Origin of the sequence: Pseudomonas sp. NPDC096925 (genome assembly GCF_044762545.1) — a bacterium.
Taxonomy (GTDB): Bacteria; Pseudomonadota; Gammaproteobacteria; order Pseudomonadales; family Pseudomonadaceae; genus Aquipseudomonas.
Genome location: NZ_JBIWEM010000001.1, coordinates 26227 through 137454 on the forward strand (window position 1 = coordinate 26227; position 111228 = coordinate 137454).

Here is a 111228-nt window from a genome sequence, read left to right on the forward strand (position 1 = left end):
GCAGGCGCCGTGGAAGGAGGATGAGCGGTGATTTTGTGGCGGCTGTACTGGCCCTTTCGCGGGTAAACCCGCTCCCACAGGTGCTGCACCAGCCTTGGAAGCCGTGAGGTCTCTGTGGGAGCGGGTTCACCCGCGAAAGGGCCCTGAAGGGCACCTTGTTATCGGCTCAATGCCGCGGCTCCAGGTCCCCCGAATACAGTTCATCCTCGGAATCTTCCGCCCCCGGAATCTTGTGCTCCTCCGCCGCCCAGGCCCCCAGGTCGATCAGCTTGCAACGGTCCGAACAGAACGGCCGGAACGGGCTTTTCTCGTGCCATTCCACAGGTGCGCCACAGGTCGGGCAATCGACGGTCAATGGCTGGCTCATGGCTGGCCTCCTCGTAAAGTCAGGTAAAAGTGGTGCAGGCGGTCAATCTGCTCATGCAGCGCGGCCAGGTCGCCGTCATTGACCACCACATCATCGGCATGGCGCAGGCGCTCCTCACGGGCCAGCTGGGCCTTGAGAATGGCCTGCACCTGCTCGGCGCTGGTGTTGTCACGCGCCAGGGTACGCGCCACCTGCAGCTCCTGCGGCGCATCGATCACCAGCACCCGCTGGGTTTTCTGGTGCTGCCCCGACTCAATCAGCAGCGGCGACACATACACCGCATAGGGCGACTGCGCCTTGGCCAGGTAGCTGAAAATTTCCTGCCCGATCAGCGGGTGCAGCAATTGCTCCAGCCATTTGCGCTGCGCCGGGTCGGCAAAGATCAGCTGGCGCAGGGCGGCACGATCGAGTTGGCCGTCCGCCTGCAGCACGCCGGCACCGAAGCGCTCGACGATGCTGGCCAGGGCCGGGCGGCCAGGCTCGACCACCCAGCGCGCCGCCTGGTCGGCATCGACCAGGTGCACGCCAAGCTCGACGAAACGCTCGGCAGCGGCGCTCTTGCCGCTACCAATGCCGCCGGTAAGGCCGAGAATCCAGGGGGTAAAGGCCGCAGTGGTCATCAGAATCCAAGCAGTTGTGTGTATGAAGCGTATATTTCATCACCCCAGAGCACGGCAATCCACCCCGCAATCGCCAGATAAGGGCCGAACGGGATCGCCGTGCCCATGGCATGCCGGCGCAGACGCAGCAGGCACAGCCCCGCCAGTGCCCCCACCACCGACGACAGCAGCAGGGTCACCGGCAACACCTGCCAGCCACCCCAGGCCCCGATCAGCGCCATCAGCTTGAAGTCGCCATAGCCCATGCCCTCCTTGCCGGTGACCAGCTTGAACAGCCAGTACACCGTCCACAGGCTGAGGTAGCCGGCCACCGCGCCCCACAGCGCACTGGTCAGCGGGACGTAGAGGCCGAAGGCGTTGACGATCAGCCCCAGCCACAGCATTGGCAGCACCAGCACATCCGGCAGCAACTGGTGCTCGGCATCGATCAGGCTCAGGGCCAGCAGGCACCAGGTCAGCGGCAGTGCCAGCAAGGCCTCGGGCGAAGCCCCAAAGCGCCAGGCCACCACCAGCGACAGCAGCGCGCTGGCCACCTCCACCAACGGGTAGCGCGGACTGATGCGGGTTTTGCAGGCTGAGCAACGCCCGCGCAAGGCCAGGTAGCTGATGACCGGAATGTTCTCCCACGCGCGAATCCGATGCGCGCAATGCGGGCAGCGCGAGGCGGGTAGCCACAGGTCGAAACGCTCGTGTGGCGTGGTCGGCAACCCCAATACCTCTTGAGCCTCACGTTGCCATTGCCGCTCCAGCATGATCGGCAGGCGGTACACCAGCACATTGAGAAAGCTGCCCACCAGCAGGCCGAGCACGCCGGCCAGGGTGAGGAAGTACGCCGGCTGCTCAGCCAGTAAAGTCCAAAGAGTCATGTTCAGATCAAGCTACCCAGCTGGAAGATCGGCAGGTACATCGCCACCACCAGGCCGCCCACCAGCAGGCCCAGGACCAGCACGATGGCCGGCTCCAGCAGGCTGGTCAACTGGTCCAGCGCCTGGCTGACCTGTTCCTCGTAATGGCTGGCGGCTTTTTCCAGCATCTGGTCCAGCGTGCCACTGGATTCCCCGATGGCCGTCAGTTGCACCAACAGCGGTGGAAACAGCGGCTCAGCGGCCATCGCCTGGTGCAGCCCCTGCCCATTGGCCATGCCCTGGCGCAGCCGCAACACCGCCTGCTCATGCAGGTCGCCGCCACTGACCCTGGCCACCGTGCCCAGCGCATCCAGCAACGGCACCCCGGCGGCGTAGGACGTTGCCAGGCTACGCGCAAACCGCGCCAGCGCCGCCTGCCCCAGCAGCGTGCCGAACACCGGCAAGCCCAGCACCCGGCGAGATATCCACAGGCGCGCTGGCGCGTGCTGCCGGTAGAGCTGGCGCATGGCAAAACCCAGTGCCACGCCCATCACCAGCAACAGCGGCGCAAACCGGCTCAGCCCTGTGGACAAGTCGATCACCCATTGGGTGAAAGCCGGCAACGCCGCGCCCATGCCAGCGAACATACTCTCGAATTTCGGAATCACCTCCAGCAACAAAATCGCCGACACCCCTAGCCCCGTCAGCAACAGCAGCAGCGGGTAGATCATCGCCTTGCGCACCTTCTTGTGCAGCACCCGACGCTGCTCCAGCATGCCCGCCAGCTGTTCCAGCTGCCGGTCGAGCGTGCCGGACTGCTCACCCACCCGCACCAGGTTGCAGTACAACGCATCGAACCAACCCGGATGGCGCTGCAACGCATCCGCCAGCCCCAGGCCCGCGGCCACATCCTGTTTCAGTCTCTCCAGCAACACCACCTGCGCCGCATCGCAGCCACTGCGCCCCATCACCTCGAACGCCTGCAGCAGCGGCACCCCGGCCTTGAGCAAGGTCGCCAGCTGCCGGCTGAACCCCGCCGGGTCGGCCTTCTCCCGCCGTTTCGGCAAACTGCACGTCAGCCCGCCGGCAGGCCGCAAGCCGGCTACCCTGATGCCCTGGCGGATCAGCCCGGCGCGCACATAGGCCGGGCTGCGCCCGGTCGTTTGGCCGCTGACCGGCGTGCCGTTGGCGTCGGTGCCGTGCCAGGTGTAGAGGCGTGAGGATGGGGTCATGCATAGGTCCTTTTCCGGCCCGTGCGACAAGCCTGGAAACAGCTTGCCGCGTCCATGCAAGGGCGCGCGTCCGTGATGCTCACTAGAGTAGTTCAGCGAAGACGACGCCCAAGCGGGCAGGGGTGACAAAAGGTGTCTGTTCAGGCCTACTGCGCCGCTGCCAGCCGGGGTCGAGCCTGACCTCAACGAGTACGCGTATCAAAAAGGAAAACGTTCATGAAAGGGCAACGCGGTATCACCCTGATCGAACTGATGATCGTCGTCGCGATCATCGGCATTCTGGCGACCATCGCCTTACCGATGTACACCAACCACCAGTCACGCTCCAAGGCCGCAGCCGGGTTGCTGGAGATCAGCGCGCTGAAGACGGCGATGGACCTGCGGTTGAATGACGGCAAGGACGTGGCGGATGTGGCCGCGCTGGGTGGCCAGCCGGCGACGGCACACTGTGCGATCACGGCTAGCGGCAAGGCGGCGGATGGCAGCGGGAGCATCGTTTGCACGCTGGTGGATGCGCCGGCCACTGTGCTGGGCAAGGCACTGACCCTGACGCGTTCGGCTAGCGGGTGGGCGTGCACGACCGACATTGAAGAAGACCTGGCGCCGAACGGGTGCAAGGCGCCTTGAGGGTAGGGTAATAAGTCAGGGGAAACAGGGGTTTGCGTAACGGGTGCGAGCAGTGGTACGTTGCGCTACACGCCGGTGTAGCTCAGTCGGTAGAGCAGCGCACTCGTAACGCGAAGGTCGCAGGTTCGATTCCTGTCTCCGGCACCATTTAACTGTTCCGATAAGTCTCTTCTTGTACACGGAACCCCCTGGAAAGCCCGCCAAGTGCGGGCTTTCTTGTCTCTGGCTGTCTCATTCTGTCTCTAGGCATATACCGATTTTAGGTATACGTTAGGGTATACGCAGGTTCGACGAGAAAACGTATACCTATGGCACGCACCGTTACGCCCCTCTCAGACCCCAAATGCGAGGCCGCCAAGCCGCGGGACAAGGACTACACCCTGTTCGACGGTCAGGGCCTGTTCCTGCTGGTCAAGAAGAACGGCAGCAAGATCTGGCGCATGAAGTTCAAGCGGCCGGATGGCAGAGAGGGGCTGGCCACCTTCGGTAACTACCCAGCGCTGACACTCAAAGCCGCCCGCGTGCGCCGAGCCGAAGCGCTGGAGTTGTTGGCGCATGGTAAAGACCCGATTGAGAGCGCCAGGCAGGGGAGGGTCGAAGCGGCGAACGCGAGGGCCAATACCTTCGGCGTGGTGGCCAAGGACTGGCACGACGCCTGCTCTAAGAAGTGGTCCCCAGGTCATGCCGCGACGGTGTGGCGGCGGATCGAAACTTACCTGCTCCCGGCCCTGGGCCAGCGCCCGGTGGCTGCCCTCAAGACCCGCGACCTGCTGGCGCCGCTCAAGGCTGTGGAGAAGCGCGAAGTTCTGGACACTGCCGGCCGGCTACGGCAGTACATGACTGGGATCATGCGCATGGCTGTCCAGCACGGGCACATCGACACGAACCCTGCGGTCGACCTTCAGGGCGCAACTGCGACACGCAAGACCGTCCACCGGCCTGCGCTGGGGCTGGATCGGCTGCCTGAGCTGCTGCAACGAATCGATAGCGACACTGGTCGGCCGCTGACACGATTGGCCACCCAGCTCACCCTGCTGGTATTTATTCGATCCAGTGAGTTGCGGTTTGCGCGCTGGCCAGAGATCGACGCCGATCGCTCCATGTGGGAGATACCCGGGGAGCGCCAGCAGATTGAGGGTGTGAAGAACTCACATCGCGGCTCAAAAATGAGCACGCCCCACCTGGTGCCTCTGAGTCGCCAGGCACTGGCCACGCTCGAGCAGGTGCGCCAGCTCACCGGGCGCTTCGACCTGGTGTTCGCGGGTGATAGCAACCACTGGAAGCCCATGAGTGAGAACACGGTAAACAAGGCGCTTCGACGCATGGGCTACGACACCAAGACCGAGGTGTGTGGGCATGGTTTCAGAGCCATGGCCTGTTCCGCGCTCGTCGAGTCGGGACTGTGGAGCAAGGACGCGGTAGAGCGTCAGATGAGCCACCAAGAGCGCAACAGCGTGAGGGCGGCATACATCCACAAAGCTGAGTACATTGAAGAACGCCGGCTCATGGTTCAGTGGTGGGCCGACTATCTGGATGCCAATCGAGAGAAGCACATCACGCCTTATGACTTTGCTCGCGTGGGGGAGGGAGCAAGCAATGTGGTGCGTGGAACGTTTGGCATGATTGGACAGCGATGAAAAGTAACACTCGATTGAAAACCGGTGTTCTTGGTGTTCTTGGTGTTCCAAAAACGCTGAAAGCCAAAAAACACGCGGTCTGTAGCCAAGGAACACCTTTGCACAAAAGGCGGAACACGAACACGCCGGAACACCAGCGGTGTTCCATGATCAAGGCGGCTTGCTCCGTGCTCCCGTCTACGCCAACGCAAGCCTCCTCCCCCTCCTGCTGGCCGCTCTTCCGATGCGCTCACGCAGTCAATCACGGCCCGGCGCGGCTTTGTCTGCGCCAATTGGGGCGTGGGGATCGTCAAATAGCTAACGGCGTATTGCTATGACTCTTGGCAAATTAATGAGTCCTCTGAACCTCGACCTCGACGAGCTTGAGTTGGAGTTGGAGTGGTTGCCGCTTTATGGCGAATTCGCCAAGCGCTTCAATGAAGCGCTTGATCTAGTGGCGACTGGTGTCGAAATGTGGCGCCCTCATGAGCGCGAGGAGTGGGCAATTGAGGCGGCAGCAGAGATAAGCCGAAGCCTCTATACCATTGAGCAGCGGACGGAGTGGGGGTTTGTTGCATCGCTATCGCTAGACGTACCTTCGACTGCGCGCCTTGTCGCTTCATCCGATAGCCGCATAACTGACTCCCAACTTGCGGCAGCCCTCGCTATGGCTTACGGCTGTCGGGCGATAAATGTTCTTCGCGAATGGCAAGCGCAATTGGCTGACGATATGTTCGAAGCGAGTGGGCGTGCACTTATTGAGGATACAAGAATTAATTACCCTGAGGCCTACGCCACCATTGTTAATGATTACCGCATTAAAGACTCGATCGCCGAGATTGAGGCACGGGAATCGGCTGCCGATCTGCTGGGACGCGCACGCAATTCGATTGTCATCGCTGAGCTTTATCGGGATTCAAGTATCCCACCTGCTGCACTGAAACGGATTAGCGAGCGAGCTTTAAAGACTTCACGCGCAGCGGTTGGCAGAAAAGCCGGAGAACGAAGCGGGGCAGCCAGGCAGGAGAGGAATGCCGAGCGCGACAGGGCCATTTGTGATGCAGGCCGGAAGCTACTCGCGTCTGGTAGGGCACCCAGTGAAATCTCAGGGATCATTTCACGAATGGAAGTTTCGGGAAGCCTTGGGTCCAAGGGCGTACGGGACGTGCTACGCAAAGGACTTGTTCTGGATCCCGCATAAATTACGGGGAGGTGAACCATGTTCACCTCCCACCTGCCTCTTATCTTCCCCCCCGTTGGTTTCATCAAATCCGGGGCATCACATGCAACTCATCCGATCTGTAACAACTGTTTCGCCCACTGACCTCCTCACGCCTGAGCAGGCAGCCAAGTTCTTGGGCCTATCGGTCAAGACCTTGGCCACCTGGCGCAGCACTGGTCGGCACGCTCTTCCTTTCATCCGCTGTGGCGCGCGCATCCGCTATCAGCGGGCCGAGCTGAACGCCTGGCTAGCCAAGCGGCACCGCACCTCTACTGCGCCTCGGGGGAAAGTCTAATGTCCTCGCATCAATCCACACGCACCCCTTCCCGATCGATCACCGCCCACGCATTTGGCGGCGGCGGTTCGGTGCGCAATCTGCGCCAGGATATTGGTCAAGCTCCAGGATTTGATCCTGCTGCCACGCTGATTCGCTTCCCCGATGTGATTGCTATGACCGGTCTAGCTCGCGCAACTATCTACAAGCGCCTCAAGGACGATCCGACCTTTCCCCGCCCCGTGCCGTTGAGCAACAGCACGTCACGGGGAGCGCCAGTGGGCTTTGTTCTCGCAGAAGTGCAGCGCTGGGCGCGTGAACGTATTGAAGCTCGGGGGATCACTGCATGAGACTCGCTCGCATGCCGTTTACTGGCCCCTTCTTCGATACATACGGAATTGGCTTTGCCCTGTACCAGCCGGGCCGCAACAACTGGAAGCAACGTACTGTGGCAGGTGTAAGTTGGAACGGCCTGGAGGGAAAAGCGCACTTTTTCAACCCTGATGGCCTGGTGCTTCCGCTGGTTCCTTCTCCTTGGGAACTACCTGCAGTGTTACGCCAGCAGAGAATGCGAATGGAGCCAGCACAGGTGATGGGGGCAGGCGTATTTGCTATGACCCATCCCGCTGGAGAAGCGGTGCCATCCGACGAATCAAACAAGTGGGTCACTTACTGGCTCGTAGGAAGTGATGCGGTCTACGCAAATTGCCCGGAGGTATGGGGGGCCTATGTGGAATCTCAGGTAGCGGCTGAGCGCAGAGCGGCCGAACACAACTACGTTGATGCCCGCCGTATCAGCCAACGCGTAGAGCATGAGCCGAATTGTGATGGTCTGTCCGAATGGGTCCGCGTAAACACTGCGGATTGTCGCCGCATTCTGCGTGCTGAGTATGAGCGCGAATGTGCAGAGGATCAGCGAGTCGCGGACTGGTTGCGAGGGTGCGCCGCGTGAAACCTATTTTCCTGCCCGCCGCTGCCCTTGATGCCATAGACGAACTGGGCCCAAAGGCACCTTCGCCTGGGCGACTGGAGCGATTGCAAATACTCCGCGATGAAGCACTGGCCAAAGGAGCTCACGTTCTGCTGCTGATTTGGCCGACCCTCGATTGGGTGCTGCTCGCTGTCGAGGCCCCTGGGGACGTAGTGATTCGGGATGCAGCGCAGTTGGTGCCCAACGTGCTGGCCAATCCCGATGCGCTAGGACAGATGTATGAGAAGGCCAGGCAAGGCCGCAATCTCACTTGGCTCAAGCTTGAGCGTCGCCCGGCCATTACCCACTAACGAAAACGCCCCCGGCTGCAACCGAGGGCGTCTGAGGATCTTCATTGTGCCCGCTCACTCTATGCCATGGCCAGGAGCCATGCAACCTGCCCGCACCACTCAGCTTGCGCTTCGTCGGGTCACACGTTACTCTGCGCCTGTCGCTGCAAATTCAGCGACCGGGTTTGGCGACCCGATCAACATAAGGCGCACAGGCGCCCCCATCACGATTGCAGGCGCTTTTTTTGTGCCCGTACGTCCGTGTTATGGCGGCTGTGCGTGGGAGACCTTCGGGTCTGCCGGTTTCCTTATGTACCGGTTCGCCAACCTGCGCACAGCTGCCACCCTAATTCGTTTGGCGACGGACCGTGGCAGCTCCACACATAAGGAGCGTCACCCCATGCACACCCTCAATCCGTCTGCTCTCCAGAGCCACATTGCCGCCCTGAAGGCCCGTGCTATTGCGGCACTTCACGCCAATTCATCCCTTTCCGTCCGCTTGGCGCGTTACAACGCGGCGATGACCCGTGCCCGCGCCCTGGAAGCAAACGGGGGTGCCCAATGACTATTCAACTACAGCACTGCTCTCAACCTGAAGACCTGCTTTGCATTACCACACAGGCCCCCGCTGGCGTCCCCATTGATGCGATTACCTGCGCTGTTGAGCGAGCTCAGGCAGTGTTGTCCTTGCTGGAGGATCAGTTCGAGGCGGAACAGGGGCAGCGCCTGACTAACCGCGTGATTCTCGGTGCCCTGTGGGACGTACGTGGAACGCTGGAGCAGATTCGCACCCTGGTCGTGCATGCCGACGACTCGACCCGCCATGTCGCGGAAAGGGGGCGGAAATGAGCGGGCGCATTCAGGTTAATACAGCGGGCGGTGCCACCTTCTCTAAGCACAACTCGTCGAATCTACCATTTTTCCGGGTATGCCCCGATATCTCCGGTGAAGAAGCATTGGAGCAGGCGTCGGTACTCATGAGCTGTGTGAACAAATTGACGCAGCTAGCAGGCGTGAGCGACGACAACAATGCGCTTGTGTGGGCTGCGCACTATTTGGGTGAGCAAGCTAAGGCTCTTGTCGATGATGTGACCACTGGGATTCAGATTGCCGAGAGTTGCCAGGCATGAGCAGGAAGATGCCCAACTCCAGGCATCCGACCTTTGCGCAGGTCAAGGCCGCTTCCTGCGCGGCGATTGACCGCGTGTTGGCCCATTGGCTTCCGGGTGGCAAGCGCGTAGACGGTGGCAAGGAATACACCGCCCCCAACCCAACAAGAGCAGACAAGCATTCAGGCTCGCTCAAGGTGAACTTGGCCAAAGCCACCTGGTGCGACTTCGCCACCGGTGACAAAGGCGGGGATTTGATTGACCTGGTGCGCTACCTTGATCGCGGCACCGATGTGGAGGCGTGCAACATACTGGCAGCCTTTCTCGGTGTCGAGGCAACGAGCAGCTTCAATGTCACGCCTTCCACCAGCCCGGCTAAGAAACCAGAGTGGGTTCCCGTGCTGCCCATTCCTGAGCAGGCAATGCAGAAGGTGCTGCAAGCGCACCGGCAGCACGGTAGACCTTCTAAGGTTTGGATTTACCGTGACGCCAACGGTCAGCCGCTTATGGTGCTGTACCGCTTCGACCTCGGGCCGGATGAGAGCGGCACGCCGCGCAAAGTGTTCGCGCCCCTCACCTGGTGCAAACACTCCGCAAATGACTCGTTGGCCTGGCGCTGGCAGGGCTTATCGGAGCCTCGCCCGCTGCTGCGTCTTGATGATCTGGCTAAACGCCCCTCGGTACCAGTAGTGCTGTGCGAGGGCGAGAAGGCCGCCGATGCCGCTGCCGAGCTGTTGCCCGGGCATGTTGCCACCTGCTGGCCCAACGGGACGAACTCTTGGCAGAAGGCTGATTTCGCGGCGCTAGTTGGGCGCGACGTGTTGCTGTGGCCTGACAACGATGCTCCAGGCATGAAGTGCATGGATGCTTTGGCCGATCACCTGCGGAAGCTTGGAGCTGCCTCAGTGCAGACGGTAGCCTTGACGGTGTTTGGGCAGCTCCCCGGTATGGACGGCGAGCACCCCACTTTCGCCCCAGGCGGTGAGTGGCGCGAAGGTGACGATGCGGCGGATGCCCAATCCAAAGGCTGGACTGCTCGACACTTGGCAGAGCTGCAGCGCACCGGGGAGCTGTTCGCCCTCGCACCTGCCGCCACACCCACCCCCACCAAGCAGAGCACAATCACTGGCCAGGCCAAGCCGCAACCTGAGAAGAAAACCGCCCCTGCCCCGAGCGGCTTCCGTGTCACCAAGGATGGGGTGTTCTATGCCGGTGAGGATGGCGAAGCACGCCCGGTTTGTTCACGGCTAGAGATATTGGCCCGCACCCGTGACGAAAAGGGCCACGGCTGGGGTTTGCTGGTGGAGTTCGATGACCCGGATGGGGCCAACAAGCGCCTCAACATTCAGGCCAGGGCAATGGCGGGCGACTTTGGCAAGGAAGTGCTCGCGCCACTGGTTGATATGGGGCTGCGCCTGGCGCCCGTGCGCACTGCTCGCAATTCGCGCAACGATCTACAGAGCTACTTGCAGGGCTATGACAGTGCTGAGCGTGCTCGCCTGGTCACTCGTCTGGGCTGGCATGGGGATGCCTACTTGCTGCCAGATCGGCAGATAGGTGCCAGCGCCGAGTATCTGCACTTCTACGAAGCCGGTGCTCAGCTTCCGCCGATCACTCAGGCGGGGACACTGGAACAATGGCAGCAGCAAATCGGTGCGCTTTGCGTGGGCAATAACCGCCTGGCGTTCGTCGTATGCGTGGCTTTCGCTGGCGCGGTTTTGCATCTACTCGGGCACGAGTCGGGCGGTTTCCACCTGTACGGCGATAGCTCGGGCGGGAAGACCACCCACCTGCAGGTGGCTGCCTCGGTTTGGGGTGGGCCACGTCTGGTGCGTTCCTGGCGTTCTACAGACAACGCCCTGGAAAGTATCGCGGCGGCGCACTCGGACGGGTTGCTGGTGCTCGATGAGATCGGGATGTGCGACCCACGGATCATTGGGGAAACGGTCTACATGCTGGGTAACGGCACCGGTAAGGCGCGGGCCAATGATCGTGGCATGAGTGGTCGCCAAGTTCAGGAGTGGCGCTTGCTGTTTCTCTCCACCGGGGAAAAGACCTTGGCGCAACACATGGCAGAGGCAAACAAGGAATTGAAAGCCGGTATGGAGGTGCGCCTGCTTGCTGTACCGGCTGACGCGAGCAAAGGGCTAGGGTTGTTCGAAGAGCTGCATAGCTTCGAGGATGCCGCCGCGCTGTCGGATGCGCTAAAGGCCCGAGTTAGCCGATGCTATGGCACGCCTGCCCTGGCTTTCCTGTCGGCCCTATGTGAGCCCGCCAGGTTGCGAGCATATGCGGCCATGGTGCGCAGCACTCTAGAGCGGTTTACCACTGAAGCACTGCCTGCCAGCGCTAGCGGCCAGGCACAGCGTGCCGCAACTCGCTTCGGACTGGCAGCGGCGGCGGGCGAGTTGGCCACAGCCTTGGGCGTTACAGGATGGCCAGACGGTCTAGCCCTGCAATCTGCCCGTGTGTGCTTGGATGCTTGGTTGGCTGAACGTGGCGGTGCTGGAAACCTGGAGGGTGACGCCATTGTGGCCAGACTGCGCGGCATGGTAGAGCGCTATGGAGAAAGTCGCTTCACGCGATGGGATGCGATTGCCGCGAAGACCGATGACCATGCGCCACGTACAGCAGACCGCCTTGGCTTTCGCAGGACTATGGATCATGGCATTGGTGACTCTCTATATACGTCGGTGACCTATTACTTCCTCGGCACAACTTGGCGTGATGAGGTTTTTAAAGGGATGAACTTGCGAAATGTAAATAGAGAGCTAGTCGCGCGCGGAATACTTGAGCCGAGCGGAGACGGAAAAGCCGCCCAATCCGTAACACTACCCGGAATGCCGAAAGGGCGTGTTTATGTTGTGAATTCAAACGTATTGCTTAGCGACTAACTATTATCATTTAACTAGCCGGGAGATTAAAGGCCACTTATAGGCTCGGCCTGCCTACGCCTGCGCTTTCCTAAATTTAATTATTGGAGTCCAAAATGAGCACAAATTCGTCCATGTTAGAACAATGCCAGACAGAACTAGCGAGCTTGAAAAAAGATCTTCCTCGGCTAAAAGCCGTCGCTGACGAGGCAGAGAAAACATTCGCTAATAGCCGTCAGGGAAGACCTGTCTATCCTCGGGATCAGATTGCGCCTTACTCCAATGCTAAGGCTAAAATTGATGAGCTATCTCGAGAGATTCCACGACTTCAGGGCTTGGTTAGCTGGGAGGAGGGTGTAAAGTACGCCTCTGAAAACGTGCGGCAGGCAAGAAAAGATATAGCCAAGATTCAGAGCGAAATTAAAAGCCTGCGCGAAAAGCGCCAGATGCTGGAGTCCAAAAGGGCAGATCTTGTTGCGAAGCACGAGCGCGAATTTGAAGCTGCAGAACGTGATGAACATCAAGCCGCCCAAGCTTACGCCCAGGCGATGGGAGAGAACGATAGCGGGGTTGAGCGCAAGGCAGAGGGATTGTTGCAGAAAGCGTCCCAGGCGCTGGCGATAATAAAACAGACTCTTCAAGGTGCTAACACAGTCTCATCTACTCTTAGTTCTCAGATCTCGGAGCTTGATGATGTCATTCAGCAGAAGCAATCCGAACTTGAAAATTTGAACTCAAAAATCCTTCAGGCTGCTCGATTCTATTGGGCTGACCGATTTGAGAAGGCTGCACAGGAACTGGCGTTTCTAGCAGCGCACGTTTCAGCATCAGAAAAATTGCTTGGATATAGTGATAGCTTGACTGACTTCTATATTCCAACTATGTCTCCGGAGAAAACCCATTTCATTTCTCATCGTAGGATTCTGGATCAACGCAGCAATGTAAAGTTTGAGCAGCTGACAGACATCTAACCCTAGGCCTTTCGGAAGCAATATTAACTGCCAGATCAAAACACCATCCTCGGATATTGGGCGATGGTGTTTGGGTTTATATGTACTTAGGCAAGTTATCGTCTGTTTGCAAATGAAAGTCGAGCCGTTTTTTGGATGAGGGCTTTGCCCTTGAAAATGGGCTTGGTGGAGCGATTGTTTAAATCCAATGAATTACATCTCAAAGCCGCTTTTTTGTAAGTAATTTATTAGTTCTGAAATGCGAATAAATGTATTTTTGCCATTGGGATTACCTTCTGCACCTTTAGCAGCTATACCGACAGCGTGATAACTCGAGTTGATAACGGGCCCTCCGCTATTTCCGGCGTACAAGGTTTTGTCAACCTCGCTGTGCTTAACTTCGTGCAATGGGTATTTGTTAGTAATTCGGCATTTTAGAATGCCAACGTGACTGCCGATCTTATGATTGGGGAATCCAAGGACCGCGACGCGTTCTCCAATATTTGGCTCTCGCGTTACCTCAAGTGTAAAGTGTTCGAGTCCGACAGGAGCATCATTAATCCGAAGCACAGCGAGATCAAGATCTTTATTTCGGATTATGACTTTGGCTTCATATATACCTTCGCCTTCGCCAACTCGATAAACGCAGCATTCGGAGAATTCATGTCTTCTCCTTTCACTGCGATGAGCGAGATTATGCTCGCAGGTGATTAGCAGGCCGCCTTGAATCATGAAAGCTGTGCCCTGGTTTTGCACCAGTTCGCCATCCACTGTTTCTGATACCTCAGTCACCCAGCATTTGCTTTTGATGAACTCGCCGACCTTGAAGTTATCTGAGTCTTCAGGGGTGGAGATCGGAGTATTGGGCACCTTGCTCTTAATAGGCAGCATATTATAGCGTTGCGCAAGCCGTCGATAGACTTCTGACTCTTCGCCAACAACTTGTTTTATGAACAGCAAGCGACCTTGGAGGTGTGACTCAAGAATTCCGGAGCTATTTGGGTTTTTCTTTTTGTAAATAACATTAGCCGCTTCTTCCCCATGCTTTTCAAGGGAATGTATCAATGCTGCAGTTTTCCTAACATAGGTGCGAGGAACATTTGGTTTTTGATTGGTAACCAGCCCCGTGACTAGACGCCTCTCTCCCGGTCCTTGTAATCTCACCTTGTCAAGATTAATTGCGAATCCGTGCTGATGCACTATCGCCTCAAGCTCTTGGCCTACTTTGCTAAAGTAGTGATTCGGTTTGCCATTTGAGATGCTGTATTCAACTACATTCTTCGGTAGGAATTCTGCAGGGCTGTAGAATGAAAATGTTATGTCGTCGGCATAACGAGTATAGACAGCCCTGTTTCGCTTAGCTAAAGAATATAGTTCGCGGTCTAGACTTGCACATAGCATGTTTGAAAGAATTGGAGAGCTAGGCGCCCCCTGAGGGAGGATACCGTTAACCGTTGCAAGGTGGGCAATAACAGACGCCGTCTCGGCTGATAGCGAGTAGGGTTTGGCAATTAGCATTCCGCGAATTCGCCGGAAAGTAATAGTGCCGAAGAAGTTCTCTAAATCAATGTTGAATACATACTTCTTTCGGCAGTGGGGATGTGCGTTTGCAACAATGGAGCTACCTTGGCGAAACGCCTTTACAGGCTCGCGTGGCGTGTAAATTTTTTCAAGCAAAGAGGCAAGCCTACCCTGAAGCGTTTTAAGCTTTTCGGACGGAGCCAGAATCCTACGCTTGCCCCTACTTTTTTTGGGTATGTCGAAGGCCAAATAATGTCGGTGCATGTCGCCGGTGTAGTACAGGCGCTTGATCTTGCCGTAATCCGTGCCAAGCAGCTCCGCAAGTTCTCCAGGAGTGGTCGACGAGGTTAGCGGGATAAAGCTCAAAAAAAAGCCTCCATTCATATTTCACCGTATTCCTTTGAGCGTAACGTCTCAGAGTCGCTGAGTGCCGTTGCTTGTGGCTTTTTTGAATCGGGTCGCATTTGAACAACCCTATTTAATACCTGAATGGAGGCAAAGCGAAAGTACGTCAAAAAACTACCAACTGCAAGCCCTACGCGATGACCCTGGTGGCTATCCAAGAGGAGGCCGCAAGCGATGAGACCAATCGACGCATGGAATGCTCGCTATGGATTGTTTACAGCGTTTAAGGTTTTGCCATCCTTTCGAGTGATGCCGGATAACTACATGAATTCAAATGAGTGGTTCATGCTGCAATGGATGGTCACGCGAAAAGCGCACCTGATCCTACTGATCAAGCGAACCTGGGCTGAATGACTAATCACCGCATGCCCAGCGGCAGTTTTCCCTTATACCTGCGGCTAAGCTCATCTGTCCTAGGCCAATACTCGTAAGCGTTCTTGGCCTGGCTTGACCGGTCTGGTGTCTTCTAGACGGCAGAGCGCATTACGCGTAAAAAGCATCAAAAAGCCACTACAGGAAACGTGTATGAACTCGTATCAAGCGATTGTGGAGTGGGCGGCAAACGACCTGCCAGAATGGGAGGCAGACCTTGTCCGTCGCCTTTTACAAGACCCAGCGTTAGGGCCAGAGCAGCTTAAGCAAGTAGCGAAAAACGCGCTTTGCGCTTTCGGGCTTAATGAGGAGAACGAATATAAGGAGTGTTCGCCTCCAGTTTATGAGTTAGACGGGTCTCTTGCTGAAACCTCCGCAGAACCAATAAAGCTTTGCAGTATTGATATGGTGGAAAATATCAATGCCATTCATTCAGAAGCTAAGCTACCTTTCGGGCACTCAGGGATTACACTGATATATGGAGAAAATGGCTCAGGGAAATCCGGATACAGTCGTATATTGAAGAGCGCCTGTTTTGCTAAGCATGTCGAGCCTACTCTTCTTGGTAATATCTATAAGCCCAAAACACTCAGGCAGTCCGCTCGCATAAGTTATTTAAAAAGTGGTAATCGAGAAGAGTGGACGTGGGCGCCGGGGAAAAAACATGCTGAATTAGCTTCGATTAATGTCTTTGACACCGACTGCGGAAAAACCTTACTTGATAGCAATAATCGCGTGACTTACAAGCCTCGAGGCGCGAATATTTTCGATCACGTATCCCAAGCAATAGAAAGCGTCAAAGATACGATGCAATTAAAAATGCGGGGCGCGAACAGGCCAACTATTAGCGGCTTAGAGGATAATGCAGAAGTTCAAGCTTGGTTGAATCGATTGTCGGAAAAAACTAACAGTGCCGAGCTGAAAAATAGTCTAACTTGGAGTGATCAGGACGTCACCGAACTAACGCTTTTGACAAGCGCTATTGCGAACTACGAAAACGGCACCACGGTAAAAACTATTGCGAAGCTAACAAAAATCTCAGCGGAGCGACTTCCTCGAGCGATCCAAAAACTCGCCTCTGCCGTAAAAGTATTAACCGAAACAAAGCCTGAGGAAGTCACGAAGTTACAAATTGCTGAAGTTGCCGCAAAAAAGGCCTACGACCTATCCTTAACTAGCTTTGACAAAAAAGATCCGTTAGAAGGAGTTCACTCCGACCCTTGGAAAATTCTTTTCACGGCCGCCCGAGACTACTCCACTTCTCATGCCTACACCGAAATTGGGTTTCCTAACACTAGTGCTGACGCCTTGTGTGTCCTTTGTATGCAACCACTGGACGACGATGCAAAATCGCGTCTGGAACGTTTCTGGCAATTTATGCAAGACAAAAGTAAATTGACTTATGACGAAGCTTGTGCAAGTTTAAAAAGTACAAGAGATGAAATTTTTGGTTTGGTTCTACCCGAGCCGGAAGCATACGAACCTCTTTGTAATGAGTTGGTGGAGACCCTAGGCTCAGACTGTGGGCTTGCTGAAGCTTTTCGTATCTTAAAGACTAGGCAAGACTTTTTTACCTCAGATCAACCTCATGACATGTTGTATGACAAAAGCATTATTTCTGCTGAAAATATAAAGAACAGAATTTCTGAAAATATTCAGAATAAGCTGAATGAGCTTCAACAGAGCATTTCCCCTGAGAAGTACGAGTTAGATAAGTTAAGCTTAAAAAAGAAGACCAATAAGAAGCTGCTTTCAGATGCTTCTGAAAGAATCATCAGCTACATCGATAATCTTAAGCACAACAAAAAAGTCGAAAGTGGCATAAACTCACTCAGGCAGACTAAAACGCGCTTTTCTGGCAAGGCAAAATCAATTATCGCTCAACTGGTTACACCTGATTTCATCGATAACTTCAAAGCAGAGCTAGATGCTTTTGGTATCAGGCTGGAGGTTGATATAGCCCCGATCGTGAGAGATAGCGATACTTCTCATAGTTTCTCAATAGGCGCGCAAAAGCCAGGGAGAGTTCTGAGTGAGGGCGAGCAAAAAGTTGTTTCGTTGGCTGCGTATCTCGCAGAAATAAAAACGTTTTCAAACTCGTCCCCCATCGTTTTTGATGATCCGGTTAGCTCTCTTGATCATGTATATCGTGAGAAAATTGCCTCCCGCCTATGCTCGGAAGCCTTGTTTAGACAAATAATAGTTTTTACACATGATCTCGCTCTTATCATGGAGATTGATGGCAAATGCACTGAAATGGCTTTGAGTCAGAATGTACGCCCTGCCGTTTCGACATTCACAGTCAGAAGGAATGGTAGGGATTCAGGCTTTTGCCATTTAGACGCGCCTTGGCGTGGGATGAGCACAAGTAGCAGAGCGCACCATCTGGAACAAGAATTACAGTCATTCAAAGATCTTTATGATACGGACATTTCAACTTATAACGAGAAATCTGCGATGCTGTATTGCCTGCTGAGGGAGGCTTGGGAGTCGTCGATTGAGCAAGATCTTTTCTTTGATATAGTTAGTCGCGGAAGGAATAGCGTACAAACTACGAGGCTAGGACAAATAACAGTCGAGCCTTTAGATGCTGCTCGAGTAACTACTAATATGTCGCTTGCGAGCACTTGGATGTATGGGCATGATAAATCTCGGGCTCTCTCAGAAAATAGGCCGGAGCCAGCAGAGATAAAAAATCATATTAACGAACTTAGAGCGTTTGCAAGCGACATTGCTACCCGTAGAAAGGCTGCTGACAAAGCATTCAAGGCTCAGACACAACCTCCTATTAGCACCTTTGGATAGGTTCAGGAGACGGAAAACAAAGGGTGGATGTATTTTTATGAGATGGTTCCACCCAATTTGTTATGGGATGAATTCATTAGGTAGTTGGATATATGCTAATTAGGCAGTTTCGGCTCCACATCACCCAATGGAGGATGCGAGTGTTACTGGTCAGATTCTCTACAAACGCGTGATTATGTCACATGTAAAAGGCGGCGCTCCCTACGATAGTGATTCCAAGCCACTGCGGACCAGCAAGTTTAGGCCGAACTCGGCTGGAGGGTACAGCGCCGCCGTTGTCCTGTTGGCCAGCGTTCGCACCTGAGTGATGCACCAGTCTAATCTGAGCTATGGCCACCATTGGGCCACGTTGCTTTCGCAGTCACGGAACACCTTTTGTGTTCCTGGGCCTTCGTGTTCCACACGTTGCTCAATCGTGTTCCTCGGCTACAGGCCCGGTGGTATGTGGCCTTCAGCGGTTTCGGAACACCAAGAACACCGAGAACACCGGTTTTTAGCGATTACCCTCCCCACGCCCCGAAACGGCTAAGGCCCACAGCGCTGTAAGCCCCTGGACTGCCCGAACTGGCTGGGGACTCTGGCCGCTTGGCGGAGGTTTGGACGGGGAAGCCCGCAGCTCTTTGTTGGCGCCAGTTCACTGGCTTTGGGTGCTCGGAATAGGCGACTACATTTGCAGTTTTTTGGGTCCTCCCCACCCCCCCCTCCCTACACGGGTACGGGGACTCGCGGTTTCCCTGCAGCTGAGATTTTCCTTGGGATGTCCGTCTTCTGTTTCATTCGGCTGAGGCCGCAACGATCCCGAAAGTTTGACTTGACGCTTGTTGCCAGGGCGCGGCTGCATCTCAGCCGTCAGCCGTCAGCCGTCAGCCGTCAGCCGGTCGGCCAGCTAAGCGGTCAGAAGACAGGCAGGCAGAGTTGCTGCTCGGCGGGTTGTGTCTTGCGATGCCGCCAAGGCAGGGGAGGGTGAATTGGGTTTTAGGTATATGGTTAGGTATACGGTTTGGGAATATAGAGGCTAGATGTCAATAAATGCGGGTCTATGGGTGCCTGATTCGACTCCTGTCTCCGCACCAGAGTTTGATGGTTTGTTTGATGCAGGTTTTCTTGCGGTTGGCCCCTCCAAGAATGCCTGCCTTGTGCGGGCATTTTTGTTTCTTCCGTTTTCTGCTTTTGGCCGATCAGGCCACCTTCAGCCCAGCTTCTCGGCCGAGTGAACAGTCAGCGGTTTTTCACTTCCGGTTGTACGGGTTTCAAGATAATGGGTGACCGACATTTAGCTTTCGCCTCGTGTTTTCGGGGTGTTTGGCGAGATTTTTTAAGATAGTGCTTTAATCGGTTATAGATATTTTCAGATGGCCGAGCTTTCCATCAGTACCTCCAGCGGCTGATCCCGCCCGCTCATCACACAACCCGCAGACCTACTGCTTTGTCTCCTCTGACACGACAAGAGAAACGCTATGACTGATGAAAAACACGATGATCGCCCTGTTTACCAGGCAGCCTGCCATTGTGGAACGGTGCGTTTTTCACTTCGCATGACCGATGGTGTGCGTACAGCGCGCCGGTGCAACTGCTCGCTCTGCCGTATGCGGGGTGCAGTGGCGGTATCAGCCAACCTGGGCGACATCACTGTCACCCAAGGGCATGAGGCGCTCACCCTTTATCAGTTCAACACACATGTTGCAAAGCACTACTTCTGCTCGAAATGCGGCATCTACACCTTCCACCAGCGCCGTTCCTCACCGGATCAATACGGGGTCAACGTTGCCTGTATCGAAGGCATGAGCCCATTTGACTTCCCGGAAGTCCCTGTCAGTGAAGGGCGGATTCATCCAAAGGACCGCGTAGCTGGAGGCTCAGTGACTGCTGGATGGCTGCGATATGAAAGCAACCATGATTGATTCCGATTCTACGTGGACATCGCGCCGAGAGCTGGGTGGATACCCTACATCCCAAGCCCTGTTTCCAGTGTCGCCGTTGGCCATGGAATCAACGCTAACTTAACTCGCAAATGCATGAACGGCGGGCCAGACATCATCATTGCGGCTGGCCCCCTGCTAAAGGCCCCTGATGGCCATCTTCCTACGAAACGCATAGCCCTTTCCTACTCTTGGAAACTTGCGAAAACAGCCTCTCGGGAATAAAGTCCTCTCGTCGCCGAAGCATCGGCGATGCGACCTTGGCCGGTCGGAATCGAAAGGCGCATCAGCGCCCAGTCTTCATCGCAGGCGCTTTTTTGTGCCCGCGATGTCGCGTCATGGCGGTGGTGCGCGGGACACCTTCGGGTGTGCCGGGCTCCTTTCGTCCCGGTCGGCCAACCCGCGTACTGCTGCCACCTTAACTTGCTTGGCCGCGAGCGGTGGCAGTTCCATCACGAAAGGAACTCATGCATGACCACCGTAAATCCGCTAAAGATCCTCGTATCCGTTCTCCACCGTCGTACCTCGGCGGCCTTCAACAATCTCACCTCCAGTCAATCTCGCTTTGTCTCTGCAACAAGGGAGGCACGTCATGACTGACCAAGAACGCCTATCCACCATCCAAAGCTACGCCTGGACCCTCGAACTGTTAGGCGAAGCCCTGGTCCAGCACGACGAAATGCTGGAGTGCGAACACAACCCACACCTGAGTTTTCGCAACACTGCCGGTATCCATCAGGCGATCCGGATCATCAGCCGTTTGGCCAGTGAGCAGTGTGGGAAGGTGATGGAGCGAAACGGCCAGGACCCTGTTAGTTAGGCAGGATCATTGATGAGCGGCGGGCCGGATATCACCCTTGCGGCTGGCCCTCTGCTGAAGGCCTCCTGGTGGTGTATTCCTGTTGGGTAGGCTTATGGGGCTGCTGCGCAGCCCATCGCAGGCAAGCCAGCTCCCACAGGGACCGCGCCAGTCCCTCGAGCACGACGAAATGCTGGAATGCGAACACAACCCGCGCCTGAGCTTTCGCAACACTGCCGGTATCCATCAGGCGATCCGGATCATCAGCCGTCTGGCCAGTGAGCAGTGTGGGAAGGTCATGGAGCGAAACGGCCAGGCCCCTGAGCGTTAGGCGAGATCATCGATGAATGGCGGACGAGACATCACCCTTCGGCTGGTTCAGTTACACCACTTCCTGGACACGATCGGCAGCTGTCGTCCGCCCGCATAGCCAATGAGGGCAGCGGCCAGCGCGACCATCGGGAACGCTACGATGAGCGCGAAGCTGGCGTCGAGCAGGCCACTTAAGCGTTGGCGTCCCATGGGCAGGGACGCCAAGGCTCAGAGCTGCGGACCGCATCAATGGCAGTGATGGTCACCGGTCTTGTGATTGGTGTGGCAGCCCCGGGCGTCAGTACCGCCACTGTGCGCAAAAGCGACTACCGATGAGAACGAAAGGACTGCAGCGATCAACAGCGAAACGATTTTCATCAGGCTACTCCTTGCTTGGCCAGGTGGTGGCTTATTGCCATTTCCAGCGTATGGCAAAATGCTCCCGGTTAACAACCAGAGCAACGCTGGCACAGCGTATAACTGTCAAAACTGAGCGATATCCTTTTGGCCCGGTTAGGTGTTTTACTTAGTGCTTTAGATTGAGAAGGATCTGATCTAGATGGTGTCGAAGGACAGCTTGAGCGGTTTGATCGCGTTTGTACGTGCGGCTGAGTCGCAGAGCTTCACCTTGGCGGGGCGTGGTTTGGGTATTTCCTCCTCTGCCGTGGGCAAGAGCGTTAGCCGCCTGGAGGAGCGCCTTGGCGTGCGTTTGTTCCATCGCAGCACCCGACAGATCAGCCTGACCAGCGAGGGGCTGGACTTCTTCGCCCGTTGCCGCACCCTGCTGCAGCAATTGCAGGACGCCGAGGCGGCCTTGGCCAACTCCAAGCAAAGGCCCAAGGGCGTGCTACGGGTTAGCCTGCCGGCAGTAGGCTACCGTCTGATTTCCGGAAGCATGCGCGAATTCTACCGGCGCTATCCCGAAATAGAACTGGACCTGGACTTCAGCGACCGGATGGTCGATGTGGTGGAAGAAGGTTTTGACGCGGTAATCCGTAGCGGTGCGCTGCCGGACTCGAGCCTGGCCGCCCGCAAGATCTGCACCTTCCGCTTCGTGCTATGCGCGGCACCCGAATACCTGCAGCGCTATGGCGTCGCCCGCACCCTTCAGGACCTGAGCAGCTATCGGGGTATCGGCTACAAGCTGCCGTCGAGCGGCAAGCTGCAGCCATGGACGTTGCAGGCGCAGGGCGAGCGGGTTCAAGTGCAGGTAGAAACGGCGATGGTCATGAACAGTGTCGAGGCGGTGCTGGCGGCCTGCCGAAATGCCATGGGCGTGGCCTACCTTCCCGACTTTGTGATCCAGGAGTACATCGCCAGTAACGAGTTGACTCTGGTCATGCGTGAACTGAGTCTGCCGGGTGACTTCTGGATCGTCTGGTCGCCGACCAGGCTGCTGTCACCCAAAACACGCGCCTTCATCGACTTCTTGGGCGAGACTGACCTGATGACCAACGCCAGCTGAGCAAACCAGCTGGCGTTGCATCACGCAGGTCAGGCAATCAACAGCTTCTTGAAGCGCGCCGAGTAACGGATAGCCTCGACCACCTTGAGCCGGACCGGCACTTTGTAGCTGTCCATGCGTTCGCGGCTGTACTGGCGTATAGCCCGCAGGACCTCGGCGGTAGCATCGCCATAGTCGCCATCGAGTACCACCTCGGCTGCGACGAACTGCCCGGTCAGGCCGTTGCGCTCGCCATAGGCTTTGCAGTCCTTGATGCGCGGGTGCTGCATCAGCACCGATTCGACCTCGGCGGGGTACACCTTCTCGCCACCGACATTGATGATCTCCTTGCTGCGGCCAAGGATCTTCAGGTAGCCATCAGCATTGACTTCGACCAGGTCGCCGGTCTTGAACCAGCCGTCATCGGTGAAGCTGTCCATGCTGTGGTTGAGGTAGCCCATCACCTGGGTAGCGCTGCGCAGCCACAGTTCGCCGTCGACCACACGGTACTCGGTATCGCCTTCCTGGAAGCGCATGAACAGGCTGTCGGAGGACTGCGAGCTGGTGTTCATGATACCGGTTTCGCTGGTGCCGAAGGTTTGCAGGAATTTCACCTTGGGCAGTTTCTCGCGCAAGGCCCCCAGCAGGCTTTCGGGCATCGGCTCGGTGCCGTAGGTAATCATGCGCAGGGCCCCCAGGTCGTAGCGCCCGAAGACATTGTTGATGAGCATCAGATTGAGGAAGGTCGGCGAGGTCGGCAGCACCGTGATCCGGTGATCGGCGATCAACCGGGCGACGATGTCCGGGCTCTTGGTGGCGGCAATGGTTGCCGTGCCGCCGATGGTCAGGATGTTGAGCAAGGTGTTGATGCCGCCAATATGGTCGAACAGCAGGAACAGGAAAATGCTCAGGCGCCGAGAGCGCTTGTTCTGGTAGCTGGCCACCAGCCGATCGAGGTCGTGCAACATGGCCTTGGGCTGCCCTGTAGTACCGCTGCTGAACAGGATCAGGCCCGCATGCCCGAGCCCCTTGAGCTTGGCCACCAGAGCATTGTCCTCGCCCTGCGGAGTGTGCCGGGTGACCTCGCCGCTGTCGGCATCGATCTGGTACTCGGCTTGAGCGGCGGCAAGCTTGTTCTGCACTTCCTGCTCGTTGCTGGCGGTGTTCAGCGCGATTACGTTGCCGTTCTGGTACAGCGCCAGGAACAGCGCGATGCCACGGAACGAGAAATCGCCCTGGACGAATACCGTGGTCTGCGCCGCGACACCTTGGGCCCGCAGGTGTTCGAGCTGGCGCAGTACCTCGGCCTTGAGTTCAGCATAGCTATGGCTTTGCTGCTCGGTGTTGAGAAATGGTGTATCGGCAAAGCCGTCGAGCTGGTCGATCAGAGGCTTGAGAGTCATCAGAAATTCCCTTTTGTAAGGCTTCGCTCAGAAACGCACCGGAAGTTCGTTGGGACGGCGCAGCACGGTGCCGTTGATCCAGGCCAGCGATTGCGGCGCGCGATCCAGCTGCATGTCGGGCAACTGTTCGATCAGCGTCTCGAGTACGATGCCGATTTCCAGCCGGGCCAGGGCCGGGCCCATGCAACTGTGGATGCCATGGCCGAACTGGATGTGTGCGGCCTTGTCCTCACGCAGTGGGTTGATCCGCAGCGGCTCGCTGAACACGGCCGGGTCGCGGTTGGCCAGGAACACATTGGCATACACGCAGGTGCCTGCCGGAATCTCACCACGGCTGGTACTCACTGCCTGAGTGGTGATGCGCGGGAAAGCCGACAGCTTGCCGATCGGGATAACCCGGATCAGCTCCTCGATCAGTGCCGGCAACTGCTCCCGGTTACGCTGGGCGTGCGTCCACAGCGCGGGGGCGCACAGAAGCGTGTAGACCGATTTGGTCATCACGCTCAGGGCGTTGTGATCGCCACCTAGCAGAATGCCCAGCAGCACGCCGACGAATTCCTCGTCGGTGAGTGGGTCGTCCATGCTCGCACGCTGGTCGACGTACTGCCGGATGAACCCGTCCGGTTCGGCGTGGCGGGTGCCACGCACGAAGTCCATCAGGTAATCGAAGCTAGCCTTGACCGCTACTTCGATACCCGGGATATCGTCCGGCGGCGCCGACTGGATGATCTGGCTCCAGGGGCGGAACAGTTCGCGGTCCTGCAGCGGGATCCCGAGGATGTGGCACACGGTGGAGGAAGTCAGGTCCTGTAACACCGAGGCGAACAAGTCCGGTGCCAGCTCGCCGTCACGCATGCGCTGGACGTTGCGCCGGGTGGTGGTTCGTACATGCTCGCGCAGGCTTTCCACCCCGCGCTTGCTGAAGGCTCGGGCCACAGTGGCACGCGAGCGCATGTGTGCCGGGTTGTCGAGGTTCAGCAGCAGCTCCGGCTGGGTCGGGCCTGGAAGGAAGGTCGGGCCACCTTCGACGTTGCACAGGGTGCGGCTGATACTCGGGTCGGCCAGGAAGCTACGGCAATCGTCGTAGCGGGTCAGGTGTGTGGCGACGTGGCCGCTTGGCAAACGGATCTGCTGCAGTGGCTGGTCGCTGTCGAGCACGTGGTAATAAGGCGCGGCATCCAGGTTGGGGATGTCCATCACAAAGGGGAAGCTGTGGGTCGTCATGTCGGGCCTGCCACGTGTCAACGGGATGGATAAAGCAGCGCGCGCACGGCGTCGCGCACTTCGAGGCTGTCCTGGAAGTGAATCGCCTGCCAGCCGGCGGCGCGGGCCGCCTCACAGTTCTCCTCGACGTCGTCGATCAGTACACAGCCGTGGTCGTCTACACCCAGCTCGCGGGCAGCCAGCGCGAAGATGCGTGGGTCGGGCTTGCGCAGGCCGACCTTGCACGAATCGATGATGCCGTCCGTGACGTCGTCCAGGCCGACCATGCGCCGCCACGACGTTTCCCACTCAACGGTATTGTTGGTGAGGATGGCCGCCTTTACCCCGGCCGCCTTGACCTCGTGGAACAGTTCGAACATGTGCGGGTTGACCTCATGGTCGGCAAACCACTGCTCGCCGTGGTTGTCGAAATCGCAGCGGCTGAGGTCGATGCCGGGATACAACTTGCGCAGCGCGGCGCTCATTGCCTGCCCCCATTCCACCTGGGTCATCAGGGCAAGCTCAATGGGGGCCTGGAACTGCACGCCCAGTGGACGTGCGACTTCGTGCATGGCCGCTTCCATCTGCTGGCGGTTGATGCCGGTCTTGCCTTCATAGACTCGGTACAACTCAGCGATAGAGGGGGAGAGTACGCCGCCGAAGTCGAACCAGATTGCCTGAGTAGTCATGGGTGTTGTCCTTGTCAGAGTGAAGTCGTCAGGGTGACGGGGGGAATCAGCAGGGTGTCGCGCAGCGACAAATGCGCCAGGCCAACCGAAAGGCCGACGCCAAAGCCACAAGCCACCAGGTTGTCCTGGCGCAGGCGTTCGGCATCCGGGCTGGCCGACAGTAGTACAGGGATCGATGACGGCCCGGTGTTGCCGATACCGTCCACATGCACCGGGATGCGAGCCGCGTCGATGCCAAGCTTTCGGCCGAGGTAATGCAGCATGAAGGCGTTGGCTTGGTGCAGCAGGAAGTACGGGATGCTGTCAGCCGGTAGCTGCAGCTCATGCAAGAAGGCATGCAGTGCGGCCGGAACCTGCTCCAAGGCGAAGTTCATCACCTGCGCACCGTCCATGAACAGGCTGCCAATTGCTGCGCTGGTGGTGCCTGGCTCGCGCTCTGCGGCCTGATACCGTAACGGTGTCCCCAGATGCCTGGCGCCGTTGCCGTCGGTGGAAAAAGCGAACGAGAAACTGTGTGGGCCAGCCTCTACCAGGGTGGCGCTGGCACCGTCGCCGAACACCATGCGCACATGATGGTCCTGTGGTTGTAACAGCTTGCTGATGACGTCGCTGGTGCACAGCAACACGCGTCGGCAGCTACCGCTGGCAACCAGCAGCGAGGCCTGGAACAGGCCATACACGTAGCCAGAGCAACCGAAATTGAGGTCGAACGCCGGGATGTCCCGGCGCAGGCCGAGTCGGGCTGCGAGTATTGCGCTGCTCGCCGGCATCAGTGCATCAGGTGTCTGGGTCACCAGCACGAGCGCATCGATGCTGTACGGGTCGACATCGGCGGTGTCAAACAGGCTGCGAGCCGCACCACAGGCGAGATCGGTAGTGGACAGCTCACCGGCGATTCGCACACTGCCGATGCCGGTGCTTTTGGCAATCCGCGCGGCTTCGCGCTCACCGAACAGCGCGGCGAAGTCATCGAGGGTGAGTTGACGATCCGGCAGCGCCGATGAAACCGCGCGGATCGAAAGGCCATGAAGGGTGCTGTTCATCGGAGTACCTCAGGCAGGTTCTGCGAGGCTGCTGGCGACCGCTTCGAACAGTTCACCGAGGGTGTTCAGTTCGTCCAGGATCTCCGGGTGCAGGGCAAGGCCGAACTGGTCATTGAGCACGCCAAGCAAGGTCACCTTGGTCAGCGAGTCCCAAGTGGCCAAAGGCTCAAGCAGGAGGTCATCGGCAAGTTTCGATTCGGGCAGTTCCAGAAGCCCGGCCAGCTCTTTTTTCAGGGCGAGTATGTCCATGCTGTATGTCTCCAGTTGGGTAAAGCCGATAGGGTGGGGGGCAGATGCGGTCAGAGCCCGCCGAGGTAGATCACCTGGCCGGTGATGAAGTCGCTCTGCGCCGACAGGAAAAAGTCGGTGACATGGCTGACGTCATCGAAGCTGCCCAAGCGCTTGATCGCCTGTTGCTGTAGCAATGCGTTCATCTTCGACGCAGGAATGGCGCGGGTCAGGTCGGTGTCGATCGGTGTCGGCCCAAGGGCATTGACCGTGATCCCGTAGCTGGCCAGCTCCTTGGCCATCACTGCGGTGAGGGTTTCAACAGCGGCTTTGGAGGCCGCGTACAGCGCTTCACCCTCGAGCTTGAGTGGCCTGGCCACCGTGGAGAAGTTGATGATGCGCCCGGCACCCTCACGCTTCATCAGCTTTGCCGCCTCGCGGCTAAGTAGAAAGGTACCGAGCAGGTTGGTGCGCACGATCTGTTCAGCGGTACTGTAGGGGGTGAGCAGCGAGTGGTTCATACTGGCGATGCCGGCGTTGTTGATCAGGTGATCCAGGCGTTGGTGCCGGCGGCGGATCTCGCTGACCATGGCTAGCACAGCGGCCTCGTCGGCCACGTCCAGGGCGAAGTGTTCGTACCCGGGATGGTCAAGATCGCTAGCCTGGCGGCTGCAACCAATGACCCGATGACCACGCGTCAGGTAGTGCTCGGCCAAGTGCCGACCGATACCTTTACGGGTGCCGGTGATGAGCGTGATCGGCTCAGCCATGTTCCACCTCGGCGCAACGCTTGCTGATGTAGTTGGCGAACGAACCGACGGTGGCGAACGGGCTGCGTACCGCCGACATGGCGCTGTCGTTGACCAGGGTCAGGCGCACATCAAGTTGCTGTTCGAGCAGTGCCTCGACTTCGACAACGATGGACACCAGGCTCATTGAGTCCAGCGCACCGCCATGCCCGTACAGCGCGGTTTTTTCGCCGGCGGCCAGGTCGATGGGGTGAGCCAGGCTCTGGTTTTCCAGACGGATGGCGGTGTAGAAAATTTCCAGGATACGGGACTTCATGGGACGCTCCTTGTGTCAGTCCATCATCGTGATGTAACGGTGCAGCAGCTGGTTTTCCTTCAGGTAGAAGTAGCGCGAGTCGATCACCGAGGTATCGAACTCGACCGTCGCGAGGGCCCGTCCTTGCTGGCGGAACTGCATGGCGACGGTGAAGCGGAAGTTGATCGGCCCGCTGCGCTTGAGGGTGACCGGAATGCACAGGATTTCTGTCGGTACCGGCAACAGGAAGTCGTTGTAATCGACCCGAATGCTGTTGGTGATGAAGTTGGCTTTGCCCCGGGCCGCGGGTGCGATGTAGAACTGTTCGGCGGTGGCGATCGACAGCTGTCGGGCGGCTTCCACGATCATCATTCCGGAGATGTGCTGGCCGGTGAGATGATCGCTGAGCTCGGCGTTGGCTTCATCGATCATCAGCGCCGCGCTGAAGGTGCCATTGCCGTTATCGACCACTTTCGAGATGGCAATATTGTGCCGTTCATGTTTATGCGTTGTGCTTCTGCAGGCACGAACGCTCAGCTGTTCCGGTACCAGGCTGACTTGCGGTTTATTTAGTGCGTACAAGTTTGAAAGTTGATCATCGCTGACGCCCTGGCCAATATGCAATGTCAGTGCGGCCTGTCCGGAACTTGCAAGGGCGTGGGCGGCATCTGCGGAAATGAACAGGTCATTGTTGCAGTGATTTTTTATACGGTTGCCAACCACGATGTAATGTTTGTTGTTGGCGGTTTTGTTATCGGTCTCAACAGCGCCTGCGGCAAACGGGCACAGTGAGGCGGGCAAAGCCTGAGCGAGCGCTTCCATGTTTTACCTCTGCAGTTAGTTAAATGATGATGGCGGTGTTTCAGGCAGCAAGTGCGTCCAGCAATATCTCTGACAATCGGTCTGTTTGGGTTTGGTAGAAGAAGTGACGGCCAGGCAGGCAATGTTCGGAAAAACGCCCGCTGCTATATTGGCGCCACGCCCGGACCTCTGCGAATGGAGCGAAACTGTCCTGGGCACCGGCTATGGCTGTCAGCGGTGTATTCAACTGCGGGCGAGGCCGATGGCAGTAGGTGCTCGCTGCACGGAAGTCGTTCCTGAGGTTGGGCAGCAGGTATTTACGTGCGGCCGGGTTGCTATACAAGTAGGGGGGAACGGTGCCGAACGTGGCAATAGAGTCGAGAAAATCGTCATCTTCATCGTGTACCCTGACGCCATGGCAGCTGAACAGATGCGGCGGGCGACAGGCCGCTACCACCAGTTCGGTGATGGCCCACGGCATGGCCGCTTGGCGCTGTGCGACTTCATATGCCACCAATGCGCCAAGGCTGTAGCCAAACAGCACGACCTGGGCTGGGCGTGACTTGTGAAGGTGCTCGATCACCTCATTGGCCATGTGTCCTACAGTAGTGGGTGACGGTGCGAGTGCGCCTTGATAACGGCCTGAATAATGAATGTCGATACAGTTGACGCCCGGCGAAAGAGTGCTTTGAAGCGCTTTGAATGCACGGCTGCTACCCCCGGCAAAGGGAATGAAGACAATACTTTTTTGAGTGTTGCATGCACGCATGTTCAAACCCGTCGATAATCATTCTATGGGCGGTATGCCAAGCAAGGCGGTGGCTGCCCTGATGGGCCTTTAATGTGCGAAATTATATTTCAGGATATTTCGTGGTATTTGAGCATTTTAGGCTGAAGACTCCGGACTATAAGTTGAATATGCCGGCGCGGCAGTACCCATTGGAGAACAGTGGATTGTGGTTTATTAGGGGGCAGTGCTGGCTGGGCAAAAAAAAACGCCACCGGGCAGGTGGCGTTTTTTTTGAAATCACTGGCTGGGTAACGTGCCGGTGTGTGGCCGTAACATCGTAAACAATGTAGCGCCGGCCCCGAGGGAGCAGGCCAGGCCGAATAGTAGCGGGCCTTTCCAGTGCCAGTGCTGCCAGAGCCAGCCGCCCATGGCGCTGCCCAGGGCGCCGCCACAGAAGTTGCACACCATGTACACAGTGTTCAGGCGACTGCGGTACTCCGCACTGAGGCTGAAGATCCTGCTCTGGTTGCACACTTGCCCCAGCTGCAGCGCGAAGCACAGCAAGTTGGCGCCGAGTAGCAGCACGCCCAGTTGCGGCCAGCTGATCAGCAGCGTGAAGGCGAGGCACGCCAGCACAATCGACAGGATGCTCATGGCTACCGTGCCGTAGCGGTCACACAGCTTGCCCGCCATGGGCGTGAGCAGGCCAGCCAGCGCGCCCCAGAAGCTGAAGATGCCAATGTCAGCGTTGCTCAGGCCCAGAGGCGATGCCTGCAATTTGAAGGCGATCACCGACCAGAATGCACTGAACGCAGCGAACAGGCTGGCGCCCAGCACGCACGACAAACGCAACAGGGGCTCGACGCGCAGCAGGCCGGCCATTGAGTACATGAGTTGCGCATAGCCGGGTGCACCGGTAGTGCGCGGGCGGGCGTCGATCAACCCGGGCAGGGCTAGCGCGCAAGCCAGCATACCGAGGGCGGCGCAGCGGTACACCGCCTGCCACCCGGCAAGCTCGCTAAGCAGCCCGGCCAACGAGCGCGACAGCAGGATCCCGGCCACCAGGCCGGTCTGCAGCAGGGCAAGGTTGCGGCTACGATGCTGGGCGCAGGACAGCCCAGCGACATAGGGCAACATCACCTGTGGAATGCAGGTGCCCATGCACACTAGCGCACTCAGCGTCGCCAGGCCTGCCAGGCTACTGGTAATGCTGGCCAGACCGAGCATCACTGCGGTCCAGACCAGCAGGGCTTGGCACAGTCGACGTGGATCGAGGCGATCACCCAAGGGCACAATCAACAGCATTCCTAGCGCATAACCAAGCTGTGAAGCTGTGGCTATCCAGCTGACTTCACCCGTGCCCACTTGCAACGCTGTGGCGAGTAACGGCAGAAGGGCCTGATTGAAGTACACGTTTGCCACCGACAGGCCACAGACCACCGCCAGGCCGACGAGGGCGAGCACAGGGATCCCGTTGTTGCGTGTAATCGCCATGCCGTCGTCAGCCCCGCACCGAATCGGAGGCTGGCCGGCTGCTGTGAGGCGCTTTGGCATGCCTTGCCTGCTCGTCGTGCCCAAGCAAGAAGAACGCCGCACCAGCCGACAACACGGTGAACCCGATCAGCACCAGCACCAAGGTGCCGAAGCCGTCCAGATACGCGGCCTGCAGCAGCATGGGGTCAACGCCCTGAACCTGGCCCAGGTCGCCCATCACCAGGCGCTGCGCCAGTTCGCTGTAATCGCCGGCAGGCAGTACGCGCCCGAGACTGTTCCCTACCAACGCGGTGAGCAGGGCGATGGTGATCGCCAGGGCGACACCTTCGCCCGCTACCCGGGTGGTGTTGAAGATGCCGGCGGCCATGCCTGCTTGCTCTTTGGGAATCACGCTAACCGCCAGCCCGTCCATCAGGCCCCAAGGGAAACCGGTGCCGATACCAATCACCAGCATTGCCAGCACCAGTTGCTGGTAATCGCCAATAGCGGCATGGGCCAACAGGTACAACCCCGCGGCCGCCACCAGGAAGCCTGCAGCCGACAGCACGCCAGCACTTACCCAGCGGGTCAACCAGGCGGCCAGCAGCGGGACCACCAGCATCGGCGCCGACAGTGCCAGCATGATCAGGCCGCTGTGCATCGGGGCGATGCCTTCTACGCCGATCAAGCGAAACGGAAGCAGTACGATCAGCACGATGTAGCAATAACAGGTGCCGATCGGCAGAATCTGCACCCCGACAAAGCGCGGGTATTTCAGCAGGCTCAGCTCAAGCATCGGCTGCCTGGCACGCAGCTCGATGGTCACGAACGCCAGCAGGCTCAGTGCCGCGCCGCCGAACAGGCCCAGGATCAGCGGGGAGCGCCAGCCGGCCTGCGGCCCCAGGATGATCGCAGTGGTAAACAGTGCGAGCATGCTCGAGAAGGCAAGCACACCGGGCAGGTCCAGCTTGGGCGCTTCGGGGTTGAAACTTTCGCGCATCCGTGACAACGCCGCCAGCAGCGAGATCGCAGCAAGGACCGCGGTGCTGACGAAGATCGAGCGCCAGCCGAACTGTTCGATCAGCAGGCCGCTGACCATCGGCCCGAACGCCAGGCCCAGCCCGAACGTGGTGCCAAGCAGGCTGAACGCGCGCGTGCGGGCCTGGTCCTCGAACTCTTGGGCCAAGGCGGCGGAACCGCTGGCCAGGGCAGCGGCGGCGGCAACGCCTTGCACCGCCCGCAAGGCATCAAGCCAGACGATGCTGTAGACGCTCGCCAGCAGGATGCTGACGATGACGAACAGGGCCAGGCCCAGCGTGAACAGGCGCTTTCGCCCGTAAATGTCCGACAGGGTTCCGGCTGCCATCAGCAGGCTGCCGAAACTGAGCATGAAGGCGTTGGTGATCCAGGTAAGCGAGGACGGCTCGGCATCGAAGGCCTTGCCGATGGCCGGCGTGGCCACGGCGCCACCGGTGAAACTCAGCGGCAGCACCAGGGCGGCCAGGCAGATGGCTGCCAGAACATAGTAACGGCCCGCGTGCGGGGTGTGATCAGTAGCCTGATCCATTGCGCTATCCCTCCTGTTGTAGCACCGTGTGCGTTAAATCTATAGTGGCCGCAATGCTGGATAAACAGGCTGGAACTCCACTCATAATGGACAAAAGGGAAGTAATGCCATGGAAAGCCTGAACGGCATCCTCGCCTTCGTGAAAACCGCCGAGTCGTTGAGCTTCGTCAGCGCGGCGCGGGCGATGGGTATTTCCGCATCGGCGGTCGGCAAGAACGTTGCCCGCCTGGAGAGTTCGTTGAAGGTGCGGCTGTTCCAGCGCAGTACGCGCAAGGTCAGCCTGACGGCGGAAGGCCAGCTGTTCTATGAGCGCTGCCGGCGCATCCTCGACGACCTGCAGGATGCGGAGGCCATGCTGTCCCATGCGATACAGGCCCCGCGTGGTCGCTTGCGGGTCAGCCTCCCGACCATCGGCTACCGTTTTCTGCTGCCGTTGATGCCGGCTTTTCGCAAGGCATACCCTGAAATCGAACTGGAAATGGACTTCAACGACCACCTGGTCGACCTGATCGACGATGGCTTCGATGTGGTGATCCGCAGTGGTGGGCTAGCCGATTCAAAATTGATGTCGCGCAAGCTCGGGCCGTTCCGCTTTGTCCTGTGCGCAGCGCCTACCTACCTGGCACGCAAGGGGCGGCCCCAGACGCTAGCCGACCTGGAGCGACACGACTGCCTGCGCTATCGCTTCGTCACGACCGGCAAGATCATGGACTGGAGCCTCGGCGCCGATCCCGAGATTACCCAGTTGCGCTTACCCACGGTGCTGACGCTGAACAACATGGAGGCAATGCTGATGGCTGCGGTGGACGGCCATGGCATCGCCTACATGCCGGACTTTCTGGTACGTGAATCGGTCAGGACTGGCGCACTGGAAAGCCTGCTTGATGCGCATACCTCCGACCAGGGCCAGTTCTGGGCGCTGTGGCAATCGAGCCGCCACCTGTCGCCGAAGATCCGTGTGTTCGTCGACTTCATCGCCGAGCGTTTGTTCAAGGCGTAAATTGCCCGGCGCCTCCAACGATCTTCACAACACATAACTCATTGAGTTGGCAGTGACCTAGTGGGAGCGGGCGTGTCGAGGCGTCGAACCGCCGCGAACACCGGCGCAGCCGGTGCCAGGCACCGCGTTGGATTCTTCGCGGGCACGCCCGCTCCCACACGGTACGCGGACCGCTTGCGAGCGCTTCACAAATGAAGCAACCCCAACGCCCCGATCAAGGCAGGCGGCATTACCAGCGCCCCCAGGCGCAGGAAGTCCAAGGCACCGACGTGTTCGCCTTCACGGCGAACGGCAACCAGCCAGAGCAATGTGGCCAGGGAGCCGGTAATCGACAGGTTCGGCCCGAGGTCGACGCCAATCAGCAGCGCCGCAGTGGTTCTCGCGGGTAAATCGACAATATGGCCAACGGAGCCTGCGATCAGGCCGGTCGGCAGGTTGTTCATCAGGTTACCGGCGATAGCCGCGACCACGCCGGCGCCCCAGCTCGCCTGGTGCTCGGAGCTGCGTGCCAGCGCGGCCAAGCCATGGGCCAGGTGCTCGATCACACCCGTCTGTGCCACCGCTTCCACCAGCACGAACAGGCCCGCCACCAACGGCAGTACGCCCCATGCCACGCCTTTGAGCACCGGCATCGGGTTGCGCCGTTGGCGCAGGTGGATCAGCCCGGCCGTAGCGATGCCGGCGCAGAAGGTGGGTAAGCCGAGCTGCCGGTCCAGGGCGGAGGTCAGCAGCAACAGTACACCTGTCAGCACGATACCCAGCGCGCACAAACGTGCACCGCTGGACAGCGGTTGCACGTCGATGGCCGTCGCCAGGGGCTGGCGTATCTGCTTGCGCTGGGCCAGCCGCAGCACCAGGTAGGTCAGGCCGATGGCGGCCAGCGATGGCAAGGTGAATTGCCGCAGCCACTCCAGCAACGGCGGCATCTGGCTGCCGAACACTACCAGGTTGGCCGGGTTGGAAATGGGCAGCACAAAACTGGCGGCATTGGCGATGAAGGCACAGATGAACAGATAGGGCAGCGGCTCGGCCTTGGCCGCCCTGCAGGCGGCGTACACCGCTGGGGTCAGCACCACAGCCGTGGCATCGTTGGAGAGGAACACCGTTACCAGTACCCCCACCAGGAATACCAGGTCGAACAGGCGCTGGCCGGAGCCCCGGGCATGCTGCACCGCGTACATGGCCAGCCAGTCGAACAGCCCTTCCTGGCGTGCCAGTTCGGCCAGCACCATCATACCGATCAGAAACAAGTACACATCGCCACCCTCGGCGACAGCGGCGAGGGCTGTGTGCAGTGGCACCAGGCCAAACACGGTCAGCAACAAAGCGGCGCCAACCGCCCAGATATACTCCGGCACCCGCCAGGGGCGCAGGATTACCCCGCCGGTCGCCACGGCGGCGACGGTCCAGATGAGCGAGGATGGATCAAATACGGGCATGCAGTTTACTCAGGTGAATGAATGACTTGGCGCGGCATGGCCGTGCCGGCCTTTGGGGGGGGGCGTGCAGCACGCTAGATCTTGTCAAAGTGATTGGGCTGAGCTGACTGTTGCCGACTTGGATGTCCCTTGCGAAGGCCTGTCTGATAGGTGAGTAGTCCGAGTGCAGCCACGATACCCAGAACGACGAAGGCTGCGCCATAGCCGAAATGTTGCGCGATCCAACCGGCGAGTGCGTGGCTCATGGCCGCGCCTATCCCCTGGAGCGTCATCACTGCACCAAGCCCTGCATTGACGTGCCCGGTGCCGCGCAGGATGCAAGCGACAAGCCCAGGCAAGGCGACCCCCAGTAGACCCGCCCCGATGCCGTCAAGGGCCTGTACCGGAATCAGTGCCCACGGCGACTCCCAGAAACCGGCGATCAGCCCTCGCAAGGGCAAGGCCAACAGGGCGGTAATGATCAGTGCCCGATAGCCGTGCCGAGAGGCATACCTCCCGGCCCAAAGTGCCACAGGAATCATCACCAGCTGCGCCACGATGACGGTCGATGCCGTGAAGGCGCTGGGGTCGGCCAGCCCACGCGTGACGACCGACTGCGCCAGCAAGGGCAGCATCGCGGCATTGCCCAGGTGGAACAGCAGCATGGTGACCGCGAGCAGGCACAGCTCGCGCGAGTCCGTCAAAACCCGCACCAGGGAAGGCGAGGGACTGCTGCCTTGCGCAGGCTGGTTGCCGGTGAGGTCACTACCGCGGGCCCGCTCATGGTTGATGTCCCGTGGGTTGATCCTGCGCAAGCATGCAAGGGCTGCGCATGCCATCAGGGCCATCAGCACGAAGACGGCTGACAGCCCCCAGCGGTAGCCTGCCAGCCCGGCCAATGCAGCCGCGACCACGTTGCCGGCATGGTTCCAGGCCTCGTTGATGCCGAGCTGCCGAGACAAGTCTCGCTGATCAACGATGCCCAAGGTGATGCCCATGATGCCGGCACCCATCAACGCGCCCACAGCACCCGTCACCACCTGGGAGGCGACGACGACGCCGAACGATGGCGCCGTCCATAGCGCTGCCGTGGCGAGCATGAGTGCAAGGGTGCCGCTTGCCAGAACAAGTCGCTTGTGGCGCGAAGCGTCGATCCAGGCGCCCATCGGCGTGGTCGCCAGCATGCCTGCGATGCCGCCGGCGGCCATCACGTAGCCGATGTCATCGGCGCGCCAGCCCTGGCTGGCCAGAAACACGCCGAGGAAGGGGCCCAGGCCATCACGGACGTCGGCCAGGAAGAAGTTGAGGCCGGACAGCCAGCGTCGTGAGCTGGCATGCGCCGGGGGTATGGAAGGTGTTGCCGGGTGCATAGCGGCATTCCCTTATGGCGCGCGGTCGTAGAGCGGCTGCAGGGTGGATAACGTGGTGCCCATGCTGACCGCTTCCAAAGCGGTGCCAAACGCATTGCGCGTGCCCAGCCCGGAGGCCGCGAACGGTGCCCCCGTCTGCACGGAAAGACGCAGGCTCTCTGGCGGGAAACGAACGATGCTGCCATCGCTCAGGATGACGCCGTTGGCCTCGCCCCGTGGGCCAGTGAGCACGGTGTCCACATGGCCTTCCACCTGCTGGGGCTGCAGACGCTGGGCGCGCAGGTGTGGCGGCAGCACTCGGCCTTGGCCAACCGGCGGCGGTTGGTCGTACACGGTGCGCCCGCTGTCGGCGTGGATGATGGCGTCGGCCTTGACCGTGCCTCGTGTCTCCGCCCGCCCGATGATGCGAACGGCGTCCCCCACCTTGACCGTGGCCGTGAGCGCATCGGCCATGTGCGGTGGAAACCTGGCAATGGTTCCGTCGCTCAGGCGCAGGCCGTCGACCTCACCGTAGGGATTGATGAGCATGCGCTGAACCTGGCCTTCCACCGGGTACTGGCCCGTCAGGCCGGGTGCGTCGGCCCCTTGATGTGGTATTGCAGGCAGAGAGGAGGGCGGATCGGCGGGCGCGGCCTGTGCGCTGAGGCTACACAGGCCGAATGCCAACGCAACAGACGTGGCGATGAAATACCTGGACATTGGAGAAGCTCCTTGGGTCGGGAAAGCACCCAACCTGCAGGGCAAGCGCCATGCCAAATAATATTTCCAATAAAATCAAATAGTTATGAAATTTACAGGCGATGTGCCGTCCGATCTCGTGACGCCAGGGTGTCACGAGATCGGACACTGGTTTGCGTGCGAAGGGGTTAGTCCAGATTGAACTCGGCCAGCTTGCGGTAGAGCTGCTGGCGAGACAGGCCGAGGCGCCGCGCCGCCTCTGCGCGGTTGCCTGCCGTCGCAGCCAGGGCGCGCACGATCATTTCGCGCTCCAGGCGGGCAACGGCCTGTGCCATGGGGCCTTCCCAGTCGATGTCCAGGCCCGGGGTGAGCGCAGCCGCAGGCTGTAACCCGATGTGTTCGACATCGATGACCGGGCCGTGGCTGAGGATGGCCGCGCGCTCCATGGCGTTACGCAGTTCGCGCACGTTGCCAGGCCAGGGATGGGCCAGCAGTAAGCGGGCTGCCGCCGCGCTCAAGCGCTTGGGCGAGTCGCCGCCCAGCAGGCGTAGAAAGTGTTCGGCCAGCAGCAGCACGTCGCCCAGGCGCTCACGCAGCGGCGGCAGCCACAGGGGCACTACCTGCAGGCGGTACCACAGGTCTTCGCGGAAGCGCCCCTCTTTGACCGCGCTGGGCAGGTCCCGGTGGGTGGCCACGATGATGCGCACGTTCACCGGCTGGACGCGGTTGGCGCCCACGGGGGTGATCTCGCGTTCCTGCAGCACCCGCAGGATCTTCGCCTGCGTGGCCAGCGGCATATCGCCTATTTCGTCGAGGAACAGGGTGCCGCCATCGGCCTCACGAAAGCGCCCGATACGGTCGTTGACGGCACCGGTGAACGCACCTTTGACATGCCCGAACAGCTCGCTTTCCATCAGGTCGGCCGGGATCGCGGCGCAGTTCACTGCAACGAAGGGGCCGCTGGCTCTGCCGCTGTTGCGATGCAGGGCCCGCGCCACCAGTTCCTTGCCGGTGCCCGTCTCGCCGAGGATCAAGGCGGTGGCATCGGAGTTCGCGGCCAGCCCGATGCGCTTGAAGACCTGGCGCATGGCCTCGCTGCTGCTGACCAGTTCGGTGCCATCCACGGGCTCTCTTGTGGCAGGTGATGCCCCGGCCGCCTGGGGCCTGTCCGGGGTGTGGGCTGCTCGCCGCAGGGCCCGTTCGAGCGTTTCGAGCAGGGCGGCCCTGGTCACGGGCTTGGTCAGATGGTCGAACGCGCCCAGGCTCATCGCCTCGATGGTGTTGCCGCCGCTCGCATAGGCGGTGAGCATGATGCAGGGCACCTGCGAGATGCGCGCCGCGCGGCGCAGGAACACCAGGCCATCCTCGCCCGGCAGGCGCAGATCGACGATGGCCACATCCACGTCCTCGGTGCGCAGTCGGTGCAGGCCTGCATCGGTGGTTTCAGCCTGCAGCACCGCATGCCCCAGGTCTTGCAGCATTTCTGCAAGGCTGTCGCGGAACGCGGCGTCATCGTCGACGATCAGGATTCGGGCCACGGTAGCTCCATTTCTATACGCGTTCCCTTGGTCGACTTGGCGAGACCGACCCGCCCGCCGTGCCCCTGCACGATCTCGCGCACCAGCGCCAGTCCCAGGCCGGTACCTCCAGCGCGGTTGGTGGCGAACGGTTCGAACAGTGTATCGCGCAAGTCGGCCGGAATGCCGCAGCCATCGTCCGCCACCCACAACAGCAATGCGCCACGGCGCGTGCGATGCGCACCAAGTTCGATTTCACCGCGTTCTTCCGTGTGCGCCAGCGCATTGAGCAACAGGTTGTCAAAGACCCGCGCCATTTGTGCTGGGTCGAACAGCGCAACCTCCTTCGCGCTGGCGGTCAGCCCCGGTTCAACTGCCAGTGTGATTCGTACCCCTTTATTTTGCGCCGCTTCGGCGTGGGCATTGCGCCGCTCCTCCAGCCATGCCTGCAGGTCAACCGCCTGGCGCTCGGCGTGGAACGGTTGGGTCAACGCCAACAGGCTCGACACCAGCGTCTCCAGGCGTGCCGTTTGCGACAGTACCGCCTCCAGGGCGCCAGCCACACGTGCTTCGCGCCGGTCGGCCGGGGCAGCCATCGCGTTTTCCACCTTCATGCGCATCGTGCCCAAAGGGTTGCGGATTTCGTGCGCGAGCCCGGCGGAAACACGCCCCAACGTGGCCAGGCGTTCGGACTGGGCCAGTTGCTTGCGCAGATGGGCGGACTGGCGCTGCCAACGCGAAATCATCCAACCCAGCCATGCGCCGGAGACCACGACCAGCGCCAGCAGCAGGCTCACCGCGAGGATCAAGGTGTTGACTGTTTCTGTGGCCAAAAGCGGCACGCGCATCAGGGTCCAGGCGATCAGCTGCCGGTCAGCGGTTTCCACAGGGCATGCGGCGAAAGCCACGGCTTCGCGTAAACCCGGTCGCACGTCTGCCACGAGGCTTGCGGAATCCTGCGCGCGTTGGGCCGTGGAGGCAATGCGCTCCAACTCGGCACTCGGCGGATCGCGCTTGATTCCCGTGCCGTCGTAGGTTGGGAACGCGTAGGCCACCACGCCCGCATCCGCTCGCCAGAAGCCGCCCTCCATGCCCGGCTGATCGCGCAGTGCCAAATCAAGCACCGCCTGCGCTGCAGCTGGGGTCATGAGATAGGGTTGATCTTGCGCAGACGGAAGTTGCTGGCGAACGCGTGCTGCACCTGCCTGCAGCGCCTGGCAACTGGTCGAGGTAAGTTGGCGCGCCTGCGCAATCTGCGGGCCGGCGCCTTGGCGGCTGATGACCAGCAGCAGCCATCCCAGCACCAGCGCAACGGCGGCAATGGAAAGCCACAGAATCAGCAGATCACGTCGAACGGAGGGTTGCAGCGACAGGTCAGGTTTCCTTTGATGTGGCGCACCGCTGGTCAATCGGGGGGCGTTCTGATGGCAACCTTGCCAGATGGGAAATCGCCGTGCAAGGACACGGTCAGTTGAATTAGCGGGGACTCTGTGGGAGCGGCTTTAGCCGCGAACACCGGCGCAGCCGGTGCCAGGCAACGCGTTGGATTCTTCGCGGCTAAAGCCGCTCCCACAGGGTACGCGTACCGCTTCCATTTGCCTTTGTGTGGTCTTTTCGCCTCAGCAGGCGATACTTCTGTGTATTGCAGGCGTGTTCCTGGTGGCGCGCGCCGCTGGGAGGTGTCACGTGAACAAACTGACAATCGTGGGTGCCGGCATGGTCGGCGAGGCGGCGGCGCAGATCATTGCTCGGGAAGAGTTGTGCCGAGAGCTGGTGTTGATGGATGTGCAGGGCGAGATGGCGCAAGGCAAGGCGCTGGACGTGTGGCAGGCGGCAGTCGAGTCGGGGTCCGATACCCGGGTTTACGGCGGGGCCAAGGCTGAAATGCTGCAGGGCTCCGAGCTGGTGGTCATCACCGCAGGGGTGCCGCGCAAGCCTGGGCAGTCGCGGCAGGATGTACTCAGTACCAACCTGCCCATCCTCGACGGCATCATGGCCGACATCAAACACCATGCGCCAACCGCGACGGTGCTGGTGGTGTCCAACCCGGTCGATGTGCTCACCTATCGCGCCTGGAGCCTGAGCGGGCAGGGGCGCAACAAGGTGTTCGGCCAGGCGGGTGTGCTGGATACCGCACGCATGAAGTGCTTCATCGCCGAGCAGACCGGGTTTTCCGCCCGGGATATCACGGCGCTGGTACTGGGCGGGCATGGCGACAGCATGGTGCCGCTGATGCGCTACTGCCAGATCGGTTCGGTGCCGCTGTCACACTTCCTGTCCAGTGAACAGATCGAGCAGATCGTGGAGCGCACGCGCAAGGGCGGTGGCGAGATTCTGGGGTTGAAGAAGCTGGGCAGCGCCTGCGATGCGCCGGGCGTGGCGATTGCGCAGATGGTCGATGCGATCGCCAACGGGCGAAACCGCATCTTGCCGGCGGTGGCGATTCTGCAGGGCGAGTACGGGCGCACGGATATCGCCATGGGGGTGCCCTGCGTACTGGCAGAAGAGGGGCTGGCGCGGGTAATCGAGTTGCCGCTGGATGCGCAGGAGCAGGCGATGTTCGATCAATCGGCTGATCAGGTGGCGCGGGATATTGCTGAAATGAAGGCGCTGTAACGCTGAGGGAGCGGCTTTAGCCGCGAAGAATCCAGCGCGGTGCCTGGCACCGGCTGCGCCGGTGTTCGCGGCTAACGCCGCTCCCACAGTGTCCCTGCCAACCCAGCGTGGCCCCTAGCGCTGATAAGCCTTGCCAAAATGCCGCTCCAGCCGCGCCTGCACCAGCTCCAGCAAGATCGACAGCACCCAGTAGATCACTGCCGCCGTGGTCAGCATCTCCAGGTACCGATAGCTCGACCGCCCGTACGACTGCGCCAGGAACATCACCTCCCACACCCCCATCACCGATATCAGCGATGAGTCCTTCAGCATCGAGATGAACTGGTTGGCGGTAGGCGGAATGATCACCCGCATGGCCTGGGGCAGGACGATATGCCAGAAAATCTGCGGCGTGCGCATGCCCAGCGCCAGCGCTGCTTCACGTTGCCCGCGCGCGACGCCAAGAATGCCGGCCCGGAAGATTTCGCTCAGGTAGGCCCCGTAGTTCAGCGACAGGGCAATGATGCCGGCGCTGATGGCGCCCGGTACCAGGCCCAGCTGCGGTAGCCCCAGGTAGATCAGCAGAATCTGGATCAGCAGCGGCGTGCCACGGAAGAACGAGGTGTAGAAGCTGGCGACACCCACCAGCACTGCGCTGTTCGACAACCGCGCCAGCGCGGCGGCAAAGCCGAACAGCACCGATACCACCATCGAGCACAGGCACAGGAACAGGGTCAGCGCTGCGCCTTGCAGAAAGCCGTTGGGCCCCAGCTTGAAACCGGCGAGGTTGGGAAACTTCTCCAGGATGATCGAAAACTTCAGGTCGAAGCTGAGGAAAAACGCGACGAACAGGCCGAACAGCGCCAGCCAGGTCAGCAGCAGCCGGGTGCGAAAGCCGAACAGGCCGGCGCCCGTGGGCTTGACCACGGGCTTGGGGGATGGGGGAAAGGTGCTCATTTGCTGATATCGGCGCCAATCCATTTCTGCGACAGCTTGGCCAGGGTGCCATCGGCCTTCAACTCGGCAAACACCTGGCGCACCTTGGCATCCCACTCAGGGTCGCCTTTCTCGATGGCCACCGAGTTCGGCTCTTCATACAGCGGGGCGCCGGCCAGCTTGAAGCGTTTGTCCTGGTCCAGGCGCGGCTGTGCGGTCACCAGGTTGGTAAGGATGGCATCCAGGCGTACGCCGGCGCCCAGGCCCAGGTCCTGGAAGGCAACGTTGTCGGTGTCGTAAGGCGCGATCTGCACGAACTCGAAGGGGTATTCGAGCTTCTTGTCTTCGTTGCCTTCGATCACCAGGTTCTTGTTCAGGTAGCTCTCGTAGCTCGATGCACTGGTCAAACCCACCTTGCGGCCTTCCAGGTCCTTGGCCCCATGGATGCGCTCATCCTTGGCGTTGACCACGATCACCGCAGGCGATGCGTAGTACTCCACCGGGAAGTCGAACACTTCGGCGCGGGCCTTGCTCGGGGTCATCGAGCAGATGCAGATGTCGTAGCGACCGCTCCAGCGGCCAGCGGCGATCACGTCCCACGAAGGGGTTTCCAGGCGCAGCTTGACGCCCAGCTTGTCCGCCACGGCCTTGGCCACATCCACGTCGAAACCGTCCAGCTGGTTCTGGTCATTGAGGAAGGAAAACGGCGGGTAGCTTTCCATCAGGACGTTGACCAGTTCCTTGCGCGATTCAACCCGCTCCAGCGTGGCACCGGCAAAGGCCTGGGAAGCAGTTGCGAGCAGCACAAGGCCCGCACCGAGCACAGTAGAAAATCGCATGGACATACCTGAAATGTTGGCCAATTATAGGAGGCTGTATTTAATAGTTATAAGTGTCACCCACATAGTGAATTTTATTCATAAGCACCTTTAGAGTAGTTATATGAAACAGCGAGCAATGGTAATTCTCGACGGTGGCATGGGCCGTGAACTGCAGCGCAGCGGGGCGCCGTTCCGTCAGCCCGAGTGGTCGGCGTTGGCGCTGAGCGAGGCGCCGGAAGCGGTGGTTGGCGTGCACGCAGCGTTCATCGCTGCCGGTGCCCAGGTCATTACCAGCAACAGCTATGCGGTGGTGCCGTTTCACATCGGCGAAGAGCGTTTTGCCAAGGAAGGGCGACAACTGGCCAATATCGCCGGCCAGCTGGCGCGGCATGCCGCCGATGCCGGTGCGCACCCGGTCAGGGTGGCAGGCTCGCTGCCGCCGCTGTTCGGCTCGTATCGTCCGGACCTGTTCCAGCCCGAGCGTGTCGAGGAGGTGCTGACCCCCTTGCTGCAAGGCCTGGCCCCGCATGTCGACCTGTGGCTGGCGGAAACCCAGAGCTCGGTTGCCGAGGTGCGGGCCATCCACGGCCACTTGCCTGCAGACGGCAGGCCGTTCTGGGTGTCGTTCACCTTGCAGGACGAAGAGGTCGACGAGGTGCCACGCCTGCGTTCCGGCGAGCCGGTGGCCGATGCCATCGAAGCCGTGGTCGGCCTGGGGGTGGCGGCCGTGCTGTTCAACTGCAGCCAGCCCGAGGTCATTGGTGCTGCACTGGAGGTAGCGCGCTCGGTCATCGAGCGACACAACGCCGACATCGCCATCGGCGCCTATGCCAACGCCTTCCCGCCGCAACCGAAGGAAGCCACCGCCAACGACGGCCTGGATGAGCTGCGCGAAGACCTGGACCCGCCGGGTTACCTGGCATGGGCCAACGACTGGCGCGCGCGGGGTGCCAGCATGATCGGCGGCTGCTGTGGCATCGGCCCGGAGCATATTGCCGAGCTGAAACGCAACCTGGCGTGAAGCCGGCAGGGTGCCGGGCGGCTTCCGCGCCCGCTCGGCATCCAGCCATTAAAAAAAACGTTACTCAGACCCGGATTCCATCGTTTTTCAGTCCCCCCGCCATGCCCCTATAGTCCGCTGAAAGCCGATGCTGAATCGGTGTACAAAACTCAGCGGTGCGGGAACCGGATATGAACAACAACGAAAAAAGCGTGGGCAATGCAGCGGTCGGTATCGGTACACGAGTGGTGTGGAGCGGGGAGCAGGTCCAGCACCCGTACAACGCTACCCAGACCCCGATCGTGGTCAGTGCCGCCTACGGCTACAACGACATCGATGCCTGGTACGACGTGGCGCAGGGCAAGTTGCCGGGCTACATCTACAGCCGCATGAGCAACCCGACAGTCACCACGCTGGAAGCGAAGCTGTGCGAGCTGGAGCAGTCCGAGTCGGCGGTGGCATTCAGCAGCGGCATGGCTGCCATCAGTGCCGTGCTGCACACGTTCCTCTCAAGCGGCAAGCGAGTGGTATCGACCCGCGACAGTTACGGCGGCACCAACAAGATTTTCGAAGAGTTCCTGCCGCGCATGGGCGTGCAGGTCTGCCTGTGTGACACCCTCGACACCGAGGCGCTGGAGCGCGAGATCGCCGCAGGTTGCGACCTGCTGTATCTGGAAACCCCAACCAACCCCACCCTGAAGGTACTGGATATCCAGCGCCTGAGCGCTGCCGCCCGGCAGGCCGGCGCCGTGGTAGTGGCCGACAACACCTTCGCTACCCCGCTGAACCAGAACCCGCTGGCCCTGGGCGTGGACGTGGTAGTGCACAGCGCGACCAAGTTCCTGTCCGGGCACGGTGACGTGCTGGGCGGGGTGGTGTGCGGTGCCGAGTCGTTGATGGCGCAGGTACGCCACTACCGTGAGATCAACGGTGCGGCGCTGGACCCGTTTTCCGCCTACCTGATCATCCGTGGTATCAAGACCTTGGCCCTGCGCGTGCGTCAGCAGCAGGCCAGTGCCCAGGCCCTGGCGCATTACCTGACCACCGAGCCGCTGGTTGAAGCGGTCAACTACCCCGGGTTGCCCCAGCACGCCGGCCATGCGATCGCCAAGGCGCAGATGCGTGGCTTCGGCGCCATCGTCAGCTTCGTGCTCAAGGGCGGCATGCCCACCGTAGCGCGGCTGCTGCCGCGCCTGAAGTACGCCCATCGGGCGGGCAACCTGGGCGCGGTAGAAACCATCTACGGCCCGGCACGCACCACCAGCCATGTGGAAAACACCCTCGAAGAACGACTGGCCCTGGGCATTTCCGAAGGGCTGGTGCGCATTTCGGTGGGCATCGAGGACACCGAGGACCTGCTGGCAGACCTGGCACAGGCCTGTGCATCGGTGCGTCAGGAGTTGGCCGCAGCAAAGGAACTGCACGGTGACGAAGACGCCTGCCTGGCCGAAGCACAGGCCTGAGGCAGGCGCGTAGCACCCGCTCCTTGCGGTGGGTGCCACTTCATGAAGTCGAACAAAAACAATATGCAAGGCAATTCGCTTCGCTCTGCCAAGACGAGGTCGTTGCAACGTCCTTGCCCGCCAACTTTCATGAGTAAACCACAATGTCCCTGCAGACAACGACAACGAGAAATGCTTCGGCGCACAGCTTCAAGCAGGATATGCAAACCCGCCATATCGTCATGCTGGCGCTGGGTGGTGTCATCGGTACCGGCCTGTTCCTGACGTCGGGCTACACCGTCAACCAGGCGGGCCCGCTGGGGGCGGTCATCGCCTATATCCTCGGCGCGATCATGGTCTACCTGGTGATGATGTGCCTGGGCGAACTGGCAGTACACATGCCGGAAGTCGGCTCGTTCAGCAGTTACGCCACGCGCTACCTCGGGCCGGGTACAGGCTACATGGTGGCCTGGATGTACTGGCTGACCTGGACCGTGGCCATCGGCTCGGAATTCACCGCCGCCGGTATCCTGATGGTGCGCTGGTTCCCCGATACGCCGGTGTGGATATGGAGTGCGCTGTTCGGGTTTGCGGTGTTCATCAGCAATATCATTTCGGTGCGGTCGTTTGCCGAAACCGAATTCTGGCTGTCACTGATCAAGGTGCTGGCGGTGATTGCCTTCCTGGTGGTGGGCGGTGGCGCGATCCTGGGCGTTTTCGAAATTACCCAGGCGCACAGTGTCGGGCTGGGCAACTTCACCCGCGAAGGGCTGTTCCCTACGGGCTTCTGGTCGATCGCCATGACCCTGCTGGCGGTGGCCTTCGCGTTCTCGGGCACCGAGTTGATCGGCATCGCCGCTGGCGAAACCCGTGACCCGGAAAAGAACGTACCCAAGGCCATCCGCACCACGGTCCTGCGCCTGGCGCTGTTCTTCGTCGGCACCATCTTTGTATTGGCTACCTTGTTGCCGCGTGAACAGGCCGGTGTGGTTGAAAGCCCGTTCGTGATGGTCTTTGCCATGATCGGTATCCCCTATGCGGCGGACATCATGAACTTCGTCATCATCACTGCGCTGCTGTCGGCGGCCAACTCCGGGCTTTATGCTGCGGCGCGCATGCTGTGGACCCTCAGCGACCAAGGCAACATGCCCCGCCGGTATGCGGCACTGTCGCGTCGTGGCACGCCGTTCAATGCCATCGTCCTGAGCATGGCGGGTGGCATGGCTTCGCTGCTCAGCAGTGTGTTTGCCCCCGACACCATCTACCTGGCGCTGGTGTCCATTTCCGGGTTGGCGGTGGTGGTGGTGTGGATCAGCATCGCGGCCAGCCAGATGGCTTTCCGTCGCCATTACATCGCCAATGGCGGCAAGCTCGAAGACCTGAAGTTCAGGGTGCGCGGCTACCCGTTCGTGCCGCTGGCCGCCATCTTCTGCTGCGTACTGGCCTGCGTCGGCATTGCCTTCGACCCCGCCCAGCGCGTTGCCCTGTACTTCGGCTTGCCCTTCATTGCCTGGTGCTACCTGGCCTATTGGCTGACGTGCAAGTTCCGCCGCCGCCAAGCAGGCCCGCTGGAAGTCGTCGCGCCAGGTTCCGAGGCCGCCAGAGCAGGGTGATACTAGGCCACCGGAACGTTGCCACGAGAAACCGCCGATGACCCAGAAAACCCTGCCCCCCTTGAACTGGCTCAGAGCCTTCGAAGTGTCGGCGCGTTACCTGAACTTCACCCATGCAGCCGAGGAACTGCACCTCACCCAGGGGGCCGTGAGCCAGCAGATCCGCCACCTGGAGAGCCAGTTGGGGGTGGCGCTGTTCAAGCGCCTGCCCCGGGGGCTGGGGTTGACTGAAGAGGGCCAGTCCTACCTGCCGGTGGTGCAGGATGCGATAAGCCGCCTGGCGGTAGGCACCAATGAAATTTTCGGGCAACGCCAGCGTCGGCCCCTGAAAGTGCGCGGCAGCCTGTCGTTCCTGCACTTCTGGCTGGCACCCCGACTGGCCGATTTTCGCCGTTCGCACCCGCAGGTGGATATCCGCTACATCAGCAACCTGTGGGTCAAGGAACTGGATGCCGAGGATGACCTGGAAATCCGCTGGGGCAGCGGCCAGTGGGCGGGAGTGGAAGCGCAGCGCCTGACCCGCGACGTGCTGGTGCCGGTCTGCTCGCCTGCGCTGATTGCCGGCTCCCCGCTACGCGAGCCGCGCGACCTAGCCCGCGTCCCGTTGCTGCATGTGCTGGGTTACGAGGAGGGGTGGGGTTATTGGCTGGAGCGGGTTGGCGCCGATCAGGTCGACTCCTCCAGCGGCCTGCAGTTCGACACCCTGGTGGCGACCTTGCGCATGGCGGAACTGGGGCTTGGGGTGGCGCTGGCGCGCTCGTCGCTGGTCGAGGACTTGCTGCAGGAGGGGCGGCTGGTGGCGCCTTTTGCCCAGCGCATCGAGGCGAGCGAGTCGTTTTACCTGGTACGTGGCCTAGGTGAGGCGTTGTCCACGGATGCCCAGGCCTTCAGCCACTGGTTGGTGGCGATGGCCCACCGTTAATCAAATAGTTACCTGGAGCACCGATGCAGTACACATCCACGCGCGGCAACGAGATACGGGTTGATTTTCGCACGGCGCTGCTTTCCGGGCTGGCCGACGATGGCGGGCTATACGTGCCTGCCGCGGTGCCGACCTTCAGCCAGCAAGAGATTGCCAGCTGGTCGTGGTTGCCGTTCGACGAACTGGCCTGGCGGGTGATGGCACCGTTTGTCGGTGACACGCTCGACGAGCCGACCCTGAGGGCGCTGGTCAGCGACAGCTATCGCGGGTTCAAGCACCGTGGCATCGCGCCGTTGCAGCAGATTGGCCACAACGAATGGATCCTGCAGCTGTTTCACGGGCCTACCCGGTCCTCCAAGGATTTCGCCGCGCAGTTGCAGGCGCGGCTCATCCGCCATTTCCTGGGGGCCGATTGCGAACGGGTCATGCTGGTCGGTGCCAGCAACGGCGATACGGCGGTGGCCGCTATCGAAGCCTTGCGGCATTGCCCTACGGCACGCTTGCTGGCGCTGTACCCCAGTGCAGGGACGCCGGCCGACCGGGCGGCGGTGATGCGCAGTGCCGCTTCTGACAGCGTCAGCTGCGTGGCCGTGGATGGCAGCTTCGATGACTGCCAGGCGCTGGTGTCGGCGCTGCTGCGTGCATGGCCATGCCCCGGGCTGATACCCGTGAGCTTCAACTCGACCAACTGGGTCGGCGTGCTGGCGCAGATCGTGTTCTATTTCCACGCGGCGCTTCAGCTGGGTGGGGGCAATCGGCCGGTGGGTTTCAGCATCCCCACGGCCAGTTTTGCCGAGATCTACGCAGGGTTCATTGCCCAGAAAATGGGCCTGCCGATCAACCAGATCATTGTCTCCACCAACCGCAACGATGCCTTGCACCGGTTCATCCACTGCAATCGCTACAGCCGTGGCTCAACCAGCCAGACCTTGTCGCCGGTCATGGACTTCTCGCTGTTCTCCAACCTGGAGCGCTTCGTCTGGGAGCTGTATGACCGCGATGGCGAAGCGACCCGGGCGCTGATGGAGCACTTCGAGGAGTGTGGCGAATTGAGCATCGGCAACCGCCAGTGGTTGCATGCGCGCATGCTGTTCGACTCCTATGCCGTGGATGACGCGCTGATCCGCGAAGAAATCGTCACGCTGTTCCACGAAACCGGCAGCGCAGTAGACCCACACGCCGCCACCGGGGCATTCGCCGGGCGCCTGCACCGGCGCAACATTGGCGCGCCCATCGTCACGCTGGGGCAGTTCGCCCCGGAAAAGTCCGCCGGGTTGCTGGCGGAGCTGGGGGCCTGGCATGGCGAAGTACCGGCCAGTGTCGTGGATGCTGCAGGCGGCGGGCCGCTGCTGGCACCCGACGACCTGGCGGGGGTTCATGAATTACTGGCCCGGTTGCAGGCAGGACGATGAAGCGCATCCTCGACCCCCTGGACGAGCGTATCCTCGCCGAGCTCACCGCCAATGCACGCATTGCCCATGCCGAGCTGGGGCTGAAGGTGAACCTTTCGCGTAATGCGGTACGCCAGCGCATCGAGCGCCTGGAGCGTGACGGGGCGATCCAGGGCTACACCTTGCGCATCGGTGAGGGACGACGACCGACCTCGTTGATCAACGCGGTCATCTTCGTCTACCGCTATGACCGCATGCGCGGAGAAGCTGTGCTCGATGCGTTGCGCCAGATCCCCGAGGTTATCCAGTGTGAAGTGCTCAGCGGCGAATTCGACCTGCTGCTGCGCGTCGAGGCTTCCAGCCCGGAACGGGTGCACCATGTATGGAAGGAGATTGCCGCCATGCCGGGGGTCGAGAACACTGTGACATCGTTCGTCCTGGCCACGGTGATCTGAGCCGCGCACTCGCGTTTGGTAACCCTCGCCACAACAACGCCGCCCGGGCTTGCGCCCTGGCGGCGTTGTGCATTCTGGCGGCGCGCGGGCGTGCATCGGGCACTGGTCAGATTGGCCAGTAAATACAGCGGATTGCCATATTCAACTGGCATTGCCCGGCTCTTAGGCTTGTCCTCATCGACCAATCGCCTGGAAAGGACAGCAAACCATGACCGAATACAAGATCGCACTCGTTGGCTTTGGCGGCGTGAACCGTGCCCTGGCCCAACTGATCGCCGAACGCAATGCGCGCTGGCAGAAAGAGCTGGGCTTTGGCCTGAAGATCGTTGGCGTCACCGACCTGTTCCTGGGTTCGGCAATCGACCGCAACGGCCTGGACGCGGCCACGCTGGCTGCTCTGCCCGCTCAGAAGGGGGCGCTGGCGCAAATCCCTCAGGGTTCGGCAGAGGCGTTCAACGAGTCGGTGATCAAGCAGTCCGGTGCCGACATCATCGCCGAGGCCACCTTCACCAACCCCAAGGACGGTGAACCGGCGGCAACCTTCTGCCGCTGGGCGCTGGAAGCGGGTAAGCATGTGGTCACTACCAACAAGGGGCCGATCGCCTTGCATGCCCAGGCGCTGAAGGCCTTGGCCAAGGCCAATGGCGTGTCGTTCGAATACGAAGGCGCTGTGATGAGCGGTACACCGGTGCTGCGCATGGCGCGCCAGACCTTGGCCGGCGCAGGCCTGGTGGGGTTCGAGGGCATCCTCAACGGCACTTCGAACTATGTGCTGACACGTATGGAGGAGGGGCTTGGTTTTGCCGAAGCGGTGGCCCAGGCGCAAGCACTTGGCTACGCCGAGGCAGACCCGAGCGCCGATGTGGAGGGGTATGACGTGCGCCTGAAAGTGGTGATTCTCGCCAACGAGCTGCTCGGTGCTTGCTTGCAGGTGAACGATGTCACCTGCAGCGGTATCAGCAGCCTCGACAGCGCGGCTATCCAGCAAGCGCAGGCGGCGGGCCAGCGTTGGAAACTGATCGGCAGTGCCAGCCGTGAAACCGATGGCTCGGTGCGTGCCAGCGTCGAAGCGCGCCTGCTGCCCGGCAACCACCCCCTGGCGGGTATTTCCGGTGCCACCAATGCGGTTGCATTCAACACCGAATTGCTGGGCGCTGTGACCGTGTCCGGCCCAGGTGCGGGACGTGCGGAAACGGCATTCGCCCTGCTGTCGGATATCGTCGCCATCCACAACGCTGGCCGCTCGGCCTGAGGAGCAACCTTCATGAGCCTGACTTCCGTGTCCCGGGTAGCCGCCCAGCAACCCGCCTTGATCGATGTGTACAGCCCCTTCGACGGTAGCCTGGTCGGCAGCGTCGCCAACCTTGCTGCCGATGCCGTGCCTGGTCTGCTCGTCCGTGCCCGCCAGGGCGTGCGCGAAAGTGCCGCGCTGCCCCGGCACCGTCGCGCCAGCATTCTGGAGCAGGCCGCCCGGCTGATCGAACGTGACGCCGCGGATTTTGCCGGCCTGATTGTCGACGAAGCGGGCAAGACCCTGCGTCAGGCCGAGAAGGAGGTGAAACGCTGCATCAACACGCTCAAGCTGTCTGCCGAGGAAGCGCGGCGCAACGCCGGCGAGGTGGTGCCTTTCGATGCCTATGAAGGCTCCGAGTCGCGCCAGGGCTGGTTCACCCGCGAGCCGTTGGGGCTGATCCTGGCCATTACCCCGTACAACGACCCGCTCAACCTGGTGGCGCACAAGCTGGGGCCAGCGATTGCTGGAGGCAATGCGGTCATTCTGAAGCCTTCGGAGCTGGCCCCGCTTTCTGCCTTGAAGCTGGTGCAGTACCTGGTTGATGCAGGGCTGCCGGAGGCTGTCGTCACCGTGGCCACTGGCGGTGCCGAACTGGGCAAGGCCCTGGTGGCCGTGCGTGAAGTGCGGATGATTTCCTTCACGGGCGGCTTCGCCACGGGTGAACAGATTGCCCGCGGGGCGGGCCTGAAAAAACTTGCCATGGACCTGGGCGGTAACGCCCCGGTGCTGGTACTGAAGGACTGCGACCTCGAGGCCACTGTCGAGTCTTGTGTGTCAGGCGCATTCTGGGCGGCCGGGCAGAACTGCATCGGCACCCAGCGCATCCTGGTGGACGCTTCGATCTATGAGGCGTTCCGCCAGCGCTTCGTTGCCTTGACCCAGGCGATGGTGGTGGGTGATCCTGGCCTGCGCGAAACCGACATGGGGCCGATGATCACCGAAGGCTCGGCACGGCAGATTGAAGAGCGCGTGAGCCAGGCCCTTCAGGGCGGCGCTCGCCTGCTCTGCGGCCACAAGCGGCAAGGGGCTACCTATGTGCCGACGGTGCTGGAAGGCGTTGACCATGGCAGCCGGCTGTGGCGTGAAGAGGTATTCGCACCGGTGGTGATGCTGGCGCCTTTCGAGGATATCGAGCAGGCGATTGCGTTGGCCAACGCCCCGGAGTACAGCTTGCACGCCGGTGTGTTTACCCGCGATCTGTCCTTGGCATTGAGCCTGGCGCGGCGTATCGAGGCGGGTGGCGTGATGATCAACGACTCGTCCGACTACCGCTTCGATGCCATGCCATTCGGTGGCTCCAAATATGGGAGCCTTGGGCGCGAGGGGGTGCGGTTCGCCTACGAGGACATGACCCAGCCCAAAGTCGTCTGCCTCAACCAGATGGGCTAAAAGGAGGAATCTTGATGATCGAACGGTATGGACAAGGCGAACGGATGTCGCTGGCGGTGAGCTACGGGGGCCTGTTCGAAACGGCTGGCGTGGTCGCGGACGACCTGCAGCAGGATGTGCAGGGGCAGTTGCGCCAGGCGTTGAGTACGATCGATGGGCTGATGGCTGAGGCCAACGTCAGCAAGGAACATTTGACCCGGGTTCAGTTATGGATTGCCGACTACAGCCACTTCGACCTGGTCAATGAGGTGTACGACGCCTGGTTGCAGGGTTGTCCGAAACCAGTACGGGCTTGCGTAGGCGCAGACTTGGGAGAGGGTTACCTGGTCGAGGTACAGGTGTTTGCCGTGTGCCCTGAGCGCTCCTGACCGTGAGTGACCGATGCCCCGGGTCAGCGCACGACTCGGGGTACCGCCCTGATATAGACCAGTTCACTTACCAGCTCCACCAATGTCTGTGTAATCACAGCTGCCGCCGCCAATCCGCGCATGTCTTGCGGCAACGCCAGCGCCAGCGGCAGCACTACCAGTGAGTTGCGCGTGGCGGCGCTGAAGGTTACCGAGCGTGCTTCGGTGGCCGGCAAGCGCAGCAGCCTCGCCGATAATATGCCCAGCGCAGGCGCCAGCAGCATGAAGCCGATGTACACCGGAATCACCGGCAGCAAGCGGTCGAAATCACGCAGCACCACGGCAATCTGCGAGGCGATCACTACCACCAGCACCAAGGCCATGGCCGGTACCGGCATCCACGCCCAGGCGTCGTTCCAGGCCGAGACCGTGCGCGAGCGACGGGCGCCGGCGCTGGTGAGCACGGCGAGGACCATCGGCAGCACGATCAACAGCACGAAGGCTTCCACGAACGGGGTGACGGAGATGGCCACGTTGCTGCTGTCACCCAGCATCAGGGCCAGGTAAAGCGGCAGCAGCGCCAGTTGCACCAACAGCAGCACGGGGGTGGCGGCCAGGGTCAGGCGGGCGTCGCCTTTGCCGATGTGGGTGAACACCACCACATAGTCGATGCACGGCGTCAGCAGCACCAGCAGCGCGCCGATGAGGATCGCCGGGTGTTCGAGCAGCCCGCGGGTGATGCCCCAGACCAGCAGTGGTACGAGGATGAAGTTGGCCAGCAGCAGGGCGGCGATGAAGCGGCGGTTGCCCAGGCCTTGGCGCAGGTCGAGGAAGGGGATTTGCAGAAACATCGCGTACATCAGCACGGCGATGGCGGGGGTGACCAGAGCTTCCAGGTGGCGTGCAGTGTCGCTGGCCAGCAGGCCGAAGGCCACGGCGGCGAGCACGACGGCGAAGTAGATCGGGATCTGCTGGGTTTCGAGTTGCTCTCTGGTCAAGGTCCGGCCTGTGCTTGAAGGGAGGAACGCAATCATAACCTGTGGGAGCGGGCGTGCCCGCGAACACCGGCGCAGCCGGTGCCATCCACCGTGTTGTCTTCTTCGCGGGCACGCCCGCTCCCACAGGATTCGCCACCTGAAAACGAAAAAGCCCGGCACGAGGCCGGGCTTTTTCCTGTCAGGCAATTGCCAATCAGTTGCCGTAAACCGGCAGCTTCTTGCAGATAGCCTTGACCTTCTCACGTACGGCGTCGATCACCGCTTCGTTGTTCAGGTCAGCCAGGATGTCGCAGATCCAGCCAGCCAGCTCGCGGCACTCGGCTTCCTTGAAACCACGGGTGGTAACGGCTGGGGTGCCGAAACGCAGGCCCGAGGTGACGAACGGAGAACGTGGGTCGTTCGGTACCGAGTTCTTGTTGACGGTGATGAAGGCTTTGCCCAGGGCGGCGTCAGCGTCCTTACCGGAGATTTCCTGCTTGATCAGCGACAGCAGGAACAGGTGGTTCTGGGTGCCACCGGAAACCACGTCGAAACCACGCTCGATGAACACGCTGGCCATGGCCTGGGCGTTCTTCACCACTTGCTGCTGGTAAGCCTTGAACTCAGGCTGCAGGGCTTCCTTGAAGCAGATGGCCTTGGCAGCGATGACGTGCTCCAGCGGGCCACCTTGGGCGCCCGGGAAGACGGCGGAGTTCAGCTTCTTCTCGATCTCTTCGTTCTTGCGAGCGAGGATCAGGCCACCGCGCGGGCCGCGCAGGGTCTTGTGGGTGGTGGTGGTGACCACGTCGGCGAACGGAACCGGGTTCGGGTACACGCCAGCGGCAACCAGGCCGGCAACGTGGGCCATGTCGACGAACAGGTAGGCACCGACCTTGTCGGCGATGGCACGGAAGCGGGCGAAGTCCAGCACCTGCGAGTAGGCCGAGAAACCGGCAACGATCATCTTCGGCTTGTGCTCGACAGCCAGGCGCTCGACTTCGTCGTAGTCGATCAGGCCGTTGCTGTCGATGCCGTACTGGATGGCGTTGTACAGCTTGCCCGAAGAGCTGACGGAAGCACCGTGGGTCAGGTGGCCACCGTGGGCCAGGCTCATGCCCAGGATGGTGTCACCGGCCGACAGCAGGGCCAGGTAGACGGCAGCGTTGGCCTGGGAGCCGGCGTGCGGCTGGACGTTGGCGTAGTCGGCGCCGAACAGCTCCTTGGCACGGTCGATGGCCAGTTGCTCGACGACGTCGACGTACTCGCAACCACCGTAGTAGCGCTTGCCCGGGTAGCCTTCGGCGTACTTGTTGGTCAGGACCGAGCCCTGGGCCTCCATGACTGCCGGGCTGGTGTAGTTTTCCGAAGCGATCAGCTCGATATGCTCTTCCTGGCGCAGAGCTTCTTGCTGCATGGCTTCGAAGAGCTCGGCGTCGTACTTGGCAATGGTCAAATCACGGCTGAACATGGCGGTCCTCAAGGATCGGGGTGAATTGGGGGGGCATTCTAACCGATTGATTGGCGGCTGGCATATGAAGTGGCATCAAGTCGCGGACCAATGGGCCTCATGTTGTATCCCGCGCCGTGTCTGGGCTGGGCGGGGATCGGAGTTGACTCGCAGGTCCGTTTTTATATCCGGCACTCAGCCGTAGCACCTTACCTGTGGGAGCACCGCTGGCAAGCGGTCAATGGAACATGAACAGGGTCTCGTTGGCGAACTGCGCCTCGAACTGATTCGCCGGCATTGGCCGCCCGAACAGGTAGCCCTGCACTTCGTCGCAACCATGCTCGCGCAGGAACTCCAGCTGCTCGTGGGTCTCCACCCCTTCGGCGATCACCGCCAGGTTGAGGCTGTGGGCCATGGCGATGATCGCCCGGGCAATCTGTGCATCCTGCTCGCCTTCAGGCAGGCCGTCGACGAAGGTGCGGTCGATCTTCAGCACGTCGATGGGGAACTGCTTGAGGTAGTTCAGCGATGAGTAACCGGTGCCGAAGTCGTCCACCGCGATGCTCAGGCCGAGATTTTTCAGGCTGGCGAGAATCTGCATGGCTTCATCCACTTCGCGCATCAGGATGCTTTCGGTCAGCTCCAGCTCCAGGCACGCCGGTGGCAGGCCGGTTTCTTCCAGGATGGTGGCGATGCGCGTGCCCAACTGGCCGTCGGAGAACTGCCGCGCCGAGATGTTCACCGACACCTTGGGCACGCGCACCTTGGCCTTGTGCCAGGCCTTGAGCTGGCGGCTGGCCTCGCGCAGCACCCAGTCGCCCACGTCCACCACCAGGCCCAGCTCTTCGATCACCGGGATGAAGTCGCCCGGCGGCACCAGGCCGCGGGTCGGGTGGCGCCAGCGCAGCAGGGCTTCGGCACCGGTCAGGCGCTTGCCGTCGCCGCTGAACTGCGGCTGGTAGTAGAGGATGAACTCGTTCTGCTCCATGGCATGGCGCAGGTCGCTTTCCAGCTCAAGGCGTTCCAGGGCACTGGCGTTCATCTCCGCCTGGTAGAACTGGAAGTTGTTCTTGCCGCGTTCCTTGGCATGGTACATGGCGGTGTCGGCGTTTTTCATCAGCTGGCTCAGCTCGCTGCCATCCTGCGGGCTGAGGGCGATGCCGATACTGGCGGTGACGAAGAACTCGCGGTTTTCCAGCACGAACGGCCGCACCAGGCTGCCAAGAATGTTTTCGGCCACATGGATGGCGCGGTTGAGTGCCATCTCGCGAGTGGCGCGCGGTTGCAGCAGCAGGGTGAACTCGTCGCCGCCCATGCGCGCCACGGTGTCGTCGTTATCCACACAGGCCAGCAGGCGCTGGGCCATGTCCTTGAGCATGCGGTCGCCGGCGGCGTGGCCGAGGGAGTCGTTGATCGGCTTGAAGCGGTCCAGGTCGAGGAACATCAGCACCACCCAGGCCTTTTGTCGCTCGGCCTGCTGCAAGGCGTTGTACAGGCGGTCCTGGAACAACGTACGGTTGGGCAGGTGGGTGAGGGCGTCGTAGTAGGCCAGGCGGTGGATGCGCTGTTCGCTGGCCTTGCGCTCGCTGATGTCGGTGAAGAAGCACACGTAGCTGGCCAGGTCGCCTTCGTCGTCCAGCACCGCGGTGATGCCGACCCAGGCCGGGTAGTGGTCGCCGTCGCGGCGCTTGAGCCACACCTCGCCCTCCCAGCTGCCGCGCTGGTGCAGCTGCTTGACCACATAGCGCAGGTGGCCCTCCTGCTGTTCGTCGACGGTGAGCAGGCCCGGCAACTGGTCGAGTACCTCGCTGACGGCGTAACCACTGACGCGGCTGAACGCTTCGTTGGCCTGGACGATATAGCCGGCCGGGTCGGTGATGAGGATCGCCGAGGTGGAGTGCTCGAATACCGTCGCGGCCATGCGCAGGTCTTTTTCGGCACGCCGTTGCTGGCTGATGTCGCGGCCCACCCCGAGCACGCCTTCGAAGCGCTCCTCATCGTCCCACACCAGTACCAGGCGCAGTTCGATGGGGATCTTGCGGCCATCGGCGCGCAGGCAGTCGAACAGGAACAACTGGGTCGGCAGCTGGCTGCGCAGCTGGGCCAGTTGGGCCGGGTCGCTCATGGCCTTGCTGACGCGCTCCATCAGGCTGTAGATGCCGGTGAGCTGGGCCGGGTTGGCGATGATCGACTGCCAGCCGTTGGCGAAGATCCAGTCGGCCTGGTAGCCCAGCACGCCCTGCACCGAGGGGCTGACGTAGTTGAGCTTGAGCAGGCTGTCGGTGGAGAAGATCACATCGCTGATGCTTTCGGCGAGCATGCGGTAGCGCTGCTCGCTGTCGCGCAGCGACTGGCTGGCCTCGATCTGCACCGTCACGTCCTTGCCCACGCCGATGATGCGCGTCACCAGGCCATCGGCGTCACGGGTCAGCACTTGTTCGCGGATGTCGTAGCAGCGCCAGCCGCCATCACGGTGGCGGAAGCGCAGCTGGCAGTGCAGCGGTTGGTCATGGCCGCTGTCGCGCTGTTGCTGGCGCAGTGCCTGGTAGTGCGCCGCGTCCTCGGGGTGCAGCAGCAGTTCCCAGAAGCGGTCGCCCATTTGCGCCAGCTCGGTACGGTCGTAGCCCAGGGTCTGGCCAAGGTGGCGGTTGCTGAAGATCATCCGCTGGTTGAGCACGTCCTGTACGTACAGCTGGTCGGGCACGGTGCGCACCACGTTCGACCAGAAGCTTTCGCGCTCCAGCAGCGACAGTTCCACCTGCTTGCGGCTGGTGATGTCGCTGATGCTGAGGATGACCGCCTGGTAATCACGGCGCTGCTGCGGCAGGCGGGCCATCAGCCACAGGTGCAGCTCGCCACCCAGCGGCGCCGGCAGGCGCACTTCCAGTTCCAGCAGCGGGCGTTGCTCGATCAGCGCGTCGATCAACTGCATGCCGACGCTGTCGCGGCCATCGCCAGTGCCGTCGATCAGGCGCTGCCAGGCACCTTCGTGGCAGTCGATGTTCAACAACTGGCGGGCCACCTGGTTGATTTCGGTGATCTTCAGCTCCAGCAGCAGCGAGCGGCGCAGGGTCGGGTCCAGGGCCAGGCTGTGCTTGAGCGCGGCAGGGTTGCGCAGGTGGTAGCGGTCGAGTTTGCCGGGCAGGCTGGACAGGTCGAGCACGCACAAGGCCACGCCGGTGCCTTCGAAGATTTCCTGGTAGCGCCGGCGGTCTTCCTGTAGCGCCCGTTGGCGGCGGCGCATGTTGATCAGGGCCAGCACCGGCAGCAGGGCGCAGAACAGCACCAGCAGGCATTTGCCGAGCAGCGCCGGCAGCAGTTTCTGCTGGGCCCGCTTGGCGTCGAACAGGCCGCGCAGCTGCCAGGTACTGTTGTCGATGAAGGCCAGCATCACGCTTTGCAGCGGTTCGTTGCTGGTATCGGCCGGCGCATGGCTTTGCAGTACCTCGCCGTTGCGGCTGTTTTCCAGCAGCCACAGCGGGTGGCCGGCATCATTCAGGTGAAGGGTGAGGGTGCGGTAGTAGTCCGGCGACAGGCGTAGCAGCCAGTACCCGCGGTCCTCTTCGGTGGCCTGACGTAGCAACAGGTAGAGGGTGCGGTTGTCGGCCGAATTGGTGAAGAAGTACGGGCGACCCTGGTTCAACCTGAATAGCTCGTCAAGCAACTGGCGGTCGGGGCTACCGTCCAGGCTGTCGGCCTGCACCTGCCCGGCAGCGTCCAGCCAGGCCATGCTCTGCAGGGCCGGCAGGCGCTTGCGCAGAGTGCCCAGCAGGCTGGGCAGGGCCTTGGGTGGCGGTGCCTTGAGGTAGGGTTGCATCACATTCATGGCCTGCTGGGCCTTGAACGCCATGTTCAGGCTCAGGTGGTCGGCCTGTTCGGCGGCGGCGTCCAGGCTCTGTTTGCGCAGGTCGGCCTGGGTATGGTTGAACTGGGCGAACAATTGCCACAGCAGCAGGCCCAGCAGGATCAGGGCCAGCAGCGCCAGCGCACCCTTGATCGACCCGCGCAGCGAAGCGACGGGCGCCTGTGGCGCGGAACGCAATGACGACGGATGTGTAAGATTGGTCAAGCGTTGATCCTGCGATTGGGCTGGCGATGGCAGGGATGGATCATGCACGGTATGCGCCGGTGTCTGGTTGCCAGACCGCGGTGGTGCACTATAAGGCCGGACACCTGAAACGGGCTAGCATGCCTAGGATTATGGCAAAGTGCCAGTCCGCTGGACCGGTGGTGCCTGCCCGGTGGTTCGGCAAGCCCCTGCAACCTGTGCGAGAATAGCGCCTGCTTCAAATGACAACGCATCGGAGATGTTCGGTTTTGGTTACTCACTTTTCCACCAATGGCCTCGATTCCGCCTGTGGGCGCAGCAGTCAGACCCTTGTCAGCACTGCCGTGACCGAGGACGTATCCTGCAAGTCTTGCCAGCGTTCGCTGAGCAAACCCGAGGCGGCAGCTGTCGCCAAGAGCAAGAGCCCATCGCTGGCTGAACTGCGCAAGACCGCCAAGGCGGCGGCAGAGCCGGCAGTTGCCGTGGCCGAGGTCAAGCCGGCGGCCAAGGTCGTCAGCAGTGTGCCTGCGGCCGCCAAACCGGCCAAAGCTGTCGAGCAGCAGCCTGCTCGTAGCGGTGGCTTCAGCGTGAAGTCCGCCTGGGCCGCGCGCCTGGCCGAGCAGGGCGACCGCTGCCGCTTGCCGCGGGGTACGGCCAAGCAGCGTCACGTCTGAGCCATCTTTGGCTGCTGTGCCGGCCCTTTCGCGGCTGAAGCCGCTCCCACAGGGATTATCACTGCCTACGAGCGCTGTGCAGTACCTGTGGGAGCGGCTTCAGCCGCGAAGAGGCCGGTCCAGGCAATAGATTCCCCCCGATCCCATCCCCACCATCCGCCCCTCCTATGCAACGCCGCGCGTTGGCGTAGAATGGTCGACTTTGTTCAATGACACCCCGTAAATACATCACCCTGGCCAGCGCGCCGGGGCGATCGTCGATGTCTTTACCTATCTGATTAGAGGGCTTGGTTTTGGCTCAATACGTCTACACCATGCATCGGCTGAGCAAGGTCGTGCCGCCGAAGCGGGAAATTCTCAAGAACATTTCCCTGTCGTTCTTCCCGGGCGCCAAGATCGGCGTGCTCGGCCTGAACGGCGCCGGTAAATCGACCCTGCTGCGGATCATGGCGGGCGTCGACAAGGAATTCGACGGCGAAGCCCGTCCGATGCCCGACATCAACGTTGGCTACCTGCCGCAGGAACCGCAACTGGACCCGAACAAGTCGGTGCGCGAAGTGGTCGAGGAAGCGGTCAGCGTGATCAAGGACGCCCAGGCGCGCCTGGACGAGGTCTACGCGGCCTACGCCGAACCGGATGCCGACTTCGACAAGCTGGCCGCCGAGCAGGCCAAGCTGGAAGCCATCCTGCAGGCCGCCGACGGCCATAACCTGGAGCGCCAGCTGGACGTGGCCGCCGACGCCCTGCGCCTGCCGGCCTGGGACGCGCGCATCGAGCACCTGTCCGGTGGCGAGAAGCGCCGCGTGGCCCTGTGCCGCCTGCTGCTGTCGGCCCCCGACATGCTGCTGCTGGACGAACCGACCAACCACCTGGATGCCGACTCGGTAGCCTGGCTGGAGCGCTTCCTGCACGACTTCCCGGGCACCGTGGTAGCGATTACCCACGACCGTTACTTCCTCGACAACGTCGCCGGTTGGATCCTGGAACTGGACCGCGGCGCCGGCATCCCGTACGAAGGCAACTACTCGGGCTGGCTGGAAGCCAAGTCCGAGCGCCTGGCGCAGGAATCCAAGCAGCAGAGCGCCCACGAGAAGGCCATGAAAGAGGAACTGGAGTGGGTGCGCAAAGGCGCCAAGGCCCGCCAGTCCAAGTCCAAGGCCCGTCTGCAGCGCTTTGAAGAAATGCAGTCGCAGGAATTCCAGAAGCGCAGCGAAACCAACGAAATCTACATCCCGGCCGGTCCGCGCCTGGGCGACAAGGTCATCGAGTTCAAGAACGTCACCAAGGGCTACGGCGACCGCGTGCTGATCGACAACCTGTCGTTCTCCATGCCGAAAGGCGCCATCGTCGGTGTGATCGGTGGTAACGGTGCCGGTAAGTCGACCCTGTTCCGCATGCTGATGGGCAAGGAGCAGCCGGACTCGGGCAGCATCGAGATCGGTGAAACCGTGCAGCTGGCCTGCGTCGACCAGAGCCGCGAGGACCTGGACGGTGGCAAGACCGTGTTCCAGCAGGTGTCCGACGGTTCCGACGTGATCCGCATCGGCAACTACGAGATCCCGTCGCGTACCTACGTGGGCCGCTTCAACTTCAAGGGTGGCGACCAGCAGAAGTTCGTCAAGGACCTGTCCGGTGGTGAGCGTGGCCGCCTGCACCTGGCCCTGACCCTGAAGGAGGGCGGTAACGTCCTGCTGCTCGACGAACCGTCCAACGACCTCGACGTCGAAACCCTGCGTTCGCTGGAAGAAGCCCTGCTGGACTTCCCGGGCGCGGCAATCGTGATCTCCCACGACCGTTGGTTCCTGGACCGTGTGGCTACCCACATCCTGGCGTACGAAGACGACTCGAACGTGGTGTTCTTCGAGGGTAACTACACCGAGTACGAAGCCGACCGCAAGAAGCGCCTGGGCGATGCTGCTGCCCAGCCGCACCGTGTACGGCACAAGAAGCTGGCCCAGTAAGCCGGTGTTCTGATGCACAAGAATGGGGCCCTATGCGGCCCCATTTTTGTGCCTGCTGGAAAGCGGCGTTGGCTTCTTCGCGGGTAAACCCGCTCCCACAGGGATACCTATAGCTCTCGGGCTTGCGCAGCTCCTCTGTGGGAGCGGGTTTACCCGCGAAGAAGCCAACACTGATTGCAAATTTGTATACAGTTATAGAAAACGCACCAAATAATTTCAAAAAAACGACATTGCGCCCTGTTCTAGTGCGATTGCTTCTTGGTACATTCCTGAAAAAAACCAATAAGTCCAATCCTCTTGGTGAGATGTCTACCATGATCGAATCTGTCGACAATTTCCTCGCGCGCCTGAAGCAACGCGACCCGGGCCAACCTGAATTCCACCAGGCGGTGGAAGAAGTGCTGCGCAGCCTGTGGCCGTTCCTCGAGGCCAACCCGCATTACCTGCAGGCCGGCATTCTGGAGCGCATGGTCGAGCCCGAGCGTGCCGTGCTGTTCCGTGTGTCCTGGGTCGATGACCAGGGCAAGGTGCAGGTCAACCGCGGCTACCGCATCCAGATGAGCAGCGCCATCGGCCCTTACAAGGGTGGCCTGCGCTTCCACCCGTCGGTCAACCTGGGCGTGCTCAAGTTCCTGGCCTTCGAGCAGGTGTTCAAGAACTCCCTCACCTCGCTGCCCATGGGCGGCGGCAAAGGCGGCTCGGACTTCGACCCCAAAGGCAAGAGCGACGCCGAAGTCATGCGCTTCTGCCAGGCGTTCATGAGCGAGCTGTACCGCCACATCGGCGCTGACCTGGACGTCCCTGCCGGCGACATCGGCGTGGGTGCCCGCGAAATCGGCTTCATGTTTGGCCAGTACAAGCGCCTGGCCAACCAGTTCACCTCGGTGCTGACCGGCAAGGGTATGACATACGGCGGCAGCCTGATCCGCCCGGAGGCCACCGGCTACGGCTGCGTGTACTTCGCCGAAGAAATGCTCAAGCGCCAGGACAAGCGTATCGATGGCTGCCGCGTGGCGATTTCCGGCTCGGGTAACGTGGCCCAGTATGCCGCGCGCAAGGTCATGGACCTGGGTGGCAAGGTGATTTCGCTGTCCGACTCCGAAGGCACCCTGTACGCCGAAGCCGGCCTGACCGATGCCCAGTGGGATGCGGTGATGGCGCTGAAGAACGTCAAGCGTGGCCGCATCAGCGAACTGGCCGCGCAGTTCGGCCTGGAGTTCCGCAAGGGCCAGACCCCGTGGAGCCTGCCGTGCGACATCGCCCTGCCGTGTGCCACGCAGAACGAGCTAGGCGCCGAAGACGCCCGCACCTTGCTGCGTAATGGCTGCATCTGCGTGGCCGAGGGCGCCAACATGCCGACCACCCTGGAGGCTGTGGACATCTTCCTGGAAGCCGGCATCCTGTATGCCCCGGGCAAGGCCTCCAACGCCGGCGGCGTGGCCGTGTCGGGCCTGGAGATGTCGCAGAACGCCATGCGCCTGCTGTGGACTGCCGGTGAGGTGGACAGCAAGCTGCACCACATCATGCAGTCGATTCACCATGCTTGCGTGCATTACGGTGAAGAGGCGGATGGCAGCATCAACTACGTCAAAGGTGCGAACATCGCGGGCTTCGTGAAAGTGGCTGATGCGATGCTGGCTCAAGGCGTCGTTTGATCTGAGGCCGTTGGGGCCGCTTTGCGGCCCTTTCGCGACACAAGGCCGCTCCCACAGGGAAATGCGTACTCCTGTGGGAGCGGCCTTGTGTCGCGATGGGCTGCAAAGCAGCCCCCAGGTCCCTCAATCTTCACCAAAAACCTCAACCACTTCGATGACCTGCTCCCCCACCGGCCGCCGCCAGACCACCTCATCCCCAGGCCCCGCCCCGAGCAAAGCCCGCCCCAGCGGCGACCCCCAATTGATCAACCCCCGCCCGGCATCTGCCTCATCCTCGCCCACCAGCCGCACCACATGTTCCTGGTCCTGCGCATCGACAAACCGCACCCGGCTGCCAATCTGCACCTTGCTGCGCGACGTCGCTGCCGGCACCACCTGGGCGCTCTGCACCCGCGCGCTGAAGTAACGCAGGTCCCGTTCGGTATCCGCCAGCCGTTGCTTGTCGCCACGTTCGCCCTGTGCCTGCAGTTCGCCGCGCAGGGCATTCAGCTCGGCCACGCGTGCCTGCAGCTGGCGCAGGCCACTGGCGGTGACGTAGTTGGGTTGTTCGCTGACCCGTCGCTCAACCGGCTGGTCAGCCTGGGCGGCGGCCTGGTCTTCGTTGACGAATGCTCGGCTCATGCGTGGCCTCCTTGTGCAGGAGACCATCATCGCAGGCCGCCAGTTTCAAGAGATGTCCGTTTACGACTCAGTTGTGACGATAGGCGCGTGCGGCGTCGCGGTCCTTTTCCTGCTCCCAGTCGCGCTCGCGCTGGTCCCAGAAGCGTTCGTGGTACTGGCGCTGTTCTTCGCTGTCCTGCATGGCGTGGCACTGGCGAAAGCCGTCGTCCCAGCCGCTTTCGTACTGACGCTCGTGCAGGTAGCGCGGCACGTCCTTGCGAAAGCCGCCAACCATCAGCCCGGCTGCCTGGCGGCCGCTGCTGCAGCCGTCCTGGAAGCCATCGGCGTAGGCAGGGGGATAACCTTGGTTGACCATTTGCTCGTGGGTGGTTTCGCAACCCGACAGCAACAACGCCATGCACACGCCGAACCAGTACCGCGACATAACCACAAAACCCTCCGGTTGATACTGGAAAGTCTAGGTGGCGATTTGTCGGGGAGCCGTCAAAACAGTGTCAAAGAGTTGGTTGGTTCACATTGCTCTGCTGACCTCACTGGCCCATTCGCGGGCGCGCCCGCTCCCACAGGATCACCAAAGGATTCGAGGCCTGTGCAGTACCTGTGGGAGCGGGCATGCCCGCGAAAGGCCGCAAAGCGGCCTCAGTAGTGGTACCACTTCAACTCAAGCATCACCTCGTTCTGCGCCGTAGCCAGCTGGCTGAACTCCCGCGAAGCACTCAGCCGCACCCCCAGGTTCTGGCTGATCTCCCACTGCTGGTTCAAGCTCACACTGCGCCGCACTTCGCCATTGGTGAAATAATCGCCCTTGGCCTCCAGTGTCATGTTGCCCAGCCCGTTGCGCCACAGCAGCCCGCCATTGAAGCCTGCCGCCGGGGCAATGAACTGGGCAAAATCATTGTGGTGCTCGACCCGCACCGTGCCCAGGGCAAAGCCCAGCAACCCGTCGGCCAGTTGCCAGGTGCCGCCGGCCCCGCCGTTCACATGGCTCACCAGCACCTCGTCATCATGCTTGCCCGGCACCCGCTCCAGCCCGCCGGCCACCTGCCACGACCAGGGCTTGAGCAGTTCGTTGCGCGGCGTCAGCGAGCGGATGGTGGCCAGGTCCAGGCGTTGTACCTGCCAGTCGTTACCCTCGTACTGGCGCAGCTTCAGCTGCAGGATCTCGATCTGCGCCCCCAGCGGGAAGCCATAGGCGTTGTCATTCAGGTCGTGATAGGCCATGCGCAGGCCGTACTCGGCGTAGGCGCGGTCTTCGCGGGTGCCCACGCCCAGCTGCCAGGTGCGCGAGTCGTGGCCGTCCTCGGGCAGGCCCGGGCGCTCGATCTGCAGGGGCGGCGGTGGGTTGCTGTTGATCGCTCGCAGCAGTTCGAAGCTGCGCTTGGCCTGCCCAGGGTCGCGCGCCTGGCCATTGGCGCGGTAACGCTCCAGGCGGTACGCGGCATCCTGCACCAGCGCCTGGCGCTCGCGGGGGAGGGCCTTGAATTCAGGGCTCTGCAGTTGTGCGGTGTCGGCGCTTACCGCCAGCACCTGGCGCTTTTCGCCGTGATCGAGTGGCTCGGCCCGGGCCAGCAGCTCACGTTCGCGCGAGGGGCGGTACGTCTCGCTGGCGACCATGCCGGACTGTTTCACGGCCTTCACCGTGTCGGTCGGGATGGCGGTCAGCGGGAACTGCGAGGTCAGGTCCAGGCTCGGCCGGGCCACCTGCAGCAGCTCCAGCAGGCGATACGAGCAGTTTTCGTCGAAGAAGAAGTAGTCGAACTGGATCTGCTTCAACTCCCACACATGCTCGACCATGCGCCCGGTTTCTTCCGGGGTCAGGTCCAGCTGGTACTCCCACAGGTCGCGGTTTTCCAGGCTGCGGTATTCGGACAGTTTTTCCTGGTAGGGCATCAGCGCGAACAGGCCCGGGTAGCCACCCATCAGGCCCTTCCAGGCGTACAGGATGCTGTTGTCGCTGCCTTCGATATAGGCGCCGAAGTTGATCGCGTAGCTCAGCAACGTGGTGTCGTCGCTGCGGGTATTGGACTGGTCGATGCGCAGCAGGGTGTGGCCGAACATCGATGACGGGCTGTTCAGGTAGGCCGCCGGGAAGATCAGCGCCGCACTGTGCGGGTCGATCGACTGGTACCAGGTGGCGAACTCCTGGCAGTCCGGTTGCGGCAAATCGCGCAGGTCGAGCTGTTCGCGCAGCCAGCGGGTGCGCGCCGGGAACACGCACTGGGCGTGCTTGTCGCCGAGGTTGGCCGGGGCGTACAGCGCTTCGACCGTGGCTTGCAGCTCCTGGTCGGGGTGGTGCGCGCCGTCCTTGGCGAGGAAGAACGCATCATCGTCCACATAGCTGCGCCAGCCGCCCAGCTTGGCGGTTTCGTAATGGCCCAGGGCAATCCAGTAAGGGGTGTTGGCCAGTTGCTGGACACGGCCTTGGTCCAGCGCGGGCGCGGCATGAACAGGGGCGCAGGCACACAGCGCCAGGGATATGAAGCGTTTGAGCATATCGGGCAACTACTTCTTGACGATGCCGAAAAAAAGGCGAAACCCGCCCCGGAGCCGGGGCGGGAGCAACCGCACTTAGGCCTCGGTAGCGTATTTGGCCAGGCGTGGGTCGTTCTTCAGAACGGCCAGGGTGTTGCTGTGGACCGTTTCGGCAGTGACGTCGGCACTGCTGAAGATCTGGTTGAAGTGCTGGTGGGTGACCGATGCGAAGTAGCCGCGGTCTTCCGGGGCCACGCCGAGAACCACGGCATAGGTGGTCAGTGCTTCGCCCTGGCCCATGGCCATGTCTTCGGACAGTTCATTCATCATGCCGTTCATGGCGAACCAGGACTTGCCGCCATAGGTCAGCGACGCCTTGGTCGAGCAGCCGTTGGTGCCCGAAGTCATGCCGAAGGTGGCGTTACCGGAGGTGCCGTTGGTGGTGGAAGCCAGGAAGTGTGCCGGCGTGCCGCGCTGGCCTTCGAACAGCATGTTGCCCCAGCCGCAGTTCGGGCCGCCTGGCGCTTCGGCCATTGCATTGAGTGAGGCCACGGTGAACAGAGTACCCAGAAGAATCCGTTTCATAGCATTTGTTCTCTATTTGACTTAACCAAGGGTCAGGGTTTCTGGCAACTCGGTTGCCAGGTCGGGAAAGCGTTTCACCCACCCGCGCAGCTTGGAGTTTAGGCACGATCTAAGAGTTGCGTTGTTGATTGCGAAAAATTTGCTGTTACATGTCCCGCTCAGGCTGCGACATAAAGTCTTGTGGAGCCTTGCAAGGCGCGCGCGGGCAGCGCCAGAATGCTGCGTATCTGCCCCGCCGAAGTAAGGAAACCCAATGCCCGATCCTGTCGCTGCGCGCCTGCGTCTCGCGCCTGAAGCCCTGACCCGGCGTTTCTCCCCCGAGCAGTTTGCTTTTACCCATACCGACGATCTGGAGCCGTTTCGCGGAGTCCTGGGCCAGGAGCGTGCTGTCGAGGCCCTGCAGTTTGGCGTGGCCATGCCGCGCCCCGGTTACAACGTGTACGTGATGGGCGAGCCTGGCACCGGCCGCTTCTCGTTCGTCAAGCGCTACCTCAAGGCCGAGGGCAAGCGCCAGCAGACCCCGGCCGACTGGCTCTACGTCAACCACTTCGATGACACCCGCGAGCCCCGCGCGCTGGAATTGCCGTCTGGCAGCGCCGGGGCGTTCATCGCCGACATGAACGGGCTGATCGACAACCTGTTGTCGACCTTCCCGGCGGTGTTCGAGCATCCGTCGTACCAGCAGAAAAAGGGCGCTATCGACCGCGCCTTCAACCAGCGTTACGACCGCGCCCTGGATGTGATCGAGCGCGCCTCGCTGGAAAAGGACGTGGCCCTGTACCGCGACGCCAGCAACGTTGCCTTCACCCCGATGGCCGACGGCAAGGCGCTGGATGAAGCCGAATTCGCCCAGTTGCCGGAAGAGGTGCGCGAGCAGTTCCACGAGGATATCGCCCTGCTCGAGGAGCGCCTGAACGAAGAGCTGGCCAGCCTGCCGCAATGGAAACGCGAGTCGAACAACCAGCTGCGCCAACTCAACGAAGAAACCATCACCCTGGCCCTGCAGCCTTTGCTGGCGCCACTGTCGGAAAAGTACGCCGAGAACGCTGCGGTCTGTGCCTACCTGCAGTCGGTGCAGCTGAACCTGCTGCGTACCGTGGTCGAGCAACTGGTCGACGACAGCAAGACCGACGCCGCCGCGCGCAAGCTGCTGGAAGAGCAGTACGCCCCAAGCCTTGTGGTCGGCCACCACGCCGACGGCGGTGCGCCGGTGGTGTTCGAGCCGCACCCGACCTACGACAACCTGTTTGGCCGTATCGAATACAGCACCGACCAGGGCGCGCTGTACACCTCGTACCGCCAGCTGCGCCCGGGTGCGCTGCACCGGGCCAACGGCGGCTTCCTGATTCTGGAAGCCGAGAAGATGCTGGGCGAGCCGTTCGTATGGGACGCGCTCAAGCGTGCGCTGCAGTCGCGCAAGTTGAAGATGGAATCGCCACTGGGCGAGCTGGGCCGGGTGGCCACCGTCAGCCTGACGCCGCAGATGATCCCGCTGAACATCAAGCTGGTCATCATCGGTTCGCGCCAGCTGTACTACGCGCTGCAGGACCACGACCCGGACTTCCAGGAGATGTTCCGGGTACTGGTGGACTTCGACGAAGACATGCCCATGGTCGACGAGAACCTGGAGCAGTTTGCCCAGCTGTTGCGCACCCGTACCAACGAAGAGGGCATGGCGCCACTGACCAGTGACGCGGTGGCGCGCCTGGCCACCTACAGCGCCCGTCTGGCAGAAAACCAGTCGCGTCTGTCGGCCCGTATCGGCGACCTGTTCCAACTGGTCAGCGAAGCCGATTTCATCCGCCAGCTGGCCAGTGACGAAATGACCGACGCCGGGCACATCGAGCGTGCGCTCAAGGCCAAGGCCACCCGCACCGGGCGTGTTTCGCAGCGGGTGCTGGACGACATGCTCGCCGGCATCATCCTGATCGACACCGAAGGCGCGGCCATCGGCAAGTGCAACGGCCTGACCGTGCTGGAAGTGGGGGATTCGGCGTTCGGCATGCCGGCGCGTATCTCCGCCACCGTGTACCCGGGCGGCAGCGGTATCGTCGACATCGAGCGTGAGGTCAACCTCGGCCAGCCGATCCACTCCAAGGGCGTGATGATCCTCACCGGTTACCTGGGCAGCCGCTATGCCCAGGAGTTCCCGCTGGCGATCTCGGCGAGCATCGCTCTGGAGCAATCCTACGGCTATGTGGACGGTGACAGCGCCTCGCTGGGCGAGGCCTGCACGCTGATCTCGGCCTTGTCGCGCACGCCGCTCAAGCAGTGCTTCGCCATTACCGGCTCGATCAACCAGTTTGGTGAAGTGCAGGCAGTGGGCGGGGTCAACGAGAAGATCGAGGGCTTCTTCCGTCTGTGCGAGGCGCGTGGCCTGACCGGTGAGCAGGGGGTGATCATCCCGCGTGCCAACGTTGCCACGCTGATGCTCGACGAGCGCGTGCTGCAGGCGGTGGAGAACGGCATGTTCCACGTGTATGCGGTCAGCCAGGCCGACGAGGCGTTGAGCCTGCTGGTGGGCGAGGAGGCCGGGGTGCTGGATGACAAGGGCCAGTTCACTGAAGGCAGCGTCAACGCTCGGGTGGTGGAGCGCCTGCGTGAGATCGCCGAGATGATCAGTGAGGAAGAAGTCGAGAAGGCGGAGAAGGAACGCCTGGAAGAGGTGATTGCCCAGGCCAAGCCGGCCTGAGTCAAGAAACCGGCGCTGGCGGCGATGTGCTACCGTTCAGCGCCGGTTTTCCATCTTTCGGTACTGTTCTTCTATGCTGGAACTTAAGGACGGTATTAGCGTTCAGGATGGAAACAGCCTGAGGTCCAGGCTGAACAAGGCTTATTGGAGGGGGCGCGGCCATGCGCAATCTCAGCCTCACACGCCAGTGCCTGGGCCTGGTGACCCGCATCGAATGCAGCATCCGTCCGCTGGCCGGGGACAACGGCATGTGGACGCTGCTGTTCGCCGCCGGCATGGCCGGTGAACAACCCTCCGCCATCAAGGCCCAAGGGCCGTTCCATGGGCCGCTGGTGGCCGAATCGGTGCTCAATGCCATTGTCGACAGCCTGACCTTGCATGGGTATCAGGTGGCCGAGGATCCGCAGATCTGGTGTTTGCATCTGCAGGCGCAGTTGCGGCGGATCAATGGCGAGCGGTGCCGGAACCTGGGGGATTACCAGTTTCATCCTGAGACTTGATTGAGGCCGGGGGCCGCTTTGCGGCCCATCGCGACACAAGGCCGCTCCCACAGGCACAGCATCGCCCTTGAGGACTGCGCTGTACTGGTGGGAGCGGCCTAGTGTCGCGATGGGCTGCATGGCAGCCCCCGGGCTTTTGCTGTAACAGGTGGCTGGCTATACTCGCCGTCGCTTTTTTAGTCACCTGATGAGTCCCAATCCTCCATGGAACGTATCCTCGAAAACGCGATGTATGCCTCTCGCTGGCTGCTCGCCCCCATCTACTTCGGCCTGTCCCTCGGCCTGCTGGCCCTGGCGCTCAAGTTCTTCCAGGAAGTGGTCCACGTCCTGCCCAACGTCTTCGCCCTGAGCGAAGCCGACCTGATCCTGGTGATCCTGTCGCTGATCGACATGTCGCTGGTGGGTGGCCTGCTGGTGATGGTGATGATCTCGGGCTACGAGAACTTCGTCTCGCAACTGGACATCGACGAAAGCAAGGAAAAGCTCAACTGGCTGGGCAAGATGGATTCTTCGTCGCTGAAGATGAAGGTTGCCGCGTCGATCGTGGCCATTTCGTCCATCCACCTGCTGCGGGTGTTCATGGACGCGCAGAACATCTCCACCGATTACCTGATGTGGTACGTGATCATCCACATGACCTTCGTGGTCTCGGCATTCTGCATGGGTTACCTGGACAAGCTGACCAAGCACTGAGCCTGACTGGCCTCTTCGCAATCCCTGTGGGAGCGGGCAAGCCCGCGAAGAGGCCAGCACGTTCCAACTGACGAGCGGCGTCAGTCATGCCTTGTGCATTCTCCCTTTCTGTAGAAAAAATGAGCTCTCATGCGTGGTTCCCATCGCGAGGTGCTCTCATGAACCTGCATCAGCTCAATACCGAGGCCAGGGCTGGCCATGTCGACGAACTGAACCTGATCGCCATCGAAGGCGGTGACTACCTGCTCGAGGCCCGGATCAAAGGCCACCCCCACCCCCTGTCAGACACCCGTGGTGAACGCTTGCGCGTGCATTCGGTGGAGGATGCGCGCAAGTTGCTGCAAACCATCCCCATGGTTTCGATGAACCTGGTGCACTGGTCGGTGCAGGACGAAATGTGCGGTATGGGCACGCACCCGGAAGAAGACTTGAAGGTGCCGATTTCCCAGCGCTCGGCCTGGTAGCTGCTCGCAGCGCCCCAGTGTGCTAGGCTGCTCGCCCTTTTCATCAAGGGCGCGGCTTCACTGCGCCCTGCAGTGGAGCACGACAATGTCCGAACTCAACCTGTCCACCGACGAAACTCGCGTCAGCTACGGCATCGGCCGTCAGCTGGGCGGCCAGCTGCGCGACAACCCGCCACCAGGCGTCAGCCTGGAAGCCATCCTGGCCGGCCTGACCGACGCCTTCAACGGCGCCGACAGCCGCGTCAGCGAAGCCGACCTGTCGGCCAGCTTCAAGGTCATCCGCGACGTGATGCAAGCCGAAGCGGCTGCCAAGGCTGAAGCAGCAGCTGCTGCTGGCAAGGCATTCCTGGTCGAGAACGCCAAGCGTGACGGCATCACCACCCTGGCCTCGGGCCTGCAGTTCGAAGTGCTGACCGCCGGCGAAGGCGCCAAGCCGACCCGCGAAGACAACGTGCGCACGCACTACCACGGCACCCTGATCGATGGCACGGTGTTCGACAGCTCCTACGACCGTGGTCAGCCTGCTGAATTCCCGGTGGGTGGTGTGATCGCTGGCTGGACCGAAGCCCTGCAGCTGATGAACGCTGGCAGCAAGTGGCGCCTGTACGTGCCGAGCGAGCTGGCCTACGGCGCCCAAGGCGTTGGCAGCATCCCGCCGCACAGCGTGCTGGTATTCGACGTCGAGCTGCTCGACGTTCTGTAATACCCTCGGGGCCGCTTTGCGGCCCATTCGCGGGTGAACCCGCCCCCACAGGGACCTCACAATGCTTCAGAGCTGTGGGGCCCCTGTGGGAGCGGGTTCACCCGCGCAGAGGCCGGCCCTGCCAGCCTCAGTTCCAGTCCGTTCCCCCGGGGCGCAAGGCCCGCGCATAGCAGAACAGAAACAGATTGCGCACCAGCTCCTTGAGCACCCCCGGCTCACTCGAATTCAGCCCGCTCATGTCCAGGTCGCCCTGGTCACGCAGCTCGTCGAGCGCGTCTTCTTCAAGCACCGCGCACACTTCGCCGGTTTCCCGATGAAGAATGCGCAGATAGGGGTGAGGGCGGTCCAGCCAGGCGTCGATCAGATAAGTCATGGCTATTCTCCTTGGATAGCGGTTCCAATGAGAATAATTCTTATTATCTAAATAGCAAGCGCCAATTGGCGGTATTCGCGTTATCAGACTTTACGCACGAACTCGGACTTCAGCTTCATGGCGCCGATGCCGTCGATCTTGCAGTCGATGTCGTGGTCGCCATCGCACAGGCGGATGTTCTTGACCTTGGTGCCGACCTTGACCACCAGGGAGGAGCCTTTGACCTTGAGGTCCTTGATCACGGTGACAGTGTCGCCGTCCTGCAGGATGTTGCCGACCGAGTCCTTCTTCACCACCTCGTCGCTGGCCGCTTCGGCGTCGCCGCTGGCCGACCACTCGTGGGCGCATTCAGGGCAGATCAGCTGAGTGCCATCCTCATAGGTGTATTCAGAGTTGCATTTCGGGCAGGGTGGCAGAGTGCTCACTTCGGTTCCTCAAACAAACAGACGGTTGAAAGCCCACATTGTAAGAGGTATTTCTGATGAAGTGATTATGTCCGGACAAATGCTTCGCGGGTAAACCCGCTCCCCCAGGTACAACATAGGCCCGGAGGCCTGTGATATCCCTGTGGGAGCGGGTTTACCCGCGAATGAAGGCGACTCGATCTGTCAGTGAGTACGCGCCACAGCAAACTCGCTCAGCTCGACCAGTGCATCACGGTATTCGCTGGCCGGCAGCACTTCCAGGCACTGGATGGCACGCTTCACATAGTCACGCGCCAGCTCCGCCGTGTAGTTCAGCGCACCCGACTCTTCGACCGCCACGCGAATCTGCTCCAGGTCCTCCAGGCCACCCTTCTGGATCGCCTGGCGTACCAGTGCAGCCTGTTCGGCGGTGCCTTCGCGCATGGTGTAGATCAGCGGCAGGGTGGGTTTGCCTTCGGCCAGGTCGTCACCGACGTTCTTGCCCAGGGTCTGCGAGTCGCCCTTGTAGTCCAGCAGGTCGTCGACCAGCTGGAACGCCACGCCCAGGTGATCACCGAAGGTACGCAGGGCCTCGCGCTGTTCGTCGCTGGCTTCGGCCAGCGCGGCGGCGCTGTGGGTCGAGGCTTCGAACAGCATCGCGGTCTTGCCGCGAATGACCTCCATATAGACTTCCTCGGTGGTGCTGGCGTCGCGTACCCGCGACAGCTGCAGCACTTCACCTTCGGCAATCACACGGGTGGCCTTGGACAGGATCTGCATGACCGGCATCGAGCCCAGTTCGACCATCATCTCGAACGAGCGCGAATAGAGGAAGTCGCCCACCAGCACGCTCGGCGCGTTGCCCCACAGGGCATTGGCGGTGGAGCGGCCGCGGCGCATGCCGGACATGTCGACCACGTCGTCGTGCAGCAGGGTGGCGGTGTGCAGGAATTCGATGGTGGCAGCCAGCAGGCGCAGGTCGTCGCCCTCGCGGCCCAGGGCCTTGCCACACAGCAGCACCAGCAGGGGGCGCAGGCGTTTGCCACCGGCGGACGTGATATAGTCGCCGATCTTCGATACCAGCGGCACGCGCGAGGTCAGCTGCTTCTTGATGATCTCGTCGACGGCGCTGAAATCATCAGCCACCGCACGGTAGAAGGTTTGGGGTTGCATCGGCTGCTCCAGTGAGGTTGCGCGGCATGCTAGGTCGCGGGTCCCGGTGTGTCAAGGCGCGGTACCCGTGCGCCGGGGGCGGTACTTGCAAGCAAAACCGCGGTTGCGTACAATCGCGCACCCTAACTTCCTGGGCAGCACCTGCCTTACGCAATTGCGCCGGGCCGTTCCAGCCCTGTGCAGCCATGCCAGCCAATACTCATCATATAAAGCGCTGGGTGAGCAGGATTATCGGAGAAATACCATGTCTTACGCAGTAATCGTTACCGGCGGCAAGCAGTACAAAGTCGCTGAAGGTGAATTCCTCAAGATCGAAAAACTGGAAGTCGCCACTGGCGAATCCGTGACCTTCGATCGCGTCCTGCTGGTCGCCAACGGTGAAGAAGTCACCATCGGTGCTCCAGTTGTTGCTGGCGCTAAAGTAGTGGCCGAAGTCGTTTCGCAAGGCCGCCACGACAAGGTTCGCATCATCAAGTTCCGTCGTCGTAAGCACCACATGAAGCGTATGGGCCACCGCCAGTGGTTCACCGAGATCAAAATCACCGGTATCCAGGCTTAATCCCCTAGATCCCCTGAATTTATTTGGAGAATTGAACCATGGCTCACAAGAAGGCTGGTGGTAGTACTCGTAACGGTCGCGACTCAGAATCGAAACGCCTTGGCGTGAAGATGTATGGCGGCCAGGCTATCAAGCCAGGCAACATCATCGTCCGTCAGCGCGGCACCGAATTCCACGCTGGCTACGGTGTTGGCATGGGCAAGGATCACACCTTGTTCGCCAAGATCGAAGGCGTGATCAAGTTCGAGAAAAAAGGCGAGTTCATGCGCCGTTACGTGAGCATCGTCGCCGCTTAATCGCGACGTCGCTCCAGAAGCCCCGTCATGCGACGGGGCTTTTTCGTTTGTGGTGAGCCTCTTGCAAAGCTGTTTGTATGGGCTGCCGGCGTGGGTTTCTACGGTCGTACGGGGCCGCCGCGCTCAGTTTTGCAAGAGCCTCAGGTTTTTCAGGTATTCAACTCGCCAGCAGGCGAGAGGCGGTTTTGAATGAAGTTTGTTGACGAAGTATCCATTCGGGTCAAGGCCGGTGATGGTGGCAACGGTTGCATGAGCTTCCGTCGCGAGAAGTTCATCGAGAACGGTGGCCCTAACGGTGGTGACGGTGGCGATGGTGGCTCGGTGTACATGGTCGCCGACGAAAACCTCAACACCCTGGTCGACTATCGCTACACCCGTCACCACGAGGCCCAGCGTGGCGCCAACGGTGGCAGCACCGACTGCACCGGCAAGAAAGGCGACGACCTGTTCCTGCGCGTGCCGGTCGGCACCACCGTGATCGACGCTTCCACCCAGGAAGTGATCGGTGACCTGGTCACCCCGGGCCAGAAGCTGATGGTCGCCCAGGGCGGCTGGCACGGTCTGGGCAACACCCGTTTCAAGTCCAGCACCAACCGTGCGCCGCGCCAGACCACCCCTGGCAAGCCGGGTGAGCAGCGCGACCTGAAGATGGAAATGAAAGTGCTGGCCGACGTCGGCCTGCTGGGCCTGCCGAATGCCGGCAAGAGCACCTTCATCCGCTCGGTTTCGGCCGCCAAGCCGAAAGTGGCCGACTACCCGTTCACCACCCTGGTGCCGAACCTGGGCGTGGTCAGCGTCGACCGCTGGAAGAGCTTCGTCATCGCCGACATCCCTGGCCTGATCGAAGGTGCTTCCGAAGGTGCCGGCCTGGGTATCCGCTTCCTCAAGCACCTGGCGCGCACCCGCGTGCTGCTGCATCTGGTGGACATGGCGCCGCTGGACGAAAGCAGCCCGGCCGATGCCGCCGAAGTCATCGTCAATGAGCTGACCCGCTTCAGCCCGTCGCTGGCCGAGCGTGAGCGCTGGCTGGTGCTGAACAAGGCCGACATGGTCATGGAAGACGAGCGCGACGAGCGGGTCAAGGAAGTGGTCGAGCGCCTGCAGTGGGAGGGCCCGGTGTACGTGATCTCGGCCATCTCCAAACAGGGTACCGAAAAGCTCAGCCACGACCTGATGCGCTACCTCGAAGACCGCGCCGACCGCCTGGCCAACGACCCGGCCTATGCCGAAGAGCTGGCTGACCTCGACCAGCGCATCGAAGACGAAGCCCGTGCCCAGCTGCAGGCCCTGGACGACGCCCGTACCCTGCGTCGCACCGGCGTCAAGAGCGTGCACGACATCGGCGATGATGACGGTTGGGACGATGATTTCGAGGACGACGAAGACGGCCCGGAAATCATTTACGTGCGCGACTGACCGGTTGCAGTACACTAAACGCCGCTCCTTGGAGCGGCGTTTTTGTATCCACGGTATCTACAGATTCGACATAGGTTGGAAGAAGATGCGAAGCAAGGTGACGGGCGCCAAGCGCTGGGTCGTGAAGATTGGCAGTGCTCTGCTGACCGCCGATGGCAAAGGCCTCGACCGCGGTGCCATGGCCGTTTGGGTCGAGCAGATGGTCGCGCTGCGTGAGGCAGGCGTGGAGTTGGTACTGGTCTCCTCCGGGGCCGTGGCTGCCGGCATGAGCCAGCTTGGCTGGACCTCGCGACCGAGTGCGATGAACGAGCTGCAGGCCGCTGCCTCGATCGGCCAGATGCGCCTGGTGCAGGCCTGGGAGTCGAGCTTCGGCGAGCACGGCAAGCACACCGCGCAGATCCTGCTGACCCATGACGACCTGTCCGACCGCAAGCGTTACCTGAACGCACGCAGCACCCTGCGCACGCTGGTCGACCTGGGCGTGGTGCCGGTAATCAACGAGAACGATACCGTGGTCACCGACGAGATCCGCTTCGGCGACAACGACACCCTGGCGGCGCTGGTGGCCAACCTGGTCGAGGCTGACCTGTTGGTGATCCTCACCGACCGCGATGGCATGTTCGATGCCGACCCGCGCAACAACCCCGACGCCCAGCTGATCTACGAGGCCCGCGCCGACGACCCGGCACTGGACGCCGTGGCCGGCGGTACCGGTGGCGCCCTGGGTCGTGGCGGCATGCAGACCAAGCTGCGCGCCGCGCGCCTGGCCGCCCGTTCCGGTGCCCACACCATCATCATCGGTGGCCGCATCGAGCGCGTGCTGGATCGCCTCAAGGCCGGCGAACGCCTGGGGACCTTGTTGTCGCCCGAGCGCGGCATGCTTGCCGCGCGCAAGCAGTGGCTGGCTGGCCACCTGCAGACCCGTGGCACCCTGGTGCTGGATGCCGGTGCCGTGCAGGCGCTGCGCCAGGCCAACAAGAGCCTGTTGCCGGTTGGCGTGAAGACCGTACAGGGCAGCTTCCGTCGTGGCGAGATGGTGGTGTGCGTCGGCCCGGACGGTGTTGAAGTGGCCCGTGGCCTGGCCAACTACAGCGCGCTGGAAGCGCAAAAGATCATCGGCCAACCATCCGATGTCATCGAAAGCGTGCTGGGCTATATCGCCGAGCCGGAACTGGTGCACCGCGACAATCTGGTGTTGGTATGAGCCTGTTCAAGCGCGTGTTCGGTGTGGCGGCACTGGTGCTGCCAATGCTGGCCGGAGCTGAGGAGATCGGCCAGGTGTCCACCGTGTTCAAGTTCCTCGGGCCGAACGACCGTATTGTGGTCGAGGCGTTCGACGACCCCAAGGTCGAGGGCGTGACCTGCTACCTGTCGCGGGCCAAGACCGGCGGCGTGAAGGGTGGGTTGGGGCTGGCGGAGGACCGGGCGGAGGCATCGATTGCCTGTCGTCAGGTCGGGCCGATCAACTTCAAGGGTGAGCTGAAGGATGGCGAGGAAGTGTTCAAGGAACGCACCTCGCTGGTGTTCAAGACCATGCAGGTGGTGCGCTTCCTGGACAAGAAGCGCAATACGCTGGTGTACCTGGTGTACAGCGACCGCATGATCGAAGGCAGCCCGCAGAATGCGGTGACCGCGATTCCGATTCTGCCTTGGGCTCATTGATAGCCTGACAGATCCTGGGAGGCCTTCGGCCTCCTATCGCGACACAAGGCCGCTCCCACATTGATCGGCGTACACCGGACCTTTGTGGGAGCGGCCCCAATTACCTCAGGCCAATTCCTCGGCCTGATGATCCTCACGCACAACCGCCTTCACCTCATCCCGACGGCTGATGAACTTCCAGTCCGCCTCGTCGATGTAGATGCCATTCGGCCCGCTACCACCTTCCAGGTCGATCGCCACCCGCGCCGACACCTGCGGCTTCACGCTCGCCAGGATCGGCACGAAGCCCAGCTGCAGGCTGGTTTCCAGCAGCGCAGCCTGGTTGCGTTCGTCGATGTCCGCCGCTTCGTCCAGGTAGTACGGCAGGCGGATGCGCCCGGCCAGGTCGCGGTCCATCAGGTGCAGCAACAGGTACATGTTGGTCAGCGCCTTGATGGTCATGGTGGTGCCGTTGGATGCCGCGCCGTCGATGTCGGCATGGATCACCGGCTGGCCGTTGACCTTGGTGATCTCGAACGCCAGCTCGAACAGGTCCTTCAGGCCCAGCTGGTTGTGGTTGGCCGCCACCAGCCGTGCCAGGTATTCCTTGGCCTCTTCGTTCTTGTTGTCCTGCTCGGCGCTCTGGGTCAGGTCGAATACCGACAGGGTTTCGCCTTCTTCGTACTGGCCGGCGCTGTGGATGATCTGGTCGATATGCTTGAGCGCTTCCTTGTTCGGCGCCAGCACCACGCGGAAGCTCTCCAGGTTGGATACCTGGCGCCTGTTGATCTCGCGGTTGAACAGGGCCAGCTGGTGCTCGAGGCTGTCGTAGTCGCTGCGGATGTTGCGCAGGGTCCGGGCGATGTCGGTGACCGCGGCGCGGCGGGCCTTGGCCAAGGTCAGGGCTTCGTCGGTGCGGTGCGCATAGGCGTTCACCAGCAGCTGCAGGCGGCGTTCCATGTCGTCTTCGCTGTCGAACTTGGCCACGCCTTTCAGGCGCACCTGGGCGTACAGCGCCTCGATCTGGTTGTCCACCCGCTGCAGGCTCTGCCAGCTGTCCTGGTAGTCGTTGAGCAGTGGCAGCAGGTTGTCCATCGAGTCGTCGATGGCTTCCATGTACGGTGTGCCGTAGGGCAGGTCGGCCGGCAGCAGCTGGCGACGGCGCAGGGCGTCTTCCAGGGTGCGCTGCTTGGCCTCGAGGTCGCCGATCTGCCGGCCGACCAGCTGCAGCTTGGCCGACAGTTGCTGGACACGTTCGGTGAAGGCGTCGCTGGAGCGCTTGAGTTCGTCCTGGGCGGCTTCCAGCTGCGACAGCTGTTCCAGCTTCTCGGGCTCTTCGGCGGCCAGGGTTTCGCTGCGGCGGAAGTCTTCCAGCGCTTTCTGCGCGTCCAGAACTTCCTGGTACAGGGCTTCGGTCTGCGCCTTGGAGGCGGAGCGGTCGGCGGCCACGGCTTGCTGGGTCTTGAGCTGCTTCAGCTCTTTTTCCAGGCGCTCCTTCTGGTCGCGCAGGGCGGCACGGTCGGCCAAGGCCTGCAGCGCCGGTGGGTCGATGTGCGACAGGTCGATGGACAGGCCTGGGGCTTCGAAACGTTCGCCCTTGAAGCCGTCGAGCACCGCTTCCAGCGATTTTACCCACAGGTCGCTGTCGTCCAGTTCGATGCCACGGTCGCCCAGCGGCAGGCTGAACAGCGCGCCGTTGAACAGGCGCATAAGGCGGTCGACGTCCTGCTGCGAAAACTCTTCGCGCAGGCGGGCATAGCTGTTGTTGTCGGCGTGGTCGAGCTGCTGCTTGACTTGCTTCAGGCGCTTTTCCAGGTCGCGCACGCGTTCGTCCAGGTCTTCGGCGCTGAACTGCCGCGACTGGGCCAGGGCACCGGCCAGTTCGTCGTGGGCGTCCTTGGCCGCCAGCAGTTGCTGCTCCAGCACCTTGACGTCATCGACCAGGGCAAAGCGGTGCTTGAGCACCGACAGCTCGCCCAGCCAGCGCTGGATACCGGTGATTTCACGCTCCAGGCGCATCAGCTCCTGGGTGCCGCCGCGCTGGTCGTTCTGCAGGCGGTCCTGCTCGCCACGGTAGTGCTCGGCCTGGATCACCAGCTCTTCCTTGCGCGCCATGGCGTATTCCTGCCAGGTGCCCAGCAGGGTGTCGAGCACTGGCGAAATGCGGTGCAGCTTGCCGCGCAGGATGTCGCGCTGGGCCACGCCACCGGCCAGGGCCTCGACCAGCGGGCCGGCGGCGACCAGGGCGTTGTAGTCCTGCTCCATGCGGCGCACGTCACGGAAGGCTTCCTCGCAGGCGGCGATGTAGTCGACGCTGCCGGAGCGCAGGCTGTGCTCGAAGGCATCGAGGAACAGTTGCTTGAGCTTGGCGGCGGTGATTTCGCGCATGTGCAGCAGGTTGATGAACAGCGCGCGGAAGGTTTTCAGGCTTTGCTCGCTGGTCGAGCGCAGCGGGATCATGGTCAGGTCCAGCGGCACCGAGGTGTGGCCGCCGACCAGCAGACGACGCAGTTCATCCGGCTTCAGCTCGTAGGCCTTGATGCCGAGGCGCTCAAGGTTGGTGAACAGCTCTTTCTGGCGCAGGCAGGTGTCGTTCTTCTGGTAGTGGGCCAGGTCCAGTTCGCCCTTGTAGGCAAAGAACTGGTGGCCGAAACCGCCGCCCGGGCCGCGGCCAACCACGCCGATCACGTGCGGGCCGTGGGGCAGGCTCAGCTCGCAGAGAATGTACGAGGTGTCGCTGGCGAAGTAGAAGCGGCGCGACTGCTCGAGGCTGTACTTGCCGAAGCTCATGTCCGACATGCGCGCCAGGATAGGGAATTGCAGGGCGTTGATCGACGCCGATTTACCCAGGTTGTTGGCACCGTAGACCGACAGCGGGTGTTCCAGCGGGAACAGGCCAAGGCTGTAGCCGGCGGTGTTGAGCAGTGCGAAGCGGCGGATGCCGTAGCGTTCCTGGCTCATGCGTCAATCTCCTGTTGCTCTTCGCGGATGGCCCGGGCCAGGGCTTGCTCTTCGCTTTCCTCGCCCTCGAACGGGCTGAGGTCGAGCGGGTCGTCGGTGCGGTTGAGTTCTTCGGGGCTTTCTTCCTCGACCAGTACCGGGGTCGGCAGCGGCAGGTCGCTGTGCAGGGTGGCCGCCAGGTCGCGGTCCTGCTGCACGGCCAGGCACACGTCGAGGAAGCGGTGCATCGGTGGCAGGAAGCGGTAGATGCCGCCTTCCTCGAAGGCGAAGCCGAGTTGGGTCATGCGGCGCAGGATTTTTTCTTCCAGCTCGTCCACGGTCTGCACTTCGGCCTGCAGGAACAGGTCGCGGTACTTGTCCAGCAGCGAGGGCAGTTCGTCACGGCCGATGCTGCCGCCATCGAGCACGGCCATCGGGTCGCGGCCCTGGTCGGCCAGGTGTTCGACCAGGATGAAGGTGAACAGCGACAGGCGCTGCGCGGTCTTGTTGACCTGCGCGGCGGTCATGTCCGGCACGAAGTAGTAGAAACCACGGGTGTCGCACACCAGTTCGAAGCCCAAGGCCTTGAACAGGGTGCGGTACTGGTCCTGGAAGTTCGACAGCTGGGCGTACAGCTCGGGATCGCGGCGGCTGACGTGGAAGCCTTTGAACAGCTCGCGGAAGATCGGCGCGAGCTGGGACAGTTCGGAAAGATCAAGATGCATGGGCTGGGCTCGCGTTGGATTCGGTAGGCGCGCTGGCGGCGTCTTCGCGGCTGGAGGTCAGGGCGAACGAGCGCAGGCTGACCAGGTGTTCCTGGGTGATGTACTCGCGGCGGTCGAGGCGTTCGCGCTTGAAGCGCTTTTCCCGCGACAGGCGCGAGAACCAGTACAGCAGCTCGTCGGTGGCGCCTTCGGGTTCCTGCTCCAGCAACCAGACCATCAGGTCGGGCAGCGGCAGGGCCTGTTCGCAGCGTTCGGCCATTTCCTTGACCGTGCGCGGTGCACGGGGCAGGGCGCCGGACTGGGTCTTGTGGGCCTTGGGGAAGCGCGCCGGCTTGGGCTCGAAGCGGGCCAGGGCGTAGACATAGGCCTCGACCTGGCTGGCGCTGCCGAGGAAGGTGCTTTGCGGGCGGGTGAACATCGGCATGGCCGCTTGCGGCACGGCGTCGATGCCCTTGCGCCGGATCACCGACAGGGCCAGTGCGGCGCCACGGGTCACGGCGTTGTGCCGGCGGGCCTCTTCGCGCAGCGGCAGCAGCAGTTCGCGGGCGTGGCGCAGGGTCAGCTGGGCGCTGGTCTGCATTTCCAGGATGCGCGCGTGGGTGCGCAGCAGCATGTCGTCGTCGACCAGGTGGCCCAGGCGCGCCTGTTCACCCAGCAGCTTCAGCAGTACGGTCTCGACCTTGCGTACACCCTGTTCGAAGGCGCCGTCGGCGTTGACCAGCTGGATCATCGGCTCGACGTACTCGTCCCAGGTTGCCAGTACTTCGGCATAGCGCTGGCGCAGCGGGATCTGGCGGTTGCTGGTCTTGGCCCGCTCGGCCACGGCCACCAGTGCCTGCTCGTCGTTGTCGAGCTTCTTCAGTACATCGCGCACGCGCATGTCGAGCAGGCGCAGCTGGCGCGCCAGGTCGTCGCTGTCGCGGTTGTCGAAGGCGTCCTGGATATGCCCGGCCAGGCGTTCCAGGTGGCGCAGGTAGGCTTCGATCTCCAGGCACAGGCCCAGCCGGTGTTCGCGGCGCAGGTAGGCGAGGAAGTCGTGGATCTGCGCGTTGAGCTCGAAACGGTTCGGACTCTTGGCCACCGGGACCAGGATATCCAGACGGATCCACACGTCGAGCAGCTGGGTGATGTCCTGCGGGGTGCTCTCGACCTGCTGGCGGGCCACATGCTGACGCAATTCGACCAGGCTCAGGGTGCCCTGGTCGAATCGCTCGCACAGCGGCTCGATCAGGGCCCAGTGTTCGGCTAGGGCGCGCAGGACGCGCTTGGGTTCGATCATTGGCTTCGACTCGTTGCCAAGAAAAAGGGGGCGATTGTACTGCATCCGGGGGGGAGGTTTTCACCCCTTGGTCTGTAATGAGAGATATCCATCATCCTTGTAGGGGATTCACTGGCCCTTTCGCGGGTGAACCCGCTCCCACAGGTACTGCACAAGGCCCTGTGGGAGCGGGTTCACCCGCGAAAGGGCCGGTACAGGCAACAAAAATCCGCCGACCAGTTGCGGCACTCGAATGCCAACGGCGTTAGAATGGTCAATTGTCTCCACCCCTCGGAAACCCGCCCCTTGCTCACCGAACCCCGTCGCCGCGCCTACCTTTCCGCCATGCAAGTGGTGCACTGGCTGCCGCGCGCCGAACTGCCGTTCGCTGCACCGTCGCGCCCCGAGCTGCTGCTGCCGGTGGCGCCGGTCGAGGCCCCCGATTTCGACGTCAGGCCGGTACCGGCTGCCAACGAGGCGCCCGCCGCCCCTCAGGCCCGTTCCGGCGAGCGGCCGAAAATCGAGATTCCGCGCCCGGGCAGTGCGCCCAAGCCTGCCGCAAAGCCCGCCGAGACCGAGGAGCAGGCCGCACCACCGCGCCCGGCCCCGGTGCCGCCCCCGCGCTTCTCGCTGCAGTTGCTGCGCGCTGGCAGTTGCTTGCTGCTGGTTGAACTGGCCACCGGCCAGCCGTTCCAGAGCCGCGATCCGTCCTATCTGCTGCTCAAGGACATGCTGCGCGCCGCCGGCCTGCCCGATGCCCCGCAGATCATCGGCGAGCCGGTGCGCTGGCCGCTGCTGGTGCGCGGCAACATGGACCAGGGCCCGGAGGCTGCGCGCGATTTCGTCCAGGGCTTTGTCCAGGCGCGCCTGGAGGACGCCCCGTGCACCTGCCTGTGGCTGATCGGCCTGCCGGCGCTGCGCTTTGCCGCCAATGCCGATGGCGATGCCTATTACCAAACCCTGAAGCTCGAGGGCCTGGGCGAAGCCTGGGCCTTGCCGGGCCTTGAACTGTTGATGGACGAGCCGCAGCGCAAGGCGGACGTCTGGAAAGCCATGCGCCAGCTGATGGCGCGCTGGAAGAGCGTTGAATGAGTGACTCGATCAGTTTCCGCCCGATGACCGAGGCGGATCTGGATGCCGTACTTAAGATCGAATATGCCGCGTTCAGTCATCCCTGGACCCGAGGTATCTTTCAGGATGCGCTCAAATCGTACGAAGTCTGGCTGATGTTCGACGGTCAGCAGCAAGTGGGCCATGGCGTGATCAACGTGATCATCGACGAGGCACATCTGCTCAACATTACCGTCAAACCGGAAAACCAGGGCCGCGGGCTGGGCCTGCGTCTGCTCGAACACCTGATGGCCCGGGCCTACCAGCTCAATGGCCGCGAATGCTTCCTGGAAGTGCGCGCCAGCAACCAGTCGGCCTACCGCTTGTACGAGCGCTACGGCTTCAACGAAATCGGCCGCCGCCGCGACTATTACCCGGTTGCCGGCGGCCGCGAGGATGCGCTGGTGATGGCCTGTACCCTGCTCGAAGACTGAGCAGGCCTGCACGGGCCCCTTCGCGGGCGTACCCGCGAAGAGACGGTATGCCGGTCACAGGTCCTGCGGCTGAGCCTCTATCGGCTTGGCCAGGTCGCGCAGGCTTCGGGTCACGCTGCCGGTATTGCATTTGGCTGCCGCCTGTTCTGGCGTGTACTTGCGCACGGTGCGGAAGAACAGCTCGCAGGTCTGTTTCTTCTGCGTCACCTGCCACTTGGTCGAGCAGGCGTCCAGCGTCAGCTTGGCATCGGCCCGTTGATTGCGCCCCATCCCCGCCTGCCAGCATGCCGCGGTCAGGTCCTGCCCCATCATTTTCAAGCCGGCGGCATTGGCTGCATCCTCGTTGCCACCGTGGCTGTCCTTGTTCGCCGCGTACCAGATGGCGCTGGGGTGGTTGGCGCCCAGCACCGGCACCTTGGCCCCTGGCTGCGGGCTGATGCTGACCAGGCCCAGCACATCCACCTGCGGCCCGTACTGTTGCTGGATCCAGCTGCGTACCGGCGCGCCGAAGGCCACCATCGGCAGGGGCCTGGCGGGGTTCTGCAGGGTCATCTCGCTGACCATGCGCAGCTGGTAGTCCTTGAAGTAGCTGTAGGTGTCCTTCAGCGCTTCGCCCGCGCTGGCCGGTGCGGCGATGGGGGCGATATCGATGATGGTCTGGTAGGCCGGGGTCTGGCTGGCGTCGACGCCGTTGAATGTCAGCAGCTCGGCCCAGCGGTCGGTGGTGTTGGAGCGCAGGTAGTCCTGGGCCTGGGTCAGTGAGTAGTCCGGCGGGAAGTGCAGCAGTTCGATACTGCGGCGGTTCTGCAGGGCCATGCCCAGTGGCAGGAACAGGTACCAGTCGTAGGACCATTTGCCGTCCTTGTTCAGCCGGGTGGCCCCCTGATAGGCCAGTTCACCGCTGTCGAGCAGCTTGCGCAGCGGCTTGGCATAGCTGGCGGGTACACCACTGATGGTTGCGTGCAGGCGGTCATTGTCGCGGCTTACATGCACCTGGGCGGCGGCATGGCCGTCGCGGCGTACGCTCTGGGTCAGGTAGTGTTCGACGGTTTGCTCCAGGGTCCAGTCGCGATAACAGATCACGTGGCAGTTGTTGGGGAAGGCGAAGAGGCGGGTAACGCGCTGGGCGTCGCCCAGGTCGATGCGCGCGTCGGCGGCGGCAAGGCCGCTGAAGGCCAGGGCGGCGAGGCTCGGTAAGGCAATCTTGTGCATGCTTAACTCCTTGTTGGGCGCTGCCGTGTTCGGCAGTGTTGCACATACTGTGGCAGGGAGAGCAGGGATGAAAAGGGCTGGATGGCTGGCGCTGGCACTGGGCATGCTGTGTGCTGCAGCGCAGGCCGATGAGCGTGATCTGTGGTTGTTCGCGCAATGGGCCGGGGACCATCAGACCCGGCCGTTTCGCGAGATGCTGGTGGATGCGCGCCTGTATGGCGTGGTACCGATCCATCAGTTGCTGCGTTCGGCCTCGGACTGGAAGCTGTGCCACGCGTCACCCTTCGCCGTGCCACCTGCCAGCAACTGGCCTGCAGTGCGCTCGACGCTCTCGCTGATCAAGACGCTCGACGACCAGGGCATCCTGCGCCAGTTCGAGGTGGTTTCGGCCTACCGCGACCCACGCCTGAACGTCTGCGCCGGCGGGGCAGCCAACAGCGCCCACACCCGTGCCTTCGCCGTCGATATCCTGCTACCCGCCTGGGCGGACCCCAACCCGCTGTGCCGTTTCTGGCAGCAGTATGGCCAGGCCTGGAACATGGGCCTGGGGCGCTATCCGTCCGGGCGTATTCATGTAGATACCGCGGGTTACCGCACCTGGGGTGGTGATGGCCGTTCGGGTTCGTCGTTCTGTATCAAGCCCAGCTGAGCCAGGCAGCCCCGGCATTCGCCCATCACCCATGCGGCGAAGCGCTGGCGCCTGCCGCCGTCTTCCAAGGGCTGCGGGCTGAGCAGGTGGTAGGCCGAGCCGTCGCGTACAAAGCCGAATGGCGCTTGCAACTGCCCGCTGTCGAGTTCGTCACGCACCATCAGGGCTGAGGCCATGGCCAGGCCCAGGCCGGCGCTGGCAGCCTGAATCGACAGGTAGAAATGCTCGAAGTCGCTGCGCTCGGTGTGCCGAGCCTGCTGGCCGCTCAGGCGCAGCCAGGTGGGCCAGGCCCCGGGGCGGGTGGCGCTGTGCAGCAGGCGTTGGCCTTCAAGCTGGATGGGGGAGGTGGGGTGACACACCGGGCCGATCCATTCGTCGCAGATTTTCTGGTTGTACAGCTGCTTGTCCCAGTGGAAGTCGTCGCGGCGAATTGCCAGGTCGACACCGCTGCGGGCGAAGTCCAGGGGCCCGCCTGCGGCCACCAGGTGCAACTGCAGGTCGGGGTGGGCGGCATGGAAGCGGGGCAGGCGGGGGATCAGCCAGCGCATGGCAATGGTCGGTTCGCACGACAGCACCAGCACGTTGTCGCGGGCCTGTTGCTGCAAACGCTGCACGGCGCCTTCGAGCTGCTCGAAGATCGCCTGGGTGGTGCCCTGCAAGGCGCGACCGGCAGGGGTGAGGAAAATGGCCCGGTTGCGGCGCTCGAACAGCTCCACGCCAAGGCTTTCTTCAAGCAGGCGCACCTGGCGGCTGACCGCGCCGTGGGTGACGTGCAGGTGCTCGGCGGCGCGCACGAAACTCTCGGTTTTGGCGGCGATGTCGAAGTAGCGGAAGGCGTTGAGTGGGGGCAGTTTCATGGCATCCCTGGTTGCCTGTACCGGCCTCTTCGCGGGTAAACCCGCTCCCACAGGAACTTCTCCGAACCTGAGGGCGGCGCATCACCTGTGGGAGCGGGTTTACCCGCGAAGAGGCCGGCACAGGTTCTATATAACTGTGAGGAAAGCTATCAGATTTGCTTCACTATAAATCGATTTTTCCCGGGCTATAAGCTCTCGATAATTGCGCGGTCTGTGCATTTCCATCGCCTATCGAGAGCCACCAGCATGACCGAACTCATCGCCGTCGCCCTGTTCACCCTGCTCGCCGTCATCAGCCCTGGTGCCGACTTCGCCATGGTCACCCGCAGTAGTTATGCACAAGGCCGCAAGGCCGGGCTGGCTGCCGCCGTGGGCATTGCATTGGGGGTGCAGGTGCATGTCCTGTACACGGTGCTGGGCATCGCGGTGATCATCAGCCAGAGCCCGGCCTTGTTCCTGGGCATGAAAGTGCTAGGCGCGGGTTACCTGGTTTATCTGGGCTACCAGTCGCTCACCAACACCCGGCGCATCAGCCTCGACGGGGGCGCTGCATCCGCCGCCAGCGTGACGCAGGCCCTGCGCACGGGCTTTCTGACCAACGCCTTCAACCCCAAGACCATGCTGTTCGTCATCAGCGCCTTCACCCAGGTGGTGAAGCCCGGTAGCCCGCTGGTGCTGGATTTTGCCTACGGCGCTTTCATGTCCGTTGCTCACTGGCTGTGGTTCAGCCTGGTGGCGGTGTTCTTCTCCAGCACGGCATTGCGCAAGGCGATGATCGAGCGGCAGATGCTGGTGGACCGGGTGATCGGTGTGGCGCTGATAGGGCTTGGCCTGGCCGTGGCTGTTACCGGCATGCGTTGAGGCGGGAGAAAGAGGGCAGGCCTGTGGTATTTTTCGCAGGCAAAGAAAAAGGGCCTACCTTGCGGTAAGCCCTTTGTCTTGTTTGGTGGCTACACAGGGACTTGAACCCCGGACCCCAGCATTATGAATGCTATGCTCTAACCAACTGAGCTATGTAGCCGATGGCGCGCATTATTCTCTTGAACGGCCCCCCTGTCAACACTCATTTCAAAAAAAATTTGCACGCTTTCAAAAACTTAGCGGCCAGGCCCGCTTTCTGCGTGGCCCAACGGCATGTCGCTGGCTTTCAGGTGCCCGTTGCGCCAGCTGCCGACGGCCTTGAGGTCGGCTTTGCGCACCGGGCCGATACGCGAGCCATCGAAGGTTACCCGCTCGCCCGCCGACACCAAGCGCTGTTCGCCGCCCTGGATAACCATTGCCTGGCCACTGAGCACCACCAGTTCGTCATGGCCTGCATGGCGGGCGACCTGCAGGCGGGTACCGAACACCTGAATGCGCGCATCGCCCACTGTCACCTCCATGGCCCGGCCGTCGAGCATCACTTCCAGGTACACCTGGCCCTGCACCAGTTGTAGTTCGCGTGTACTGCCGCGCAGGTCGGCGTTCATCGCGCTGGCGCTATCCAGGTGCAGAGTGGTGCCATCGGCCAGGCGCAGGCTGCGAAGTTCACCTGCATCGGTATGCAATTGGCTGCCCAGGCGCTGCATCAGCGGCCAGTACAGGTATGCGGCAGCGCCCAGCCCCAGCAGGAACAGCAGCGCCAGCCATTTGCCCAAGTGGCTGCGGCGCGCATTGATCTGGCGCGGGCGGGGGCGAGTGGTCGGCGGCTGCAATTGCCTGGCGGGCATCGGGCTCATGAATTCGGTCTGCTCGCGATAGGGGCCGTTTCGCCCAACGATGACAGGGGAATGGGCCGATGATGCTAATTATATTGAGAAGCATTTACAAGTGCGCTGCGACAGATGAATAAAAAAGGTAGCTAAGTATCTATTCGTTTCCCGATAATCGGATCCCAAACTACGGATGGAGAGTCGGCACATGGCTATCAGTAGCGCCTCCACGGCGCCCACCAGTGCGGCGTCGAGCCAAGCCACGCCGCTGGTGATGCGCATCATCGGTTTCTGCGCCCTGGCGCACCTGATCAATGACCTGATCCAGTCGGTGCTGCCGGCGATCTACCCGATGCTCAAGGCCAACTACGACCTGAGTTTCGCCCAGATCGGCATGATCACCCTGACGTTCCAGATCACCGCTTCGCTGCTGCAGCCTTGGGTCGGCTTCTTCACTGATCGCCGCCCGGCACCGAACCTGTTGCCGCTGGGTACCCTGTGCACCCTGGTGGGTATCGTGATGCTGGCCTTCGTCGGCAGCTTCCCGATGATTCTGCTGGCCTCGGCGCTGGTGGGTATCGGCTCGTCGACCTTCCACCCGGAGACCTCGCGTATCGCGCGCCTGGCCTCGGGTGGGCGCTTCGGCCTGGCCCAGTCGACCTTCCAGGTCGGCGGCAACACCGGCTCGGCCCTGGGCCCGTTGCTGGCGGCGGCCATTGTCATTCCGTTCGGCCAGAGCCACGTGGCCTGGTTCGGCCTGGCTGCGCTGTTCTTCCTCGGCGTCACCCTGATGCTGCGTGGCTGGTACAAGGAGCACCTCAACCAGGCCAAGGCGCGCAAGGCAGTGCAGGCGATCCACGGCATTTCCCGCGGGCGGGTGATCGTGGCGCTGATCGTGCTGGGCCTGCTGGTGTTCTCCAAGTACTTCTACATGGCCAGCTTCACCAGCTACTTCACTTTCTACCTGATCGAGAAGTTCGATGTGTCGGTGGCCAGTTCGCAGCTGCACCTGTTCCTGTTCCTCGGTGCGGTGGCGGCAGGAACCTTCTTCGGCGGACCGATCGGTGACCGGATCGGGCGCAAGGCGGTGATCTGGTTCTCGATCCTTGGCGTGGCGCCGTTCACCCTGGTGCTGCCGTATGCCGACCTGTTCTGGACCACGGTGTTGAGCGTGGTGATCGGCTTTATCCTGGCCTCGGCGTTTTCCGCGATCGTGGTGTATGCGCAGGAGCTGGTGCCGGGCAGCGTGGGCATGATTGCCGGGATCTTCTTCGGGCTGATGTTCGGTTTTGGCGGTATTGGCGCGGCGCTGCTGGGGTATGTGGCAGACCTGCGCGGTATCGAATATGTGTATGGGCTGTGCTCGTTCCTGCCGTTGTTCGGCGTGTTGGCGGTGTTCTTGCCGAGTACCGGTAAGCGCTGATATTGCCGGGGCTGCTTTGCAGCCCATCGCCGGCAAGCCAGCTCCCCACCTCGACCACATCGGCCTCAAGCCATGCGCAGTCCCTGTAGGAGTCTGGCTTGCCGGCGACGGGGCGCAGCGGCCCCCGACGATTGACGGCCTGACACCCTTGGCCTAGAGTGCCGCCTCTTTCCAGACCACCTGCGTAGTAGCCAAAGCAATGTGCCGTACCCAGTCCCTGCCAAACACCCGCCAGCCGGCCCTCCAGGCCCTGCGTCGTGCGTGGCCGAGCGACACGGTGCTCAAGCGTCGCCGCAGCGTGCTGTTTGCCTTCACCTTCTCGCCACACCTCGCCTGAACTGATCTGCGCTTACGCGTCGCTCGCCGCCCTGGCGTGCGCGCCTGTGTCTGCACGTCTTTTCGGTCTGCAAGGAGTGGTACATGAACATGCGTTTGCTGGCGGGCTTGTTGTTCGCCGTTTCGGTCGTGGGTTTCAGTTTGGGGGCCAGCCTGCCGCTGGTGTCGTTGCGCCTGCATGAGGCCGGTGCAAGTACCCTGGAAATCGGCATCATCTCGGCCATACCCGCCGCGGGCATGATGCTCTCGGCGTTCCTGGTCGACGCCTGCTGTCGCCACCTCACCCGGCGCACCATCTACCTGCTGTGCTTCAGCCTGTGCACGCTCAGCATTGCCTTGCTCGAGTCGTCGTTCGGCTCGCTGTGGCTGCTGGCGCTGTTGCGCCTGGGCCTGGGGCTGGGCATGGGGATCGCCATCATCCTCGGCGAGTCGTGGGTCAACGAGCTGTGCCCGGAGCACAACCGCGGCAAGATCATGGCCCTGTACGCCACCAGCTTTACCGGTTTCCAGGTGCTCGGCCCGGCCATGCTGGCGGTGCTGGGCGCCGACAGCCCATGGATCACCGCTGTGGTCACCGCCTGCTATGGCCTGGCGCTGCTGTGCATCGTGCTGACCGTGCCCAACGACCATGTGGAACATGAAGAGGGTGAAAAGAGCTTCGGCCTGGCCGGTTTCTTCCGCGTGGCGCCGGCGTTGTGCGTGGCGGTGCTGTTCTTCTCGTTCTTCGATGCCGTGGTGCTGTCGCTGCTGCCGGTGTATGCCACCAGCCATGGCTTTGCCGTGGGTGTGGCGGCGCTGATGGTGACCGTGGTGTTTGCCGGCGACATGGTGTTCCAGTTGCCGCTCGGCTGGTTGGCCGACCGGGTGGAGCGCACCGGGTTGCACCTGGTATGCGGGCTGCTGGCGATGGCGATCGGTATCGGCCTGCCCTGGCTGCTGAACATGACCTGGCTGCTGTGGCCGCTGCTGGTGCTGCTGGGCGCAGTGGCAGGGGGTATCTACACCCTGGCGCTGGTGCTGATCGGGCAGCGCTTCAAGGGCCAGGACCTGGTCACCGCCAATGCCAGCGTGGGGCTGCTGTGGGGCGTGGGTAGCCTGGTCGGGCCGCTGGTGAGCGGTGCGGCGATGGATGTGGCGCCGCATGGTCTGCCCATCGCACTGGCGCTGATGGCCGGGTTGTTCGTGTGCTTTGCCCGGCAGTCCTACCGGCGCGCGGGGCGGTTGCGGATGATTGCCGACTGACGGTCAGGAATTGGTTGCGCAAGAACCGGCGTTTGCCCGATGAGCGGCTGCGCTAAGCTGGACCTGCAATCGACTTGATGGAGGTTCCATGATCCTGGCCGACCTTTCGCCTGACGCCTACCGCGAGGCCACCGAATACCTGGCGGCGCTGGACCCGGACTGGGCACGGCATATCGCAGCGACCGGGCCTTGCCTGCACCAGGCCACGCCGGGGCGGGAGCCTTATGAGGTGTTGGTGCGGGCGATCGCCTACCAGCAACTGCATGCCCGTGCTGCCGAGGCAATTCTTGGGCGCTTGCTGGCGCTGTTCCCGGAGGCTGCGTTCCCAGGGCCCGAGCAATTGTTGGCGGTTACACCGGAAACCATGCGCGCCTGTGGTTTTTCCGCGAGCAAGCTGGCGACGATCCAGGGCATTGCCCAGGGCCGTCTGGAGGGTGTGGTGCCGACCCGGGAAGAGGCACTGGCCATGTCTGACGAGGCGTTGATCGAACGGCTGGTGACATTGCGCGGGGTAGGGCGGTGGACGGTGGAGATGTTGCTGATCTATAGCCTGGCGCGTTCGGACGTGCTGCCGGTGGACGATTTTGGCGTGCGCGAGGGGTATCGGCGGATGAAGGGGCTGGACACGGCGCCGACGCCGGCGCAGATGCGTTCGCTGGGCGGCGGTTGGCGGCCGTACCGCACCGTGGCGGCCTGGTACCTGTGGCGGGCCTGAGGTTTTTGCATGGTCTGCACCGGCCCTTTCGCGGGCTTGCCCGCTCCCACAGGTACAGCGCAATTTTCAAGGCAGATGCGATCCCTGTGGGAGCGGGCATGCCCGCGAAGAGGCCGGCACAGGCGACAACTTATCTGGAAGCTGACCAATGAACCCCTACACCACCCCCGACCAACGCTGGCAAGCCGTAGAATCCCGCGAAACCGCCGCCACCGGCCACTTCGTCTACGCCGTGCGCACCACCGGGATCTACTGCCAGCCCGGCTGCAAATCACGCCTTGCCAAGCGAACCAACGTCGAGTTCTACGACACCCCAGCCGCCGCCGAAGCCGCCGGCTACCGCGCCTGCAAACGTTGCACCGCCACCAGCAACCCCAGCGCCACCCGCCACAGCCAGTTAATCACCCGCGCCTGCCGCCTGATCGAAGCCAGCGACCCCGCCCCCGGCCTCGACCAACTCAGCGCCCAACTGGCTGTCAGCCCTTTCCACCTGCACCGCCTGTTCAAGGCCGAAACCGGGCTTACCCCCAAGGCCTACGCCACCGCCTTCCGCGCCCGGCGCCTGCGCGCGCACCTGGAAGATGGCCAGCGCTCGGTCACCGATGCCATCTACGATGCCGGCTACAACTCCAACAGCCGCTTCTACGAAAGCGCCGACCAGCGCCTGGGCATGCGTCCGCGGCAATACCGCGCCGGCGGCGCCGGGGCAACCATCCACTTCGCTCTCGGCCAGTGCTCTCTGGGTGCGATCCTGGTCGCCCAGAGCGAGAAGGGCATTTGCGCGATTCTGCTGGGCGACGACCCCGAGGCCCTGCTGCACGACCTGCAGGACCAGTTCCCCAAGGCCCGGCTGATCGGCGGCGACAGCGCCTACGAACGGCTGGTTGCCGAAGTGGTGGGCTTCGTCGAAGCGCCGGCACTGGGCCTGGCCCTGCCACTGGATGTGCAAGGCACGGCCTTCCAGGAACGGGTGTGGCAGGCCCTGCGCGAGGTGCCGGCCGGCAGCCGGGTCAGCTACACCGACATCGCCGAGCGCATCGGTGCACCCAAGGCGGTGCGCGCGGTGGCCATGGCCTGCGCGGCCAACCACATCGCCGTGGCCATCCCCTGTCATCGGGTAGTGCGTCGGGACGGCGACATCAGCGGCTACCGCTGGGGCGTCGAGCGCAAACAGCAACTGCTCAAGCGAGAAACGGCACTCTCCTGATCGCGTGAAGCCGAGTAGAATCCGCCGCCAAATCGAATTGTAAAGAGGAATATTCGATGAGGCGTGTCAGCCTTGCCCGTTATTGTCCAGGCCTTATGGTCCTGATGGCCCTGATGCTGGCGCTCGCCAGCCCGGCCTGGTCGGCCCCGGCCACACCCTTGTCCAACCTGGCGGTTGCCGAAGCGCCCGTGCTGGATGAGAACGCCAGCTTCGAGCAACTGAGCGAGCGGCTGGACCAGATCCGTCAGGGGGTCACCAACGAGGCCAACGACGATCTGCTGTCGCAACTGCGCCTGGGCGCCATGCAGGTTCAGCGCCAGGCCGATGCGTTGACTGCCCTGCGCACCACGGATGTGGAAAAAGTCGACGACCAGCTCAAGGTTATCGGCCCGGTCCAGCCGGACGAGGCCGCCACCCTGACCCAGCAGCGTAAAGCGTTGGAAGCCGAGAAGAAGGCCTTGGTAGCCCAGCAGGACCAGGCTGCCAAGCTGACCCAATCGGCCCGCGACCTGTCCACGCAAATCGTCAACCTGCGGCGCAGCCAGTTCAACTCGCAGATCACCAGCCGCGCGGCCTCACCGCTGAGCCCGGCATTCTGGCAGAGCATCATTCGTCCCACCCAGGACGATGTGGGGCGCCTGCGTGACCTGCGTGGCGAGACGGCCGATGCCATCGGCAGTGCCTTCAGCGCCGAACACCGCTGGCTGTTCATTACCAGCCTGGTGGCGGCAATCCTGGTCTGGACTTTGGTGCGCCGCGTGCTCGAGCGTTTGCTGGCCAACGCCATGGTCAGCTGGCTACCCGAAGGCCGCCTGCGCCGCAGTGCGTTGGCGCTGGGTGTGAGCCTGGCAACCCTGGGTACCATCGCCGGCTCGGTCTCGCTGCTGCGTTGGGGGCTGGAGAGCAGCGCCGAGCTGGGCTCCGATATCGCCAGCCTGGCCAACCATGTGCTCGCCCTGGTGGTGTTCAGCGCCTTCATCACTGGTCTGGGCCGCGCCATGCTGATGCTGCAACGCCCGTCCTGGCGCTTGCCGCCGATCCACGACGAAGTGGCCAGCGCGCTGGGCTGGTTCCCCAAGGTGCTGGCGTTGGCACTGATGGTCATGATGACCATGGAGCGCATCAACAGCGTGATCGGTGCCAGCCTGGCGCTGACCGTGGCGGTCAACGGCCTGACCGCGCTGGTGGTGGCGGTCACCTTCGCCTGTGCACTGCTGCGATACCGCCGTACCCTGCGCAAGCATGACCTGGAACAGCCCACGGGCCTGGCCGGGTTGATCCCGTTCGTGATGGTGATCTGGCTGACGCTGATCCTGATGGCCCTGCTCACCGGTTACCTGACACTCGCCTACTTCCTCACTGCCAAGCTGCTGTGGGTCAGCCTGGTGGTCACCTGTGCCTATCTGCTGACCACCTTCTTTGGCGACCTGTGCGAAACCCTGCTGTCGCCCCGCCAACCAGGCGGCCTGGCGCTGGCCTCGACCCTGGGCCTGGCGCCGCGTCACCAGGCCCAGGCCAGCACCATCCTGGCCGGCATCGGCCGCACCGTGGTGCTGTTCCTGGCACTGCTGCTGGCACTGATGCCGTCGGGCACCAGCCCCAGCGAGCTGCTGCTGAGCCTGGGCGACTGGGACGAAACCGGCGGCAAGCTGCTCGGCAACATGAACATTGTCCCCCAGGACATCCTGTTGGCGGTGGTGATGTTCCTCGGCGGTCTGTTCGCCATCCGCGTGGTCAAGCGCTGGCTGAGCGATCGCCTGCTGCCGGAAACCGACATGGACGCCGGCATGCGTGCCTCGCTGGTGACCCTGGTGGGTTACCTGGGCTTCATCTTCCTGGCCATGCTGGTGATGTCGACCCTGCGCATCAACCTCACCAGCCTGACCTGGGTGGTCAGTGCCCTGTCGGTGGGTATCGGTTTCGGCTTGCAGCAGATCGTGCAGAACTTCATCTCTGGCCTGATCCTGCTGACCGAGCGCCCGGTGAAGGTGGGCGACTGGGTCAGCCTGGCGGGCGTCGAGGGCGACATTCGCCGTATCAACGTGCGTGCCACCGAGATCCAGATGTCCGACCGTTCGACGGTAATCGTGCCCAACTCGCAGTTCATTTCCCAGAACGTGCGCAACGTGACCATGGGCAATGCCTTGGGCGTGGTCGGCATTACGCTGACGCTGCCGCTGGAGACCGATGCCAACCGCGTGCGTGAATTGCTGCTGGCGGCTTACCAGGAGCACGAGGCGATTCTGGATGCGCCGGCCACCTCGGTGTCGTTCAAGGACCTGACCAGCAGCGGGATGGTGATTGGCGTGAGTGGTTACGTGGCGGGGCCGCGGCAGGTGTCTGGTACCCGTAGCGACCTGCTGTTCACCATTCTTGGGCGCCTGCGTGATGAAGGCATTTCCTTGTCGTCGCCGCAGAGCATGGTGTTGGTGCAAGAGGGCAATCGCTCGGCTGACGAGTCGGTGTGAAGCCAATCGCCGGCAAGCCGGCTCTCACAAGGGCCGCGTCGCCTTCAAGCCATACGCAGTACCTGTGGGTTGCGGGGCGATAGCCTCGGCCAGCACCGGCTGCAGTGCAGGGCACCACCAGGGGCAGGGTGAAGAACTCGGTGTGCCGCTCCCACTTGAACGGATGCCCATCCAGGCGGGTGATGCCCTGGGCGGTTGCGGTGTCCAGGGCATCCGGGCAGCAGCGTCGCCGCCGAGCAAGGCCAGGTGGAAGACATGCGCCGGGCCGTCGAAATACAGCGACGGGCGGGCGTGCAGTTCATTGTGCAAGGCGGTGCGTTGAGGGTGCATGGGTGGTCCGGCCTGGTGTTGTGATTTTGGGGGGACCAGAGAGTGGGACTTTGCCGGGGGCCGTGAAAGTTACCTGTTGGTGACACATTTCCAGTGACACATATTGTCGCAGCGCAGCCGGCAGCTACCGCGAGATTGCGCATACAGTAGCTATTCGACGAGCAGGGAGAACCGAATGCAACCCACACTGTATACGCCACGTTTGCAGCTTCGCCCCCTCGCCCAGCGCGATGCGTCTGCCATCGAGGGCTTGCTGCAGGACCGGGAAATCGCCCAGATGACCTCGCTCATTCCCTTTCCTTACCCGCCAGGCCTGGCGAGTGCCTGGATTGGCCGGCACCCACGGCTCTGGGCGGCCAGGGAAGGGGTGGTGTGGGGGATCTGCTGCCGTGATGAGGGAACGCTGATGGGGGTGATTTCGTTGCGGGAGCTGGGCGGTGCAGCACCGGTGCTGGGGTATTGGCTGGGCAAGGCGTTCTGGGGCAATGGCCATGCCACCCAGGCTGCCAGCCGGGTTTGCCGGTATGCCATTGATGAGCTGGGGATCCATACCCTGGCGGCCAGTTGCCTGAAGCGGAACATTGCGTCCGCCAAGGTGTTGAGCCGGGTGGGGTTCAAGGTCGTCGGGCTAGGGTTCGAGTTGCTCGACAACAAGCCGGGCCATGAAGCGGTTGTGTATCACCGCCTGGGGTAGGGGCTTGCCGGCGAATGGGCCGCATGGCATGTGTTGCCTGCACCGGCCTCTTCGCGAGTAAACCCCCTCCCACAGGTACGGCGCTGCCCTTCAGGCCTGCGCTATCCCTGTGGGAGCGGCCGCAGAAATCTCAGCCCAGACACCGCGTCACATGCTTGACCGACTGGTAGGCCGACAACCCCCACGGCCCCAGCTCACGCCCGATCCCGCTGCCCTTGGTACCACCCCATGAGGTCTCGACGAACACCGCCTGTACCGAGTTGATCCACACATGGCCAACCTCCAGCGCATCGGCCACTCGCTCGGCGCGCTCCAGGTCGGCGGAGCACACCGTCGCCACCAGCCCGAAACGGCTGTCGTTGGCCTCGGCAATCGCCTGTTCCTCGGTAGCAAAGCGCCGTGCGCACAGCACCGGGCCAAAGATTTCCTCGGTCCACAGGCGGCTGTCTTTCGGCACATCGGCATACAGCGTCGGGCTGACGAACCAGCCATCCCGGTCCAGCGCCTTGCCACCGGCCAGGCACTGCAGGCCTTCTTCCCGCGCCGTGGCAAAGTAGCTGGCCACCTTCAACCACTGGGCCTGGCTGGTCAGTGGCCCCATATCGACCTCTTCGGTCAACGGATTACCGACCCGCAGGTTTTCCAGTGCAGCCTGCAAGCGCGTTAGCAGCGCATCGGCAATGCCGTCCTGCACCAGCAGCCGCGAAGTGGCCGAGCACATTTGCCCGGCATTCCAGGTGATGCCGGCGACGATCCATTCCACAGCCTGGTCGACATCGCAATCATCGAACACCACGATCGCCGACTTGCCACCCAGTTCCAGCGTCACCGGCCGGCACTGCGCCGACGCGCTGCGCATCACCTGGCTGCCGACGCTGTTGCTGCCGGTGAACGACAGTTTGTCCAGGCCGTTGTGGTTGCTCAGTGCGGCGCCAGTCTCGGCCTTGCCGTTGACGATGTTCAACACCCCGGCCGGCAGCCCCAGGGCATCGGCGATCTGGCCGTAGGCCTGTTCGATCAGCGGGGTGACTTCCGAGGGCTTGAGCACCACGGTGCAACCGGCAGCCAGGGCCGGGGCGAGCTTCCAGGCGCTGGTCACCAGCGGGAAGTTCCACGGCACGATCAGGCCGACCACGCCCACCGGCTCCAGGCGAGTGCGCGCAGTGAAACCCGGTGCAGCCAAGGGTACGTCACGGTTCTTCGATGGCAGTTGCTCGGCCAGTTCGGCGTAGTAGCTGAAGGTGGCGATGGCGTCGTCCAGGTCGATTTCCGCTTCGTGACGTGGCTTGCCGTTGTTGCGCATCTGCAAGCTGATCAGCGCTTCGCGGCGTTGGCCGAGTTGCTCGGCAAAACCGCGCAGGTAGGCGGCGCGTTCGCTGGCGCTGGTGTTTTTCCAGGCGGGCAGGGCGCCACGGGCAGCGGTCACGGCCTGGTCTACCTGGGCGACGCTGGCGGCCATCAGTTCGGCGAACGGTTGCCCCAGCGCAGGGTCATTGACGCTGATGCAGTCGCTGCCCTGGCCTTCGACCCAGCGGCCGGCGATGTAGTGGGAAGTGGTCATGGTCGGTTTCCAGTCAGGCCATTTCGGCAGTGGTTACCGGCGTGTGCGCGGTGCTTTTGCAACGCACCCAACGCGGGCCCAGGGGGCCATACACGCCAGCAGGTTCGGGGAACAGGTTGAGCAGCAGCAGGTACAGCACGCCGGCCAGCCCCAGGGTGACCGGCAGGCTCAGGTCGATGCCGCCGGCCAGGTCGCCCAGCGGGCCGACGAACTGCCCTGGCAGGTTGACGAAGCACAGGCCGACCGCCGCGCTGGGGATCCACGCCCCCATGCCGCGCCAGTTCCAGCCATGCAGGAACCAGTAGTGGCCGCCACGCTGGCCGCGGGTGAACACCTGCAGGTCGTCGGCATGGTAGAAGCCGCGGCGAGTGATCAGGCCGAGGATCATGATCACCATCCACGGGCTGGTGCAGGTGATGATCAGCACGGCGAAGGTCGACACGCTCTGTACCAGGTTGAAGGTGAAGCGGCCGATGAAGATGAAGCCGATCGCCAGCACACCGATCAGCAGTGTGGCGCCGGCACGGCTGAGCAGGCGTGGGAACACGCTGGACATGTCCAGGCCAGTGCCGTACAGCGCCGTGGTGCCGGTGGACATGCCACCGATTACCGCAATCAGGCACACCGGCAGGAAGAACCAGCTTGGCGCCACCGCCAGCAGGCCACCGACGTAGTTGTTGGCGGCGATGTAGTCCGGTGCCTGGGTGGCCACCAGGGTGGCGGTGCACAGGCCGAACAGGAACGGGATCAGGGTCGCGCCCTGGGCCGCGATCACCGCCAGCATGATGCGCGCCTTGGGCGTTTCACGCGGGATGTAGCGTGACCAGTCGCCGAGGAACGCACCGAACGACACCGGGTTGCTCATGGCCAGGATCGCCGCGCCGACAAAGGCCGCCCAGAAGCCCGCCTGGCCGAGGTTGACGCTGCCCGCGTAGCCGGCATCGAACGGCCCGGCAAAGGCAACGATGCCCAGCAGGAACAGCAGGCTCGAGGCCCACACGGCAACTTTGTTGACCCACAGCATGAAGCGGAAGCCGAAGATGCACACCACCAGCACCAGCACCGCGAACAGGCCGTAGGCCAGGCCCAGGGTCAGGTCGGTTTCCGGCAGGCCAGCCAGGCGCTTGGCGCCACCGACCAGGGCGTCGCCCGAGCTCCACACCGACAGCGAAAAGAACGCCACCGCGGTGAGCAGCGACAGGAACGAGCCGACGATGCGCCCGTGCACGCCAAAGTGCGCGCCCGACGACACCGCGTTGTTGGTGCCGTTGAGCGCACCGAACAGGCCCATGGGCGCGAGGATCAGCGCGCCCACGGCGACGCCGAGCAGGATCGCCCACACGCCGGCCTGGAACGACAGCCCGAACAGCACCGGGAAACTGCCCAGCACGGCGGTGGCGAAGGTATTGGCGCCGCCGAAGATCAGGCGGAACAGGTCCAGCGGGGAGGCGTCGCGTTGATCGTCGGGGATCTGTTCGACGCCGTTGGTCTCGATACCGGTCGAGTGGCTCATGGTGATGCTCCAGCGCGGTTGTTGTGGGTCGGCGCAGTGCGCGGGCCTTCTTGTGGGTGCGATGGCAGGGCGGCAGGGCCGCGTAAAAAAGCAGATCAGGCCGGCGATACGACCGACAGGTGCTCGTGGCAGGCCAGCCACTGTTCGCCGTGGCGGCGGAAGACGATGGTCTCGCGCTCGCTCAACTGGTGTTCTTCGCCGGCGATGCGGATGTGCGTGGCCACATCGTGCATGAAGATCGCCACGTCACCTTGCAGGCTCACCTGGGCATTGCCTGATTCGCAGGCGAGCACGGCGAAACCGTCGGCCTGCCACTGGGCCCAGAGTTGCTCGTAGGCTCGGCGCGACAGCAGCGGTTGCGGCAGGGTGTGGAAAAGGAAGCTGGCGTCTTCGCTGAAGCAGGCGAAATAGCGGGCGGTGTCGTTGCTGGCGAACGCGGCAACGAGGTCGGCGGCGGCTTGCCGTACCTGGAGTGTCTGGTCCACGGGAGTGGCCTCACGGTTCTTGTGATTGTGGTGAAGCGATTCTGGTGGCGGTCGGCGAGGGGAAAAATCGCTGCGGGCAAATAATCAGTTCAGGAATTTGTGAAGTGACGGCTGTGCTTTCCTTACTGTGGGAGCGGACCGCTACAGCCAACAATGAGCTAACCGACTGACGGTCCCCCCCAGCTCTCATCCTTGCCTACGCTGATACACCCAACCCGCTGAAGCAAGGAGAACTGTCATGGCCTTCCAATACAAGCGTCTGGACAAGAACAACGCTGCTGTGCTGCTGGTTGACCACCAGACTGGTCTGCTCTCGCTGGTAAGGGACATAGACCCAGACCGCTTCAAGAACAACGTCCTGGCCCTGTCGGACCTGGCCAAGTACTTCAAGCTGCCGACCATCCTCACCACCAGTTTCGAGACCGGCCCCAACGGCCCGCTGGTGCCCGAACTGAAAGAGCAGTTCCCCGACGCCCCGTACATCGCACGCCCTGGCAACATCAACGCCTGGGACAACGAGGACTTCGTCAAGGCCGTCAAAGCCACCGGCAAGAAGCAACTGCTGATCGCCGGGGTGGTGACTGAAGTGTGCGTGGCCTTCCCGGCACTGTCGGCGCTGGAGGAGGGCTTTGAGGTATTTGTCGTCACCGACGCCTCCGGCACCTTCAACGAACTGACTCGGGACTCGGCCTGGCGGCGCATGGAGGCGGCCGGGGCGCAGTTGATGACCTGGTTCGGCGTGGCCTGCGAGCTGCACCGGGACTGGCGCAATGACATCGAAGGGCTGGGGACCCTGTTCTCCAACCATATTCCGGACTACCGCAACCTGATGACCAGCTACAACAAGCTGGCCAGGTAATCCGGCCTTGAAGGCACCGCATACCCTGTGGGAGCGGGTTTACCCGCGAAGACGTCGATAGTTTCAATGACGCATTCGCGGGTGAACCCGCTCCCACACCCTCCCCGGAACACCCACCAGCACCCGCAGAATCAATGAGATAGAACCAGGCCTGCGAAATCTGCAAGCGAAGCGGCAAAGCGCCATGGATCGACCATACTGACTCTTCATCCGCCCTCAGGAGAGTGCCATGTCGAAGTCGTCCAGGAAGAAAGATCCCAGGAACCAGCCGAAAAAACTGGGCGGCAAGGCCTATGAGAAGGAACTCAAGCAGCTGCATGTGGAACTGGTGAAACTGCAGGAGTGGGTGGTCGCCAAGGGCCTGAAGGTGTGCATTGTCTTCGAGGGCCGCGACGGTGCTGGCAAGGGCGGCACCATCAAGGCCATTACCGAGCGTGTCAGCCCGCGAGTATTCCGCGTGGTGGCGCTGCCGGCACCGACCGAGCGGGAAAAGACCCAGATGTACGTACAACGCTACCTGGGGCACTTGCCCGCTGCAGGCGAGGTAGTGATCTTCGACCGCAGCTGGTACAACCGCGCCGGTGTCGAGCGGGTGATGGGCTTCTGCAGCGAAGAGCAGAGCAGCAAGTTTCTCACCGTGGTGCCGCTGTTCGAAAAGATGATGGTCGAGTCGGGGATCATCCTCATCAAGTACTGGCTGGAAGTCAGTGCCGAAGAGCAGACCCGCCGCCTGCAAGACCGCATCAACGATGGCCGCAAGCTGTGGAAGCTGTCGCCGATGGACCTCAAGTCGTACACCCGCTGGGATGAGTACACCCGGGCCCGCGACGACATGTTCGCCGCCTCCGATTCGTCCTGGGCACCTTGGTTCATGGCCCATTCCAACGACAAGCGCCGTGCCCGGCTGAACATCATCAGCCATCTGCTGACGCGCATTCCCTACAAGGACATTACCCGCGACGAGGTAGTGAAGTTGCCCAGGCGCGGCAAGATCGGCAAATACAAGGCCGTGAACTATCCGTTCAAAGTCGTCGAAGAGCGTTTCTGATCCTTCCCTGCGGGGAGCAGCGGAGAGAGCGAGCCTATGCCACATGACGGCAGCCTGTTGCAGGCGACGGTGGTGTTCCTGCTGGCCGTGGTGCTTCTGGTGCCGCTGGCGCAGCGTTTGAAAATGGGGGCAGTGCCCGGCTATCTGCTGGCGGGCATCCTGATAGGGCCGTCGGTGTTTGGCCTGCTGAACAACCCGGATAACGTGGCGCGCCTGTCGGAGATGGGTGTGGTGATGCTGCTGTTCGTCATCGGCCTGGAGCTTTCGCCGAGGCGTTTGTGGACCATGCGCCGGGCGCTGTTCGGCATCGGCTCGCTACAAGTGGGCCTGAGCGCCATAGTGCTTGGCCTGCTGGCGTACTGGCTGTTCGACCAGTCGAAGCAGGCAGCCATCGTGCTGGGCTTGGGGCTGGCGCTGTCGTCCACCGCGTTTGGCCTGCAAGTGCTGGCCGAGCGCAAGGACCTGGGCAAGCCGCATGGTCGCCTGGCCGTGGCGATCCTGTTGTTCCAGGACATTGCCGCGATCCCGCTGATTGCCGTGGTGCCGTTGCTCGGAGGTGACGTCAGTACCGCCGACGAAGGCGCCTGGCCGGTGCTGGCGGTGGTGGCTGGTATAGGTGTGGTGATTATCTTTGGCCGCTACCTGCTGACCCCTGTCTTCAAATGGACAGTCGGTTCGGGCCTGCCCGAGCTGTCGACCGCTACCGCCTTGCTGGTGGTGCTGGGCACTGCCTGGGTGATGGAGCACGTGGGCGTGTCCATGGCGCTGGGGGCATTCCTGGCGGGCGTCTTGATGGCTGAGTCGCCTTTCCGCCATGAACTGGAAACCCAGATCGAACCCATCAAGGGGCTGCTGCTGGGGCTGTTCTTCGTTGGCGTGGGGATGAGTGCCGACCTGCGCCTGCTGTTCGGCATGCCATTGCTGGTACTGGCGCTGACCCTGCTGCTGGTGGTCATCAAGCTGCCGCTGCTGTATGGCCTGGGGCGCATGGCCGGTGGGCTCAACCAGCCCCAGGCGCTGTGCCTGGGCGTGGTGCTGGCGTCTGGCGGCGAGTTTGCCTTCGTGGTGTTCAAGCTGGCACTCGACCATCAGGTGCTGGCGCAGCAGGTGCATGACCTGCTGGTGCTGGCCATCACCTTGTCGATGGCGGTGGTGCCCTTGGTAATGATGGCCCTGGCGCGACAGTTGCGTGACGACAGCCCAGCCCAGGCAAGCCCTGAAACGGGCCACTGAATCGCGCCACATGGCGCACCTGAGTTCGGAGGTGAAGCATGCAACCGGGTCTCAAGCTGGACAGCCGCCTGTCGCGGGGCTTGCTCGATGTGCTCATCAAGGCCGGCCTGGTGGCGGCGCTGGTGATGTTCGCCTTCCAGACGTTCCAGCCGTTCCTGGAGCTGATGCTGTGGTCGGTGATCCTGGCGGTGACCTTGTATCCGCTGTATTGCCGCATCCAGCGCCGCACAGGGCTCAAGGACGGGCTTTCAGCGACGCTGGTGGTGCTACTGGTACTGGTCGTGCTGCTGGTGCCGATCTACCTGGTGGTGATGTCCATCGGCGAATCGGTGGACAGCCTGGTGACGCTGCTCAAGAGCGGTGCCTGGAGCGTGCCGGCACCGCCTGATTCGGTGGCGGCCTGGCCATTGATCGGGCCGAAGGTGCATGCCCTGTGGCTGGCCGCTTCGGAAAACATGGCCGGTGTGCTGAACCAGTGGATGCCCCAGCTCAAGGGCGCCGGGCGCACGGTGCTGGGTGCAGCAGCCAGCGCAGGGGGGGCGTTCCTGTTGTTCATCGCGGCGATCATCGTCTCGGGCATCATCATGGCGTTTGGTGACCGCGGTGAAATCGCGGCGCAGCGCATTGCCATGCGGGTGTCGGGCGAGGAGCGTGGCAAGCCACTGGCCAAGCTGTGCACCGCCACCATTCGCGCGGTGGCCCAGGGCGTGATCGGCATTGCCTTCATCCAGATGCTGCTGATCGGTGTCGGCTTCGTCATCAAAGGGGTACCGGGGGCGGGGATGCTGGCCATCGTCATCCTCATGCTGGGGATTGCCCAGGCGCCGGCCACGTTGATCACGGTGCCGGTGATCATCTACGTATTCAACGTCGAAGGCTTTACCGTGGCGACCATCATCTTCGCCATCTACAGCTTTGTCGCCGGGCTTGCCGACAACGTGCTCAAGCCGCTGCTGCTGGGGCGCGGGGTGGACGTGCCGATGCCGGTGGTGTTGATCGGGGCGCTGGGCGGCATGGTGGTCAAAGGCATCATCGGCCTGTTCATCGGCCCGGTGATCCTTGGCGTCACCTACGTGCTGTTCTGGCAGTGGGTGGCGCTGCAGGTGCCGGAAAACCCCGTCGAGCCATCGGCGTAAGCCAAGGCCCGCCATGCCCGGACGCTTCCATGGTTGTGCACTGAGCCTGGCTGCCATGTTGGTGGGCTGTACCCAGGTCGGCCCGGATTTCCGGCCGCCGCAGGACCCGTGGCTGGGCACCTGGAACACCCCGCTGCTGGAACAGGCAGGGCGGCAGGCCGCAGCGCCCGACCTGCGCCAGTGGTGGGCCGTGTTCGCCGACCCGGCCCTGGATGCCTTGATCGCCGAGGCCGATGCCAACAACAGCAACCTGCGCGTGGCTGGCTTGCGTATTGCCGAAGCCCGTGCCCAGCTGGCCATCGTGCAGACCGGGCGTTATCCACAGCTGCAGCAACTGCGCGCCCAGAGCCTGTACCTGAAACAGGACCAGTCCGGCACCGCCACCGCTCGCGACTCGGTGTTCTGGCAATCCAGTGCGGGCTTCGACATCGGCTGGGAAATCGACTTCTGGGGGCGCTTCAGCCGCGCCATCGAAAGCGCCGACGCCGTCTACTTTGCCTCCCAGGCCAACTACGCCGATGTCATGCTGCTGTTGCGTGCGCAGGTGGCCGACACCTACTTTGCCCTGCGCACCGCCGAAGCGCGGCTGGATATCGCCGAGGAAAACGCCCGCCGTCAGGCGCGCAGCCTGGAGATAACCGAGCGGCTGTTCCGGCATGGCGAAAACGACGAACTCGACTGGCAACAGGCGCGCACCCAGTACCTGGCTACCCAGGCCACCATCCCCGAGTTCCAGAACCAGCTCAATGCCCTGCGCAACGTGCTGTGCTCGCTGCTCGGCAGGCCGCCCGGGCCGCTGCCGCAGCTCGATGCAGGCCACGGCCAGCTGCCGTTGCCGGACCGTGCCGTGCTGCAGGACGTGCCTGCCAGCCTGCTGCAGCGCCGCCCGGACATCCGCGCCGCCGAACAGGCGGTGGCGGCACAGTCGGCGCTGGTCGGGGTGGCCGAGGCCGATCTTTATCCACAGCTGAGCCTGCTGGGCAGCATTGGCTGGAGCTTCGTCTCGGCCAATCACCTGCCCGATACCTTCGACATCGCCGCCGGGCCCAGCCTGATCTGGAACCCGTTCGACTATGGCCGGCGCAAGAACGCCGTGCGCGTGGAAGATGCCCGCTTGCAGCAACTGATCGAGCTGTATCACCAGGGCGTGCGCGAAGCCGCGCGCGAGGCCGACGATGCCGCCAGCGGACTGTTGCGCTCGCTGCAGAGTGCAAGTATCCGCGAGCAGGCCTCGCAGGCCGCGCAGCGCTCGCTGAACCTGGCCAGCTCGCAGTACCGCGAAGGCTTTGCCGACTTCCAGCGCGTGCTCGACGCCCAGCAACTGCTGCTGCAGCAACAGGACGGTTACCTGGTCAGCCGCGGCAATGCCGTCAGCAGCCTGGTGACGCTGTACAAGGCCCTGGGCGGCGGTTGGGACGCCAGCCGCGCACCGATCGACCCGGCCACGCGCCAACAGATGCAGCAACGCACCGACTGGGGCGAGCTGCTCGACGAGCCAGCCCCCAGCGCACATGCACAAGGTGAACCGAAATGAGCGACGCCACGCCAACGCCAACCCCGCCAGCCCCCGATCGCGGCATGCGCTGGGTGCTGCTGCTGATTGCCGTGAGCCTGCTGTGGTACCTGCTGGCCGACCGTTTCACGCCCTACACCCAGCAGGCCCGCCTGCAGGCCTACGTGGTGCCGGTGAGTGCCGAGGTGGCCGGGCAGGTGAAGCGTGTGACGGTGGGCAACAACCAGGAAGTGCGCAAGGGCGATGTGCTGTTCGAGCTGGACCAGGAGCAGTACCGCATCGCCCTGGCCCGCGCCGAAGCCGACCTGGACACGGTACGCCGGCAGATCGGCGCCCACACCGCCGGCATCGACTCGGCCCAGGCGGCACTGGTGGCGGCCCAGGCCAACGAGCGCAAGGCGCGGCAGGACGCCGAGCGGCTCAAGCGCCTGATCGATGAAGACCCCGGCACGGTGTCGGTACGCCGCCTGGAAGGCGCCCAGGCCACCCGTGACCAGGCCATCAGCCAGGTGGCGGCAGCCCGTGCCGAAGTGGAGCGGGCCCGTGAGCAGCAGGGCGGGGCGCAGGACGACAACGCCCAGCTGCGCAGCGCGGCGGCCAATGTGGAAAAAGCCCGCCTGGACCTGGCGCGCACCGTGGTACGCGCCGACGCAAACGGGCTGATCACCGACCTGCGTACCGACGTTGGCCACTATGTCGGCGCTGGCAGCCCGATGATGACTCTGATCGCCATCCATGACGTGTGGATAAGTGCCGACATGACCGAGAACAACCTCGGTCGGCTGCGCCCTGAAACCCCGGTGCTGGTAGTGCTCGATGCGCTGCCCGGCACGGTGTTGAAGGGGCGTATTCGCAGCATTGGCTACGGCGTGAGCGTGGGCCAGAGTACCCCGCCGGGTACGTTGCCGACCGTGCAGAACAGCCGCGAGTGGCTGCGCTCGGCCCAGCGCTTCCCGGTGATCGTTGAACTGGAGCGTGACCAGTTGCAGGACAAGACCGGTTTGCGGGTCGGCGGCCAGGCCGAAGTCATGGCGCTGCCCAGCGAGGGCAACCCATTGAACCTGCTGGGCCGGTTGTTCATGTGGCTGATGAGCTGGCTGTCTTATGCCTATTGAGCTGCGCCGCCTGCGCGCCCTGCGCCTGGCCTGGGGCGTGGCGCTGTGCCTGGCGGTGAGTTTTGGCATCGGCCTGCCGGTGCCGATCCTGGCGCCGGTGTTCGCGGTGCTGTTGCTGGCCATGCGCAGCCAGCCCTTGCCCCTGCGTGCGGCACCGGCCCTGGCGGTGCTGGTGCTGCTCAGTTGCGGCAGCGGGCTGCTGCTGATTCCGCTGCTGCGCCATGCCCCGGTGAGTGGGGTTTTGCTGGTGGGGGTGGGGGTTTTCCTGACTTTGCGTTATGCGCTGAAAGGCGGCAACGGCCTGCTAGCCAATTTGCTGGTCATCGGCCTGACCATGATCGCTGCTGCTGGCACCAGCGACTTCACCTTGGCGCTATCGGTGGTCGAAGCGCTGGCCAAAGGCATGCTGCTGGCGGTGCTGGGCACGGCGGCGGCGCATGTGCTGTTTCCCGAGCCGGCCAATGCGCCGGCGCCACCGGCACCACCGTTGCTCGACAGTGACCAGGTGAGCTGGGTCGCTTTGCGTGCCACGCTGATCGTGATGCCGGCCTTTTTGCTGGCGCTGATTGCCCCGGACCAGTACATGCCTCTGATCATGAAGGCAGTGAGCCTGGGGCAGCAGGCCGGTGAGACCCGTGCGCGACATGCCAGCCGCGAGCTGATCGGCTCGACCTTGCTTGCCGGGTTGCTGGCGATACTGATGTGGGGCGCGTTGAGCCTGTTCGTGCACCTGTGGATGTTTTTCCTGTGGGTGCTGCTGTTCGTCCTTTGGCAGGGGCGCAGGCTCTACCGTGCGGTGGATACCAGGCAAAGCCCGGCGTACTGGGTGAGTTGCCTGACGACCATGCTGATTTTGCTGGGGCAGTCGGTGCAGGACAGCGCGGGCGGGCAGGATGTGTACCGCGCCTTTGCCGTGCGCATGGCGCTGTTTCTGGTGGTGTCGGTGTACGCTAGCGCCATGCTCATATGGATTGATCGGCGTCGCGTTCGGACTGTTTAGCTCTTCTGTACTGGCCTCTTCGCGGGCACGCCCGCTCCCACAGGGATCGCACAAACTTCAAGGTTGTCGTTGTACCTGTGGGAGCGGGTTTACCCGCGAAGAGGCCAGCACAGGAAACCCTAGGGCCTCCAGTCAACCCCACTCTCTTCCAGATAGGCATCCACCGCTGCACCTACAGTGGGATGGAATGCCGACTCCCCCATATGCTCGAACAACTCGAACTGCCGCATCTTGTCCTTTACCGGGTCCTTCATCTCGGCAAACTGCAATTCCACCCCCTGCGCCTCCAGCGCCCGGTCCAGCTCGGCCAGCATGTCCGCCGAGGTGATATCGATGCTGGTCACCGGCTCCGCCGCAATCACCAGCCGTTGGACCGGGGTAGGCGACGCATCCACCGCAGCCATCACCGTGTTCTGGAACTGCTCGGCATTGGCAAAGAACAGCGGCGCATCCCAACGCAGCAGCACCAGCCCCGGAATGCGTCGGGCCTGTGGATAACGCAGCACGTCATGGTAGCCACGGGTGCCATCCACCCGGCCCAGCACCGCATGATGCGGCCGCCAGCCGTCCCACAGGAATTCGATCACCGACACCGCCACGGCAATGCCGATACCGGGAATGGCCCCGAATACCGCCACGCCGACGAAGCAGGTGAATGACAGCCAGAACTCCCATTGCTGCATACGGAAGATGCGCTTGAGGTCGGCAAACTCGAACAGGCCCAACGCTGCGGCAATCACCACCGCCGCCAGGGCGCTGTTGGGCAGGTGTTGCATCAGGTTGGGCGCCACCAGCAGCAACAAGGTTACCGCCAGCGCACCGATGATGCCGGTGAGCTGGGTCTGCGAGCCGGCCGCTTCGGCCACGGGGGTACGTGACGAGCTGCTGCTGATGGGGATGCCCTGGAACAGCCCGGAGGCCAGGTTGGCCACACCCAGGCCGAACATTTCCTGGTTCGGGTTGACCGGCATCTTCATGCGCGCGGCATAGGAGCGCGACAGCACACTGGTATCGGCGAATGACACCAGCGCCACGGCAATCCCGCCCAGTACCACCTCGACCAGGTCGATGTCGGTGACCCAGGGAAACACGAAGCTTGGCAGGCCTTGGGGCAACTGGCCGAGCACTTTCACACCTTGCTGGTCGAGCCCTAGCAGGCTCACCGCCAGCGTGGCCAGTACCACTGCAATGAGAATGCCCGGCAAGCGCTTGAACGGCTTGAGCAGCAGGATCAGCGCCAGGCTGCCGCCGCCGACCACGAAGCTTGGCCAGTGCCCTTGGCCGGCAAGCAGTGCTTCGGCCAATTGCCAAAGGTCGCGCAAGGGGCCTTGGCTATCGACTTTGATACCGAATAGCTTGGGCAACTGGCTGATCAGCACCGTGAGGGCGATGCCGTTCATGTAGCCATAGCGGATCGGCTTGGACAGCAACTCGGTGATGAAGCCCAGGCGCAGCAGCCCGGCGATCACGCAGAACGCCCCGGCAACCAGGGCCATCAGGCTGGCGATGGCGATAGCCCGCTGCGGGTCGCTGGCGGCGTACTGCACCACTACCGCCAGGATCGGTGCGGCCAGCGCCGAGTCCGGGCCCAGCACCAGGATGCGGCTGGGGCCGAACAGGGCATAGGCCAGCAGCGGGATGATGGTGGCGTACAGGCCGTAGATGCCGGGTACGCCAGATGCCTCGGCATAGGCGATGCCCACCGGCACCAGCATGGTGGTGAGCACCAGGCCGGCGGCGATGTCCCTGGGCAGCCAGGCGGGTTGGTAGTGGAGCAGGGTGACCAGGCCGGGGAGCCAGCGTTGCCAGTCGAGGCGGGGTTTTTCGGGCATGGGGCGTGCGTCCAGGGGAGGGTGCTGAATCACAGCTTAGATGCTGAATTTCGGCGCCGCTCTGCGGCCCTATCGCGACACAAGGTGATCTGGTCAAGTAATTTTGGACACCGGTTAAGGTTCATGCCGCTGCTTTGAGCTTTTCCTCCATGGCTACCGGTGTTTCATGGCCGTTGTAGCTGTGGAGGCGCTTGAGGTTGTAGCGCATCAGGCAAGCCTGGATATCTATTCGTGCCTGCGCTTCGGTCTCATAACCTCCTGCCGGGACCCATTCTGATTTCAATGCCCCGAAAAATCGTACTCCCCCCTCAGATGAAGCCCCAGCGTGATGCTGGGGTTTCGGTTTT

Annotated in this window: 103 protein-coding genes, 2 tRNA genes and 2 pseudogenes (1 of these 107 only partly in view); 60 read left to right on the top strand and 47 right to left on the bottom strand. The window is 62.3% G+C overall.

The annotated features are described in order from the left end of the window. Positions 1-166: 166 nt before the first annotated feature. From yacG to ACIQYU_RS00175, 4 genes are read right to left on the bottom strand one after another with little or no spacing between them, the layout of a single operon-like run. A complete protein-coding gene (gene yacG, locus ACIQYU_RS00160) occupies positions 167-367 on the bottom strand; it encodes a DNA gyrase inhibitor YacG (protein ID WP_063911152.1) in 201 nt (66 codons plus the stop codon). After that, on the bottom strand, positions 364-987 hold the full coding sequence (gene coaE / locus ACIQYU_RS00165; RefSeq protein WP_063911153.1) for a dephospho-CoA kinase: 624 nt from the start codon (positions 985-987) through the stop codon (positions 364-366). Before coaE ends, yacG begins: the two co-directional genes overlap by 4 nt. Further along, positions 987-1853 (bottom strand): A24 family peptidase, encoded by an 867-nt coding sequence (locus ACIQYU_RS00170; RefSeq protein ID WP_241106220.1) that lies wholly within the window; start codon positions 1851-1853, stop codon positions 987-989. Before ACIQYU_RS00170 ends, coaE begins: the two co-directional genes overlap by 1 nt. A 2-nt stretch (positions 1854-1855) precedes the next feature. Beyond that, the gene (locus tag ACIQYU_RS00175) at positions 1856-3064 is read right to left on the bottom strand and encodes a type II secretion system F family protein (RefSeq protein WP_402797644.1); all 1209 of its coding nucleotides are present in this window, start codon (positions 3062-3064) and stop codon (positions 1856-1858) included. A gap of 216 nt (positions 3065-3280) precedes the next feature. Here ACIQYU_RS00175 and ACIQYU_RS00180 point away from each other — a divergent pair, with 216 nt between their 5' ends. From ACIQYU_RS00180 to ACIQYU_RS00240, 13 genes are all read left to right on the top strand, one after another. Continuing rightward, on the top strand, positions 3281-3691 hold the full coding sequence (locus ACIQYU_RS00180; protein ID WP_343584511.1) for a pilin: 411 nt from the start codon (positions 3281-3283) through the stop codon (positions 3689-3691). 71 nt (positions 3692-3762) lie between these two features. Next, a tRNA-Thr gene (locus ACIQYU_RS00185) sits at positions 3763-3838 on the top strand. A gap of 161 nt (positions 3839-3999) precedes the next feature. Next, positions 4000-5328 (top strand): tyrosine-type recombinase/integrase, encoded by a 1329-nt coding sequence (locus tag ACIQYU_RS00190; protein ID WP_402797650.1) that lies wholly within the window; start codon positions 4000-4002, stop codon positions 5326-5328. Positions 5329-5641: 313 nt separating this feature from the next. Then, a complete protein-coding gene (locus ACIQYU_RS00195) occupies positions 5642-6508 on the top strand; it encodes a hypothetical protein (protein ID WP_402797653.1) in 867 nt (288 codons plus the stop codon). Between the two features lie 82 nt (positions 6509-6590). Next, the gene (locus ACIQYU_RS00200; protein ID WP_402797656.1) at positions 6591-6824 is read left to right on the top strand and encodes a helix-turn-helix domain-containing protein; all 234 of its coding nucleotides are present in this window, start codon (positions 6591-6593) and stop codon (positions 6822-6824) included. After that, on the top strand, positions 6824-7153 hold the full coding sequence (locus ACIQYU_RS00205; protein ID WP_402797659.1) for a helix-turn-helix transcriptional regulator: 330 nt from the start codon (positions 6824-6826) through the stop codon (positions 7151-7153). Before ACIQYU_RS00200 ends, ACIQYU_RS00205 begins: the two co-directional genes overlap by 1 nt. Continuing rightward, positions 7150-7755 carry a hypothetical protein gene (locus ACIQYU_RS00210; RefSeq protein ID WP_402797662.1) on the top strand — a complete coding sequence of 202 codons (606 nt, stop codon included), beginning with the start codon at positions 7150-7152 and terminating at the stop codon, positions 7753-7755. Before ACIQYU_RS00205 ends, ACIQYU_RS00210 begins: the two co-directional genes overlap by 4 nt. Next, positions 7752-8084 carry a hypothetical protein gene (locus ACIQYU_RS00215; RefSeq protein ID WP_284392403.1) on the top strand — a complete coding sequence of 111 codons (333 nt, stop codon included), beginning with the start codon at positions 7752-7754 and terminating at the stop codon, positions 8082-8084. Before ACIQYU_RS00210 ends, ACIQYU_RS00215 begins: the two co-directional genes overlap by 4 nt. Positions 8085-8463: 379 nt before the next feature. Continuing rightward, positions 8464-8628: a hypothetical protein gene (locus tag ACIQYU_RS00220; protein ID WP_402797666.1), complete on the top strand. Its 165-nt coding sequence runs from the start codon at positions 8464-8466 to the stop codon at positions 8626-8628. Next, positions 8625-8912 (top strand): hypothetical protein, encoded by a 288-nt coding sequence (locus ACIQYU_RS00225; protein ID WP_402797669.1) that lies wholly within the window; start codon positions 8625-8627, stop codon positions 8910-8912. Before ACIQYU_RS00220 ends, ACIQYU_RS00225 begins: the two co-directional genes overlap by 4 nt. Beyond that, positions 8909-9193, top strand: coding sequence for a DUF3077 domain-containing protein (locus tag ACIQYU_RS00230; protein ID WP_402797672.1), 285 nt, complete (start codon positions 8909-8911; stop codon positions 9191-9193). The genes ACIQYU_RS00225 and ACIQYU_RS00230 overlap by 4 nt, the downstream gene beginning before the upstream one ends. Next, positions 9190-12066 (top strand): DUF927 domain-containing protein, encoded by a 2877-nt coding sequence (locus tag ACIQYU_RS00235; RefSeq protein ID WP_402797675.1) that lies wholly within the window; start codon positions 9190-9192, stop codon positions 12064-12066. The genes ACIQYU_RS00230 and ACIQYU_RS00235 overlap by 4 nt, the downstream gene beginning before the upstream one ends. A 95-nt stretch (positions 12067-12161) precedes the next feature. Continuing rightward, positions 12162-13016, top strand: coding sequence for a hypothetical protein (locus tag ACIQYU_RS00240; protein WP_402797678.1), 855 nt, complete (start codon positions 12162-12164; stop codon positions 13014-13016). A gap of 192 nt (positions 13017-13208) precedes the next feature. Here the strand turns inward: ACIQYU_RS00240 and ACIQYU_RS00245 are convergent, their stop codons facing one another. Next, positions 13209-14900 (bottom strand): reverse transcriptase domain-containing protein, encoded by a 1692-nt coding sequence (locus ACIQYU_RS00245; protein WP_402797681.1) that lies wholly within the window; start codon positions 14898-14900, stop codon positions 13209-13211. A gap of 546 nt (positions 14901-15446) precedes the next feature. Here ACIQYU_RS00245 and ACIQYU_RS00250 point away from each other — a divergent pair. The 4 genes from ACIQYU_RS00250 to ACIQYU_RS00265 all read left to right on the top strand — a co-directional run bounded on the left by ACIQYU_RS00250 (position 15447) and on the right by ACIQYU_RS00265 (position 21147). Continuing rightward, a complete protein-coding gene (locus ACIQYU_RS00250) occupies positions 15447-18098 on the top strand; it encodes an AAA family ATPase (RefSeq protein WP_402797684.1) in 2652 nt (883 codons plus the stop codon). A 1457-nt stretch (positions 18099-19555) separates the two neighbouring features. Then, positions 19556-19999, top strand: coding sequence for a GFA family protein (locus ACIQYU_RS00255; protein WP_402797687.1), 444 nt, complete (start codon positions 19556-19558; stop codon positions 19997-19999). Between the two features lie 610 nt (positions 20000-20609). Next, entirely contained in the window at positions 20610-20837 is a 228-nt protein-coding gene (locus ACIQYU_RS00260) for a hypothetical protein (protein ID WP_015268870.1), read from the top strand. Positions 20838-21006: 169 nt separating this feature from the next. Continuing rightward, on the top strand, positions 21007-21147 hold the full coding sequence (locus ACIQYU_RS00265) for a hypothetical protein (protein WP_402797690.1): 141 nt from the start codon (positions 21007-21009) through the stop codon (positions 21145-21147). 227 nt (positions 21148-21374) lie between these two features. Here the strand turns inward: ACIQYU_RS00265 and ACIQYU_RS00270 are convergent, their stop codons facing one another. Then, positions 21375-21506 carry a YHYH domain-containing protein gene (locus tag ACIQYU_RS00270; protein ID WP_207835592.1) on the bottom strand — a complete coding sequence of 44 codons (132 nt, stop codon included), beginning with the start codon at positions 21504-21506 and terminating at the stop codon, positions 21375-21377. A 199-nt stretch (positions 21507-21705) separates the two neighbouring features. On the opposite strand from ACIQYU_RS00270, the gene ACIQYU_RS00275 reads away from it, so the two are divergent. After that, positions 21706-22593 carry a LysR family transcriptional regulator gene (locus tag ACIQYU_RS00275; RefSeq protein ID WP_325175955.1) on the top strand — a complete coding sequence of 296 codons (888 nt, stop codon included), beginning with the start codon at positions 21706-21708 and terminating at the stop codon, positions 22591-22593. A gap of 29 nt (positions 22594-22622) precedes the next feature. Here ACIQYU_RS00275 and ACIQYU_RS00280 read toward each other — a convergent pair whose 3' ends face one another. From ACIQYU_RS00280 to ACIQYU_RS00330, 11 genes are all read right to left on the bottom strand, one after another. Then, complete coding sequence (locus tag ACIQYU_RS00280) at positions 22623-23975, bottom strand: fatty acid--CoA ligase family protein (protein ID WP_207835607.1); 1353 nt, start codon at positions 23973-23975, stop codon at positions 22623-22625. Positions 23976-24002: 27 nt separating this feature from the next. Beyond that, positions 24003-25199, bottom strand: coding sequence for a cytochrome P450 (locus tag ACIQYU_RS00285; protein WP_233693816.1), 1197 nt, complete (start codon positions 25197-25199; stop codon positions 24003-24005). A gap of 17 nt (positions 25200-25216) precedes the next feature. Further along, positions 25217-25867 (bottom strand): HAD family phosphatase, encoded by a 651-nt coding sequence (locus ACIQYU_RS00290; protein ID WP_264209754.1) that lies wholly within the window; start codon positions 25865-25867, stop codon positions 25217-25219. A 14-nt stretch (positions 25868-25881) separates the two neighbouring features. After that, complete coding sequence (locus tag ACIQYU_RS00295; RefSeq protein WP_085626694.1) at positions 25882-26910, bottom strand: ketoacyl-ACP synthase III; 1029 nt, start codon at positions 26908-26910, stop codon at positions 25882-25884. 9 nt (positions 26911-26919) lie between these two features. Next, positions 26920-27159 (bottom strand): acyl carrier protein, encoded by a 240-nt coding sequence (locus tag ACIQYU_RS00300; RefSeq protein ID WP_085626693.1) that lies wholly within the window; start codon positions 27157-27159, stop codon positions 26920-26922. Positions 27160-27209: 50 nt separating this feature from the next. After that, positions 27210-27908, bottom strand: a complete 699-nt coding sequence (locus ACIQYU_RS00305; protein ID WP_085626692.1) for an SDR family NAD(P)-dependent oxidoreductase — start codon at positions 27906-27908, stop codon at positions 27210-27212. Continuing rightward, on the bottom strand, positions 27901-28203 hold the full coding sequence (locus ACIQYU_RS00310; RefSeq protein ID WP_402797705.1) for a hypothetical protein: 303 nt from the start codon (positions 28201-28203) through the stop codon (positions 27901-27903). The genes ACIQYU_RS00305 and ACIQYU_RS00310 overlap by 8 nt, the downstream gene beginning before the upstream one ends. 15 nt (positions 28204-28218) lie before the next feature. Further along, positions 28219-29004: an AfsA-related hotdog domain-containing protein gene (locus ACIQYU_RS00315; RefSeq protein WP_207835615.1), complete on the bottom strand. Its 786-nt coding sequence runs from the start codon at positions 29002-29004 to the stop codon at positions 28219-28221. A gap of 40 nt (positions 29005-29044) precedes the next feature. After that, positions 29045-29752 carry a thioesterase II family protein gene (locus ACIQYU_RS00320; RefSeq protein WP_402797709.1) on the bottom strand — a complete coding sequence of 236 codons (708 nt, stop codon included), beginning with the start codon at positions 29750-29752 and terminating at the stop codon, positions 29045-29047. A gap of 258 nt (positions 29753-30010) precedes the next feature. Then, positions 30011-31267 carry an MFS transporter gene (locus ACIQYU_RS00325; RefSeq protein WP_402797712.1) on the bottom strand — a complete coding sequence of 419 codons (1257 nt, stop codon included), beginning with the start codon at positions 31265-31267 and terminating at the stop codon, positions 30011-30013. Beyond that, positions 31215-32753, bottom strand: a complete 1539-nt coding sequence (locus ACIQYU_RS00330; protein WP_402797716.1) for an MFS transporter — start codon at positions 32751-32753, stop codon at positions 31215-31217. The genes ACIQYU_RS00325 and ACIQYU_RS00330 overlap by 53 nt, the downstream gene beginning before the upstream one ends. A 109-nt stretch (positions 32754-32862) precedes the next feature. Between ACIQYU_RS00330 and ACIQYU_RS00335 the strand changes: the two genes are divergently transcribed. Further along, positions 32863-33753: a LysR substrate-binding domain-containing protein gene (locus tag ACIQYU_RS00335; protein ID WP_015268872.1), complete on the top strand. Its 891-nt coding sequence runs from the start codon at positions 32863-32865 to the stop codon at positions 33751-33753. Between the two features lie 185 nt (positions 33754-33938). Here ACIQYU_RS00335 and ACIQYU_RS00340 read toward each other — a convergent pair whose 3' ends face one another. The 5 genes from ACIQYU_RS00340 to ACIQYU_RS00360 all read right to left on the bottom strand — a co-directional run bounded on the left by ACIQYU_RS00340 (position 33939) and on the right by ACIQYU_RS00360 (position 40145). Further along, positions 33939-35192 (bottom strand): arsenic transporter, encoded by a 1254-nt coding sequence (locus tag ACIQYU_RS00340; RefSeq protein WP_233688100.1) that lies wholly within the window; start codon positions 35190-35192, stop codon positions 33939-33941. 74 nt (positions 35193-35266) lie between these two features. Then, positions 35267-36541 carry an MFS transporter gene (locus ACIQYU_RS00345; RefSeq protein WP_402797721.1) on the bottom strand — a complete coding sequence of 425 codons (1275 nt, stop codon included), beginning with the start codon at positions 36539-36541 and terminating at the stop codon, positions 35267-35269. Positions 36542-36553: 12 nt separating this feature from the next. Further along, the gene (locus ACIQYU_RS00350; RefSeq protein WP_333956738.1) at positions 36554-37069 is read right to left on the bottom strand and encodes a hypothetical protein; all 516 of its coding nucleotides are present in this window, start codon (positions 37067-37069) and stop codon (positions 36554-36556) included. A gap of 338 nt (positions 37070-37407) precedes the next feature. Then, a complete protein-coding gene (locus tag ACIQYU_RS00355) occupies positions 37408-38757 on the bottom strand; it encodes a sigma-54 dependent transcriptional regulator (protein WP_207835630.1) in 1350 nt (449 codons plus the stop codon). Continuing rightward, entirely contained in the window at positions 38742-40145 is a 1404-nt protein-coding gene (locus ACIQYU_RS00360; protein ID WP_233688096.1) for a PAS domain-containing sensor histidine kinase, read from the bottom strand. The genes ACIQYU_RS00355 and ACIQYU_RS00360 overlap by 16 nt, the downstream gene beginning before the upstream one ends. 277 nt (positions 40146-40422) lie before the next feature. On the opposite strand from ACIQYU_RS00360, the gene ACIQYU_RS00365 reads away from it, so the two are divergent. Continuing rightward, positions 40423-41352: a malate dehydrogenase gene (locus tag ACIQYU_RS00365; protein WP_207835632.1), complete on the top strand. Its 930-nt coding sequence runs from the start codon at positions 40423-40425 to the stop codon at positions 41350-41352. Positions 41353-41466: 114 nt separating this feature from the next. Here ACIQYU_RS00365 and ACIQYU_RS00370 read toward each other — a convergent pair whose 3' ends face one another. Continuing rightward, positions 41467-42288, bottom strand: coding sequence for an amino acid ABC transporter permease (locus ACIQYU_RS00370; RefSeq protein WP_063911168.1), 822 nt, complete (start codon positions 42286-42288; stop codon positions 41467-41469). Beyond that, positions 42285-43106 carry an ABC transporter substrate-binding protein gene (locus ACIQYU_RS00375; RefSeq protein ID WP_207835648.1) on the bottom strand — a complete coding sequence of 274 codons (822 nt, stop codon included), beginning with the start codon at positions 43104-43106 and terminating at the stop codon, positions 42285-42287. Before ACIQYU_RS00375 ends, ACIQYU_RS00370 begins: the two co-directional genes overlap by 4 nt. A gap of 118 nt (positions 43107-43224) precedes the next feature. Between ACIQYU_RS00375 and ACIQYU_RS00380 the strand changes: the two genes are divergently transcribed. The 9 genes from ACIQYU_RS00380 to ACIQYU_RS00420 all read left to right on the top strand — a co-directional run bounded on the left by ACIQYU_RS00380 (position 43225) and on the right by ACIQYU_RS00420 (position 52962). Continuing rightward, positions 43225-44109: a homocysteine S-methyltransferase family protein gene (locus ACIQYU_RS00380; RefSeq protein WP_172827477.1), complete on the top strand. Its 885-nt coding sequence runs from the start codon at positions 43225-43227 to the stop codon at positions 44107-44109. A 170-nt stretch (positions 44110-44279) separates the two neighbouring features. Then, positions 44280-45551, top strand: a complete 1272-nt coding sequence (locus ACIQYU_RS00385) for a cystathionine gamma-synthase family protein (protein WP_233688095.1) — start codon at positions 44280-44282, stop codon at positions 45549-45551. 143 nt (positions 45552-45694) lie between these two features. After that, positions 45695-47143, top strand: coding sequence for an amino acid permease (locus ACIQYU_RS00390; RefSeq protein ID WP_063911172.1), 1449 nt, complete (start codon positions 45695-45697; stop codon positions 47141-47143). Positions 47144-47180: 37 nt separating this feature from the next. Further along, positions 47181-48065: a LysR substrate-binding domain-containing protein gene (locus tag ACIQYU_RS00395; protein WP_063911173.1), complete on the top strand. Its 885-nt coding sequence runs from the start codon at positions 47181-47183 to the stop codon at positions 48063-48065. A 23-nt stretch (positions 48066-48088) separates the two neighbouring features. Then, positions 48089-49477 carry a threonine synthase gene (locus ACIQYU_RS00400; RefSeq protein ID WP_402797733.1) on the top strand — a complete coding sequence of 463 codons (1389 nt, stop codon included), beginning with the start codon at positions 48089-48091 and terminating at the stop codon, positions 49475-49477. Further along, on the top strand, positions 49474-49911 hold the full coding sequence (locus ACIQYU_RS00405) for an Lrp/AsnC family transcriptional regulator (RefSeq protein ID WP_015268886.1): 438 nt from the start codon (positions 49474-49476) through the stop codon (positions 49909-49911). Before ACIQYU_RS00400 ends, ACIQYU_RS00405 begins: the two co-directional genes overlap by 4 nt. A gap of 208 nt (positions 49912-50119) precedes the next feature. Next, a complete protein-coding gene (locus ACIQYU_RS00410) occupies positions 50120-51163 on the top strand; it encodes a homoserine dehydrogenase (RefSeq protein ID WP_402797738.1) in 1044 nt (347 codons plus the stop codon). Positions 51164-51175: 12 nt separating this feature from the next. Further along, on the top strand, positions 51176-52594 hold the full coding sequence (locus ACIQYU_RS00415) for an aldehyde dehydrogenase family protein (protein ID WP_233688093.1): 1419 nt from the start codon (positions 51176-51178) through the stop codon (positions 52592-52594). 44 nt (positions 52595-52638) lie between these two features. Further along, a complete protein-coding gene (locus ACIQYU_RS00420) occupies positions 52639-52962 on the top strand; it encodes a RidA family protein (RefSeq protein WP_402798514.1) in 324 nt (107 codons plus the stop codon). A 23-nt stretch (positions 52963-52985) separates the two neighbouring features. Here ACIQYU_RS00420 and ACIQYU_RS00425 read toward each other — a convergent pair whose 3' ends face one another. From ACIQYU_RS00425 to ACIQYU_RS00435, 3 genes are all read right to left on the bottom strand, one after another. After that, positions 52986-53939 carry an arsenic resistance protein gene (locus ACIQYU_RS00425; RefSeq protein WP_233688092.1) on the bottom strand — a complete coding sequence of 318 codons (954 nt, stop codon included), beginning with the start codon at positions 53937-53939 and terminating at the stop codon, positions 52986-52988. Positions 53940-54132: 193 nt separating this feature from the next. Continuing rightward, positions 54133-55386, bottom strand: coding sequence for a serine hydroxymethyltransferase (gene glyA / locus ACIQYU_RS00430; RefSeq protein ID WP_003256308.1), 1254 nt, complete (start codon positions 55384-55386; stop codon positions 54133-54135). Between the two features lie 217 nt (positions 55387-55603). Continuing rightward, complete coding sequence (locus ACIQYU_RS00435) at positions 55604-59434, bottom strand: EAL domain-containing protein (protein WP_402797743.1); 3831 nt, start codon at positions 59432-59434, stop codon at positions 55604-55606. Positions 59435-59682: 248 nt separating this feature from the next. On the opposite strand from ACIQYU_RS00435, the gene ACIQYU_RS00440 reads away from it, so the two are divergent. From ACIQYU_RS00440 to gdhA, 3 genes are all read left to right on the top strand, one after another. Then, positions 59683-60087: a hypothetical protein gene (locus ACIQYU_RS00440; RefSeq protein ID WP_207835664.1), complete on the top strand. Its 405-nt coding sequence runs from the start codon at positions 59683-59685 to the stop codon at positions 60085-60087. A gap of 293 nt (positions 60088-60380) precedes the next feature. Further along, positions 60381-62048 (top strand): energy-dependent translational throttle protein EttA, encoded by a 1668-nt coding sequence (gene ettA, locus ACIQYU_RS00445; protein WP_087502930.1) that lies wholly within the window; start codon positions 60381-60383, stop codon positions 62046-62048. A gap of 314 nt (positions 62049-62362) precedes the next feature. Beyond that, a complete protein-coding gene (gdhA, locus tag ACIQYU_RS00450) occupies positions 62363-63703 on the top strand; it encodes an NADP-specific glutamate dehydrogenase (RefSeq protein ID WP_207835667.1) in 1341 nt (446 codons plus the stop codon). Positions 63704-63826: 123 nt separating this feature from the next. Here gdhA and ACIQYU_RS00455 read toward each other — a convergent pair whose 3' ends face one another. The 4 genes from ACIQYU_RS00455 to ACIQYU_RS00470 all read right to left on the bottom strand — a co-directional run bounded on the left by ACIQYU_RS00455 (position 63827) and on the right by ACIQYU_RS00470 (position 67381). After that, positions 63827-64324 carry a GreA/GreB family elongation factor gene (locus ACIQYU_RS00455; RefSeq protein WP_241106244.1) on the bottom strand — a complete coding sequence of 166 codons (498 nt, stop codon included), beginning with the start codon at positions 64322-64324 and terminating at the stop codon, positions 63827-63829. Positions 64325-64391: 67 nt separating this feature from the next. Beyond that, positions 64392-64748 (bottom strand): hypothetical protein, encoded by a 357-nt coding sequence (locus tag ACIQYU_RS00460; protein ID WP_207832339.1) that lies wholly within the window; start codon positions 64746-64748, stop codon positions 64392-64394. Between the two features lie 215 nt (positions 64749-64963). Further along, the gene (locus ACIQYU_RS00465; protein WP_207832341.1) at positions 64964-66817 is read right to left on the bottom strand and encodes a DUF4105 domain-containing protein; all 1854 of its coding nucleotides are present in this window, start codon (positions 66815-66817) and stop codon (positions 64964-64966) included. A 75-nt stretch (positions 66818-66892) separates the two neighbouring features. Then, positions 66893-67381 carry a DUF3015 domain-containing protein gene (locus tag ACIQYU_RS00470; protein ID WP_063911184.1) on the bottom strand — a complete coding sequence of 163 codons (489 nt, stop codon included), beginning with the start codon at positions 67379-67381 and terminating at the stop codon, positions 66893-66895. 253 nt (positions 67382-67634) lie between these two features. Here ACIQYU_RS00470 and ACIQYU_RS00475 point away from each other — a divergent pair, with 253 nt between their 5' ends. The 5 genes from ACIQYU_RS00475 to ACIQYU_RS00495 all read left to right on the top strand — a co-directional run bounded on the left by ACIQYU_RS00475 (position 67635) and on the right by ACIQYU_RS00495 (position 72433). Beyond that, complete coding sequence (locus ACIQYU_RS00475) at positions 67635-70073, top strand: Lon protease family protein (RefSeq protein ID WP_063911185.1); 2439 nt, start codon at positions 67635-67637, stop codon at positions 70071-70073. A gap of 161 nt (positions 70074-70234) precedes the next feature. Next, a complete protein-coding gene (locus ACIQYU_RS00480) occupies positions 70235-70573 on the top strand; it encodes a hypothetical protein (RefSeq protein ID WP_003247487.1) in 339 nt (112 codons plus the stop codon). A gap of 204 nt (positions 70574-70777) precedes the next feature. Beyond that, the gene (locus tag ACIQYU_RS00485; RefSeq protein ID WP_003247486.1) at positions 70778-71266 is read left to right on the top strand and encodes a TIGR00645 family protein; all 489 of its coding nucleotides are present in this window, start codon (positions 70778-70780) and stop codon (positions 71264-71266) included. 158 nt (positions 71267-71424) lie between these two features. Then, positions 71425-71730: a DUF6482 family protein gene (locus ACIQYU_RS00490; protein WP_013970818.1), complete on the top strand. Its 306-nt coding sequence runs from the start codon at positions 71425-71427 to the stop codon at positions 71728-71730. Between the two features lie 85 nt (positions 71731-71815). After that, positions 71816-72433 carry an FKBP-type peptidyl-prolyl cis-trans isomerase gene (locus ACIQYU_RS00495; RefSeq protein ID WP_025337633.1) on the top strand — a complete coding sequence of 206 codons (618 nt, stop codon included), beginning with the start codon at positions 71816-71818 and terminating at the stop codon, positions 72431-72433. 127 nt (positions 72434-72560) lie between these two features. Here the strand turns inward: ACIQYU_RS00495 and ACIQYU_RS00500 are convergent, their stop codons facing one another. From ACIQYU_RS00500 to ACIQYU_RS00510, 3 genes are all read right to left on the bottom strand, one after another. Then, positions 72561-72806, bottom strand: a complete 246-nt coding sequence (locus ACIQYU_RS00500) for a hypothetical protein (protein ID WP_207832342.1) — start codon at positions 72804-72806, stop codon at positions 72561-72563. Positions 72807-72889: 83 nt separating this feature from the next. Then, positions 72890-73231, bottom strand: coding sequence for a zinc ribbon domain-containing protein YjdM (locus ACIQYU_RS00505; RefSeq protein WP_009686103.1), 342 nt, complete (start codon positions 73229-73231; stop codon positions 72890-72892). Positions 73232-73414: 183 nt separating this feature from the next. Continuing rightward, complete coding sequence (locus tag ACIQYU_RS00510; protein ID WP_207832344.1) at positions 73415-74383, bottom strand: polyprenyl synthetase family protein; 969 nt, start codon at positions 74381-74383, stop codon at positions 73415-73417. 244 nt (positions 74384-74627) lie between these two features. On the opposite strand from ACIQYU_RS00510, the gene rplU reads away from it, so the two are divergent. The 5 genes from rplU (at position 74628) to ACIQYU_RS00535 (ending at position 78316) form a co-directional block, all read left to right on the top strand. Then, complete coding sequence (gene rplU, locus ACIQYU_RS00515; protein ID WP_003247466.1) at positions 74628-74942, top strand: 50S ribosomal protein L21; 315 nt, start codon at positions 74628-74630, stop codon at positions 74940-74942. A 38-nt stretch (positions 74943-74980) separates the two neighbouring features. Continuing rightward, on the top strand, positions 74981-75238 hold the full coding sequence (gene rpmA, locus ACIQYU_RS00520) for a 50S ribosomal protein L27 (protein ID WP_046616804.1): 258 nt from the start codon (positions 74981-74983) through the stop codon (positions 75236-75238). Between the two features lie 189 nt (positions 75239-75427). After that, on the top strand, positions 75428-76654 hold the full coding sequence (cgtA, locus tag ACIQYU_RS00525; protein ID WP_063911188.1) for an Obg family GTPase CgtA: 1227 nt from the start codon (positions 75428-75430) through the stop codon (positions 76652-76654). An 85-nt stretch (positions 76655-76739) separates the two neighbouring features. Then, positions 76740-77858, top strand: coding sequence for a glutamate 5-kinase (gene proB / locus ACIQYU_RS00530; RefSeq protein WP_063911189.1), 1119 nt, complete (start codon positions 76740-76742; stop codon positions 77856-77858). Further along, complete coding sequence (locus tag ACIQYU_RS00535) at positions 77855-78316, top strand: CreA family protein (protein ID WP_233693826.1); 462 nt, start codon at positions 77855-77857, stop codon at positions 78314-78316. Before proB ends, ACIQYU_RS00535 begins: the two co-directional genes overlap by 4 nt. Positions 78317-78421: 105 nt before the next feature. Here ACIQYU_RS00535 and mksF read toward each other — a convergent pair whose 3' ends face one another. From mksF to mksB, 3 genes are read right to left on the bottom strand one after another with little or no spacing between them, the layout of a single operon-like run. Continuing rightward, complete coding sequence (mksF, locus tag ACIQYU_RS00540; RefSeq protein WP_063911190.1) at positions 78422-81256, bottom strand: Mks condensin complex protein MksF; 2835 nt, start codon at positions 81254-81256, stop codon at positions 78422-78424. After that, a complete protein-coding gene (mksE, locus tag ACIQYU_RS00545; RefSeq protein WP_063911191.1) occupies positions 81253-81960 on the bottom strand; it encodes an Mks condensin complex protein MksE in 708 nt (235 codons plus the stop codon). Before mksE ends, mksF begins: the two co-directional genes overlap by 4 nt. After that, positions 81950-83239 (bottom strand): Mks condensin complex protein MksB, encoded by a 1290-nt coding sequence (mksB, locus tag ACIQYU_RS00550; RefSeq protein ID WP_024086237.1) that lies wholly within the window; start codon positions 83237-83239, stop codon positions 81950-81952. The genes mksE and mksB overlap by 11 nt, the downstream gene beginning before the upstream one ends. Positions 83240-83524: 285 nt before the next feature. Between mksB and ACIQYU_RS00555 the strand changes: the two genes are divergently transcribed. Beyond that, positions 83525-84310: an energy transducer TonB gene (locus tag ACIQYU_RS00555; RefSeq protein ID WP_207832348.1), complete on the top strand. Its 786-nt coding sequence runs from the start codon at positions 83525-83527 to the stop codon at positions 84308-84310. Beyond that, positions 84307-84762 carry a ribosomal protein S18-alanine N-acetyltransferase gene (gene rimI / locus ACIQYU_RS00560; RefSeq protein ID WP_046616794.1) on the top strand — a complete coding sequence of 152 codons (456 nt, stop codon included), beginning with the start codon at positions 84307-84309 and terminating at the stop codon, positions 84760-84762. Before ACIQYU_RS00555 ends, rimI begins: the two co-directional genes overlap by 4 nt. Positions 84763-84816: 54 nt before the next feature. Here the strand turns inward: rimI and ACIQYU_RS00565 are convergent, their stop codons facing one another. After that, entirely contained in the window at positions 84817-85974 is a 1158-nt protein-coding gene (locus ACIQYU_RS00565; RefSeq protein WP_207832350.1) for a hypothetical protein, read from the bottom strand. Between the two features lie 67 nt (positions 85975-86041). On the opposite strand from ACIQYU_RS00565, the gene ACIQYU_RS00570 reads away from it, so the two are divergent. Beyond that, the gene (locus ACIQYU_RS00570; protein WP_207832351.1) at positions 86042-86623 is read left to right on the top strand and encodes a D-Ala-D-Ala carboxypeptidase family metallohydrolase; all 582 of its coding nucleotides are present in this window, start codon (positions 86042-86044) and stop codon (positions 86621-86623) included. Here the strand turns inward: ACIQYU_RS00570 and ACIQYU_RS00575 are convergent. Next, positions 86563-87480, bottom strand: a complete 918-nt coding sequence (locus ACIQYU_RS00575; RefSeq protein WP_233688087.1) for a LysR substrate-binding domain-containing protein — start codon at positions 87478-87480, stop codon at positions 86563-86565. The two genes, ACIQYU_RS00570 and ACIQYU_RS00575, sit on opposite strands and share 61 nt — an antisense overlap. Before the next feature lie 246 nt (positions 87481-87726). Between ACIQYU_RS00575 and ACIQYU_RS00580 the strand changes: the two genes are divergently transcribed. Continuing rightward, on the top strand, positions 87727-88341 hold the full coding sequence (locus ACIQYU_RS00580) for a LysE family translocator (protein WP_207832355.1): 615 nt from the start codon (positions 87727-87729) through the stop codon (positions 88339-88341). Between the two features lie 83 nt (positions 88342-88424). Here the strand turns inward: ACIQYU_RS00580 and ACIQYU_RS00585 are convergent. Together ACIQYU_RS00585 and ACIQYU_RS00590 are read right to left on the bottom strand one after the other, a co-directional pair. Then, positions 88425-88501 (bottom strand) — tRNA-Met (locus ACIQYU_RS00585). Positions 88502-88604: 103 nt separating this feature from the next. Beyond that, positions 88605-89198: pseudogene (locus ACIQYU_RS00590) on the bottom strand (FecR family protein); the annotation flags it as partial. Positions 89199-89379: 181 nt separating this feature from the next. On the opposite strand from ACIQYU_RS00590, the gene ACIQYU_RS00595 reads away from it, so the two are divergent. The 6 genes from ACIQYU_RS00595 (at position 89380) to ACIQYU_RS00620 (ending at position 96562) form a co-directional block, all read left to right on the top strand. Continuing rightward, a complete protein-coding gene (locus tag ACIQYU_RS00595) occupies positions 89380-90594 on the top strand; it encodes an MFS transporter (protein ID WP_233688086.1) in 1215 nt (404 codons plus the stop codon). A 199-nt stretch (positions 90595-90793) separates the two neighbouring features. Next, positions 90794-90931, top strand: a complete 138-nt coding sequence (locus ACIQYU_RS00600) for a hypothetical protein (RefSeq protein ID WP_233688085.1) — start codon at positions 90794-90796, stop codon at positions 90929-90931. Positions 90932-91014: 83 nt separating this feature from the next. Beyond that, complete coding sequence (locus ACIQYU_RS00605; RefSeq protein WP_233688084.1) at positions 91015-92172, top strand: MFS transporter; 1158 nt, start codon at positions 91015-91017, stop codon at positions 92170-92172. A gap of 88 nt (positions 92173-92260) precedes the next feature. Next, positions 92261-92887, top strand: a complete 627-nt coding sequence (locus tag ACIQYU_RS00610; RefSeq protein WP_207832363.1) for a DNA-3-methyladenine glycosylase — start codon at positions 92261-92263, stop codon at positions 92885-92887. 148 nt (positions 92888-93035) lie between these two features. Beyond that, positions 93036-94094, top strand: coding sequence for a bifunctional DNA-binding transcriptional regulator/O6-methylguanine-DNA methyltransferase Ada (gene ada / locus ACIQYU_RS00615; protein ID WP_207832365.1), 1059 nt, complete (start codon positions 93036-93038; stop codon positions 94092-94094). A gap of 56 nt (positions 94095-94150) precedes the next feature. Beyond that, positions 94151-96562 (top strand): DUF3772 domain-containing protein, encoded by a 2412-nt coding sequence (locus tag ACIQYU_RS00620; protein WP_233688083.1) that lies wholly within the window; start codon positions 94151-94153, stop codon positions 96560-96562. A 69-nt stretch (positions 96563-96631) separates the two neighbouring features. On the opposite strand, the pseudogene ACIQYU_RS00625 reads toward ACIQYU_RS00620, so the two are convergent. Further along, positions 96632-96892, bottom strand: a pseudogene (locus ACIQYU_RS00625) (DUF3422 family protein); the annotation flags it as partial. A 175-nt stretch (positions 96893-97067) separates the two neighbouring features. Between ACIQYU_RS00625 and ACIQYU_RS00630 the strand changes: the two are divergent. Further along, positions 97068-97586 (top strand): GNAT family N-acetyltransferase, encoded by a 519-nt coding sequence (locus ACIQYU_RS00630; protein WP_375149712.1) that lies wholly within the window; start codon positions 97068-97070, stop codon positions 97584-97586. A 130-nt stretch (positions 97587-97716) separates the two neighbouring features. Here the strand turns inward: ACIQYU_RS00630 and ACIQYU_RS00635 are convergent, their stop codons facing one another. The 3 genes from ACIQYU_RS00635 to ACIQYU_RS00645 form a co-directional block, all read right to left on the bottom strand. After that, positions 97717-99147: an aldehyde dehydrogenase family protein gene (locus ACIQYU_RS00635; RefSeq protein WP_207832372.1), complete on the bottom strand. Its 1431-nt coding sequence runs from the start codon at positions 99145-99147 to the stop codon at positions 97717-97719. Positions 99148-99160: 13 nt separating this feature from the next. Further along, complete coding sequence (locus ACIQYU_RS00640) at positions 99161-100660, bottom strand: cytosine permease (protein WP_207832374.1); 1500 nt, start codon at positions 100658-100660, stop codon at positions 99161-99163. Between the two features lie 95 nt (positions 100661-100755). Further along, positions 100756-101145: a nuclear transport factor 2 family protein gene (locus tag ACIQYU_RS00645; protein ID WP_207832376.1), complete on the bottom strand. Its 390-nt coding sequence runs from the start codon at positions 101143-101145 to the stop codon at positions 100756-100758. Positions 101146-101383: 238 nt separating this feature from the next. Here ACIQYU_RS00645 and ycaC point away from each other — a divergent pair, with 238 nt between their 5' ends. From ycaC to ACIQYU_RS00680, 7 genes are all read left to right on the top strand, one after another. Further along, positions 101384-102004, top strand: a complete 621-nt coding sequence (gene ycaC / locus ACIQYU_RS00650) for an isochorismate family cysteine hydrolase YcaC (protein WP_186673804.1) — start codon at positions 101384-101386, stop codon at positions 102002-102004. Positions 102005-102233: 229 nt separating this feature from the next. Beyond that, on the top strand, positions 102234-103052 hold the full coding sequence (gene ppk2, locus ACIQYU_RS00655) for a polyphosphate kinase 2 (protein WP_207832378.1): 819 nt from the start codon (positions 102234-102236) through the stop codon (positions 103050-103052). Positions 103053-103088: 36 nt separating this feature from the next. Beyond that, positions 103089-104285, top strand: coding sequence for a monovalent cation:proton antiporter-2 (CPA2) family protein (locus ACIQYU_RS00660; protein ID WP_207832379.1), 1197 nt, complete (start codon positions 103089-103091; stop codon positions 104283-104285). Between the two features lie 38 nt (positions 104286-104323). Further along, a complete protein-coding gene (locus ACIQYU_RS00665; RefSeq protein WP_207832381.1) occupies positions 104324-105421 on the top strand; it encodes an AI-2E family transporter in 1098 nt (365 codons plus the stop codon). A gap of 13 nt (positions 105422-105434) precedes the next feature. Beyond that, a complete protein-coding gene (locus tag ACIQYU_RS00670) occupies positions 105435-106955 on the top strand; it encodes an efflux transporter outer membrane subunit (protein ID WP_233688081.1) in 1521 nt (506 codons plus the stop codon). Further along, positions 106952-108049 carry an HlyD family secretion protein gene (locus ACIQYU_RS00675; RefSeq protein ID WP_233688080.1) on the top strand — a complete coding sequence of 366 codons (1098 nt, stop codon included), beginning with the start codon at positions 106952-106954 and terminating at the stop codon, positions 108047-108049. Before ACIQYU_RS00670 ends, ACIQYU_RS00675 begins: the two co-directional genes overlap by 4 nt. Further along, positions 108039-109049, top strand: a complete 1011-nt coding sequence (locus tag ACIQYU_RS00680) for a DUF2955 domain-containing protein (RefSeq protein WP_207832387.1) — start codon at positions 108039-108041, stop codon at positions 109047-109049. The genes ACIQYU_RS00675 and ACIQYU_RS00680 overlap by 11 nt, the downstream gene beginning before the upstream one ends. Positions 109050-109168: 119 nt before the next feature. Here the strand turns inward: ACIQYU_RS00680 and ACIQYU_RS00685 are convergent, their stop codons facing one another. Beyond that, the gene (locus ACIQYU_RS00685) at positions 109169-110881 is read right to left on the bottom strand and encodes a SulP family inorganic anion transporter (protein WP_207832390.1); all 1713 of its coding nucleotides are present in this window, start codon (positions 110879-110881) and stop codon (positions 109169-109171) included. A gap of 346 nt (positions 110882-111227) precedes the next feature. After that, position 111228 carries a 1-nt sliver of a YbfB/YjiJ family MFS transporter gene (locus ACIQYU_RS00690; protein ID WP_402797781.1) on the bottom strand. It continues 1190 nt past the right edge of the window, so a 1-nt sliver of its 1191-nt coding sequence is all that appears in the window; its start codon lies beyond the right edge, outside the window; only part of the stop codon is in view: it crosses the right edge, with 1 base visible at position 111228.

Excerpts from the sequence above, each read along its gene's own strand:
- yacG (WP_063911152.1), bottom strand. The coding sequence starts at position 367 with ATGAGCCAGCCATTGACCGTCGATTGCCCGACCTGTGGCGCACCTGTG.
- coaE (WP_063911153.1), bottom strand. The coding sequence starts at position 987 with ATGACCACTGCGGCCTTTACCCCCTGGATTCTCGGCCTTACCGGCGGC.
- ACIQYU_RS00170 (WP_241106220.1), bottom strand. The coding sequence starts at position 1,853 with ATGACTCTTTGGACTTTACTGGCTGAGCAGCCGGCGTACTTCCTCACC.
- ACIQYU_RS00175 (WP_402797644.1), bottom strand. The coding sequence starts at position 3,064 with ATGACCCCATCCTCACGCCTCTACACCTGGCACGGCACCGACGCCAAC.
- ACIQYU_RS00180 (WP_343584511.1), top strand. The coding sequence starts at position 3,281 with ATGAAAGGGCAACGCGGTATCACCCTGATCGAACTGATGATCGTCGTC.
- ACIQYU_RS00190 (WP_402797650.1), top strand. The coding sequence starts at position 4,000 with ATGGCACGCACCGTTACGCCCCTCTCAGACCCCAAATGCGAGGCCGCC.
- ACIQYU_RS00195 (WP_402797653.1), top strand. The coding sequence starts at position 5,642 with ATGACTCTTGGCAAATTAATGAGTCCTCTGAACCTCGACCTCGACGAG.
- ACIQYU_RS00200 (WP_402797656.1), top strand. The coding sequence starts at position 6,591 with ATGCAACTCATCCGATCTGTAACAACTGTTTCGCCCACTGACCTCCTC.
- ACIQYU_RS00205 (WP_402797659.1), top strand. The coding sequence starts at position 6,824 with ATGTCCTCGCATCAATCCACACGCACCCCTTCCCGATCGATCACCGCC.
- ACIQYU_RS00210 (WP_402797662.1), top strand. The coding sequence starts at position 7,150 with ATGAGACTCGCTCGCATGCCGTTTACTGGCCCCTTCTTCGATACATAC.
- ACIQYU_RS00220 (WP_402797666.1), top strand. The coding sequence starts at position 8,464 with ATGCACACCCTCAATCCGTCTGCTCTCCAGAGCCACATTGCCGCCCTG.
- ACIQYU_RS00225 (WP_402797669.1), top strand. The coding sequence starts at position 8,625 with ATGACTATTCAACTACAGCACTGCTCTCAACCTGAAGACCTGCTTTGC.
- ACIQYU_RS00230 (WP_402797672.1), top strand. The coding sequence starts at position 8,909 with ATGAGCGGGCGCATTCAGGTTAATACAGCGGGCGGTGCCACCTTCTCT.
- ACIQYU_RS00235 (WP_402797675.1), top strand. The coding sequence starts at position 9,190 with ATGAGCAGGAAGATGCCCAACTCCAGGCATCCGACCTTTGCGCAGGTC.
- ACIQYU_RS00240 (WP_402797678.1), top strand. The coding sequence starts at position 12,162 with ATGAGCACAAATTCGTCCATGTTAGAACAATGCCAGACAGAACTAGCG.
- ACIQYU_RS00245 (WP_402797681.1), bottom strand. The coding sequence starts at position 14,900 with ATGAATGGAGGCTTTTTTTTGAGCTTTATCCCGCTAACCTCGTCGACC.
- ACIQYU_RS00250 (WP_402797684.1), top strand. The coding sequence starts at position 15,447 with ATGAACTCGTATCAAGCGATTGTGGAGTGGGCGGCAAACGACCTGCCA.
- ACIQYU_RS00255 (WP_402797687.1), top strand. The coding sequence starts at position 19,556 with ATGACTGATGAAAAACACGATGATCGCCCTGTTTACCAGGCAGCCTGC.
- ACIQYU_RS00260 (WP_015268870.1), top strand. The coding sequence starts at position 20,610 with ATGACTGACCAAGAACGCCTATCCACCATCCAAAGCTACGCCTGGACC.
- ACIQYU_RS00265 (WP_402797690.1), top strand. The coding sequence starts at position 21,007 with ATGCTGGAATGCGAACACAACCCGCGCCTGAGCTTTCGCAACACTGCC.
- ACIQYU_RS00270 (WP_207835592.1), bottom strand. The coding sequence starts at position 21,506 with ATGAAAATCGTTTCGCTGTTGATCGCTGCAGTCCTTTCGTTCTCATCG.
- ACIQYU_RS00280 (WP_207835607.1), bottom strand. The coding sequence starts at position 23,975 with ATGACTCTCAAGCCTCTGATCGACCAGCTCGACGGCTTTGCCGATACA.
- ACIQYU_RS00285 (WP_233693816.1), bottom strand. The coding sequence starts at position 25,199 with ATGACGACCCACAGCTTCCCCTTTGTGATGGACATCCCCAACCTGGAT.
- ACIQYU_RS00290 (WP_264209754.1), bottom strand. The coding sequence starts at position 25,867 with ATGACTACTCAGGCAATCTGGTTCGACTTCGGCGGCGTACTCTCCCCC.
- ACIQYU_RS00295 (WP_085626694.1), bottom strand. The coding sequence starts at position 26,910 with ATGAACAGCACCCTTCATGGCCTTTCGATCCGCGCGGTTTCATCGGCG.
- ACIQYU_RS00300 (WP_085626693.1), bottom strand. The coding sequence starts at position 27,159 with ATGGACATACTCGCCCTGAAAAAAGAGCTGGCCGGGCTTCTGGAACTG.
- ACIQYU_RS00305 (WP_085626692.1), bottom strand. The coding sequence starts at position 27,908 with ATGGCTGAGCCGATCACGCTCATCACCGGCACCCGTAAAGGTATCGGT.
- ACIQYU_RS00310 (WP_402797705.1), bottom strand. The coding sequence starts at position 28,203 with ATGAAGTCCCGTATCCTGGAAATTTTCTACACCGCCATCCGTCTGGAA.
- ACIQYU_RS00315 (WP_207835615.1), bottom strand. The coding sequence starts at position 29,004 with ATGGAAGCGCTCGCTCAGGCTTTGCCCGCCTCACTGTGCCCGTTTGCC.
- ACIQYU_RS00320 (WP_402797709.1), bottom strand. The coding sequence starts at position 29,752 with ATGCGTGCATGCAACACTCAAAAAAGTATTGTCTTCATTCCCTTTGCC.
- ACIQYU_RS00325 (WP_402797712.1), bottom strand. The coding sequence starts at position 31,267 with ATGCCAAAGCGCCTCACAGCAGCCGGCCAGCCTCCGATTCGGTGCGGG.
- ACIQYU_RS00330 (WP_402797716.1), bottom strand. The coding sequence starts at position 32,753 with ATGGATCAGGCTACTGATCACACCCCGCACGCGGGCCGTTACTATGTT.
- ACIQYU_RS00335 (WP_015268872.1), top strand. The coding sequence starts at position 32,863 with ATGGAAAGCCTGAACGGCATCCTCGCCTTCGTGAAAACCGCCGAGTCG.
- ACIQYU_RS00340 (WP_233688100.1), bottom strand. The coding sequence starts at position 35,192 with ATGCCCGTATTTGATCCATCCTCGCTCATCTGGACCGTCGCCGCCGTG.
- ACIQYU_RS00345 (WP_402797721.1), bottom strand. The coding sequence starts at position 36,541 with ATGCACCCGGCAACACCTTCCATACCCCCGGCGCATGCCAGCTCACGA.
- ACIQYU_RS00350 (WP_333956738.1), bottom strand. The coding sequence starts at position 37,069 with ATGCTCATCAATCCCTACGGTGAGGTCGACGGCCTGCGCCTGAGCGAC.
- ACIQYU_RS00370 (WP_063911168.1), bottom strand. The coding sequence starts at position 42,288 with ATGAGCACCTTTCCCCCATCCCCCAAGCCCGTGGTCAAGCCCACGGGC.
- ACIQYU_RS00375 (WP_207835648.1), bottom strand. The coding sequence starts at position 43,106 with ATGCGATTTTCTACTGTGCTCGGTGCGGGCCTTGTGCTGCTCGCAACT.
- ACIQYU_RS00380 (WP_172827477.1), top strand. The coding sequence starts at position 43,225 with ATGGTAATTCTCGACGGTGGCATGGGCCGTGAACTGCAGCGCAGCGGG.
- ACIQYU_RS00385 (WP_233688095.1), top strand. The coding sequence starts at position 44,280 with ATGAACAACAACGAAAAAAGCGTGGGCAATGCAGCGGTCGGTATCGGT.
- ACIQYU_RS00390 (WP_063911172.1), top strand. The coding sequence starts at position 45,695 with ATGTCCCTGCAGACAACGACAACGAGAAATGCTTCGGCGCACAGCTTC.
- ACIQYU_RS00395 (WP_063911173.1), top strand. The coding sequence starts at position 47,181 with ATGACCCAGAAAACCCTGCCCCCCTTGAACTGGCTCAGAGCCTTCGAA.
- ACIQYU_RS00400 (WP_402797733.1), top strand. The coding sequence starts at position 48,089 with ATGCAGTACACATCCACGCGCGGCAACGAGATACGGGTTGATTTTCGC.
- ACIQYU_RS00405 (WP_015268886.1), top strand. The coding sequence starts at position 49,474 with ATGAAGCGCATCCTCGACCCCCTGGACGAGCGTATCCTCGCCGAGCTC.
- ACIQYU_RS00410 (WP_402797738.1), top strand. The coding sequence starts at position 50,120 with ATGACCGAATACAAGATCGCACTCGTTGGCTTTGGCGGCGTGAACCGT.
- ACIQYU_RS00415 (WP_233688093.1), top strand. The coding sequence starts at position 51,176 with ATGAGCCTGACTTCCGTGTCCCGGGTAGCCGCCCAGCAACCCGCCTTG.
- ACIQYU_RS00420 (WP_402798514.1), top strand. The coding sequence starts at position 52,639 with ATGTCGCTGGCGGTGAGCTACGGGGGCCTGTTCGAAACGGCTGGCGTG.
- glyA (WP_003256308.1), bottom strand. The coding sequence starts at position 55,386 with ATGTTCAGCCGTGATTTGACCATTGCCAAGTACGACGCCGAGCTCTTC.
- gdhA (WP_207835667.1), top strand. The coding sequence starts at position 62,363 with ATGATCGAATCTGTCGACAATTTCCTCGCGCGCCTGAAGCAACGCGAC.
- ACIQYU_RS00455 (WP_241106244.1), bottom strand. The coding sequence starts at position 64,324 with ATGAGCCGAGCATTCGTCAACGAAGACCAGGCCGCCGCCCAGGCTGAC.
- ACIQYU_RS00460 (WP_207832339.1), bottom strand. The coding sequence starts at position 64,748 with ATGTCGCGGTACTGGTTCGGCGTGTGCATGGCGTTGTTGCTGTCGGGT.
- ACIQYU_RS00465 (WP_207832341.1), bottom strand. The coding sequence starts at position 66,817 with ATGCTCAAACGCTTCATATCCCTGGCGCTGTGTGCCTGCGCCCCTGTT.
- ACIQYU_RS00470 (WP_063911184.1), bottom strand. The coding sequence starts at position 67,381 with ATGAAACGGATTCTTCTGGGTACTCTGTTCACCGTGGCCTCACTCAAT.
- ACIQYU_RS00475 (WP_063911185.1), top strand. The coding sequence starts at position 67,635 with ATGCCCGATCCTGTCGCTGCGCGCCTGCGTCTCGCGCCTGAAGCCCTG.
- ACIQYU_RS00480 (WP_003247487.1), top strand. The coding sequence starts at position 70,235 with ATGCGCAATCTCAGCCTCACACGCCAGTGCCTGGGCCTGGTGACCCGC.
- ACIQYU_RS00485 (WP_003247486.1), top strand. The coding sequence starts at position 70,778 with ATGGAACGTATCCTCGAAAACGCGATGTATGCCTCTCGCTGGCTGCTC.
- ACIQYU_RS00490 (WP_013970818.1), top strand. The coding sequence starts at position 71,425 with ATGAACCTGCATCAGCTCAATACCGAGGCCAGGGCTGGCCATGTCGAC.
- ACIQYU_RS00495 (WP_025337633.1), top strand. The coding sequence starts at position 71,816 with ATGTCCGAACTCAACCTGTCCACCGACGAAACTCGCGTCAGCTACGGC.
- ACIQYU_RS00500 (WP_207832342.1), bottom strand. The coding sequence starts at position 72,806 with ATGACTTATCTGATCGACGCCTGGCTGGACCGCCCTCACCCCTATCTG.
- ACIQYU_RS00510 (WP_207832344.1), bottom strand. The coding sequence starts at position 74,383 with ATGCAACCCCAAACCTTCTACCGTGCGGTGGCTGATGATTTCAGCGCC.
- rplU (WP_003247466.1), top strand. The coding sequence starts at position 74,628 with ATGTCTTACGCAGTAATCGTTACCGGCGGCAAGCAGTACAAAGTCGCT.
- rpmA (WP_046616804.1), top strand. The coding sequence starts at position 74,981 with ATGGCTCACAAGAAGGCTGGTGGTAGTACTCGTAACGGTCGCGACTCA.
- cgtA (WP_063911188.1), top strand. The coding sequence starts at position 75,428 with ATGAAGTTTGTTGACGAAGTATCCATTCGGGTCAAGGCCGGTGATGGT.
- proB (WP_063911189.1), top strand. The coding sequence starts at position 76,740 with ATGCGAAGCAAGGTGACGGGCGCCAAGCGCTGGGTCGTGAAGATTGGC.
- ACIQYU_RS00535 (WP_233693826.1), top strand. The coding sequence starts at position 77,855 with ATGAGCCTGTTCAAGCGCGTGTTCGGTGTGGCGGCACTGGTGCTGCCA.
- mksF (WP_063911190.1), bottom strand. The coding sequence starts at position 81,256 with ATGAGCCAGGAACGCTACGGCATCCGCCGCTTCGCACTGCTCAACACC.
- mksE (WP_063911191.1), bottom strand. The coding sequence starts at position 81,960 with ATGCATCTTGATCTTTCCGAACTGTCCCAGCTCGCGCCGATCTTCCGC.
- mksB (WP_024086237.1), bottom strand. The coding sequence starts at position 83,239 with ATGATCGAACCCAAGCGCGTCCTGCGCGCCCTAGCCGAACACTGGGCC.
- rimI (WP_046616794.1), top strand. The coding sequence starts at position 84,307 with ATGAGTGACTCGATCAGTTTCCGCCCGATGACCGAGGCGGATCTGGAT.
- ACIQYU_RS00565 (WP_207832350.1), bottom strand. The coding sequence starts at position 85,974 with ATGCACAAGATTGCCTTACCGAGCCTCGCCGCCCTGGCCTTCAGCGGC.
- ACIQYU_RS00570 (WP_207832351.1), top strand. The coding sequence starts at position 86,042 with ATGAAAAGGGCTGGATGGCTGGCGCTGGCACTGGGCATGCTGTGTGCT.
- ACIQYU_RS00575 (WP_233688087.1), bottom strand. The coding sequence starts at position 87,480 with ATGAAACTGCCCCCACTCAACGCCTTCCGCTACTTCGACATCGCCGCC.
- ACIQYU_RS00580 (WP_207832355.1), top strand. The coding sequence starts at position 87,727 with ATGACCGAACTCATCGCCGTCGCCCTGTTCACCCTGCTCGCCGTCATC.
- ACIQYU_RS00595 (WP_233688086.1), top strand. The coding sequence starts at position 89,380 with ATGGCTATCAGTAGCGCCTCCACGGCGCCCACCAGTGCGGCGTCGAGC.
- ACIQYU_RS00600 (WP_233688085.1), top strand. The coding sequence starts at position 90,794 with ATGTGCCGTACCCAGTCCCTGCCAAACACCCGCCAGCCGGCCCTCCAG.
- ACIQYU_RS00605 (WP_233688084.1), top strand. The coding sequence starts at position 91,015 with ATGAACATGCGTTTGCTGGCGGGCTTGTTGTTCGCCGTTTCGGTCGTG.
- ACIQYU_RS00610 (WP_207832363.1), top strand. The coding sequence starts at position 92,261 with ATGATCCTGGCCGACCTTTCGCCTGACGCCTACCGCGAGGCCACCGAA.
- ada (WP_207832365.1), top strand. The coding sequence starts at position 93,036 with ATGAACCCCTACACCACCCCCGACCAACGCTGGCAAGCCGTAGAATCC.
- ACIQYU_RS00620 (WP_233688083.1), top strand. The coding sequence starts at position 94,151 with ATGAGGCGTGTCAGCCTTGCCCGTTATTGTCCAGGCCTTATGGTCCTG.
- ACIQYU_RS00630 (WP_375149712.1), top strand. The coding sequence starts at position 97,068 with ATGCAACCCACACTGTATACGCCACGTTTGCAGCTTCGCCCCCTCGCC.
- ACIQYU_RS00635 (WP_207832372.1), bottom strand. The coding sequence starts at position 99,147 with ATGACCACTTCCCACTACATCGCCGGCCGCTGGGTCGAAGGCCAGGGC.
- ACIQYU_RS00640 (WP_207832374.1), bottom strand. The coding sequence starts at position 100,660 with ATGAGCCACTCGACCGGTATCGAGACCAACGGCGTCGAACAGATCCCC.
- ycaC (WP_186673804.1), top strand. The coding sequence starts at position 101,384 with ATGGCCTTCCAATACAAGCGTCTGGACAAGAACAACGCTGCTGTGCTG.
- ppk2 (WP_207832378.1), top strand. The coding sequence starts at position 102,234 with ATGTCGAAGTCGTCCAGGAAGAAAGATCCCAGGAACCAGCCGAAAAAA.
- ACIQYU_RS00660 (WP_207832379.1), top strand. The coding sequence starts at position 103,089 with ATGCCACATGACGGCAGCCTGTTGCAGGCGACGGTGGTGTTCCTGCTG.
- ACIQYU_RS00665 (WP_207832381.1), top strand. The coding sequence starts at position 104,324 with ATGCAACCGGGTCTCAAGCTGGACAGCCGCCTGTCGCGGGGCTTGCTC.
- ACIQYU_RS00670 (WP_233688081.1), top strand. The coding sequence starts at position 105,435 with ATGCCCGGACGCTTCCATGGTTGTGCACTGAGCCTGGCTGCCATGTTG.
- ACIQYU_RS00675 (WP_233688080.1), top strand. The coding sequence starts at position 106,952 with ATGAGCGACGCCACGCCAACGCCAACCCCGCCAGCCCCCGATCGCGGC.
- ACIQYU_RS00680 (WP_207832387.1), top strand. The coding sequence starts at position 108,039 with ATGCCTATTGAGCTGCGCCGCCTGCGCGCCCTGCGCCTGGCCTGGGGC.
- ACIQYU_RS00685 (WP_207832390.1), bottom strand. The coding sequence starts at position 110,881 with ATGCCCGAAAAACCCCGCCTCGACTGGCAACGCTGGCTCCCCGGCCTG.